At 63.2% G+C, this 110,670-nt stretch carries 110 protein-coding genes (2 of these 110 running past the window's edge); 58 read left to right on the forward strand and 52 right to left on the reverse strand.

Translation table 11 applies throughout. The features are described from left to right. The 6 genes from DBIPINDM_RS23360 to phnG all read right to left on the reverse strand — a co-directional run. Positions 1-385, reverse strand: the 5' end (the start) of a protein-coding gene (locus DBIPINDM_RS23360) for an alpha-D-ribose 1-methylphosphonate 5-phosphate C-P-lyase PhnJ (RefSeq protein ID WP_258581430.1). The gene continues 509 nt to the left of window position 1, outside the view; the window shows 385 of its 894 coding nt (coding positions 1-385); its start codon is at positions 383-385; its stop codon lies off the left edge, out of view. A gap of 61 nt (positions 386-446) precedes the next feature. Then, positions 447-647, reverse strand: coding sequence for a hypothetical protein (locus tag DBIPINDM_RS23365; protein ID WP_258581431.1), 201 nt, complete (start codon positions 645-647; stop codon positions 447-449). Continuing rightward, positions 644-1,063 carry a FosX/FosE/FosI family fosfomycin resistance hydrolase gene (fosX, locus tag DBIPINDM_RS23370; protein WP_258581432.1) on the reverse strand — a complete coding sequence of 140 codons (420 nt, stop codon included), beginning with the start codon at positions 1,061-1,063 and terminating at the stop codon, positions 644-646. Before fosX ends, DBIPINDM_RS23365 begins: the two co-directional genes overlap by 4 nt. After that, positions 1,060-2,172, reverse strand: a complete 1,113-nt coding sequence (locus tag DBIPINDM_RS23375; protein ID WP_183463248.1) for a carbon-phosphorus lyase complex subunit PhnI — start codon at positions 2,170-2,172, stop codon at positions 1,060-1,062. Before DBIPINDM_RS23375 ends, fosX begins: the two co-directional genes overlap by 4 nt. Positions 2,173-2,174: 2 nt before the next feature. After that, positions 2,175-2,786 carry a phosphonate C-P lyase system protein PhnH gene (gene phnH, locus DBIPINDM_RS23380; RefSeq protein WP_258581433.1) on the reverse strand — a complete coding sequence of 204 codons (612 nt, stop codon included), beginning with the start codon at positions 2,784-2,786 and terminating at the stop codon, positions 2,175-2,177. Then, positions 2,786-3,247 carry a phosphonate C-P lyase system protein PhnG gene (gene phnG / locus DBIPINDM_RS23385; protein ID WP_258581434.1) on the reverse strand — a complete coding sequence of 154 codons (462 nt, stop codon included), beginning with the start codon at positions 3,245-3,247 and terminating at the stop codon, positions 2,786-2,788. The genes phnH and phnG overlap by 1 nt, the downstream gene beginning before the upstream one ends. Before the next feature lie 120 nt (positions 3,248-3,367). Between phnG and phnF the strand changes: the two genes are divergently transcribed. After that, positions 3,368-4,117 carry a phosphonate metabolism transcriptional regulator PhnF gene (gene phnF, locus DBIPINDM_RS23390; RefSeq protein ID WP_258581435.1) on the forward strand — a complete coding sequence of 250 codons (750 nt, stop codon included), beginning with the start codon at positions 3,368-3,370 and terminating at the stop codon, positions 4,115-4,117. A 171-nt stretch (positions 4,118-4,288) separates the two neighbouring features. On the opposite strand, the gene DBIPINDM_RS23395 is transcribed toward phnF, so the two are convergent. The 6 genes from DBIPINDM_RS23395 to DBIPINDM_RS23420 all read right to left on the reverse strand — a co-directional run bounded on the left by DBIPINDM_RS23395 (position 4,289) and on the right by DBIPINDM_RS23420 (position 11,964). Continuing rightward, positions 4,289-5,305 (reverse strand): zinc-binding alcohol dehydrogenase family protein, encoded by a 1,017-nt coding sequence (locus DBIPINDM_RS23395; RefSeq protein WP_258581436.1) that lies wholly within the window; start codon positions 5,303-5,305, stop codon positions 4,289-4,291. 73 nt (positions 5,306-5,378) lie between these two features. After that, on the reverse strand, positions 5,379-6,347 hold the full coding sequence (locus tag DBIPINDM_RS23400) for an ABC transporter permease (protein ID WP_095199576.1): 969 nt from the start codon (positions 6,345-6,347) through the stop codon (positions 5,379-5,381). Then, entirely contained in the window at positions 6,344-7,897 is a 1,554-nt protein-coding gene (locus DBIPINDM_RS23405; protein ID WP_258581437.1) for a sugar ABC transporter ATP-binding protein, read from the reverse strand. The genes DBIPINDM_RS23400 and DBIPINDM_RS23405 overlap by 4 nt, the downstream gene beginning before the upstream one ends. 167 nt (positions 7,898-8,064) lie before the next feature. Beyond that, positions 8,065-9,060 carry an ABC transporter substrate-binding protein gene (locus tag DBIPINDM_RS23410; protein ID WP_183463238.1) on the reverse strand — a complete coding sequence of 332 codons (996 nt, stop codon included), beginning with the start codon at positions 9,058-9,060 and terminating at the stop codon, positions 8,065-8,067. A 337-nt stretch (positions 9,061-9,397) separates the two neighbouring features. Next, a complete protein-coding gene (locus DBIPINDM_RS23415; protein ID WP_258581438.1) occupies positions 9,398-10,396 on the reverse strand; it encodes an aldo/keto reductase in 999 nt (332 codons plus the stop codon). A 62-nt stretch (positions 10,397-10,458) separates the two neighbouring features. Continuing rightward, complete coding sequence (locus DBIPINDM_RS23420) at positions 10,459-11,964, reverse strand: UxaA family hydrolase (protein WP_258581439.1); 1,506 nt, start codon at positions 11,962-11,964, stop codon at positions 10,459-10,461. A 256-nt stretch (positions 11,965-12,220) separates the two neighbouring features. Here DBIPINDM_RS23420 and DBIPINDM_RS23425 point away from each other — a divergent pair, with 256 nt between their 5' ends. The 6 genes from DBIPINDM_RS23425 (at position 12,221) to gndA (ending at position 18,100) form a co-directional block, all read left to right on the forward strand. Then, positions 12,221-13,123: a GntR family transcriptional regulator gene (locus DBIPINDM_RS23425; RefSeq protein WP_258581440.1), complete on the forward strand. Its 903-nt coding sequence runs from the start codon at positions 12,221-12,223 to the stop codon at positions 13,121-13,123. A 139-nt stretch (positions 13,124-13,262) separates the two neighbouring features. Beyond that, positions 13,263-13,619: a DUF2946 family protein gene (locus DBIPINDM_RS23430; RefSeq protein ID WP_258581441.1), complete on the forward strand. Its 357-nt coding sequence runs from the start codon at positions 13,263-13,265 to the stop codon at positions 13,617-13,619. Positions 13,620-13,717: 98 nt separating this feature from the next. Next, positions 13,718-14,257, forward strand: a complete 540-nt coding sequence (locus tag DBIPINDM_RS23435) for a copper chaperone PCu(A)C (protein WP_258581442.1) — start codon at positions 13,718-13,720, stop codon at positions 14,255-14,257. Between the two features lie 39 nt (positions 14,258-14,296). After that, positions 14,297-14,815, forward strand: coding sequence for a YcnI family protein (locus DBIPINDM_RS23440; RefSeq protein ID WP_258581443.1), 519 nt, complete (start codon positions 14,297-14,299; stop codon positions 14,813-14,815). 75 nt (positions 14,816-14,890) lie between these two features. Further along, positions 14,891-16,504 carry a copper resistance CopC/CopD family protein gene (locus DBIPINDM_RS23445; protein WP_258581444.1) on the forward strand — a complete coding sequence of 538 codons (1,614 nt, stop codon included), beginning with the start codon at positions 14,891-14,893 and terminating at the stop codon, positions 16,502-16,504. A gap of 168 nt (positions 16,505-16,672) precedes the next feature. Beyond that, the gene (gene gndA / locus DBIPINDM_RS23450; protein ID WP_258581445.1) at positions 16,673-18,100 is read left to right on the forward strand and encodes an NADP-dependent phosphogluconate dehydrogenase; all 1,428 of its coding nucleotides are present in this window, start codon (positions 16,673-16,675) and stop codon (positions 18,098-18,100) included. Here gndA and DBIPINDM_RS23455 read toward each other — a convergent pair. Further along, a complete protein-coding gene (locus DBIPINDM_RS23455) occupies positions 18,097-19,149 on the reverse strand; it encodes a LacI family DNA-binding transcriptional regulator (RefSeq protein WP_258581446.1) in 1,053 nt (350 codons plus the stop codon). The two genes, gndA and DBIPINDM_RS23455, sit on opposite strands and share 4 nt — an antisense overlap. A gap of 406 nt (positions 19,150-19,555) precedes the next feature. On the opposite strand from DBIPINDM_RS23455, the gene DBIPINDM_RS23460 reads away from it, so the two are divergent. The 7 genes from DBIPINDM_RS23460 to mgrA all read left to right on the forward strand — a co-directional run bounded on the left by DBIPINDM_RS23460 (position 19,556) and on the right by mgrA (position 27,055). Continuing rightward, positions 19,556-20,812 carry an ABC transporter substrate-binding protein gene (locus tag DBIPINDM_RS23460; protein WP_258581447.1) on the forward strand — a complete coding sequence of 419 codons (1,257 nt, stop codon included), beginning with the start codon at positions 19,556-19,558 and terminating at the stop codon, positions 20,810-20,812. A gap of 185 nt (positions 20,813-20,997) precedes the next feature. After that, positions 20,998-21,894, forward strand: a complete 897-nt coding sequence (locus DBIPINDM_RS23465) for a carbohydrate ABC transporter permease (protein ID WP_258581448.1) — start codon at positions 20,998-21,000, stop codon at positions 21,892-21,894. Beyond that, positions 21,891-22,814 (forward strand): carbohydrate ABC transporter permease, encoded by a 924-nt coding sequence (locus tag DBIPINDM_RS23470; RefSeq protein WP_258581449.1) that lies wholly within the window; start codon positions 21,891-21,893, stop codon positions 22,812-22,814. The genes DBIPINDM_RS23465 and DBIPINDM_RS23470 overlap by 4 nt, the downstream gene beginning before the upstream one ends. After that, entirely contained in the window at positions 22,814-23,914 is a 1,101-nt protein-coding gene (locus DBIPINDM_RS23475; protein WP_318036896.1) for a sn-glycerol-3-phosphate ABC transporter ATP-binding protein UgpC, read from the forward strand. Before DBIPINDM_RS23470 ends, DBIPINDM_RS23475 begins: the two co-directional genes overlap by 1 nt. A gap of 57 nt (positions 23,915-23,971) precedes the next feature. Further along, positions 23,972-24,718, forward strand: coding sequence for a sugar phosphate isomerase/epimerase family protein (locus DBIPINDM_RS23480; RefSeq protein ID WP_258581450.1), 747 nt, complete (start codon positions 23,972-23,974; stop codon positions 24,716-24,718). A gap of 11 nt (positions 24,719-24,729) precedes the next feature. Further along, positions 24,730-25,872, forward strand: a complete 1,143-nt coding sequence (locus tag DBIPINDM_RS23485; RefSeq protein ID WP_258581451.1) for a Gfo/Idh/MocA family protein — start codon at positions 24,730-24,732, stop codon at positions 25,870-25,872. A gap of 136 nt (positions 25,873-26,008) precedes the next feature. Further along, positions 26,009-27,055, forward strand: coding sequence for an L-glyceraldehyde 3-phosphate reductase (gene mgrA / locus DBIPINDM_RS23490; RefSeq protein ID WP_258581452.1), 1,047 nt, complete (start codon positions 26,009-26,011; stop codon positions 27,053-27,055). A 74-nt stretch (positions 27,056-27,129) separates the two neighbouring features. Here the strand turns inward: mgrA and DBIPINDM_RS23495 are convergent, their stop codons facing one another. After that, positions 27,130-28,227: a S1 family serine peptidase gene (locus tag DBIPINDM_RS23495; RefSeq protein WP_258581453.1), complete on the reverse strand. Its 1,098-nt coding sequence runs from the start codon at positions 28,225-28,227 to the stop codon at positions 27,130-27,132. A 513-nt stretch (positions 28,228-28,740) separates the two neighbouring features. Between DBIPINDM_RS23495 and DBIPINDM_RS23500 the strand changes: the two genes are divergently transcribed. Together DBIPINDM_RS23500 and DBIPINDM_RS23505 are read left to right on the forward strand one after the other, a co-directional pair. After that, positions 28,741-29,721: a trypsin-like serine peptidase gene (locus DBIPINDM_RS23500; RefSeq protein ID WP_258581454.1), complete on the forward strand. Its 981-nt coding sequence runs from the start codon at positions 28,741-28,743 to the stop codon at positions 29,719-29,721. A 150-nt stretch (positions 29,722-29,871) separates the two neighbouring features. Continuing rightward, positions 29,872-31,698, forward strand: a complete 1,827-nt coding sequence (locus DBIPINDM_RS23505; RefSeq protein WP_258581455.1) for an MORN repeat-containing protein — start codon at positions 29,872-29,874, stop codon at positions 31,696-31,698. 61 nt (positions 31,699-31,759) lie between these two features. On the opposite strand, the gene amrB is transcribed toward DBIPINDM_RS23505, so the two are convergent. From amrB to DBIPINDM_RS23530, 5 genes are all read right to left on the reverse strand, one after another. Further along, positions 31,760-33,481, reverse strand: a complete 1,722-nt coding sequence (gene amrB, locus DBIPINDM_RS23510) for an AmmeMemoRadiSam system protein B (RefSeq protein WP_258581456.1) — start codon at positions 33,479-33,481, stop codon at positions 31,760-31,762. A gap of 149 nt (positions 33,482-33,630) precedes the next feature. Next, positions 33,631-36,609, reverse strand: a complete 2,979-nt coding sequence (locus tag DBIPINDM_RS23515; RefSeq protein ID WP_258581457.1) for a caspase family protein — start codon at positions 36,607-36,609, stop codon at positions 33,631-33,633. A gap of 56 nt (positions 36,610-36,665) precedes the next feature. Beyond that, positions 36,666-37,370: a hypothetical protein gene (locus DBIPINDM_RS23520; protein ID WP_258581458.1), complete on the reverse strand. Its 705-nt coding sequence runs from the start codon at positions 37,368-37,370 to the stop codon at positions 36,666-36,668. Then, entirely contained in the window at positions 37,367-37,690 is a 324-nt protein-coding gene (locus tag DBIPINDM_RS23525; RefSeq protein WP_258581459.1) for a hypothetical protein, read from the reverse strand. Before DBIPINDM_RS23525 ends, DBIPINDM_RS23520 begins: the two co-directional genes overlap by 4 nt. Positions 37,691-37,865: 175 nt before the next feature. Continuing rightward, positions 37,866-40,067: a caspase family protein gene (locus DBIPINDM_RS23530; RefSeq protein WP_258581460.1), complete on the reverse strand. Its 2,202-nt coding sequence runs from the start codon at positions 40,065-40,067 to the stop codon at positions 37,866-37,868. Positions 40,068-40,297: 230 nt separating this feature from the next. Between DBIPINDM_RS23530 and DBIPINDM_RS23535 the strand changes: the two genes are divergently transcribed. Beyond that, complete coding sequence (locus DBIPINDM_RS23535; RefSeq protein WP_258581461.1) at positions 40,298-40,702, forward strand: Fur family transcriptional regulator; 405 nt, start codon at positions 40,298-40,300, stop codon at positions 40,700-40,702. A gap of 28 nt (positions 40,703-40,730) precedes the next feature. On the opposite strand, the gene DBIPINDM_RS23540 is transcribed toward DBIPINDM_RS23535, so the two are convergent. Together DBIPINDM_RS23540 and polA are read right to left on the reverse strand one after the other, a co-directional pair. Further along, positions 40,731-41,291, reverse strand: coding sequence for a hypothetical protein (locus DBIPINDM_RS23540; protein ID WP_258581462.1), 561 nt, complete (start codon positions 41,289-41,291; stop codon positions 40,731-40,733). Continuing rightward, positions 41,291-44,254: a DNA polymerase I gene (polA, locus tag DBIPINDM_RS23545; protein ID WP_258581463.1), complete on the reverse strand. Its 2,964-nt coding sequence runs from the start codon at positions 44,252-44,254 to the stop codon at positions 41,291-41,293. Before polA ends, DBIPINDM_RS23540 begins: the two co-directional genes overlap by 1 nt. A gap of 421 nt (positions 44,255-44,675) precedes the next feature. On the opposite strand from polA, the gene DBIPINDM_RS23550 reads away from it, so the two are divergent. From DBIPINDM_RS23550 to DBIPINDM_RS23600, 11 genes are all read left to right on the forward strand, one after another. Next, positions 44,676-46,061 carry a M20/M25/M40 family metallo-hydrolase gene (locus DBIPINDM_RS23550; protein ID WP_258581464.1) on the forward strand — a complete coding sequence of 462 codons (1,386 nt, stop codon included), beginning with the start codon at positions 44,676-44,678 and terminating at the stop codon, positions 46,059-46,061. Between the two features lie 79 nt (positions 46,062-46,140). After that, complete coding sequence (locus tag DBIPINDM_RS23555; protein WP_258581465.1) at positions 46,141-46,761, forward strand: ribonuclease D; 621 nt, start codon at positions 46,141-46,143, stop codon at positions 46,759-46,761. Between the two features lie 82 nt (positions 46,762-46,843). Beyond that, positions 46,844-47,047 (forward strand): hypothetical protein, encoded by a 204-nt coding sequence (locus DBIPINDM_RS23560; protein WP_258581466.1) that lies wholly within the window; start codon positions 46,844-46,846, stop codon positions 47,045-47,047. Positions 47,048-47,157: 110 nt separating this feature from the next. Beyond that, complete coding sequence (locus DBIPINDM_RS23565) at positions 47,158-47,412, forward strand: GlsB/YeaQ/YmgE family stress response membrane protein (protein WP_095199549.1); 255 nt, start codon at positions 47,158-47,160, stop codon at positions 47,410-47,412. A 25-nt stretch (positions 47,413-47,437) separates the two neighbouring features. Beyond that, on the forward strand, positions 47,438-47,584 hold the full coding sequence (locus tag DBIPINDM_RS23570) for a hypothetical protein (RefSeq protein WP_027031097.1): 147 nt from the start codon (positions 47,438-47,440) through the stop codon (positions 47,582-47,584). Positions 47,585-47,617: 33 nt separating this feature from the next. Continuing rightward, positions 47,618-48,532, forward strand: coding sequence for a hypothetical protein (locus DBIPINDM_RS23575; protein ID WP_258581467.1), 915 nt, complete (start codon positions 47,618-47,620; stop codon positions 48,530-48,532). A gap of 47 nt (positions 48,533-48,579) precedes the next feature. Continuing rightward, on the forward strand, positions 48,580-50,547 hold the full coding sequence (locus DBIPINDM_RS23580) for an acyltransferase family protein (RefSeq protein WP_258581468.1): 1,968 nt from the start codon (positions 48,580-48,582) through the stop codon (positions 50,545-50,547). Between the two features lie 159 nt (positions 50,548-50,706). Beyond that, positions 50,707-50,865 (forward strand): hypothetical protein, encoded by a 159-nt coding sequence (locus tag DBIPINDM_RS23585; RefSeq protein ID WP_258581469.1) that lies wholly within the window; start codon positions 50,707-50,709, stop codon positions 50,863-50,865. Positions 50,866-50,940: 75 nt separating this feature from the next. Continuing rightward, a complete protein-coding gene (locus DBIPINDM_RS23590) occupies positions 50,941-51,324 on the forward strand; it encodes a hypothetical protein (protein WP_258581470.1) in 384 nt (127 codons plus the stop codon). A 363-nt stretch (positions 51,325-51,687) separates the two neighbouring features. Further along, complete coding sequence (locus DBIPINDM_RS23595; RefSeq protein ID WP_258581471.1) at positions 51,688-53,967, forward strand: transglycosylase domain-containing protein; 2,280 nt, start codon at positions 51,688-51,690, stop codon at positions 53,965-53,967. 79 nt (positions 53,968-54,046) lie between these two features. Then, entirely contained in the window at positions 54,047-54,799 is a 753-nt protein-coding gene (locus tag DBIPINDM_RS23600) for an SDR family NAD(P)-dependent oxidoreductase (RefSeq protein WP_258581472.1), read from the forward strand. Positions 54,800-54,811: 12 nt separating this feature from the next. Here the strand turns inward: DBIPINDM_RS23600 and DBIPINDM_RS23605 are convergent, their stop codons facing one another. Together DBIPINDM_RS23605 and DBIPINDM_RS23610 are read right to left on the reverse strand one after the other, a co-directional pair. Beyond that, entirely contained in the window at positions 54,812-55,996 is a 1,185-nt protein-coding gene (locus DBIPINDM_RS23605) for an MFS transporter (RefSeq protein ID WP_258581473.1), read from the reverse strand. Positions 55,997-56,117: 121 nt separating this feature from the next. Continuing rightward, positions 56,118-57,038 (reverse strand): zinc-binding dehydrogenase, encoded by a 921-nt coding sequence (locus tag DBIPINDM_RS23610; protein WP_258581474.1) that lies wholly within the window; start codon positions 57,036-57,038, stop codon positions 56,118-56,120. 169 nt (positions 57,039-57,207) lie between these two features. On the opposite strand from DBIPINDM_RS23610, the gene DBIPINDM_RS23615 reads away from it, so the two are divergent. After that, on the forward strand, positions 57,208-58,020 hold the full coding sequence (locus DBIPINDM_RS23615) for an AraC family transcriptional regulator (RefSeq protein ID WP_258581475.1): 813 nt from the start codon (positions 57,208-57,210) through the stop codon (positions 58,018-58,020). Here the strand turns inward: DBIPINDM_RS23615 and DBIPINDM_RS23620 are convergent. The 3 genes from DBIPINDM_RS23620 to DBIPINDM_RS23630 all read right to left on the reverse strand — a co-directional run bounded on the left by DBIPINDM_RS23620 (position 58,017) and on the right by DBIPINDM_RS23630 (position 60,877). Beyond that, positions 58,017-59,801, reverse strand: coding sequence for a cation:proton antiporter (locus tag DBIPINDM_RS23620; protein WP_258581476.1), 1,785 nt, complete (start codon positions 59,799-59,801; stop codon positions 58,017-58,019). The genes DBIPINDM_RS23615 and DBIPINDM_RS23620 overlap by 4 nt on opposite strands. A gap of 217 nt (positions 59,802-60,018) precedes the next feature. After that, positions 60,019-60,468 carry a host attachment family protein gene (locus DBIPINDM_RS23625; protein WP_258581477.1) on the reverse strand — a complete coding sequence of 150 codons (450 nt, stop codon included), beginning with the start codon at positions 60,466-60,468 and terminating at the stop codon, positions 60,019-60,021. A gap of 199 nt (positions 60,469-60,667) precedes the next feature. Continuing rightward, complete coding sequence (locus tag DBIPINDM_RS23630) at positions 60,668-60,877, reverse strand: hypothetical protein (RefSeq protein ID WP_258581478.1); 210 nt, start codon at positions 60,875-60,877, stop codon at positions 60,668-60,670. A 21-nt stretch (positions 60,878-60,898) separates the two neighbouring features. On the opposite strand from DBIPINDM_RS23630, the gene cysG reads away from it, so the two are divergent. From cysG to DBIPINDM_RS23665, 7 genes are all read left to right on the forward strand, one after another. Beyond that, complete coding sequence (gene cysG, locus DBIPINDM_RS23635) at positions 60,899-62,350, forward strand: siroheme synthase CysG (protein ID WP_258581479.1); 1,452 nt, start codon at positions 60,899-60,901, stop codon at positions 62,348-62,350. Continuing rightward, positions 62,347-62,640 (forward strand): DUF2849 domain-containing protein, encoded by a 294-nt coding sequence (locus tag DBIPINDM_RS23640; protein ID WP_258581480.1) that lies wholly within the window; start codon positions 62,347-62,349, stop codon positions 62,638-62,640. The genes cysG and DBIPINDM_RS23640 overlap by 4 nt, the downstream gene beginning before the upstream one ends. 44 nt (positions 62,641-62,684) lie before the next feature. After that, complete coding sequence (locus tag DBIPINDM_RS23645) at positions 62,685-64,355, forward strand: nitrite/sulfite reductase (protein ID WP_258581481.1); 1,671 nt, start codon at positions 62,685-62,687, stop codon at positions 64,353-64,355. Further along, positions 64,330-65,094 (forward strand): phosphoadenylyl-sulfate reductase, encoded by a 765-nt coding sequence (locus DBIPINDM_RS23650; protein WP_258581483.1) that lies wholly within the window; start codon positions 64,330-64,332, stop codon positions 65,092-65,094. Before DBIPINDM_RS23645 ends, DBIPINDM_RS23650 begins: the two co-directional genes overlap by 26 nt. Positions 65,095-65,266: 172 nt before the next feature. After that, positions 65,267-65,800 (forward strand): DUF934 domain-containing protein, encoded by a 534-nt coding sequence (locus tag DBIPINDM_RS23655; RefSeq protein ID WP_258581484.1) that lies wholly within the window; start codon positions 65,267-65,269, stop codon positions 65,798-65,800. Positions 65,801-65,895: 95 nt separating this feature from the next. Continuing rightward, positions 65,896-67,503, forward strand: coding sequence for a GMC family oxidoreductase (locus DBIPINDM_RS23660; RefSeq protein ID WP_258581485.1), 1,608 nt, complete (start codon positions 65,896-65,898; stop codon positions 67,501-67,503). A 193-nt stretch (positions 67,504-67,696) separates the two neighbouring features. Continuing rightward, a complete protein-coding gene (locus DBIPINDM_RS23665; RefSeq protein WP_095199533.1) occupies positions 67,697-68,317 on the forward strand; it encodes a DJ-1/PfpI family protein in 621 nt (206 codons plus the stop codon). 95 nt (positions 68,318-68,412) lie between these two features. Here DBIPINDM_RS23665 and DBIPINDM_RS23670 read toward each other — a convergent pair whose 3' ends face one another. Next, entirely contained in the window at positions 68,413-69,435 is a 1,023-nt protein-coding gene (locus DBIPINDM_RS23670; RefSeq protein ID WP_258581486.1) for a fatty acid desaturase, read from the reverse strand. Between the two features lie 187 nt (positions 69,436-69,622). Here DBIPINDM_RS23670 and DBIPINDM_RS23675 point away from each other — a divergent pair, with 187 nt between their 5' ends. The 6 genes from DBIPINDM_RS23675 to DBIPINDM_RS23700 all read left to right on the forward strand — a co-directional run bounded on the left by DBIPINDM_RS23675 (position 69,623) and on the right by DBIPINDM_RS23700 (position 76,980). Continuing rightward, a complete protein-coding gene (locus tag DBIPINDM_RS23675; RefSeq protein WP_258581487.1) occupies positions 69,623-70,624 on the forward strand; it encodes a LacI family DNA-binding transcriptional regulator in 1,002 nt (333 codons plus the stop codon). 30 nt (positions 70,625-70,654) lie between these two features. Further along, positions 70,655-71,974 (forward strand): ABC transporter substrate-binding protein, encoded by a 1,320-nt coding sequence (locus tag DBIPINDM_RS23680; RefSeq protein WP_258581488.1) that lies wholly within the window; start codon positions 70,655-70,657, stop codon positions 71,972-71,974. 86 nt (positions 71,975-72,060) lie between these two features. Continuing rightward, a complete protein-coding gene (locus DBIPINDM_RS23685) occupies positions 72,061-72,906 on the forward strand; it encodes a carbohydrate ABC transporter permease (RefSeq protein ID WP_258581489.1) in 846 nt (281 codons plus the stop codon). Then, on the forward strand, positions 72,903-73,736 hold the full coding sequence (locus DBIPINDM_RS23690; RefSeq protein ID WP_258581490.1) for a carbohydrate ABC transporter permease: 834 nt from the start codon (positions 72,903-72,905) through the stop codon (positions 73,734-73,736). The genes DBIPINDM_RS23685 and DBIPINDM_RS23690 overlap by 4 nt, the downstream gene beginning before the upstream one ends. 24 nt (positions 73,737-73,760) lie before the next feature. Further along, positions 73,761-75,869 carry an ADP-ribosylglycohydrolase family protein gene (locus DBIPINDM_RS23695; RefSeq protein WP_258581491.1) on the forward strand — a complete coding sequence of 703 codons (2,109 nt, stop codon included), beginning with the start codon at positions 73,761-73,763 and terminating at the stop codon, positions 75,867-75,869. Between the two features lie 34 nt (positions 75,870-75,903). After that, entirely contained in the window at positions 75,904-76,980 is a 1,077-nt protein-coding gene (locus DBIPINDM_RS23700; RefSeq protein WP_258581492.1) for an ABC transporter ATP-binding protein, read from the forward strand. A gap of 23 nt (positions 76,981-77,003) precedes the next feature. Here DBIPINDM_RS23700 and DBIPINDM_RS23705 read toward each other — a convergent pair whose 3' ends face one another. Next, the gene (locus DBIPINDM_RS23705; protein ID WP_258581493.1) at positions 77,004-77,204 is read right to left on the reverse strand and encodes a hypothetical protein; all 201 of its coding nucleotides are present in this window, start codon (positions 77,202-77,204) and stop codon (positions 77,004-77,006) included. 237 nt (positions 77,205-77,441) lie between these two features. Here DBIPINDM_RS23705 and grpE point away from each other — a divergent pair, with 237 nt between their 5' ends. Both grpE and DBIPINDM_RS23715 read left to right on the forward strand, forming a co-directional pair. Continuing rightward, positions 77,442-78,074: a nucleotide exchange factor GrpE gene (gene grpE / locus DBIPINDM_RS23710; protein WP_258581494.1), complete on the forward strand. Its 633-nt coding sequence runs from the start codon at positions 77,442-77,444 to the stop codon at positions 78,072-78,074. Between the two features lie 125 nt (positions 78,075-78,199). Further along, on the forward strand, positions 78,200-78,832 hold the full coding sequence (locus DBIPINDM_RS23715) for a trimeric intracellular cation channel family protein (RefSeq protein WP_096450254.1): 633 nt from the start codon (positions 78,200-78,202) through the stop codon (positions 78,830-78,832). 82 nt (positions 78,833-78,914) lie between these two features. On the opposite strand, the gene DBIPINDM_RS23720 is transcribed toward DBIPINDM_RS23715, so the two are convergent. The 6 genes from DBIPINDM_RS23720 to DBIPINDM_RS23745 all read right to left on the reverse strand — a co-directional run bounded on the left by DBIPINDM_RS23720 (position 78,915) and on the right by DBIPINDM_RS23745 (position 86,003). Next, a complete protein-coding gene (locus DBIPINDM_RS23720; RefSeq protein WP_056577807.1) occupies positions 78,915-79,790 on the reverse strand; it encodes a GNAT family N-acetyltransferase in 876 nt (291 codons plus the stop codon). A 286-nt stretch (positions 79,791-80,076) separates the two neighbouring features. Beyond that, entirely contained in the window at positions 80,077-82,365 is a 2,289-nt protein-coding gene (locus tag DBIPINDM_RS23725; protein ID WP_258581495.1) for a PAS domain-containing hybrid sensor histidine kinase/response regulator, read from the reverse strand. A 142-nt stretch (positions 82,366-82,507) separates the two neighbouring features. After that, on the reverse strand, positions 82,508-83,497 hold the full coding sequence (locus DBIPINDM_RS23730) for an MDR family oxidoreductase (RefSeq protein WP_258581496.1): 990 nt from the start codon (positions 83,495-83,497) through the stop codon (positions 82,508-82,510). A gap of 57 nt (positions 83,498-83,554) precedes the next feature. Continuing rightward, positions 83,555-84,052 carry a signal peptidase II gene (lspA, locus tag DBIPINDM_RS23735; RefSeq protein ID WP_027043264.1) on the reverse strand — a complete coding sequence of 166 codons (498 nt, stop codon included), beginning with the start codon at positions 84,050-84,052 and terminating at the stop codon, positions 83,555-83,557. 13 nt (positions 84,053-84,065) lie between these two features. Next, positions 84,066-84,923, reverse strand: coding sequence for a TrmH family RNA methyltransferase (locus tag DBIPINDM_RS23740; RefSeq protein ID WP_258581497.1), 858 nt, complete (start codon positions 84,921-84,923; stop codon positions 84,066-84,068). Continuing rightward, entirely contained in the window at positions 84,924-86,003 is a 1,080-nt protein-coding gene (locus tag DBIPINDM_RS23745; protein ID WP_258581498.1) for a class I SAM-dependent rRNA methyltransferase, read from the reverse strand. Positions 86,004-86,137: 134 nt separating this feature from the next. Between DBIPINDM_RS23745 and DBIPINDM_RS23750 the strand changes: the two genes are divergently transcribed. The 3 genes from DBIPINDM_RS23750 to DBIPINDM_RS23760 all read left to right on the forward strand — a co-directional run bounded on the left by DBIPINDM_RS23750 (position 86,138) and on the right by DBIPINDM_RS23760 (position 87,724). Continuing rightward, positions 86,138-86,827, forward strand: coding sequence for a helix-turn-helix transcriptional regulator (locus tag DBIPINDM_RS23750; RefSeq protein ID WP_258581499.1), 690 nt, complete (start codon positions 86,138-86,140; stop codon positions 86,825-86,827). Between the two features lie 76 nt (positions 86,828-86,903). Next, on the forward strand, positions 86,904-87,284 hold the full coding sequence (locus tag DBIPINDM_RS23755) for a VOC family protein (protein ID WP_258581500.1): 381 nt from the start codon (positions 86,904-86,906) through the stop codon (positions 87,282-87,284). Next, positions 87,281-87,724, forward strand: coding sequence for an EVE domain-containing protein (locus DBIPINDM_RS23760; RefSeq protein WP_258581501.1), 444 nt, complete (start codon positions 87,281-87,283; stop codon positions 87,722-87,724). Before DBIPINDM_RS23755 ends, DBIPINDM_RS23760 begins: the two co-directional genes overlap by 4 nt. Here the strand turns inward: DBIPINDM_RS23760 and DBIPINDM_RS23765 are convergent. From DBIPINDM_RS23765 to sppA, 4 genes are all read right to left on the reverse strand, one after another. Next, on the reverse strand, positions 87,714-88,679 hold the full coding sequence (locus DBIPINDM_RS23765) for an ornithine cyclodeaminase family protein (RefSeq protein WP_258581502.1): 966 nt from the start codon (positions 88,677-88,679) through the stop codon (positions 87,714-87,716). The genes DBIPINDM_RS23760 and DBIPINDM_RS23765 overlap by 11 nt on opposite strands. 37 nt (positions 88,680-88,716) lie before the next feature. Beyond that, positions 88,717-89,097, reverse strand: coding sequence for a DUF1049 domain-containing protein (locus DBIPINDM_RS23770; protein ID WP_258581503.1), 381 nt, complete (start codon positions 89,095-89,097; stop codon positions 88,717-88,719). Positions 89,098-89,133: 36 nt separating this feature from the next. Continuing rightward, positions 89,134-89,418: an integration host factor subunit beta gene (locus DBIPINDM_RS23775; protein ID WP_006200394.1), complete on the reverse strand. Its 285-nt coding sequence runs from the start codon at positions 89,416-89,418 to the stop codon at positions 89,134-89,136. An 80-nt stretch (positions 89,419-89,498) separates the two neighbouring features. Further along, positions 89,499-90,455 carry a signal peptide peptidase SppA gene (gene sppA / locus DBIPINDM_RS23780; protein WP_258581504.1) on the reverse strand — a complete coding sequence of 319 codons (957 nt, stop codon included), beginning with the start codon at positions 90,453-90,455 and terminating at the stop codon, positions 89,499-89,501. A 360-nt stretch (positions 90,456-90,815) separates the two neighbouring features. Between sppA and lptC the strand changes: the two genes are divergently transcribed. The 6 genes from lptC to ptsN all read left to right on the forward strand — a co-directional run bounded on the left by lptC (position 90,816) and on the right by ptsN (position 96,088). After that, positions 90,816-91,529, forward strand: coding sequence for an LPS export ABC transporter periplasmic protein LptC (gene lptC / locus DBIPINDM_RS23785; RefSeq protein WP_258581505.1), 714 nt, complete (start codon positions 90,816-90,818; stop codon positions 91,527-91,529). After that, positions 91,516-92,118, forward strand: coding sequence for an LptA/OstA family protein (locus DBIPINDM_RS23790; protein WP_258581506.1), 603 nt, complete (start codon positions 91,516-91,518; stop codon positions 92,116-92,118). Before lptC ends, DBIPINDM_RS23790 begins: the two co-directional genes overlap by 14 nt. Beyond that, entirely contained in the window at positions 92,118-92,936 is an 819-nt protein-coding gene (gene lptB, locus DBIPINDM_RS23795) for an LPS export ABC transporter ATP-binding protein (protein WP_258581507.1), read from the forward strand. The genes DBIPINDM_RS23790 and lptB overlap by 1 nt, the downstream gene beginning before the upstream one ends. A 250-nt stretch (positions 92,937-93,186) precedes the next feature. Further along, on the forward strand, positions 93,187-94,713 hold the full coding sequence (gene rpoN / locus DBIPINDM_RS23800) for an RNA polymerase factor sigma-54 (RefSeq protein WP_258581508.1): 1,527 nt from the start codon (positions 93,187-93,189) through the stop codon (positions 94,711-94,713). 266 nt (positions 94,714-94,979) lie between these two features. Further along, the gene (hpf, locus tag DBIPINDM_RS23805) at positions 94,980-95,564 is read left to right on the forward strand and encodes a ribosome hibernation-promoting factor, HPF/YfiA family (RefSeq protein ID WP_095199513.1); all 585 of its coding nucleotides are present in this window, start codon (positions 94,980-94,982) and stop codon (positions 95,562-95,564) included. A 59-nt stretch (positions 95,565-95,623) separates the two neighbouring features. After that, positions 95,624-96,088 (forward strand): PTS IIA-like nitrogen regulatory protein PtsN, encoded by a 465-nt coding sequence (gene ptsN / locus DBIPINDM_RS23810; protein WP_095199512.1) that lies wholly within the window; start codon positions 95,624-95,626, stop codon positions 96,086-96,088. Between the two features lie 69 nt (positions 96,089-96,157). On the opposite strand, the gene DBIPINDM_RS23815 is transcribed toward ptsN, so the two are convergent. Beyond that, complete coding sequence (locus DBIPINDM_RS23815) at positions 96,158-96,412, reverse strand: DUF1150 family protein (RefSeq protein ID WP_023760740.1); 255 nt, start codon at positions 96,410-96,412, stop codon at positions 96,158-96,160. A 76-nt stretch (positions 96,413-96,488) separates the two neighbouring features. Next, on the reverse strand, positions 96,489-96,914 hold the full coding sequence (locus tag DBIPINDM_RS23820; protein ID WP_013893014.1) for an Hsp20 family protein: 426 nt from the start codon (positions 96,912-96,914) through the stop codon (positions 96,489-96,491). 303 nt (positions 96,915-97,217) lie between these two features. Between DBIPINDM_RS23820 and DBIPINDM_RS23825 the strand changes: the two genes are divergently transcribed. After that, on the forward strand, positions 97,218-98,162 hold the full coding sequence (locus DBIPINDM_RS23825; RefSeq protein ID WP_258581509.1) for a nucleoside hydrolase: 945 nt from the start codon (positions 97,218-97,220) through the stop codon (positions 98,160-98,162). Positions 98,163-98,193: 31 nt separating this feature from the next. On the opposite strand, the gene DBIPINDM_RS23830 is transcribed toward DBIPINDM_RS23825, so the two are convergent. From DBIPINDM_RS23830 to DBIPINDM_RS23870, 9 genes are all read right to left on the reverse strand, one after another. Beyond that, positions 98,194-98,574, reverse strand: a complete 381-nt coding sequence (locus DBIPINDM_RS23830) for a hypothetical protein (protein WP_258581510.1) — start codon at positions 98,572-98,574, stop codon at positions 98,194-98,196. Between the two features lie 72 nt (positions 98,575-98,646). Continuing rightward, positions 98,647-99,261, reverse strand: a complete 615-nt coding sequence (locus DBIPINDM_RS23835; protein WP_258581511.1) for a LysE family translocator — start codon at positions 99,259-99,261, stop codon at positions 98,647-98,649. Between the two features lie 106 nt (positions 99,262-99,367). Next, positions 99,368-100,819, reverse strand: a complete 1,452-nt coding sequence (locus tag DBIPINDM_RS23840) for an amidase (protein ID WP_258581512.1) — start codon at positions 100,817-100,819, stop codon at positions 99,368-99,370. Between the two features lies 1 nt (position 100,820). Next, a complete protein-coding gene (locus DBIPINDM_RS23845; protein ID WP_258581513.1) occupies positions 100,821-101,726 on the reverse strand; it encodes a ribokinase in 906 nt (301 codons plus the stop codon). Between the two features lie 152 nt (positions 101,727-101,878). Continuing rightward, entirely contained in the window at positions 101,879-102,361 is a 483-nt protein-coding gene (locus DBIPINDM_RS23850; RefSeq protein WP_258581514.1) for a hypothetical protein, read from the reverse strand. Continuing rightward, positions 102,336-102,857: a hypothetical protein gene (locus tag DBIPINDM_RS23855; RefSeq protein ID WP_258581515.1), complete on the reverse strand. Its 522-nt coding sequence runs from the start codon at positions 102,855-102,857 to the stop codon at positions 102,336-102,338. The genes DBIPINDM_RS23850 and DBIPINDM_RS23855 overlap by 26 nt, the downstream gene beginning before the upstream one ends. Beyond that, the gene (locus DBIPINDM_RS23860; RefSeq protein WP_258581516.1) at positions 102,824-103,216 is read right to left on the reverse strand and encodes a hypothetical protein; all 393 of its coding nucleotides are present in this window, start codon (positions 103,214-103,216) and stop codon (positions 102,824-102,826) included. The genes DBIPINDM_RS23855 and DBIPINDM_RS23860 overlap by 34 nt, the downstream gene beginning before the upstream one ends. A gap of 20 nt (positions 103,217-103,236) precedes the next feature. After that, positions 103,237-103,707, reverse strand: a complete 471-nt coding sequence (locus DBIPINDM_RS23865; protein WP_258581517.1) for a hypothetical protein — start codon at positions 103,705-103,707, stop codon at positions 103,237-103,239. Positions 103,708-103,927: 220 nt separating this feature from the next. Continuing rightward, positions 103,928-104,803 carry a bifunctional helix-turn-helix domain-containing protein/methylated-DNA--[protein]-cysteine S-methyltransferase gene (locus tag DBIPINDM_RS23870; RefSeq protein WP_258581518.1) on the reverse strand — a complete coding sequence of 292 codons (876 nt, stop codon included), beginning with the start codon at positions 104,801-104,803 and terminating at the stop codon, positions 103,928-103,930. Positions 104,804-105,017: 214 nt separating this feature from the next. On the opposite strand from DBIPINDM_RS23870, the gene DBIPINDM_RS23875 reads away from it, so the two are divergent. Then, positions 105,018-105,833 (forward strand): class I SAM-dependent methyltransferase, encoded by an 816-nt coding sequence (locus DBIPINDM_RS23875; protein ID WP_258581519.1) that lies wholly within the window; start codon positions 105,018-105,020, stop codon positions 105,831-105,833. 5 nt (positions 105,834-105,838) lie between these two features. Here the strand turns inward: DBIPINDM_RS23875 and DBIPINDM_RS23880 are convergent, their stop codons facing one another. Continuing rightward, positions 105,839-106,333, reverse strand: a complete 495-nt coding sequence (locus tag DBIPINDM_RS23880; protein WP_258581520.1) for a DUF2244 domain-containing protein — start codon at positions 106,331-106,333, stop codon at positions 105,839-105,841. Positions 106,334-106,355: 22 nt separating this feature from the next. Between DBIPINDM_RS23880 and nth the strand changes: the two genes are divergently transcribed. Further along, on the forward strand, positions 106,356-107,159 hold the full coding sequence (gene nth, locus DBIPINDM_RS23885; RefSeq protein WP_258581521.1) for an endonuclease III: 804 nt from the start codon (positions 106,356-106,358) through the stop codon (positions 107,157-107,159). Here nth and DBIPINDM_RS23890 read toward each other — a convergent pair. Continuing rightward, positions 107,156-107,611, reverse strand: a complete 456-nt coding sequence (locus DBIPINDM_RS23890) for a DUF2214 family protein (RefSeq protein ID WP_258581522.1) — start codon at positions 107,609-107,611, stop codon at positions 107,156-107,158. The two genes, nth and DBIPINDM_RS23890, sit on opposite strands and share 4 nt — an antisense overlap. A gap of 171 nt (positions 107,612-107,782) precedes the next feature. On the opposite strand from DBIPINDM_RS23890, the gene DBIPINDM_RS23895 reads away from it, so the two are divergent. Continuing rightward, positions 107,783-108,013: a YdeI/OmpD-associated family protein gene (locus DBIPINDM_RS23895; protein ID WP_258581523.1), complete on the forward strand. Its 231-nt coding sequence runs from the start codon at positions 107,783-107,785 to the stop codon at positions 108,011-108,013. 126 nt (positions 108,014-108,139) lie between these two features. Then, complete coding sequence (locus DBIPINDM_RS23900) at positions 108,140-108,679, forward strand: GNAT family N-acetyltransferase (RefSeq protein WP_258581524.1); 540 nt, start codon at positions 108,140-108,142, stop codon at positions 108,677-108,679. Between the two features lie 16 nt (positions 108,680-108,695). On the opposite strand, the gene DBIPINDM_RS23905 is transcribed toward DBIPINDM_RS23900, so the two are convergent. After that, a protein-coding gene (locus tag DBIPINDM_RS23905) for an EAL domain-containing protein (RefSeq protein WP_258581525.1) crosses the window boundary here: on the reverse strand, positions 108,696-110,670 show its 3' portion. Its footprint extends 527 nt past the window's final position; only the last 1,975 of its 2,502 coding nucleotides appear in the window; its start codon lies beyond the right edge, outside the window — the gene reads right to left on this strand; the stop codon is at positions 108,696-108,698.

Below are 110,670 nucleotides of genomic sequence, written 5' to 3' on the forward strand. Positions count from 1 at the left end.
CGGGGATCGGCACCTGATAGACCAGAACCTGGCCCGCGGTCAGCGGATGTTCCGGGATGCGGTGGCGGGTCTGGATGATGGTGGCGCTGGCGGTATCGGTGGTGACAGCGACATTGGCGACCTTCTTGAAGAAGGCACGGATCGACACCGCATTGGTGGTGTCGTCGGCGCCCTGGTCGATGACCTTCAGCACGTCATCGGGACCGATGATCGAGGCGGTGACCTGGACGCCGCCGGTGCCCCAGCCGTAGGGCATCGGCATTTCGCGCGAGGCGAACGGCACCTGATAACCGGGGATGGCGATACCCTTGAGGATCGCCCGGCGGATCATCCTTTTGGTCTGCTCGTCGAGATAGGCGAAGTTGTAGGTGGCGATGTCGGTCATGGCGATCACATCCGCTCTATGCTATGAAATTGGCGTCGAAAACGCGGGAACCGGGCCACATTCAGATGACCGAAACCGGATGGATGCATCTCGGAATTCTGCTGCTGGTGTTCGTGGGCGCGGTGGTCTTTTCCTTCGGCGCATGATCCTTCCCGCGCCAAGAGAAGGTTCGCGAGGCGAGTCCAGTCTTGATGGCGGGTATGAAGGCCATGGCGGACACGATGGTGGTGGTGGCCATGGGGGCGGCGGACACTAATTTCATTCCGCAGCCTCCAATCCCCTCGCATAGCGCGCCAGCCGCTCATTGAGCGTGCTGGTGTGCAATTCGAACATGTGGTTGTCGTCGTCGTAGAAATAGATCGAGCGGCCTTCGCCCTCGACGCGCGGACGCGGCGGGCGCATGTCTAGGCCTAGTCTGCCGATGCGCTCGGCGTAGCGGTCGAAATCGGCGTCATCGATCTTGAAGGCAATGTGGTTGTAGCTGCGCTCGGGCAGCTTCTCGCCTTGCATGATGGCGACCCAGATGTCGCCAATCAGGAAGAATTTTTCGCGCGACAGCGAGAACTGCTCGGCATCGCTGGCATAGACCTCGCGGGCGTCGAACACGCCCTCGAGTATCCTTGTCATCCGGTCGAGATCGAGGACGATGAAGGTCATGTGGGACAGGCCTTCGATCATTCCGCGGCCTCCCGCTTCTCTTCGACCTTCGCGGGGTTTTCGCGGGCTTCGTACTCGGCACGCATACGGCGCACGAGGTCGAGTTCGGCCTGGAAGTCGACATAGTGCGGCAGCTTCAGATGCTCGACGAAGCCGGTCGCCTGGACGTTGTCGGAATGCGAGATGACGAACTCCTCGTCCTGCGCCGCGGCGACAATGTCCTCGCCGAGCTCAGAGGCGCGCAGAGCCCGGTCGCACAGTGCCATGGCCATCGCCTTGCGCTCGCTCTGGCCGAAGACGAGGCCGTAGCCGCGGGTGAATTGCGGCGGCGCCTTGGCCGAGCCCTTGAATTGGTTGACCATCTGGCATTCGGTGACCCGCACAGTACCCAGGGGTGCTGCGAAGGGCAGTTCGGGAACGTCGAGTTCCAGCTCGACCTCGCCGATGCGGATTTCGCCGACGAAGGGATGGTTGCGGGCATAGCCGCGCTGGGTCGAATAGCCGAGCGCCAGGAGAAAACCCTCGTCGCCTCGCGATAGCGCCTGCAGGCGGATGTCGCGCGCCATCGGGAATTCCAGCGGCTCGCGGGTGATGTCGCCGGGGACATGGTCCTGCGGCATCTCGCCATCCGGCTCGATCAGGCCTTCGCGGGCAAGGATCGCCGAGACGCGCGGCATGGCTTGCGCTTCCGTCTCGCGCTGCAAGGGCTCGGCGACATCGGCGCCGGCGGCAAGTTCGGGGTCGAGCAGCCGGTGGGTGTAGTCGAAGGTCGGACCAAGCAACTGGCCGCCGGGCAGGTCCTTGTAGGTTGCCGACACGCGCCGCTCGACCCGCATCGCGCTGGTGTCGATGGCCTTGCTGTAGCCGAAGCGCGGCAGCGTGGTGCGATAAGCGCGCACCAGGAAGATCGCCTCGATCATATCGCCGCGCGCCTGGACGATGGCGAGCGCGGCGAGTTCACGGTCGTAGAGCGAGCCTTCGCTCATCACCCGGTCGACGCCGAGCGCCAGCTGCTCGACGATCTGGTCGAGGCGCAGCGCCGGCACCGAACGGTCGCCGCGCCGGCGGTCGGCGAGCAGGCTGTGGGCATTGGCGATTGCGGCTTCGCCGCCTTTTACCGCGACATACATCTTCAAGCCTCCATCGTCTTGATGCGCGTCGTGCGCGGCAGGCAGGCTATGCCCTCGGCGGTGGCGAGGATGATGTCGACGCCGCGTGGAAAGCGCTTGGTGTTCTGCTTCCACTGCTCGATGAAATGACGCGGCATCTGCGCCGGCGCGATGGTGGCGCTGGTTTCGATGCCGGGACCTTCGAGCAACAGTGGAGCGCCCGAGGTGAGGTCGCTGACCTGGAGGATCAGGGTGGTCGACCGGTCGGGATAATCCTGCGTGCCCTGCGAAAAGCCGTCGAGCGCCATCATCTCGGCCGGCGTGGCGACAAAGGCGAAATGCGCATCGGCGGGGGTGTTGGCGAGCGGCGCGCCGGTGTGGAAACCAAGCCAGGAGCCGATCGCGGCGGAGGCGTGCAGGGCCGGGTCGAGCCAGAGCGGCGTGTCGTTGTCGCACAGCGCCAGCGCCACGGCGCCTGCGGTTGCCGAGAGCGGCGCCGGTGGACGGGCCAGGGCCGGCAAGGGCTGCACGCTGCCAGGCCGCGCCATCGCGTCCATGACCGCGCGGAACACGGTCTGGGCGTTGAACACCGGATCGGCGAAGCCGCCCTCGATCGATTGCGCTGCGATATCCATCAGTCTTCTCCGCGAACCATGGTGAAGAAATCCACCTTCGTTGCTGCCGTCTCGGCGCGGCGTTTTTCATGGGCGGTCGTCAAGGCCGACCTCAAAGGCGCGATCAGCCTGGTCTCGACCTCGGCGCGGCGGGCAGGGTCCTGCCACAGCGCGTCGGCGATTGCCGCCAGCTTTGCCTTCTGCTTGTCGCGGCCAAGCGCGTAGCAGTGGCCGACCTGTCCGGACGGCAGCCGGACAGTGGCGCGGGTGACGGTCGCCTCGCCGACATTGAACGGCGCGCCGCCGCCGCCGATGCGACCGCGCAGCGTCACCAGGCCGGTCTCGGGACCGCGCAGCAGCTCGGCTTGTGAAGGCAGGCCGGCCTCGTTCCAGAGCCGGACGATGTCGTCGCCGCTCGATTGCGCCAGCGTCGCCATGGCGGCCTTGCGTTCGGCCTGGTCGCGGGCTTCCTGTCCTCGCATCGGCTGCATTCCTCTTTGCTAAATTTGTCTATTGATATAGACAACTATACAAATTATACATATTACCTAACGCGAGTCCATGACGGGTGGATGACATCTGATGGAAGGCGGGGGCAATCCATGATCAGGCGACAGGAAGCCGACAGCATCGAGCGGCGCAGCGGCGTGTCGCTGTGGCGGCAGATCGCCGACAGGATCCTGCAGGCGATCGCAGCCGGCGATTTCGCCGAGAATGCCGCGCTGCCGCCGGAGGTGGCGCTGGCCGAGCGCTACGGCGTCAACCGCCACACCGTGCGCAGCGCCATATCGGCGCTTGTGCAGGAAGGGGTGCTGCGGGCCGAGCAGGGACGCGGCACCTTCGTGCTGTCACGCAAGCGGCTGTCCTATCCGATCGGTGCGCGCACACGGTTTTCGACCGGCCTGCAAGGGCAGACGTCGGAACGGCATATCGTCTTGCTCTCTTCCTCAGTCGAGCCGGCCAGCCAGCGCGTCGCTGAGGGGCTTGGGCTGGCCAGGGGCGCTGAGGTGATCAGGTTAGAGACACGCGGCGAAGCCGACGGACGGCCTGTGTCGCGCGCTGCCGGCTGGTTCGAGGCCAGGCGCTTTGCCGGCATCGACAAGGCGATGGCGCAGACCGGGTCGATCACCGCGTCGCTGGCCCGTTTCGGCATCGACGATTATCTCCGGCAATCGACCGTGCTGTCGGCGCGCCACGCCGATGCGGCCGACCTTGCCGATCTCGATCTGCAGCCAGGCGCCATCGTGCTGGTCACGGTGGCTGTCAACGTCACGCCGGACGGCCAACCGATCCAGTTTTCGGAGTCGCGCTTTCCGGCCGAACGGGTGGAGCTGAAGCTGTCGGCGCTGTAGGGCGACGGGAGAAGCAGGGAGTCTGGTTGAGGGCGTTGGCTGCAACAGGCTCGCACCCTTCCTCTACCCCGTCGATCGGGGGAGAGTTGGCTCGGCGAAGCCGAGACGGAGTGGGGGTCGACCTGAGCGGGGCGTCGTCAATTCGGGCCGGGTTCACCGCCTGCCATGTTATCACCCCACCTCGATCACAGCCTTGATCAGGCCGGACTTCTCATGCGCCCAGCGGGCGAGGTCGCGCGGCGTATCGGCAAGCGTCGTGCGGTGGGTAACGAGCTTGGCCAATGGCACGGCGCCGTTGCGGATCGAGGCGGCGACATGATCGAAGTCGGCATGCAGCGCATTGCGGCTGCCGATCAATGTCATTTCGCGCTTGTGGAATTCCGGGTCGGAAAAGGCGATGTCGTCCTTGACGACGCTGACCAGCACCAATGTCCCGCCATGGGCGACATGAGCGAAGGCCGACTGCACCGACTGGGTGTTGCCGGTGGCGTCGAAGACGACATCGAAGCCTTCGCCTGATGTCGCCTGCCTGACCAGATCCGGCACCGCGCCGCGTGAGCCGTCGAGGGTCCGGAAGCCGAGTTCGTTTGCGGCGAAAGCGAGCCTTTCACTGCTCATGTCGAGCAGCGTCACGTCGAGCCCGGCGATGCGGGCGAAGATGGCAGTGCCGAGGCCGATCGGGCCGGCGCCGACGACCAGCGTGCGGGCACCGGACTCGCCCCGCGCGCGCCGCACGGCATGCGCGCCGATGGCCAGGAATTCGACGGCGGCGGCATCGGCCAACGACAGGCCGTTTGCCGGATAAAGATTCTGCGCCGGCACCAGGATGCGTTCGCACATGGCGCCGTCGCGATGGACGCCGAGCACCTCGATCCTGACGCAGCAATTCGGCTTGCCGTGCCGGCAGGCGATGCATTTGCCGCAGCAGAGATACGGGTTGATGACGACCGGCTCGCCAATGGCAAGGTCGACACCGTCACCGGTCTCGACAATCGTTCCCGACACTTCGTGGCCCATGATGCGGGGATAGGCGAGGAACGGGTGCTTGCCCTCGAAAATGTGGTAGTCGGTGCCGCAGATGCCGACATGGCTGACCGCCACCAGCGCCCAGCCGGCAGGTGGTGCGCCCGGTGCGGTGCGGTCTTCCAGGACAAGGTCGTCGGGTGAGCGGCAGACGACGGCTTTCATGCTTCAATCCAGTCAGGGTTTATAAAAACGCCGGCCCGTTTCATGGCGGGCCGGCGATCGGTCTTGGTGGTGATCACTTGCCGCCGCGGCGGCGCAGGCCGTCGAAATAGACGATGACGATGATCAGCACGCCGGTGATGATGCGCTGCCAGAAGGCGTTGACGTTGAGCAGGTTGGCGCCGTTGTTGATGGTGGCGAGAATGAAGGCGCCTAGCAGCGGGCCGTGCACCGAGCCGACCGCGCCGAACAGCGAGGTGCCGCCGATCACCGAGGACGCGATCGCCTGCAGTTCCCAGCCCTCGGCCTGGGTCGGGTTGCCGATGCCGATGCGCGAGGCCAAGAGCACGCCGACAAAGGCCGCGCACAGGCCAGACAGCGTGTAGGCCATGTAGATGGTGCGCTGGACATTGACGCCGGACAGGCGCGAGGCTTCGGCGTTGGAGCCGACCGAGAACAGGTAGCGGCCCCAACGGCTGTGATGCAGGAAGATATAGGCCGGAATGCCGACCAGGATCACCATCCAGAACAAATTGGGCACGCCGAGGAAGGAGTTGCGCGAGAACTCCTGGAAGGCATCGTTGTTGATCGAGATCGAGTTGCCGTTGGTCATCAGAAGGCCGATGCCGCGCAGCGACGTCAGCGTCGCCAGCGTGATGATGAAGGGCGGCAGCCCCATCTTGACGATGCCAAAACCATGGAACAGGCCGATGGCGACGCCGACCAGCAAGGTGAGGAGGATGGCGAGGAAGACGGGCACGCCGGCATTGATCAGCATCGCGGCAATGACGGTGGCAAAGCCGACCACGGCGCCGACGGACAGATCGATCCCGCCGGTGATGATGACGAAGGTCTGGCCGACCGCCAGGATGGCGATCATCGAACCCTGACGCAAAAGGTTCGAGATGTTGTTGGCCGAGGCGAAGCTCGATGTCGACAGCGACAGGATGACCCACAGCAGCACCAGCAGAGCCAGCAGCGTCAGCCCGAACAGGGCGTTGTAGTTGCGCTTGGGTTTTTCGGCAGGAATCGCCTCGGTGCTCATGTCTTTCCTCCCAGCTTTTCTTGTCTCTCGGCGAGCGCCTGTGTGAGAATTTCCTCGTGATCGGCGGTGCGGAACCCGTGTGTCGCCACCAGCTTGCCGCGGCGGAACACATGCAGCGTGTCGGCCAGCTCATAGACTTCCGGCAGATAGGACGAGATCAGGATGATGCCGGCGCCCTTCGACAACAGCGCGCCGAACAGGCGGTAGATCTCGGCCTTGGTGCCGACATCGACGCCGACCGTCGGCTCGTCGAAGATGAACAGCTTGGCGCCGTGCGCCAGCCATTTGCCGATGACGATCTTCTGCTGGTTGCCGCCCGACAGGCTCGAGGCCAGCGCATTGCGTGTCGGCGTCTTGATGCGGAGATCGGCGATCTGGCGATCAGCCTGGGTCTTTTCCTGCGCGCCGGAGATCAACAGATTGTTGGAGATGCGCTTGTAGATCGGCAGGTTGAGATTGAGCCCGACCGGCAAATTGAGGCAGAGGCCTTGGTCGCGGCGGCTTTCCGGCGCCAGCGCCATGCCGAGCTTGATCGCGTCATGTTCGGAATTGATCTGAACCGGCTTACCCTCCCACAGGATCTGGCCAGCCGACTTCTTGTGACGCCCATAGAGTGTGGTGACGAACTCGCTGCGTCCGGCGCCGATCAGCCCGTAAAGCCCGACGATCTCGCCGGCGCGGACTGTCATCGAGACATTTTCGAAGCCCTTGCCCGACAGGTTCCTGGTCTCGACGATGGCAGCGCCAGGGGTGAAATGTTCCTTGTGGTAGACCTGCTCGATCGAGCGGTTGATCATCAGCTTGACCAGTTCGGCGTCGTTGGTCTCACTGATGTTCCTGGTGCCGACCAGCGTGCCGTCGCGCAGCACGGAGACGCGATCGGCCAGCTCGAAGACTTCCTCCATGCGATGGCTGATGTAGATGATGGTCACGCCTTCGGACTTCAGCCGGCGGATCAGGGTGAAGAGCTGGTCGGCCTCCTTGCGGGTAAGGTAGGCGGTCGGCTCATCGAAGATCAGGAATTTGGTGCCGCGCACAGTGGCGCGGGCGGCGGCGATCAGTTGCTGTTGGCCGATGGTGAGGTCGCCGAGCACAACATGTGCCGGCAGGTCGAAGCCGAGATCGTCGATGATCTTCTGCGCTCCCTTGACCATGGCGCGCTGCTGCAGGATGCCGAAACGCGAATTCTCCTCGCCAAGGAACATGTTGGCGGCGACGGTCAAATGACGGCAGAGCACGACTTCCTGATGCACGGCGTTGATGCCGAGCGCCATCGCCTCATGCGGGGTCGCCAGCGGCGCAGGTTTGCCTTCCCAGACGACCTGGCCGGAGGTGCGCGGCATGACGCCGGTCAGAAGTTTGATCAGGGTGGATTTGCCCGCACCGTTCTCGCCGACAATGGCGTGGATTTCGCCGGCCTTAAAAGCCAGCGTCACCGGCTTCAGCGCATGGGTGCCGGGATATTTCTTCTCGAGGCCGCGCAGTTCGAGGATCGTTCTGCCTGGCTCCAGCACGGGGGCAGGGTGCAGGTCTTGCGCCGTCGATGTCATGACAATCCTCCCAGATTGGCCTCCCAGATTGGTCTCACGATCTGGCACGCGGCGAGGCTTTGAAATGCCCGCAAGAGCAACCTAGCCCAGGCTGGCGGATTTCCAAGCGATATGGCTGTCGTTTCCGGGGCACGGGGCCCCGGAAACGAGTGCGGCTATGCCGGGGCTCAGTTGAGCTTCGGGTTGAGCAGCGCGTCGATCTTGGGTTCCTTCATATTGGCTTTGGTGACGAGGTTGGCACCGGTGTCGACATTGGCCTCGACCTTCTCGCCCTTCGAAGCGGCGAGCGCGGTCTTGATGCCGTCATAGCCCATCCGATAGGGATCCTGGACGACGAGGCCTGAGATGACGCCGTCATTCAGGAACTTGATCAGCTTCTCGTCGCTGTCGAAGCCGATCAGCCCGACTTTGCCGGCAAGCTTGTTCTCGGCGATCGCCTGACCGACGCCCTGCGCCATGATCAGGTTGGAGGCGAAGATGCCCTTCAGGTCCGGATTGGCGGTGATCAGGTCGGTCGCTATGTTGAGGCCGGTGGTGGCCTGGCCGTCGGCATATTTGTCGGCGACCAGTTCGAGGCCAGGATATTTGGCCTTGAGCTGTTCCTTGAAGCCCTGGGCGCGCTGCTCGAGCGAGCCGGCGCCGGGCAGTGCGGTGATCAGGGCAACCTTGCCTTCGACCTTGCCGCCATTGGCCGCACCGATGGCCGCTGCAAGACCATCCGCGGCGACGCGGCCGCCCTGGACGTTGTCGGTGGTCAGGAACGAGGTGAAGGCCTTGGAGTCGGCGCTGGAGTCGATGCCGATCACCTTGACCTTGCTTGCTGCCTCGTCGATCGGCTTGCCGAGCGCCTTGGCTTCGGTCGGCGCGATGACGACGGCGGCCGGGTTGCCAGCGACGGCGTTCTCGAGGATGGAGATCTGGCCGTTGACGTCGGTTTCAGCCTGGGCGCCGAGCTCCGGTACGTTGACGCCGAGATCCTTGCCGGCCTTGCGGGCACCGGCGAGCACGATCTGCCAGTAGAAGGACGTGGTGTCCTTGACGATGATCGGAATGGTCACGTCCGCCGCCGAAACCGGCGCCGAATGCATGACGCCGGCGAGCATCGAAGCTGCTGCCAGCGCCATCACGGCGCGGCGGTTGAGAATGCTGGTCACAAATTTCATTAGGATTCCTCCCTAAGTCGCCCGGTGAACGTTACGGAAGCTCGGTTCGGATAGGCGCGGCCCAAACAGAACTTTATCAATAAAAAACATTTACGCTGTTTTGATAGTGCATCGATCTGGACGATGCAAGCGGTGTTTCGCGCCTGACCTGCCCTCGCAGGCGGAGACACATTCACGCGCCGCTCCTCCCTGGACGCAGCCAAACGCTCCCGTTCCGTTCAGTGAACACATGGAATATTAATTCCATGTGTTAGTCAATATGGAACATCCGTTCTTTCTGTGGGGTCGCGGGTTTGTGAAGTCGGGACCTCCACAAACCATGTCGGCATGGCCGGCTTCACACCAGCTTCTGCACCACCGTGTAGGGACGATATTTCTGGTATTCCGCCTCCGGCACGTCGATGTCGAGCAGTTCGAGGTTGCGTGTCAGGTTCGCCAGTTTGGCGGTGCCGGTCAGCACGGTGGCGACCGCTGGCTCGTGCAGGGGAAACTGGAAGGCAGCGGCGGCAAGCGGGTAACCGCCTTCGCCGGCGATCCTCTCCATGGCGTCGACACGGTCGAGCATATCGCGGCTGGCGGGCTCGTAGTCGAAATGCGCGCCTTGCACTGGTCCGGTCGCCAATATGCCGGAGTTGAACACACCGCCGATGACCAGCGACGTCTGCTGCGCCCGGCACAGCGGCAGCAGTTCGGCTTCCGCGCTGCGGTCGAGCAAGGAATAGCGGCTGGCGAGCAGGATGCAGTCGAGCGGCGCCCGGCGCATCACGTCGAGGCAGATCTGGACTTCGTTGACGCCGAGCCCATAGGCGGAAATCGTGCCGGAGCGCTTCAGCTCCTCGAGTGCCTTGAGCCCGCCGTCCATCAGCTGGCGAAAGTGCAGCTTGGTCTTCTCGACGCCATGCGTGTGGACGCCGATGTCGTGCACATACAGGATATCGATCTTGTTCAGGCCAAGCCGCGCATAGCTGAAGTCGACCGACCGCATGATGCCGTCATAGGAATAGTCGTAGTCGAGCGCGAAAGGCAGCGGATCGACATAGGAGTGATCGGGCACCTGGTCTTCAGGCACCGGACGGAAAAGACGTCCGACCTTGGTGGACAGCACGTAGGAATCGCGCGGCTTGTAGCGCAGGAAATCACCGAAGCGCCGCTCCGACAGGCCGAAACCATAGAAGGGCGCGGTGTCGAAATAGCGCAAGCCCGCCTCCCAGGCGCCTTGCAGCGTTTCCATCGCCGCCTCGCGCGAACAGGCGCGGTAGAGGCCGCCGATCGCAGCACCACCGAAACTGATCTCGGTAATCTCCAGCGCCGTCTTGCCGATGCGGCGTTTTTCCATGCAAAGCCTCCCCGCTGCCGGCCGTTGTCCGGCCCGGCAGTTCTACCACATATCCGTTGAATTTAGAGCGTCGCGCCGAGATGCCAGGGCACGAACTCGTTGTCGCCGTAGCCAAAATCCTCGCTCTTGGTCTTGCGGCCAGAAGCCGTCTCGACGATCAGTTCGAAGATCTCGCGGCCCATGCCGGCGATGGTCTTTTCACCCGAGGCGATGACGCCGCAATTGACGTCCATGTCCTCTTCCATCTGATGATACATGGTCGAGTTGGTGGCGACCTTGATCGACGGTGTCGGCCGGCAGCCGAAGCAGGAACCGCGGCCGGTGGTGAAGACGATGACGTTGGCGCCGCCCGCGACCTGGCCGGTGGCCGAGACCGGGTCGTAACCGGGCGTGTCCATGAACACCAGTCCGTTGCCGGTGACCTTCTCGGCATAGCCGAAGACGCCGTTAAGCGGCGTCTGGCCGCCCTTGGCAACCGCGCCCAGCGACTTTTCCAGGATGGTGGTGAGACCGCCGCGCTTGTTGCCGGGCGAGGGGTTGTTGTCGATCGAAGCGCCATGCTTGGCGACATGATCTTCCCACCACTTCACATAGCCATCGAGCTTCTTGGCGATTTCGGGCGTCGCCGCGCGATAGGCGAGCAGATGTTCGGCGCCGTAGATTTCCGTGGTCTCGGAAAGGATGCCGATGCCGCCGACACCGGCCAGTATGTCGACAGCCGCACCCAGCGCCGGGTTGGCGGTGATACCCGACATGCCGTCGGAGCCGCCGCATTGCAGGCCGACGACGATCTCGCTGACCGGGATCGGCTCGCGCTTCAACTGGCCGACTTCCTCGGCGATTTCGGCCAGCACGTCCATTGCCTTTTCCACCGATTTGCGCGACCCGCCGGCGTCCTGGATGTTGAAATGGCGTTTGCCGGCGGCGACGCCTTTCTGGCCGTAGAGGGTGAGCTGGTTGACCTCGCAGCCAAGGCCGACCATCAGCACGCCGCCGAAATTCGGGTGGCGGGCATAGCCGGCCAGCGTGCGGTGCAGCACCATCATGCCGTCGCCAGTGCCGCTCATGCCGCAGCCCTGGCCGTGGACGATGGGTACGAAGCCGTCGATGCCGGGATACTTCGGCAGCAAGGTCCGGTTGGCGGTGTCGGCGATGGAATGGCAGACGGTGGCAGAGCAATTGACGCTGGCGATGATGCCGATGAAATTGCGCGTGCCGGCGCGGCCGTCGGCGCGGCGATAGCCCATGAAGGTGCGGGCGCGGTCGGCCTCCGTCGCATGCTCGGCCTCGCTCGGCGGCACCACCGGCAGGCGGCCGGCCTCGAACACCAGATTGTGCGAATGGACATGCTCGCCCGCCGCAATGTCCTGCGTGGCGCGGCCGATCGCCTGGGCGTATTTGACCACGGCTTCACCGGCGGCAATCGGCTTGATCGCCACCTTGTGACCGGGCTCGATGACGGCGGTGGCAAGCGCGCCGCCGGGCAGGGCGGTGCCGATCTCGATGCGGCCATTGGCAACGGCGACGTTGTCGGCGGGGGACAGAAGAATGGTGTTGGAGACGTTCACGGGCGGCTTCCTGGGTGATCCTGGGATGCGCGCGGATTGACACGCGCTTGATAAGAGTTAATGTCTTTTATCGTGAAAAAACAGTTTTGCGTCAATTGTTTTTTCGCAGGCGTTCCGCGTGCCCCTGGGTAAGTGGTGGCGCTGCAAACAACGGACCGGACCCCGGCGAAAGCGATTCCTGCTTTTCAGGGTCATGGGAACGTCATATTGCGCTTCAAGCCGGCCGCCGCAAGCGCTGGCGTGAATGGGGCAGGGGATGTCGAAGAGCAACAACGTCTACAAGGACGCCTACAACAGGTGCCTCAGGCTGCTCGACGAAACGCGCAGCCTGCCGTCGGAACCGGAACTGGGCACGCTGCTCGGCGTCAGCCGCACCACCGTGCGCAGCATCCTGGCGCGCATGGAAGAAACCGGCCTGATCGCCTGGAACAAGCGCGCCAAGACGGTGCTGCGCGACCCGCGTCCCGAAGATTTCTTCCCCGAGGAAGAGACCGACACGCTGGCCGAGATCATCGAGCGGTCGTTCATGCGCAGGCTGCTCGCCGGCGGCGCCGAGGCCGGCATGCAGATCAACGAGCTCGAACTGGCGCGCGAGATCGGCGTCGGCACCACCAGCGTGCGCGAGTTCCTCATCCGCTTCTCGCGCTTCGGCCTGATCGAGAAGCGCCGCAACAGCCATTGGGTGCTGAAGGGCTTTACAAGGGCCTTCGCGCTCGAACTGACCGAAATCCGCGAGATGTTCGAGTTGCGCTCGGCTGCTGCCTTCGCCGCCTTGCCGCAGGACAGCCCGGTCTGGGCCGATCTCGACCGCCTGGAGAGCGAACATCGCCTGTTGGCCAGCGAGATCGCCACGCGCTTCAACGAGTTTTCGGAGCTGGACGAGCGCTTCCACCGGCTCATCCACCGTGCGTCGCGCAACCGTTTCATCGTCGATTTCTACGACGTCATAGCCATGATCTTCCATTATCACTACCAGTGGAACAAGGCGCAGGAGCGCGAGCGCAACGAAGTCGCGGTCGGCGAGCATCTCGCCTATATCGAGGCGCTCAAATCGCGCGACCTCGGCAAGGTCGATGCCGCTTGCCGAAAGCACCTGAAGTCGGCGCGCCAGACATTGCTGACCTCGATCCCGGAAAGCCGACCTTCACAAAAGTTCTGATCGCGCCGCGTTGCCGCAGCATCGAATTGGCGATTTTCCAGTCGCCGGTCGCGTGATAGGTATCCTTCCAGGAATTGCTCGAAGAGGCAGATGGTTTGAACAGGCAAGTCATTTGAGCAAGAAGGGGAGACGCTGGAGCATGCCGGTCGCGTTTGTCGCGGCCTATCTGCTGCTGCTCCAGTCGACGCTCGGGGCGTTCGCCTTCGGCACCGGCCCGAATGCTGCGCAGATCGACGCTTTCGGCAACGTCATCTGTACCCGCGATGGCGCCACCCAGCTTCCCGGCGGTGACCAGCACCCGTCGCATCTGCCGGCCTGCTGTACGCTTGGCTGCGGCATGTTTTCGTCGGCCTTTGCGCCGCCGCCCGATGCTGGGCTGGCCCTGGCCAGCCTTTCCTTTGAAACGGCCGCCTTCGTCTTTCCGGCGAGCACTCATCTCGACTTCGCGCGCGAACGCTCGCCGTCGAACCCGCGCGCACCGCCGCTGGTGGCCTGAGCCAGTTTGCCTGGCGGAACCTTTCGCAGGCACACCCATCCAACGACCGAAATAGCTCGCGACCGGCAACGGCGCGATCATCACTTCATGGAGCAACCATGTCCCATTTTTCCCCTATAGCGGCGGGCACTCTGTTCAGCCGTATTCTGTCCCGCTTCCAGGAGCATCTCGGCCCTGTCGCGCTGGCTCTGGCGATCATGTTCGTCGGCGCCCAGTCCGTTCTGGCACATGAGTTTAAGGTCGGCGATCTCGAAATCGGACATCCCTGGTCGCGCGCCACGCCGGCCGGCGCCAAAGTGGCCGGCGGCTACTTCACCATCACCAACAATGGCAGTACGCCGGACCGGCTCGTTTCGATTTCCTCCGACATCTCGGACAAGGCCGAATTGCATGAGATGGGCGTCAAGGACGGCGTCATGACCATGCGACCCGTTGTCGGCGGCCTGGAAATTCCGGCCGGTGGCAAGGTCGTTTTGGGTCCCGGCGGCTATCACGTGATGTTCATGGATTTGAAGCAGCCACCCAAGCAAGGCGAGATGTTCGCCGCCACGCTGACCTTCGAAAAGGCCGGGACGGTGACGGTCGAATTCGCCGTGCAAGCCATGGGCAGCGCGGCGCCTCAAGAAGACAACGATTGAACCGGCCATCGTATCAATCAGGATTCTAGAGGGACCATCATGAACAAGTATCTTTTGGCAGCCGGCGCGATCCTCGCGCTGGGGACAAGCGCCGCCTTCGCGCACATCACGCTCGAGACCCAGGAAGCGGCGGTCGGCTCGACCTACAAGGCAGTGCTGCGCGTGCCACATGGCTGCGACGGCAAGGCGACGACGGCCGTGCGCGCGCAGATTCCGGAAGGGGTGATCGCGGTGAAGCCGATACCGAAGCCGGGCTGGACGCTGCAGACCAAGAAGGGCAAATATGAAAAATCCTATCAGCTCTATGGTCAGGCGGTGACCGACGGCGTCAAGGAAGTCGACTGGAGCGGCGGCAATTTGCCGGATGAATTCTACGACGAGTTCGTCTTCCGCGCGACGCTGACGGCGGATCTGCCCGCCGGCCAGAAGCTCTATTTCCCGGTGGTGCAGGAATGCGACGGCGCTGCCGACCGCTGGATCGAGATCCCGGCGGCAGGGCAGGATGAAGACGCGCTGGAGAATCCGGCGCCCGGCATCAAGCTCTTGCCGAAGAAATAGTTTTTCTCCCTGGCGCGCTCTGCTTGCCAGAGCGCGCCGCATCCCGTGGCATGCATGACCGCAATACCTTCCCGAATGGTCGATACCACCAGCAAGCTCGCCGGCCGCATTGCCGGCGGGCTGCTGGCCCTGCTCATGGCGCTTGTCGTCATGGCATCGACAGATCAGGCCTTTGCCCATGCCGCGCTGATCAAGACCGACCCGTCCGACGGTGCCGTGCTGGCGCAGGCTCCGGCGCAGTTCTCGCTGACCTTCAGCGAGCCGGTCTCGCCGCTGGTGCTGACACTGGTGAAGCCCGATGGCACGCCTGTTGCGCTGACATCCTTCCGCCTCATCGACCAGACGGTCGAGATCGACAATCCGCAGGCGCTCAAATCCGGCACGCATGTGCTGAGCTGGCGCGTCATTTCCGCCGACGGCCATCCGGTCGGCGGCTCGCTGCTGTTTTCCATCGGCGCGCCAAGCGAACCGCCCGCCGTGTCCGAAGCCGTCGACTGGCCGCTGCGGTCGGCGATCTGGATCGGCAAGGTCTTTCTCTACATCGGCCTCTTCTTCGGGGTCGGTGGCGCCTTTGCGCTTGCCTGGCTGGGCGGCGACGGACGAGCAAGTCAACGCTTTGTCACGGCGGTGATGCTGTGCGGGCTGCTGGCGGCACCCTTGTCGCTCGGCTTTCAGGGTCTCGACGCGCTTGGGGCGCCGCTCTCCCATCTCGCGCAGCCGGTGATCTGGCGGACCGGGCTCGGCACCAGCTTCGGCTGGACGGTGCTGGTCGCCCTGATCGCGCTGGGGCTCGGTCTGCTGTCGCTGGCCGGACCGCGTGTACTCGCCAGGCCGTTTGCGCTTGCCGGCCTTGCCGGCGTCGGCGTTGCGCTTGCCGCCAGCGGCCACGCCAGTGCGGCCGAACCGCAATGGCTGACGCGGCCGATGGTGTTCGTGCATGGCATAGGCATCGCCTTCTGGGCCGGCGCACTGGTGCCGCTCGGTCTCGCGCTGAAGCGCCAAACAACTGATGCCGTCGCTTTCCTGCGCCGCTTCTCCTCGGCGATCCTGCCTGTCGTGGCGGTGCTTGCCGCGGCCGGCATCGTGCTGGCCGTCATCCAGGTGCAGACGCCCCCGGCGCTGGTCGGCACCGCCTATGGCCGGCTGCTGCTGGTCAAGCTCGCGCTGCTGGTCTTCCTGTTCACGCTGGCCGCCGTCAATCGCTGGAAACTCACCGCCGCGGCCGAGGCGGGAGCGACGGAGGTGCAGCGCAGGCTCACCCGCTCGATCGGCGTCGAAATGCTGATCGTGCTGGCGATCTTCGGCGTTGCCGCGGGCTGGCGCTTCACGCCGCCGCCGCGGGCGCTGGCGATCGCGGCGGCGCAGCCGGTTTCGGTCCATATCCACGCGCTGCAGGCGATGGCCGATCTCAGCATCACCCCCGGCCATGCCGGGCCGGTCGCCGCCTCGATGATCATCATGACAGGTGACTTCGGCCCGCTCGACGCCAAGGAAGTGACGCTGGTGCTGTCGAAGCCCGATTCCGGCATCGAGCCGCTGAAGCGTGCGGCGACCAAACCCGGCGACGGCAGCTGGCGTGTCGACAACCTCGTCATTCCGGTTCCCGGCCGCTGGACGGTGCGCATCGACATCCTCGTCTCGGATTTCGAGATGGTGAAGATCGAGGCGCCTGTCGACATCAGGCCGTAACCGACAAATGTGGTATCGTTGTCGAACGGTCTGCATCGTGCAACTGCAGCACAATTCGGCGAGGCGGTTGACGCGGCTCGAAAGGCTCGTCAATCATCTCGGGAAGAATGGGCATCCCCGCCAAATCGCGGGCTCCAACCAACAAGATCCGAAAGCAGGGAAGAAACGATGGAAAAAGCCGAAATCGGCCTGATCGGCCTTGGCACAATGGGCTCCAACCTGGCGCTCAACATCGCCGAACACGGGCACCGCATTGCCGTCTTCAACCGCACCCGGGCACGCACCGACGCCTTTGTCGAGAATGCCGGCGCGCTGAAGGATATGGTTGTTCCCTGCTACAGCCTGGAAGAACTTGCAGCCGCGATCCGGCCGCCGCGTCCGATCATCATCATGGTGCTGGCCGGCAAGCCGGTCGACGAACAGATCGAAGCCTTGCGCGGCGTGCTGTCGGCCAACGACATCGTCATCGATGCCGGCAATGCCAATTTCCGCGATACGATGCGGCGCTTCTCCGAACTGTCCGGCTCGGGCCTGACCTTTATCGGCATGGGCGTGTCCGGCGGCGAGGAGGGCGCACGCCACGGCCCGTCGATCATGGTCGGCGGCACGGAAGATAGCTGGAAGCGGGTCGAAAAGGTTCTGACCGCCATCTCCGCCAAGTTCAAGGACGAGCCCTGTGCCGCCTGGCTCGGCACCGATGGCGCTGGCCACTTCGTCAAGACCATCCACAACGGCATCGAATATGCCGATATGCAGATGATCGCCGAAATCTACGGTATCCTGCGCGATGGGTTGGGCATGGGGCCGAAAGAGATCGGCACGGTCTTTGAAAACTGGAACAAGGGCCGGCTCAATTCCTACCTGATCGAGATCACCGCCAAGGTGCTTGCCGCCGACGATCCGAAGACCGGCAAGCCGGTGGTCGACATCATCCTCGACCGCGCTGGCCAGAAGGGCACCGGCAAGTGGTCTGTCATCGAGGCGCAGCAGCTCGGCATTCCGGCGACCGCGATCGAGGCTGCGGTGGCGGCGCGCGTGCTGTCGTCTATCAAGGACGAGCGGCAGGCGGCGGAAAAGGCCTATGGCAATATCGGCGTGACGAAGATTTCCGGCGACAAGGATGCGCTGCTGAAAGACCTCGAACTGGCGCTGTTAGCCGGCAAGATCGCTGCTTACGCGCAGGGCTTCGCGGTGATGAGCGGCGCCTCGAAGGAGTTCAACTGGAACCTGCCGATGCCGACCATCGCCAGGATCTGGCGGGCGGGCTGCATCATCCGCTCGCAGATGCTGGATACGATGGCCGAGGCCTTCAGCAGTGGCGGCGCTTCGACCAACCTTTTGATGGCACCGGCTTTCATCAGCTTGATGCAGGAGGCGCATCCGTCGCTGCGGCGTATCGTGGCCAAGGCTTCCGAGGCCGGTGCGCCGGTGCCGGCGCTGTCTTCCGCGCTTGCCTATTTCGACAGCTACCGCCAGGGCCGCGGCACGTCGAACCTGATCCAGGCGCAGCGCGACTTCTTCGGTGCGCATGGCTTCGAACGCATCGGCGAGCAGGGCGCATTCCACGGCCCGTGGGGCAGCGGCGCTGCCGGCTAGTCCGTGGAGCGCTCGTAAGCCAGAACCTCGCTTGGCACGCTGAGACTTTGCAGCGAGCCGGGTGCTGCGCCGCCGATCCAGCCGAGCACGGAGCGGGCGAGCTCCGAGCCCGCCAGCCGGAAGTTCTCGTTGACGATCAGCAGTTCGGGCCGAAACAGATGCAAAAGGTCCGATGATTGCTTGGAGACGATATCGACGTCACGGCCAAGCTTGAGGCCCGCATCCTCAATGCCGGCGACGAGCGCGAGCGTCGCGGCCGCGCCGCTGCTGACAAAACCGTCCGGCCTGATGTCGCGGCGCATCAGCTGAGCGGTCCTTGTCCTGATCTGCTCGATCGAATGGTCGATCGATACGGTGCTGAACGGGATCTCGCTGGCGCCAACTTCGCTCAGCGCATCGGCAAAGCCGTTGACCGTATGGCTGTGGTAGGTCAGTCCGACCGGCGGCGACAATAGAGCCAGCCTGCGGCGGCCGGCACCGGCGAGGCGCCGCACCGCCTCCACAGCGAAGGCGTAGTTGTCGAAATCATGATAGGGGTGGACCAGCCCCATGTCGGTGCGGCCATGCGTGGCAAAAGGAATGCCGTGCTCCAGCATATAGCGGGCCCTGGCATCATTTGGCTGCGTGCGTGAAATGATGACGCCATCGGCGGAGCCGGTCTCGACCAGATAGCGTATGGGGTCGAGCGGATCCTGTGAGCGCGAATAGGGCGTGACGATCAGGTGATAGGGCGTGTCGGCGAGCACTTCCGAAACGCCGTAGATGATGTCCGAGACGAAGCTCATGATTTCGCGATCGGTGTTGAGTACCAAGCTAATGACATTGGTCCTGCCGGTGCGCAGGCGCACGCCGGCGCGGTTGGGCCGGTAACCGATCTGCTTGGCGACCAGCTGGACGCGGCGCCTGGTCTCGGCGCCGATCTCCGGAGCGTCCTTCAGGGCGCGCGATACGGTGGTGACGCCGAGCCCGGTCATGAAGGCAAGCGTCTTCAGCGTGGGCCGCTCCTTGGCCGACGTCTCGTCGTTCTTTTTCGTACGCCGTTTGTCCATTCGTCCCGCCCGTCAGGCGCATAGCAGTCGCAGGGCGGGTCGGCAATCGCCGCGATTTGCGGCGTCGCACAATTTCAAACCCGGCGAAGGCGGCAATATACTGAAACGTTACAGATTGCCAATCTCGATTGCCAGTTGGCGAATAGGCAGGCGAACACGTGGTCGTGATTTCTCTTGGGAATACAAGGCGAAGCGTCCTTCCAGCGCTCATTTTGCCGGCTTCCGTGGCTGAACTGTTTGTTTTGCGCTGCGATTGCTCATATTGCGGCGCACAACGAGATGACCGATGACGTATTTTATTCGCGACTCGAAAAAATATCGGACGGGCCACCTGCCCAGGGTTGCGTCGTCCCTTCAATTGCCTTATCCAAAATCTGTAACGTTTCAGATTCTGGGAGGAACCGAAATGCGATACAGGATTTTGACCGCTGCGCTGGCAGCATCGGCCGCGCTGCAGTTTGCCGGCCCGGCCAGGGCCGCGGACCTGGAAGTCATCCACTGGTGGACATCGAAGGGCGAGTCGGCGGCGGTCTCGCAGTTCGCTAAGGCCTTCGACAATGACGGCCATGGCGACAAGTGGGTGGACAGCGCGATTGCTCTGGGCGAAACCGCTCGCTCGACCGTCATGCAGCGCGTGCTCGGCGGCGACCCGCCCGGTGCTGCCCAGTTCAATCCCGGTCGGCAGTACGAGGAACTGATCTCGGGCGGCAAGCTGCTCGACCTCACCGACGTCGCGACCGCCGGCAAGTGGGATCAGGTCATTCGCCCGAAGGCGATCGGCAGTGCCTGTCTCGTCGACGGTCACTGGTGGTGCGTTCCGGTCAACATTCACTCGAACTACTGGGCCTGGTACTCCAAGCCGGTGTTCGAGAAAGCCGGCGTGCCGGAGCCGAAGAACCTGGCCGATTTCATCGCCGCCGCGCCGAAGATCAAGGCGGCAGGCCTCATTCCCTTCGCCATCGGTGGCGACGGAAATGGCTGGCAGATCCAGTTGCTCTTCCAGGACATGGTCACCGAGGCTCTCGGTGTCGCCAAGCGTGACGAGATGTACACCAAGAAGAGCGCCGAAATTGCCGGCGGCCCGGAGATGAAAGGCGTCTTCACCCAGTTGAGGGCGCTGAAGCAGTTCACCGACAATGGCTACGCCAACCGCAACTGGAACGACACCACCAATCTGGTGATCACCGGCAAGGCCGGACTTCAGGTGATGGGCGACTGGGCGCGCGGCGAATTCGCGGCCGCCGGCATGACCGGCGTCAAGGATTTCGGCTGCATGATCGGCCTGAACGAGGCCAAGCCGGTGGTCAGCACCGACGGCGACATCATCGTTTTCTTCAAGCAGAACAATCCGGATGTCGAGGCAGCGCAGAAGCGTCTTGCCGCACTGCTCATCAGCCCGGAGGTTCAGGTCGCCTTCAACAACGCCAAGGGGTCCATGCCCGTGCGTGGTGATGTCGACATGTCGGCGGCCGACCCGTGCATGCAGAAGTCGCTGAAAGCGGTAGAAGACCCGGCCAACATCGTCACCGCGACCAACCGATTCATCACCGAGAACACCAACCAGCAGCTCAATGAACTCGTCGCGCAATTCTTTGCCGATGATACCATGACAGCTGACGACGCCACCGCGAAGTTTGCCACCATCATCGGAAATTCCGACTAGGAGCCGGTCAGCACCCGAGGCGCCGCTAGTGCTGCGGCGTCTCGGTCCCATCTCGGTTCGCCAAGCAAAAAGCCTTTGTCGGCGGGCTGACAATCGCAGGATCGGAAGCCGCGGCGGTCCGGAAGGGCGACTTTCGCGTCGGCAGACAATCCCGGCGTGTCGGTAGAAGTGGAGAAAGACGGACGATGCAGAGGAGCTGGAGACACAGATTTCACCTGCCCGCCGTCATCGGGACGATACCGATGATTCTCGTTGCCGTCGGCGTGTTCGTGATCGGCATCGGCTTCTCGGTGCTCTGGTCTTTCACCAGTTCCAAGCTCTTCCCCGCCTATGATTTCGTCGGCCTGGCGCAGTACAGGCGCCTTTGGGCCGATAGCCGCTGGCTCGTCTCGGTCAACAACATCTGGTTCTTCGGCCTGATGTCCATCACCTGCAACATGGTGTTCGGCTATCTGCTTGCCGTTTTCATGGACCAGCGCATTCGCCAGGAAGACCTGTTCCGCTCGATCTTCCTCTATCCTTTCGCCATGTCGCTTATCGTCACCGGCCTCGTCTGGCAGTGGGTGCTCGATCCCAATCTCGGCCTGCAGGAGGCAATGCGCAATCTGGGCTGGTCGAGCTTCAGCTTCGCCCCCCTGGTTGACGCCAACACCGCGATCTACGCGCTCGTCGTGGCGGGCATCTGGCAGGGCTCGGGCGTGACGATGGCGATCCTGCTTGCCGGGCTGCGCGGCGTTGACGAGGAGATCTGGAAAGCGGCGAGGGTCGACGGCATCCCGACGTGGCGCACGCATGTTTCCATCGTGGCGCCGATGATGAAGGGTGCCTTCGCTACCGCCTTCGTCCTGCAATGTGTCGGCGTGGTGCGGGTCTACGACCTGGTCATTGCCATGACCGGCGGTGGTCCCGGCATCGCCACGTCGATGCCGGCGGTCTACGTCATCCAGCTCATCACAGTGCGCCAGAACGTCGGCCAGGGCATGGCGGCGGCAACGATGATGCTGCTGCCGGTGCTGGTCGTGCTGGCTTTCGGCGGACTTGTCTTGTGGCGGCGAAATCGCCAACGGGAAGCAGCCGTATGACCGCGGGCGTGATCACCACTCAAGAGCAGACGGATCAGGCGGGCTTCGCGCCCTTCGGGCCGAAACCACGGCGGACATCGGCCGGTCGCATCGGCCTTTATGCCTTCCTGGTCGTTGCGGCGCTCTTCTTCCTCATTCCCGTCTACATCATGATCGTCACGTCGCTGAAGGGGATGCCGGAGATCAGGCTTGGACATCTTTTCAGCCTTCCGCTCGAGCCGACCTTTCAGCCCTGGGCCGACGCCTGGCTGCATGCCTGCACCGGCCGCGACTGCAACGGGCTCAGCCCCGGCTTCTACAATTCGGTGAAGATCACCGTGCCGAGCGTGATCATCTCGATCATCTGCGCGTCGATCAACGGCTATGCGCTGACCTTCTGGCCGTACAAGGGCGCCAATCTGCTCTTCGGCTTGCTCGTCTTCGGTGCCTTCGTGCCTTATCAGGTGGTGATCTATCCCCTGATCATCGGCCTGAGCTCGGTCGGGCTGTTCGCGACCCTTCCCGGCATCATCATCATTCACACGATCTTCGGCATGCCCATCCTGACGCTGCTGTTCCGCAATTTCTATGCGGCCCTGCCGGTCGAGCTGTTCAAGGCAGCGCGGGTCGACGGGGCGGGGTTCTGGCGCATCTTCTTCTCCATCATGCTGCCGATGTCAGTGCCGATCACCGTCGTCGCCGTCATCCTGCAAGTCACCGGCATCTGGAACGACTTCCTGTTCGGCATCGTGTTTGCCGGGCGATCCAACTGGCCGATGACGGTGCAGCTCAACAACATCGTCAACACCACGACCGGCGTGCGGGAGTACAATGTCAACATGGCAGCCACCATTCTGACGGCGGCGGTACCTCTGATCATCTACTTCATCTCGGGAAGATGGTTCGTGCGCGGCATCGCCGCCGGCGCGGTGAAAGGCTGATGGATATGGCGCAAAACGGTACCAGCGTATCGATCCAGGACCTGTCGCTGAATTTCGGCGCGGTGACGGTGCTGAAGACGCTCAATCTCGATGTCGCCGAGGGCGAGTTCATCGTGCTTTTGGGTCCTTCTGGTTGCGGCAAGTCGACCTTGCTCAACTGCGTCGCCGGCCTGCTCGACGTGTCCGAAGGCCGCATCTTCATCAAGGGCAAGAACGTCACCTGGGAAGAACCGAAGGACCGGGGCATCGGCATGGTGTTCCAGTCCTACGCGCTCTATCCGCAGATGACGGTTGAAAAGAACCTGTCCTTCGGCCTGCGCGTCGCAGGCCTGCCCAAAGACGAAATCGCCAAACGCATTGCGCGCGCCGCGGAGATCCTGCAGATCGAGCCGCTGCTGCAACGCAAGCCCTCGGCCCTTTCCGGCGGCCAGCGCCAGCGCGTGGCGATCGGGCGGGCGCTGGTGCGCGATGTCGACGTCTTCCTGTTCGATGAGCCGCTGTCCAATCTCCACGCCAAATTGCGCTCGGAACTGCGTGTCGAGATCAAGCTTTTGCACCGCAAATTGCAGAACACCATGATCTACGTCACCCACGACCAGATCGAGGCGATGACCCTTGCCGACCGCATCGCGGTGATGAAGGGCGGCGTCATCCAGCAGCTCGACGCGCCGCAGACCATCTACAACCGTCCGGTCAACCGTTTCGTCGCCGGCTTCCTCGGCTCGCCGGCGATGAATTTCATCGACGGCAGGCTGGAGAAGGACAAGGGCGACTGGTACTTCACCGTCGAGGATGTGCGGATCCCGCTCGCGACCTATACATTCGAGAAGGAACCGACACCGGGGCCGGCCGTGTTCGGCATGCGCCCCGAGCACGTCGCCTTCAACAGCGGCGCCGGCTGGCCGTTTACGGCCGACGCAAATGTCGAAGTCGTCGAACCCATGGGCTCCGATACGCTGGTCTGGCTGAAGCTCGGCAAGCAGAATTTCACCGTCCGGGTGACATCGGAGCGCACGCCGAAAAATGCGGACGCGGTGAGCATCGGCTTCGACCCGATGCGGGCCTCGCTGTTCGATGCCCAAACCGGCAACCGCCTTTAACTTCTCCCAAGATCCATCCCCCAAGAGATCCATCCCCAAGCAGAACGGACAAAGACGATGAACTGGTCATTCCAACTCTACAGCGCCCGTAATTTCCAGCCCTGGACCGGCGTACTCGAGATGCTCGGCAAGGTCGGCTACACGCAAGTCGAAGGCTTCGGCGGCGTCTATGACGATCCCAAGGCCTTCCGTGCCGAACTCGACAAGAACGGTCTTTCGATGCCGACCGGGCATTTCTCCATCGATGCGCTGGAGAAGGATTTCGACGGCGTGCGCAGAACAGCCGAAGCGCTCGGCATCAAGCTTCTGATCTGCCCCTATCTGATGGCCGAGGACAGGCCGTCCGACGCGGCCGGCTGGCGTGGCTTCGGTGAGCGTCTGGCCAAGGTCGGCGAAGCCGCAGGGAAGGCCGGTTATGGCTTTGCCTGGCACAACCATGATTTCGAGTTCAAGGCACTCGCCGACGGCTCGGTGCCGCAGGATCACATCCTGTCTGCCGCCCCCGCTATCGGCTGGGAGATGGACCTCGCCTGGGTGGTGCGCGGCGGCGCCGATCCGCTGCCCTGGATCGAAAAGCACGGCAAGCGCATCGTCGCCGTACATGTGAAGGACATTGCAAAGCCCGGCGAAGGACTGGACGAAGATGGCTGGTCGGATGTCGGCCACGGCACGATCGACTGGGCAGGCCTGATCAAACTGTTGCGGGCCAAGAGCGCGACAAAATACTTTGTCATGGAACAGGACAACCCCAACGACATCGAGCGCTTCGCCCGCCGCTCGATCGCATCCGTCAAGGCTTACTAGGAACAATCATCATGGCAAAGAAACTGGGTATTGGCGTCATCGGCTGCGGCAACATCTCGAAGGCGTATTTCTCGCTGGCGCCGCTGTTTCGCGGCATCGAGATGCGCGCCTGCGCCGACATCAACATGGACGCGGCCAGGGCGCGGGCGAAGGAGTTCAAGCTGCGCGCCGAGACCGTCGAGGACCTGCTCAAGGCCGACGACATCGACATCATCGTCAATCTGACCATACCGGCGGTGCATTACGAGGTGTCGAAACGCGTGCTCGACGCCGGCAAGCACGTCTATTCGGAAAAGCCGTTCGTGCTCTCGCTCAAGGAGGGCCAGGACCTCAAGGCGCGGGCCGAGAAGAAGGGGCTGCGCATCGGCTCGGCGCCCGACACCTTCCTCGGCGGCGCGCACCAGTTGGTGCGTGAGCTGATCGACGAGGGCAAGCTCGGCAAGATCACCAGCGGCACCTGCCATGTCATGGGCCACGGCATGGAGCACTGGCACCCCAATCCGGATTTCTTCTTCCAGCCGGGCGCCGGACCGGTGCTCGATATCGGGCCTTACTACATCACCAATCTGATCCAGCTGATCGGGCCGGTGAAGCAGGTGGCGGCTTTCGCGACAACCCCGGCCAAGGAGCGGACGATTTCATCGAAACCGCGCGCGGGCGAAAAAATCCCGGTCAACACGCCGACCACCATCCATGGCGTGCTGGAATTCGAGAATGGCGCCGTGGTGACGCTCAACACCAGCTGGGATGTCTGGGCCCATGGCCATGCGCCGATGGAGCTCTATGGCGAGGCGGGCACGGTGTTTGTGCCGGATCCGAACTTCTTCGGCGGCGACGTGCGCTTCACCGAGGAGGGCAAGCCGGTCAAGAAGCTGCCGAAATGGAAGCATCCGCTTGGCGTTCCCAATGAGATGCACGGCCAGGGCATGATGGCCAATTACCGCACGTCAGGTCTCGCCGACATGGCGCTGGCGATCGTCGAAGGGCGGCCGCATCGTTGTTCGATGGAACTGGCGTTGCATGCCGTCGATGTCATGACCGGCATCCTGCGCTCCGGCGAGACGGGAAAATTCGTCGCCATGCAAACCACTTGCGAGCGGCCGGCTGCCCTTGGCGTCAAGGCGGCCAAGGAGTTGCTGGCGAAGAACAAGTAGGCAGCAAGGATTATCGATAATTTTGGTTACCCCTCTCCCCGTTTGCTCGGGGAGAGGCTAAAGGGTGGGGCGCTGGGCTTGGTCATTGCGCACGCAATTGCCGTGCCCGTCCGTTTTCAGATCCGAGGATTTCCCCATGCCCTATGTCGCCGCCGAAAACCGCTATGAGAAAATGATCTACAACCGCTGTGGGCGGTCCGGCCTCAAGCTGCCGGCGATCTCGCTCGGCCTGTGGCACAATTTCGGCAATGACACGCCGCACAAGACCAAGCAGGCGATCGCCCGCAAGGCGTTCGATCTCGGCATCACGCATTTCGACCTCGCCAACAATTACGGGCCGCCGCCCGGCTCGGCCGAGACCGCTTTCGGCGAAATCCTGCGCACCGATTTCGCCGGATATCGCGATGAGCTGATCATCTCGACCAAGGCCGGTTACGAGATGTGGGCCGGACCCTATGGCGAATGGGGCGGGCGCAAATACATGCTGGCCAGCCTCGACCAGAGCCTGAAGCGGATGGGGCTCGACTATGTCGACATCTTCTATTCACACCGCTTCGATCCCGACACGCCGCTGGAAGAAACCATGGGCGCGCTCGACCATGCGGTGCGCTCGGGCAAGGCGCTCTATGCCGGCATCTCGTCCTACAATTCGCAGCGCACCCGCGAGGCCGCCGATATATTGAAGCAGCTCGGCACGCCGTGCGTCATCCACCAGCCGAGCTATTCAATGCTGAACCGCTGGGTCGAGGAAGACGGCCTGCTCGACACGCTGGAAGGGCTCGGCGTCGGCTCGATCGTGTTCTCGCCGCTGGCGCAAGGCATGCTGACCGACAAATATCTCGGTGGCATCCCTGAAGGCAGCCGCGCCTCGCAGGGCAAGTCGCTGAAGTCGGCCTTCATCAACGACCGCACCATCGCCAACATCAAGGCGCTCAACGCCATTGCCGGCAAACGCGGCCAGACGCTGGCACAGATGGCTCTGGCCTGGGTGCTGCGCAAGGGCAAGGTGACGTCGGCGCTGATCGGCGCCAGCCGGCCTGAGCAGGTCGAGGACTGCGTCGGCGCGCTGAAGGTGCTCGACTTCAGCGATGCCGAATTGGCGGAGATCGATAGTTACGCGCGCGAATCCGACATCAATCTGTGGGCGGCCTCGGCCGAGCGCAAAGGCCCGCCGAGGAAATAGGGTTGTCGGACAAGCCGGCAAACAGAAACGGCGGGACATCTCCCGCCGTTTTCATATGAAAGCAAATGCCGGCCTCAGGGCGTCTTCGGCTTCTGGGCGGTGCCCAGCCCGGCTTTCGGCTTTTCCGGCGCGGGAGCAGGGGTCTTCATCTTCGCTTCGATCCAGCCGCCGTAGTTGGCCAGCCGCGTGTAGATGCCATAGGCGTCCTTGTGGCCGCAGGCCGCACTGCCGTCGGCCGGCCCTTCGCCCCAGCTGACGACGCCGACTTGGACCGGGCCGTCGGCGCCGGTGATGAACAGCGGGCCGCCGCTGTCGCCATTGCAGGCATCACGCACGCCGCTGGTCGTGCCGGCGCAGATCATGTTGCCGGTCAGCGGGTCGGTCATGTCGGCGGCGATCGCGTTGGCGGCGGCATCGATGCCCTTTTCCGAATAGCGCATCCTGTGGGACAGATCGCCAAGCGCTGCCTTCAAATCATGCGCGTAGATGGCCTTGATGCCGCTGTTGCAGGCGCTGTTGGGCTGCAGATCGAGATCCGCGACCATCAGCGTCGTCGGGAACGTCCCGTCCTGCATCTTGCCCCAGCCAGTGACGGTGGTCTTGCCGGTGTCGGGGGTCGCATCGTGGGTGAGCTTGATGGTCGGTGCATCGGCCGGCTCGGCAAGGCGGAGCAGGCCAAGGTCGTTGTCGAGCGTTTGCTCGCTGTAGCCCTCATTGACGATGACTTGCAGCACCTTGTGGCGCTTGCCTTCGCTGAGGTCGGTGGCGCCGGTCAGCACGGTGACCGCATCAGGCGAGATCGGCTTGCCTTTGTCGTTGAGGCAGTGCGCCGCCGTCAGCACCCATTGCGGCGCGATCAGGCTGCCGCCGCAGAATTGCGCATTGGCCTGCGAGGCCGGGTTCTCGTCCAGCCTGGCGGTGGTGAGCAGCGCGACCTGGAACGGATAGGCGCCCTTTTCGGCCTGGTTGCCGCCATAGACCCGATCGGCGCCGTCGGGGTTCTCCGCCGCTGCCTTGGCCCTGGCCTCGGTCACCCGCTGCATCGGCGAGACCGCCGCTTCTGGCCTTGCGGTGGCTTCGTCCGCACGGCCGGAGTTGATTGATACAAAGGCAGCGGCAATGCCAAGCAGCGATGCGGCAACGATTGGCCGGAACCGATTTGTGATGTCCACCTGAACCTCCTGAGACAATTCTCCCGCGCAGATCGACGCCGGGCATTGTGCAAGGAGGTGTTGCCGGTTCAGCGATCCGCACGCGTGCCGTATCGAAACGGCGCGCGATCGGTCACAAAACCGCATCCCACTTTTGCTAACCGTGCCCGCGAGTAGAACCCGCACAAAATCCTATAGCCCCCCACGGGCTACGTGGAAGCGATTTGTCATTGCCAATCTTGGATTATTTTAGGCAGTATGTCGCGATAGGGTCTTTTGGCGGGGGCTTAGATTGACCGTGGCAAACAACCATCCGGTACGTGCGGCGATAGCCTTACCCATTTTTTCGGCACCACCACGATCTCGACAATATTTCTGTATTTTGATCCAGTCCTTGCTGACTTTTGGGAGAGTCTCACCATGACAAAACTGACAAACGTTATGATAGCGTCCGCATTGCTTTCCACCGCAATTTGGACGGTCCCGGTTTTCGCCGCCGACCCTGGTTCCGCCAGTGCCGGTAATGGCGAAAGCATGCGGGATGTATCTTCAGGCGACTTCAAGGCCGGTCGGGCAAAACCGATCACGACACCGAAGCTTACCGATGAAGACAGCCGCGCCGCGCCGCTCACCGACGAGAAGACGGCTGTCAAATCCTATGGCATCGTCGGACGGTCCGCCGATGGCAAGGTGATCAAGATCGAGCCGAGCGAAGCGCTGCGCGAGCTCATCATCAAGGAACTGAATGCGCCGGCCAATGGAGCTGAAGGTGGCCCGCGCAAGACCGAGGATCCCGGGCTCGGCGAAGGCGAAGCCGGCCGCCAGGTTTTCGGCACCGACGATCGCGAGCAGGTCAAGAACACCAAGACCTATCCGTTCTCGGCAATCGGCTATCTCGAAGCCAAATCGGCGAAGACAGGCAGCTATGGCAGCTGCTCGGCAACGCTGATCGGCCCGCGCACGGTGCTCACCGCGGCGCACTGCCTCTACAGCCATGAAGACAAGGACTGGCTCACTGAGTATCTGTTCGTGCCGGGCCTCAATGGCAGCACCGCCGACGATGCCCCGTTCGGTGCCTTCACCTATGAAAGCGCCTATGTGCTGCAGGGCTTCATCGACAACTACCAGGGCTATTACGGCTCGGTCATCCCGTGGGACCTGGGCATCATCACGCTGAAGCAGGATGTCGGCACCAACCTCGGCTGGCTGGGCTACGCCAACTATGACGATCTTGGCGACTTCACCGCCAACCTCGTCGGCTATCCCGGCGACAAGCCGATGGGTACGATGTGGAAGACAAGCTGCGAGGTGAAAGCCGAGAACATCGCTCCGGAATATTTCCAGTATGACTGCGATACGTTCCCGGGGTCGAGCGGCAGCTCGGTCTATGCCTATGACAACAGCTCCAAGCAGCGCATCATCACCGGCGTCAACGTGGCGGAAAGCCCCGAGGCGAACACCGCCGTGCGCCTGAACGCCGCCAACGTCCAGTGGATCAACAGCCTGTACAAATAACCCTCGTACGCGCAGTTACAAAAAAGGCGGCGGAGCAATCCCGCCGCCTTTTTCGTGCCGATCCTTCCGCACGGCTTCCCTTGCACGAGGCAGGCGCCCCGACTACGCTTGGCTCGCCAAAAGGAGGCGAGGCATCCAAGGGGTCAAGGGATGGCGCGGGCAAGGGCAGTATCCGGGATCGCGGCCGCATCGATGCTGGCCACGCTGATGCTTTCACCGGCTTTTGCCGATCCCGCCCCTGTCGGCGGCGCCTGGGCGGAGCGCGTGCAGATCCTCTATCAGGCCGACACACGCTCGGTGCTGCGCAGGACCGTGCGCGCCTGGGATTTCCATCCGGAAAAGAACCTCGACTTCGTCTGGGAGCCGGCGGCGGGCCAGTCGCCTGACAAGACGATTGCCGAGGATGGCACGATCAATGGCAAGGGCAGGCTGGTGTGGCGGGTGCGCGGCTCGGCGAGCTATGACCCGAAGACCGTCTATTCCAGCTATTTCGGCGATGTCAGGAACGGCCGGCCCGACGGGCAAGGCCGGCTCGAACTGCGTTCGGGCGAGGTTTTCGACGGCCATTGGCTTGGCGGAGAACTCAATGGCAAGGGCATCCATATCGATGCCGACGGCAACCGCTATGAAGGTCAGTTCGTCGCCGGCGTCCCGAATGGCGAGGGCCGGTTGCTGTCGAAGACAGGAGAGATCTTTGCCGGCTCTTTTGTCGGTGGGTTGAAGAATGGCAAGGGCACCACGCGGCTCGCCGGCGGCACCGTCTATGAATCGCAATGGGTGATGGGCAAGGAGGTCGGCGGATCGCGTCCCGACGTGCTGGCCGATGCCAGGGTCGGCGGCCTGCTCAAGGCGCAGGCCGGCGGCGGCGATGCCGACAAGGTCGAGATCGGCGTCATCGTCGACCAGCGCATGACCCAGCAGGCCGACATGAAATACCAGCATCTGGTGCGCGACGAGGATGTTGCGATCTATCCGGAAGACAACCTTTACAACGACGCCTGGAATGGCACCGGACAGGTCAACACCACCAATGTCTATGAAGGTCCGGACTGGGAAAACACGCCGGCCTTTGCCGAGGTCGACCTGAAGACGACGGACGAGTCCAGGGTCAAGCTCGACAGCCTGGAAATGAAGGTCGCTGCCAGCGACGCCTACCGCAAGCCGATGCTGTCGATCTCTGAGCATTTCGGCTGCATCGGCTTCCGGCCGGATTTCTCGATCATCAACAGCGGCTGGGGCGACGCCAAGGACATGAAGATGTCGATCCAGTTCACCACGGTGGACGAGGAGGGCAAGCCGACCGGCCAGCCAAGCCGCATGTTCAACAAGGATATTGGGGATTTCGGCGAGGGTGTCGACGTGTCGATCAAGAGCGTGCTCGACGAGGCCGGCGTCGACACGGCGAGCCTGGAAACGGGGCGTTTCCCCTGTCCTTCGGTCGACAGTCTCAATGTCTGCCGTAGCCAGCTCACCAACAAGATCAAATTCGGCGAGGTTGGCGACTATCTCGGCAATTTCAACCAGGCCATGACGCTGAATGCGATCGGCAAGTTCGACTATTCCTGGGCCGACGATCAGGGCAACGTCTACCAGCAGAGCGAGCCCTTCCGTGCCCAGATGACCATGGCGGTCTTCGAGACCCCTGAATCGATGGCCGAATGCGGCGATGGCGGTGGCGGCAGTCCGGAAGCGATGCGCTACCAGAACATCGAATTCCCGATCGGCAAGCACGATTACACCATTGCCATGCCGGTGCGCGGCAACAAGAACGTCAGCGCCTATACGGCGCGGCTGAAAATGTGGTCATCGATGTCGTCGATCCACAGTTTCAGCATCGCCGCGCACTTTGCCGACGGCAGCGTGCGCGAGAGCAAGCCGGTGACCTTCTTCTATTTCCGGCCGAAGCAGTCGCTGTTCGAGACCAAGACCGAACCGGCGGCGTGCTATCTGCCGCGCCAGATGGCGGGCTGCGGCTAGGGTGTATTGATATTCAGGCGATGCCGGCCTGACCTGAATCTCAACACACCCTGGGAAGCGCCTATTTGCGGCCCATCTCGAAATAGTTGGGCAGCGGGATCAGCCGGGTGAAGATCGTGCCCTGGGCGAAGACGCGCAGCTCCAGCATCGATCCGGACGAGCGCTCAGCGCTCTGGTCGAACAGGAAATTGCCGAGCGAATAGACCTCCGCCACATCGCCGCCGGCAAGCGGGACGATCGCCTCGCTCGACACATGCGGATGGCCGCCGACAATGGCCGAGACGCCGCGCAGCCGCATCTCATCGGCCAGCATGTCTTCGCGCGCCGAAGGTTCTGTTCTGTACTCGCGGCCCCAATGGACGAAGGCGACCACCGGCCGCTGCGCATTTTCATGCAGCAGCCGGTCGAGCAGAGCAGGGGTCAACAGGTCGGTGTTCTTCGAGCCGTTGGTGTCGATGTCGGTCAGGCCGACAAGATCGAGATCGGCAAGCGCCAATGTCTCGCCCTGGCCGAAATGCGCGATGCCGGCCTCGTCCAGCGCGTGCAGCGTCTCGGCATAGCCAGAGGGGCCGAGATCATAGGCATGATTGTTGGCGAGGCTGACGCCGGCGACATGCAGCCGCTTCAGCATGCTGGCGGCGAGGTCTTCCGGCATGGCCAGCGTCATGTCGTCGATCGCTTCCGGCACGTTGGGCAGGATGACGCCTTCGAGATTGACGATCAGCGGCCGCGATCCGGTCAGCGCCAGGATGCTGTCGACGATCTTGTCAGCAACGCCGTCGCGAACCAGGATCTTCTTCATGGCGCGGCCGAAATTCACGTCACCGGCGAGATAGTAGATCCTGTCCTTTGGCCGTGCCGGGTTGTTGAAGCCGGGACCGAAGGCGCCGAACAGCGCCACCACATAACTGGTGGTGCGCTCGACATAATCCGACGTGTGTTCCTGCGAGTTCTCGTTGGCGACCACCAGCGGCTGAGCGCCGAACAATTCCCGCTGCAGCCTGGTCTGGATGTAGAGCGCGTCGACGGAATCGGCGTGATCGGGTTGGCGCAACCCCGCTATACTGTCGAGCGATCCGGCGGCCAGCATGTTCAGCGTCTGCTGGTCGAAGCGCCGCGCATCGTGCTGCGGCAGGTAGTGCGAAAAGTCGGTGGATTCGACGATCAGCGTGTCCTGATCGACGATGGCTTTCAGCGCTTCGGCCAGCCTGTCCCAGTCGCCGCGCTTCGCCTTCACCGACATCGCCACCGGCACGATTTTCGCCTCGGGGAAATAATGGTGCAGGAACGGCAGCATGGCACGCACGCCATGCTCCTTGTCGAACAGGCAGGATTCCTCGACCATGTCGCTGTGTGCTTCGAGAAGGCGCACGGCATCGCTGTCGGCAGCCACCGGGCCAAGCACGGTGTCGAAGCCGCGCAGCGTGGTGGCGTACAGTTTGTGCGTCTTGTGGAAATGGTCCGGCGACAGGATGACGATGCGCTTGTAGCGGAAGCCCGATGCTGCCCGGAAGCCGAGTGCCACGAGGTCGGCGGCCAAGAGATGATGCGGCACGGTGATGCCGGTCAGCCGCTGGTTGGAAGGCTGGACATCGGTGACGTTTGCGATGGCGTTCTTGAACAGAGTGGCGTCGTCGTAGAAGGGCGGGAAGTTTTCGGTGCCGGGTGGGCACACGATGGGCGCGGCGAAGGTGGGGAGGGGAAACAAGGTGAGGAGAGTGATTGCAAAGATCAGCGGAATGCCGGTCTGCGCCCAGGCACCCCCCTCTGTCCTGCCGGACATCTCCCCCGCAAGGGGGGAGATTAGCAGCTTCCGCCTCGTAACCCGTCTTGCAACATTGAAGATTGGCGAAAGCAGCAATAACAGCCGATCTCCCCCCTTGCGGGGGAGATGTCCGGCAGGACAGAGGGGGGTGCCTTGGCGCAGCCCCCTCACGGCTCGGCCAACACGATGTTCTCCACGCCGCCGACATAATAGAACGGCTTCTGCTTCGACGCGGTCAGCCGCACCACTTCGCGCGAAATGAAATCGGCGAGCCCGAACAGCGTGACGCCGCCATCGGAAGTCCGGGCCTTTCCACGCAAACCTTCGAGGATCGAATAGGTGAAGACGCCGTGGCCGAGTTCCGGCAATTCGGCGGCGGTGTTGTTGGCGGCGGTGGCTGAAAAGACCACGATGCGTGCGTCCTGCGCGTCCTTTTCCAGGCGCGGATTGAAGGCGTTGGCGGCATGGCAGGTGTCGAGCAGCATGAAGCGCATGCCCTTGGCCCGCTCGACCGATTTCTGGATATCACCCCAGTCGACAAGCGACGAACGCTTCCAGCGATCGGCATCCTGTTTGCGGCCATCGGTCGGGATGAAATAGTAGTCCTCGTCGATGTTGATGCCATGGCCGGCGACGAAGATGATGGTGGTGTCGTGCTCGCCGGGTCTGTCGAGGAAATCGGCAAGCTGGTCGTCGATCGTGTGCGAGTCCGGCTCCATGATGTTGTCGGCGCTGGCGACGGTGTATGTCTGCTTGGCCTTGTCGGGGCTTTCGTCGAGCGCTTCGCGGTTGACCAGAACCAGCGTCTCCATCGAGGAGAACAACGGCGCCGACTTCTGTGCGATCACTTTGAGGAATTCGGTGGCGTCGTCGACGGGGTAGCGCAAATCGCAGGCGTGACCGGAACAGGCGTCGGTCAGGAACGGATATTTGTCGACGCCGATCACCGCGACATAGAGCTTGCCCTTGGCCTCGGCCTTTTCGGTCTTCCTCGCCAGCGCCGTCACGCTGCGCTCGGTCAGATAGCCATATTCATTGGTGCCGGTGATGCGGATGGTGTTTTCGCCATTCTCGACCGGCACTTCGACGACGGTCTTGTTGCCGTCCGCCGAACGCGTGGTGACGTCGCCGACATTGCGGCTGTTCGACAGGATCGAGAAGCCGGCGACATCGGTGCCGGCTTCCTTAGCGCCTGTGATCTCGACGGCGACATAACCGTCGCGCACCTTGCTCTGGTCGTCGGCCAGCCGGATGCCGAATTCCGGCGGCTTGCGCTGCAGTAGCTTCTGCAGCTCGTCGTCGACGCCCGGCCGCATCTCGTTCACCGCCTGTTTGGCACTGCGCAGGATGATGGCGCGGCGCACCATTTCCGGGCTCCAGAGATATTTCTTCAGCTGGCCGGCGCGGATGAAGCGGCCTTCATGGTCGCGGCCCTGGTTGACCTGCCAGCCGATCAGCTTGTCGCCCTCGTCGGAGGAATAATAGTAGCCCTGCGGCATCCAGGCGATCCATTGCGAGCCGGCAAAGAACATCGACACGATCAGCTCGTGCGTCTTCAGGTTCCACAGCCTCACTGTCTGGTCGGCGCTGCCGGTGACCAGCAGGCCGGCCTTCTGCGAGGCGACCATGGCGTTGATCTCGCCGGTATGGCCGGTGAATTCGCCGGAAACCCTGGCGGTCGCGGCCTTGTATTCCAGCAGCGTGCCGTCATTGCCGCCGGTGATCAGCCCAAGCCCGTTGTCGATCAGCGTGAAGGCCGAATGGACAAAGCCGCTGGTGGCATCGTTCTCGATCGAGCGTACCACCTTGCCGCCATTGGCGATTTCCAGCACCGCGTTTTCCAGTGCGTCCTTGCCGCCTTGAGTGGCGTGCAGCGACCACTCGCCATCGGTCAGCGCGGCGCGGGCAAACGAGTCCGGCTCCGTCAGCGGTTGCGGATCCTCGAAGAACCGCTCGGTCGTGGGCAGCTCCAGCCTCTTGTCCAGCGCACCCATCTGTGCCGGGCAAGCCACGCGCTCGGGGCAGGGGTTGGCATTTCCCCAGGCGATGATGCCGTTTGCAGCGTCGATGCCGATGGCGGTCACCGGCTCTCCCACCCCCTGCAGCAAGGCCTTGCGTTCGCCGGTCGCCGGGTCCCAGACCTGGATGGCGTTGCGCGTGCCGCCGGCGGTCGCCACCAGCGAGCCGTCGGCATTGGCGGCGCTGGCATAGACCGTGCCGTCATGGCCGGCATAATCGAGCAGCTTCTCGCCGCTGTCGGTGTTCCAGACGATGGAACGGTTCTTGTCGGCGCAGCGATAGCCGCAGGACGCGACCAGAAGCGATCCCTTGGCGAAGGTCAGCGCGCCGATGAGAAAATCCTGCTTCGGCATGGCGCGCACCAGCGTGCCGTCGGCCGCGCGCCAGAGCTGCACCTGGCCGTCCTTGCTGCCGGTGGCAAATAGGCTGCCGTCCTGCGAGATCGCCAGCGCCAGGACGCTGATGTCCCGCAATGGTTCGGCCTCTGCCGGCAAGGCGATCTCCTCGCCCTTGGCGACATCCCAGAGCCGGATGCCGTTGTCGGTTGTTGTTGCAGCCAGCCGGGTTCCTGCAGCGGCGAAGGCCAGCTTGTCGATGTGCCAGGAATCGGCGTCGAGTTTCTTGTCCAGAGTCCAGCCTGACGTGGCCTTGTCGTCCTGTTTCCACAAATAGACGACGCCATCGGCACCGCCGGCGGCAAGCGTCTTTCCATCGGGAGAAAAGGCGAGGTCATAGGTCGCGTAGTCAGCGGCCTTGAGCACGGCCTTGATCTTGCCGGTGGCGAAATCGAACAGCCTGATGTCGCCATAGGGCGGCTTGTCGCCGAGGCTGGCGCCGAAATAGCCGCCGGCCGCAATCGCCTTGCCATCCGGCGAAACCGCAACCGCGAAGATCTTGCCGTCGCTGCCATTGCCGAGATAGCCGCGTATGGTGCGCAGCGTCACGCCGCTCTGCCAGTCCCAGATGCGGATGGTCTTGTCGTCGGATGCCGAGACAACGTCCTCGCCGTCGGGGGTGAAGGCCAGGTCGGCGATCCGGGCGGTATGGCCGCCGGTGTCGAGATCGAGATGGAAATCCGGGGCATCCTCGGCGCGGGCGAACGAGGCCGTGACCAAAGCTCCAGCCATGGCCAGCCACCTGCAGGCACGCATGAGGCGGACGCTGACCCGGGCTTTTCCCATCGCTATTTGGCTTCGGCCGGTGGCCCGTTGCGCACATAGGCTTCGATCGCCGTGGCGAAGGTGGGTGAACCGGCCTTGCGCTGCTTGTCGACATAGCCGGCAAAATAACTCCAGAATGAGATGGCGTAGTCGCGGAAATAGGCGTCGGTGACCTTGCGCGAACACAGATCGCCATCGACGCAGAAGGACAGGCGGTTGAGGAAATAGACGATGCGGTCGAAATTCTCGCTGAAATCGGCAAGCGGCATGTCGCCACCGGAGGCGGTCATCGCCTCGATGCCGATGCGCTGCCGGAAAACCTGTTCCTCGGTCGGCGAGGGATTGGCGCTGAGCAGATTGTCGTATTTGGCATTGAGGGCTGAGAGACGATCCTTGAGCGCCCGTTGCGCCTGCTGGTAGTCCTTGGTTTCCCAGAGCTCGACCAACGACATCGTCTGCTCGACACGCTTCTGCTCCTGGTTGGCGAGGAACTGGTAGACCGAGAATGCCAGGGTGAAGATGATGGCGAAACGCACCAGCATGCCCGACCAGGCATAGACGAGCATGCGCCAGTCGCGATCGGTGAAGGGATTGCTCTCCTTCTTGATCTCATGGCTGCTCGGCCAGGGGAAACCTTCCGTGGTTTCGGGCAGCGTCTGCTTGGCCGCCGGCGCGTTGGCTAGCGCGGCCACCGGTGTCTGCTTTGTCGTGCCCCCCGGCTTCTTCATTTGCAGTTGTCCAGTTCGATGGTGGCGGAGGGATCAAGCACGATGCCCGGCGTCTCCAGCTGCTTCTTCAGGCACTGCAGTTGCGGGCGCGAAACCATGAACTGCACGTCCGGTTCCGCAGGCGCCTTTGTCGGTGACGGTAATGCCTCGACGATGCCGCGCGAGGCGCAACTCGAAAGATCGACCACCACCGCGTCACTGCTGGTTTTAGCGAATTGGTCGTACTGATCGAGAAAACAGGTCGCCAGTTCCGAGTTGGTGACGATCTGCTTGACGCACAGGCCGCAAGCGTCCTCTGCCGACGCGTTGGCGATCAGCAACAGACCGCCGGCAAGTCCGGCAATCGTTCCGCGCCAGGAAAATAAAGGCTTCTTCACAATCGATCCTATCTGCTTCATCAGCCGCTGGGTCCTTGGCTGCGGCTGGGGATGTTCTCATATCGCGCCAATCGCGCAAGAGCCGGTTGTACCAGGCCGTGTGGCCCTGCGCCGGAACTCAGGCGCGCGGCACCGTCTCCATCGGGAAGATCATCACCGCACCCTTGGGGCCGCTCTTGTCGGCAAGCCGCATGACCGAGCGGGTCGGCGGCGCCGCGCCGATATCGGCGAGCATGTCGGAGAAGCTGGCGGGGCCGAGCCCGCGCGTCATCGACGCGACGCCGTCCTGCGCCAGGAAACTCAGATCCTCCTTCTCGCTCTCCGGCGGCGCCTCGGTCAGCACCGCGATCATCCGCTCCATGCCGAAGCTGGTGTCGGTGAAGGCGAGCAGCCCTTCCTCCAGGGTGGCCTGTGGCGCCAGGCGCTCGGCAACGATGTGGGTGATCGAATAGTCGCTGCCGACATAGAGCACGTTGATATCGACGAGCTGGTCCGAGCTGTTCTTGGCCAGCACATGCACTTCGTCGCCTGGCGAGACGCGCGGCACCACCGAGGCCTGCAAGGGCTCGAGTCCATCCTTGTCGCGGCGCTTGACCTGGAACTGGACGTCGACATCCTCGGGCTTGTAGTCGGAGGCCGCCGCCAGCCGCGACAGCCCGGTGGCGCGGAAGATGGTGCGCAAATTCCTGGTCGTGGCGTCGACCAGCTTCTGGCGGTCGTCCGGATGGATGATGATCAGCGGCGGCTTGCTGCCGTCCTTCAAGGTCACGTCGCCCGACGCCGGCAGGAACCACAGCGCCGGCTTGTCGGTGGCGTCCCCGGCGGCGCCTGCAATCGCATTCTCGCGCATCACCGCGAAGCGCAGCTCGGCGCTTTTGCCTGGGTCGACCAGCTCGATGTTGAAGCCGGTCTCCTTGGCCGCGGCCAGTTCGTCGAGAATCGAATTGACCAGTTCGGTTTCCTTCTCCAGTCCGTTGGTCGCGGCCGGCCGCGCCACGGCAAGCTTGTAGTCGACGGCGATCTCCGCCGCCCGCGCATAGGCGTTGGCGGGAATGTCGGTGAGCTTGAGTGCCGGCTTCTTCTCGAACTCGACCGGTTTGACATGGCTCTCCAGGTTTTTGGCCGACTCCACTTCGAGATAGCCGACCGCGTCGGACAGCGACGACAGCGCCGACGGCAGGATAGCGAGCTTGCTGCCCGGCGTCAGGCGATGCAGCAGGCCGGCGCCGATCGTCGCCTCGCCGTCCTTGATGACGATGGGCCACTGCATGACGGCGTCGGTCTTGTCGGTGCCGAAGACGCGCGCGTCGAGTTCGCCCTCGAACAGCGGTGTCGGCCGGGTGCGGCTGTCGGCCGAATATTGCTGCAGCACGGCCTGGCCAAGCTGGCGATAGGTGACGTTGGGATTTTCCGCCAGTTTCGACAAGATGGTGAAGGTGAACAGGCCGAAGCGTGGCGCATCCGTCGTGCCCTTGGGCAGCGGCATCTCCGGCGTCGTCTCCACCGTCTGCGCGGCATAGAAGGCGACCAGCTTGCCCTTGGTGATCGGCTCGCCACCGGTTGGCGTCAGGTTGAAGGCGGGTTTGCGCGCGCCATTCTCGTCGAGGCCGCGCGAGGCGCTAGCGACGGTGTTCGCGTAAGTCTTGATGGCTGCAGCCCTGGCGGCCTCGTCGCCGCCGACCAGATCAGCGAACTCGATCTTGCGCTCGAATTCGTCGTCGACTTCCACGGCACGCGTCATTGTACCGGAATGGCAACAGTCGAAAACGGCCCAGATGAAGGCACCCTTATTGCGGATGGCATCGAACGCATCGCCAATTTCATTGTCGACCAGCGCATTCGGTACGCCGGCGTCGCGGTTGATCCATTTGTCGATGTCGACGGGCAGGAAGATCTCGTCGAGTCCGTCGGTCTCGTCGCCCTTGACCATTTCCGGCTGCTGGGCGCCGTGGCCGGAGAGATGCAGATAGACGAAATCGTCGCGCTGAACCTTGGCGGCAAGGTCGGCGAGCGCCGCCTTGATCGCCGCATGGGTCGGCAAGCCTTTGGCGCCGGGCACATCCTTGGCGAGCAGCGTGACGTTTTCGGGCGCGAACCGCACCGGGTCGGGCACGTTCTTCAACAGATACTCGTGCACCAGGCCGGCATCGTTCTTCGGCCCGATCAGCCAGTTCCTCTGCGGCAGGGCAGGGTATTCGGTGCAACCGACCAGCAGCGCATGATAGGTGCGCGATGCCGCCAGCGCGCGAAACGAGACCGTACTGGCGGCCATCAGCGCGGACGTGCCGACAAGCAGCGTCCGGCGTGTCAATTTGATCATATCGCTTCCCCAAGCCCGATCGAATTTCCCAAGCGAAACCACCCTCGTCGAGGATTTTGTCAGTATTTTGAATGTCGCTCCGCCATCAAATGTGCCCGCACGTGATCGATTGGCCCGGGACAACAACAGAAGAGTAGCAAAGACGGCGGTTCGTCGCTATCTGAATGGAATCAGGCCGTTTGCATGGGCAAACAGCCCTGGGATGGCGCAGGACAAGTTGGAACCGGACCATGGCGGCAAGGGATGTGCTGACGAAAAACCAGGTGTGCGTGCTCGAGAAGCTCGAGGCCGCCAGCGGGCCGCTCAGCGCCTACACCTTGCTTGACCAGTTGCGCGAACGCGGCTTCCGCGCCCCGCTGCAAGTCTATCGCGCGCTCGACACGCTGGTGAAATCCGGCTTCGTGCACCGGCTGGAAAGCATCAACTCCTTCGTCGCCTGCGCCGAGCCGCACGACCACAGCCATTCGATGACCGCCTTCGCCATCTGCGACACCTGCGGCCAGGTGACCGAAATGTCGGATCACGATGTCGACCACCGGCTGAACGAATGGGTTCATTCGACCGGCTTCGCCGCCAAGAAGGCGGTGATCGAATTCCGCGGGACGTGTGCGAAGTGCCGGGCCGAAGCGGCATGACGTTCTTCGTCAAACGCCTCGGAGAAGATCAAAACGGGGCTGTCGGATAGCCGAGATGCATATTGGCCCAAGTGGCGTGCGCGAGATGGATATTGGCAGTTATAATTGCCAGGACGACGCCTTCGTCATCTTCATCTAGGTAATGGTCGGACTTCACTGTTATCCCACCTATCAGCGAGTCGTCTTCCAAAAGGACGTATCTAACTGTTCCGTCCGACTCTCGCGTTTCTCCCACTTGCTGTGGAGCTCGTAGCGCGTCAATTAAGGTCTTTACTCTGTTGTCTAGGTCAACGTTTCCGAGTACGGGGTTGTATTGCCTGACGCCTCTCAAAACCCTGATGTAAAGAGAGCAACGAGTTTTCATTTTAGATGTAACAAACGGAACATATCGCGAGTTTGCTATCTCGATGCCGATATTTGGGTGTAAATTTTCTGTTTCTTGGCTTGCATATTTCTCTACATAGCCGAACTCGTCCGTGGCGCTAAGCTTATGTAATTGCTTGTGAAAAGATTTTCTGAGTCGCCACACATCGCTCTGTTTTCTTGCATTGCCTTGCACAGGACCCTTGTAGGTTAGGGTAATATGCATCAATGCGCCTCGTCCCAGTTGTTCGCGGCTCGCGCATCGACGTGCAGCGGCACCGACATGGATACCGCCGGCATCGCCGCGTTCTCCATGACGTGGCGCACGACGGGGATCGTCGCTTCGACTTCGGCCTCGACCGTTTCGAAGATCAGTTCGTCATGCACCTGCAGGAGCATGCGGGCCGACAGTTTCGCCTTGTCCAGCGCCTCCTCCATGCGCACCATGGCGCGACGGATGATGTCGGCGGCGGTGCCTTGCAGGCGGGCGTTGATCGAGGCGCGTTCGTTGAAGGCGCGGAGCGAGGGATTGGACGATCTTATATCGGGATAATGGATGCGGCGGCCGAAGATCGTTTCGACGAAGCCGTGCTCGCGGGCATAGGCCTTGGTCTCCTCGATATAGTCGCGGATGCCGGGGAAGCGCTCGAAGTATTTCTTGATGTAGTTGCTGGCCTCCTCGCGCGGGATCGACAGCTGGTTGGCGAGGCCGAAGGCCGAGATGCCATAGATGATGCCGAAATTGATTGCCTTGGCGCGACGGCGTATTTCCGAGGGCATGCCCTCCACGGGCACGTTGAACATTTCCGACGCGGTGATGGCATGGATGTCGGCGCCGTCGGCGAAAGCCTGCCGCAATTGTGGGATTTCGGCGACATGGGCGAGCACGCGCAGTTCGATCTGGCTGTAGTCGGCCGAGACCAGCCGGTTGCCCTTGTCGGCGATGAAGGCGGTCCTGATCTTGCGTCCTTCGGACGTGCGCACCGGAATGTTCTGCAGGTTCGGGTCGGAGGATGACAGACGTCCCGTCGTCGTCGCGGCGAGCGCGTAGGACGTGTGGACGCGCCTGGTGTCCGGATGGATGAAGCCGGGCAGCGCATCGGTATAGGTCGATTTCAGCTTGGTCAGCTGGCGCCAGTCGACGATCTTGCGCGGCAGTTCGTGGCCTTCGGCGGCAAGATCTTCCAGCAGCTGCGCCGATGTCGACCATTGCCCGGTCTTGGTTTTCGAACCACCGGGCAGGCCCATGCGGCCGAACAAGATATCGCCGAGCTGCTTGGGCGAGCCGATGTTGATGCGCTCGCCGATGAGCTGGTAGATTTCCTCTTCGAGCCGGGCAGCACCTTGCGCCAGTTCGCCCGACAGCCTGGACAGGATCTGCCGGTCGACGGAGATGCCGCGCTGTTCCATGCGCGCCAGCACCGGCACCAGCGGCCGTTCGAGACGCTCATAGACCGACACCAGCCCCTTGGCGGCAAGCCGGGGCTTCAGCACCAGCCAGAGCCGCAGCGTCACATCGGCGTCTTCGGCGGCATGGGTGGTCGCTCTGTCGATGTCGACCTGATCGAAACCGACAGAGCTTTTGCCGGAGCCGGTCACATCCTTGAGCTGGAGCGGGGTATGGCCTAGCCATTTCTCGGCCAGCGCATCCATGCCGTGACCATGCGGGGTGCCGGCATCGAGCACGTAGGAGATCAGCATCGTGTCGTCGAACGGCGCGACATCGATGCCGTAGCGGCTCATGATGACCAGATCGTATTTCAGGTTCTGCGCGATCTTGAGGACCGATTTGTCCTCGAGCAGCGGTTTCAGCACCGCCAGCGCCTCGCGAAGCGGGATCTGGTTTTCGAGCGCGCCGCCGCCGAGCAGGTCACCATTGCCACTCTTGTGGGCGAAGGGAATGTAGCCGGCGCGGCCGGGCGCCGTGGCTATCGCCATGCCGATCAGTTCGGCCTGCATCGGATCGCCCGATGTCGCCCTGACGTCGAAGGCGGTGACACCAGCCTCCCGCGCTTCGGCGACCCAGGCTTTCAGTGTCGCGATATCGCGAATGCATTGATAGGCCGACGTGTCGATCTTGCGGATGGCCGCGCGCTCCAGCCGCAACGCTGAGAGCAGCGAAGGGGTATCGCCTTGCTTCGCGGTGTCCGTCGTCGGTGTGGCGGTTGCCGCTCCGTTGGCCTGGCCAGGCTCGGTACCGCCCCGGGCAACAACTGGCGCCCCGGCGCCGACGTCAGGGCCATGCGCATTGTCGGCGCGTTCCACGGTCACCGCGACAGCCTGGACGTCGCCGGCCTCGGTGCTGGTCGCTTCCGCCACGCGGCGGGTCAGCGAGGTGAATTCCATGGTCTTGAGGAAGCCGATCAGCTTCGGCCCGTCCGGGGCATGCAGGACGAAATCGTCCAGCCCGTCGGCTACCGGCACGTCGTTCTTCAGCGTCACCAGCTGGCGCGAGATCAGCGCCTTGTCGGTGTTGGCGATGATCGATTCGCGCCTCTTGTCCTGCTTGATCTCGCCGGCGCGGGCCAGCAGCCCGTCGAGGTCGCCGAACTGCTCCAGCAGTTGCGCCGCCGTCTTCGGGCCGATGCCGGGCACGCCAGGCACATTGTCGACCGAATCGCCGGTCAGTGCCTGCAGGTCGACCATCTTTTCCGGCGGCACGCCCCATTTCTCGATGACTTCGGGGATGCCGATCTGACGGTCCTTCATCGGGTCGTACATGCCGACCGTGGCGCCGACCAGTTGCATCAAATCCTTGTCAGAGGAGATGATGGTGGTGTCGCCGCCGGCCTCGCAGGCCAGCTTGGCATAAGTGGCGATGAGGTCGTCGGCTTCATAACCTTCGATCTCGATGCACGGCAGGTTGAACGCCTTGGTTGCCTGCCGGATAAGGCCGAATTGCGGGATCAGGTCCTCCGGCGGCGCGGAACGGTTGGCCTTGTATTCGGGGTAGAGGTCGTTGCGGAAGGTTTTCGAGGAATAGTCGAAAATGACCGCGAAATGCGTCGGCACAATGCCTACATCGGTGTTGCGGGCATCCTGCATCAGCTTCCACAGCATGTTGCAGAAACCGGAAACGGCACCGACCGGCAGGCCGTCGGATTTGCGCGTCAGCGGCGGCAGTGCGTGGTAGGCCCGGAAGATGTAGCCGGAACCGTCGACAAGGAAGAGATGATCGCCTTTTTTCATGCCGGCAGGGATAGCGCGGCGCGATGGCTTGGTCCATGCCAAAGACACCGTCAGGTATCGGTTCCGTCAACACCCTGACAGATCGGGGTTATACAGGCCCGCTCACGGGCACGTTACAAAAGTGTAACGTTGATGCCCTTGAATCGCCACGTTCAGAGACCCAAATAAACGTCATCGGCAGTTTTCGCCGAGTCCGGAGCAAGGCCCGTCCCCCGCCTATCCCGGACAACTGCGGCAGCCTATCCCCCCTCTCCGGGCTGCCGCATCGTTTCGAGTACAAGGCCGCCGTGGTTCCCCCTCCACCACGGCGGTCTTTTTTTGGCCCGCGGCAGCCGACTGGCGCCGTGGTCCAATGATCCCGGGCTTTTCGTTTCGCTGCTCTGCCTTTACGGTTCCGGCTCTGAATCGAAAGGCTTGCCAAATGTCCGCAGTTTCCCCCGTCCTCGACCGTCTCGACAAGAATCTCGACCAGAGCCTGGAGCGGCTGTTCGGCCTGCTCAGGATCAAGTCGATCTCCACCGATCCGGCCTATGCCGCCGACTGCCGCAAGGCGGCGGAATGGCTGGTGGCGGAACTCAAGCTGATCGGCTTCGATGCCAGCGTGCGCGACACGCCAGGCCACCCGATGGTGGTGGCGCATCATGAGGGGCCGGCCGGCGCGCCGCATGTGCTGTTCTATGGCCATTACGACGTGCAGCCGGTCGACCCGATCGAATTGTGGGAAAGCGATCCGTTCGCGCCTGCCATCAAGGAGGTCGGGCCCGACCACAAGGTCATCACCGGGCGCGGCTCGGCCGACGACAAGGGCCAGCTGATGACCTTTGTCGAGGCTTGCCGCGCCTGGAAGCAGGTGCATGGCAATCTGCCATGCCGCGTCACCATCCTGTTCGAGGGCGAGGAGGAGTCCGGTTCGCCGTCGCTGAAACCATTCCTCGAGGCCAATGCCGACGAGCTCAAGGCCGACTTCGCGCTGGTTTGCGATACCGGCATGTGGGACCGCGACACGCCATCGATCTGCGTCGGGCTGCGCGGGCTGGTCGGCGAGGAGATCACGGTGAAGGCCGCCGACCGCGACCTGCATTCGGGCCTCTATGGCGGTGCCGCCGCCAACCCGATCCGCATCCTGGCCAAGGTGCTCGCCGACATCCACGACAAGGATGGCCACATCACCATCCCCGGCTTCTATGACGGCGTCGAGGAAACGCCGACGCAGGTGCTGAAATCCTGGGAGACGCTGGGCGAGACGGCCGAGACCTTCCTCGGGCCTGTCGGCCTGTCGATCCCGTCCGGCGAAAAGGGCCGTTCGGTGCTGGAACTCACCTGGGCGCGGCCGACCGCCGAGTTCAACGGCATCATCGGCGGCTATACCGGCAAGGGGTTCAAGACGGTGATCGCGGCGGAAGCATCGGCGAAAGTCTCGTTCCGCCTTGTCCACAAGCAGGATCCCAAGAAAATCCGAGCCGCCTTCCAGAAATTCGTCAGGGAGCGCATCCCGGCCGACTGTTCGGTCGAATTCCACCCGCATGGCGGCTCGCCGGCAATCCAGCTGTCCTATGATTCACCATTCCTGGCCAAGGCCAAGAACGCGCTGTCGGACGAATGGCCGAAGCCGGCGGTGACGACCGGCAGCGGCGGCTCGATCCCCGTGGTCGGCGACTTCCAGACCTATCTCGGCATGGAATCGCTGCTGGTCGGCTTCGGCCTCGACGACGACCGCATCCACTCGCCCAACGAGAAATACGAACTCTCGTCCTTCCATAAGGGCCAGCGCTCCTGGGCGCGTATTCTTGATGCACTGACGCGCTAAAGGAGCGTGAGAATCAACTTTATGTTGATTTTTCACCGGATCGCGGCGAGGACGGGGAACGCCGCGACCGGAGAAGACAATGGCCGATATCCGTTTCCACAAGCATGATCTGCCCGACCTTTCGCATTACAATGTCGAGGCGGTGGCCATCGACACCGAGACGCTGGGTCTGAACCCACATCGCGACCGGTTGTGCGTGGTGCAGATTTCGCCGGGCGACGGCAGTGCCGACGTCATTCAGATCGCACCCGGACAGAAGAAGGCGCCGAACCTCGTCAGCCTGCTGAAGAACCGCAACGTGACGAAGCTCTTCCATTTCGGCCGGTTTGACCTGGCCGTGCTTTACAACGCGTTTGGGGTGATGCCCGAACCGGTGTTCTGCACCAAGATCGCCTCGCGGTTGACCCGCACTTACACCGACCGGCACGGGCTGAAGGATATCTGCTTCGAGCTTCTCGGCGTCGGCCTGTCCAAGGCGCAGCAATCGTCGGACTGGGCGGCCGAGACGCTGTCGCCCGAGCAGCTCGAATATGCCGCCTCCGATGTGCTCTATTTGCACCGGCTGCGCGATGTGCTGGCCGGGCGGCTGGCGCGCGAGGGGCGGACCAAGGAAGCCGATGCCTGCTTCCGCTTCCTGCCGACACGGGCCAAGCTTGACCTGATGGGCTGGGACGAAGAGGATATCTTCGCTCACAGCTGACGGCCCTGCCGACGGTCTGCTGAGGTAGCCGATTGGAACCAGATGCAAGCCGTAGCGTTTTGTCGGCTCAATGGGGTATGATATGGCAGACCGGAAGCCGATATCGACAGCGCCGACCGACGGCTCCAAGGTTTCTGTTATGTGGAAAGACAGCGACGGCGTCGTCAACGAATCCATCGCGCAATATCGCGATGGCGGCTGGTGGGTCTATACCGACAGCAATACGCAAAAGAAGGTCGAGCCGACCAGCTGGCGGCCCACTGCCGGTGACGATGACGACCAGTGAGCGCGAAGCTGGCGAGGCCAGCTGCTTTCGAATAGCTTGAAGTCGTTGATATCGAGGCCGATTCGGGGCCTTCCGCTCCGCGATCGCGCTTTTGCTCGGAGGAAATCGTTATGGGTGTCGAAAGCCTTCTCGTCTTCATCATCATTGGTGCCATCGCCGGCTGGCTTGCCGGTCTCATCGTTTCTGGTTTCGGCTTCGGCCTGATCGGCAACATCATCGTCGGCATCGTCGGCGCGTTTATCGCCGGCTGGCTGTTGCCGCGGATCGGCTTTTCCATCGGCGGCGGCATTCTCGCTTCCATCATCCACGCCACGATCGGCGCCATCATCCTTCTGGTGCTGGTCAAGGTCCTGAAGCGAGCGTGAGGCTCGATATCGGAAAGAGCGCGCCATGAAGCAGAACACACTCTATCTCCTCATTGGCGCGCTCGTCGTCGTGGTCATCGCGCTTGGCGCCTATGTCTACCGCGAGCAGACGAAGCCGAAAGGTGTCGAGCTCAAGATCGACGACAAGGGCATTTCGATCCAGCAGAACTGAGCCTGCCGTCTATTGGGGGTGCAGGAGCGTGGCATGGCGGCTTCTGATGCGCCGGAAGGCGTTGATCAGCCCGAGATCACCGTTGCGCAATGGGAGAGGCTGAACAAGCCGCCAAGAGGTAAGGCGCTTTTGCGCTATCATTGGCGGGCTTTTCGCTTCCTGAGGACCACCGCGCCGATCAGTGAACTGCAGGGGCAAGAGCACGCCTTGCGCGATGCAATCGTCGCCACCGTGGCCTTCAATCGGCCCGACGTGATCGAATGGCAAATCCACCTCGTTCGCCGGTATCTGGCCGAGAAAGACGGCTACATCGTCTTCGACAACAGCAACAAGGCCGACAAGAGGGAAGCGATCCGCGACCTCTGCCATCGCCAGCGCGTCCCCTATGTCGGGCTACCGAGGAACAGGCTTTTCGTCAGCGCCTCGCATGGCCAGGCATTGAACTGGATCGCGCGCAATTTTGTGGCCAGGTTCAGGCCGAAGATTTTCGGCTTCATCGACCATGACATCTTTCCGACCGGACCGTGTTCAATCCGTGACCGCATGCAGGGCAAGGCAATCTACGGCAGAGCGCGGCGCGATACGCCGACGCCAGGCGGCTGGTTCCTTTGGCCCGGTTTCTGCTTCTTCGACGGCAGCCTGCCGGTGCGCCGCCTGGACTTCGGCCCGAGCTACAGGTTCCACATGGATTCCGGCGGTGGTAACTGGCCGGTGCTTTACCGGTCGATCGATCCGGCGCTGGTCCGGTTCGCTGGAAGCGAGCGGCTTCGCTTCGGCGCGGGAGATGACGAGCACGAGGACTTTTTCACATCGATCGACGGCTGGCTGCATGTCGCCAACGCCTCGCACTGGCGACAACAGAAGGTTGACAGGCGCGGACAACTTGTCGCCTTGTTGCGGCAGGCTGGGGGTCCTGATCAGCCGGATGTGACGTTCGAGCCGATCTGAACAGATCGGGTTCGGAACGTCGCTTGATTTCCAGATGGCGGGCAGCCTTGATCGATAAAAGCGAGGAGCATGGCTGGCGCCCCGAAATCCAGGGGCTGCGCGGCGTCGCCGTCGCTCTCGTGGTGTTTTTTCATCTCTGGCCCACGGCGCTTCCGGGCGGCTATGTCGGGGTCGACGTGTTCTTCGTCATTTCGGGCTTTCTCATCACCGGCCTGCTTGCCCGCATGGCGACCGCCGGCGGCCACGCCTGGCTGATAACCTTCTATTCGCGACGGGTGCGGCGGCTGTTGCCGGCGGCGATCCTGGCCCTTCTCGTCACGCTCGCCGGTACGCTGGTCTTTCTGTCCAAGGCGCGATGGGAAGAGACGGCGATCCAGGTCGCTGCCAGCGCGCTCTATGTGCAGAACTGGCGGCTTGCCTTGCAGGCGGTCGACTATCTCGGGGCGGCGGAAGCGCCAAGCCCGGTGCAGCACTACTGGTCGCTATCGATCGAGGAGCAGTTCTATATCGTCTGGCCGGTGCTGATGGCGGCGGCGATCTGGCTGGCGCGGCGCCTCGGGCGGCCCCCGAAAAACGTATTGCTGGTGGCACTGGCCCTTGTTTTTATCGGGTCTTTGGCCGCCTCTGTGGTCGTGACCCGGACTGACCCGGCCTGGGCCTATTTCGTCACCCATACGCGCCTGTGGGAACTGGCGCTGGGCGGGCTGCTGGCGCTGGCCGGCGAACGATTTGCGGCACCAGCGCCGTTACGCATTGCGATGACGGCGGCTGGCACCGGCGCGATCGTGGCTTCGGCGTTCCTGTTTTCCGCCTCGACACCGTTTCCAGGCCTTCACGCCTTGCTGCCGACACTGGGCGCCGTGCTGGTCATAGCGGCCGGGGATATCGGGCTTGGCCGGTTCCGCGGCCTCGATCTCGCGATCCTGCGCTATGTCGGCGACCGCTCCTATTCGATCTATCTCTGGCACTGGCCACTGATCGTCTTCTACACAGCACTTCGCCCGGCCGTCGGATTGCTTGCGGGCCTTGGACTGATCACGCTGACGCTCGCCATCTCAGAACTGTCATACCGCTATGTCGAACAGCGGTACCGCCGGCCACGGTCAGGCGCGGAATGGCACCCGCTGACCTATGGTTCGGCTGCAATTGCCGTTTGCGTCGCCGCGTCCGGCGGGCTTGGCTACGCACTCGACCGTCAAGGCGTCGACATCGGCCTGATCGGAACCCCTAGATATCCCGGGCCTGCCGCGCTGCTTGCCAATGCCGCGGTTCCGGGCGGTGTCGAGCTGCTGCCGCCGCTTGGCAAGCTGAAGCGCGACGTGCCGGTCGTCTACCGCCTGAAATGCCACCAGGAGCAGGACAGCACGGAGCCGGTAGGCTGCCAGCTTGGCGACCCCCAGGGGACCCGGACCATTGTCGTCACCGGCGATTCGCACGCGGCGCAATGGGTTCCCGCCATCGACAAGATCGCCAGGGACCACAAATGGAAACTGGTCACCTTCACCAAGGCGGCTTGCCCGTTCACCCGTGCCGCGGTGACGGAGAATGGCCAGCCGTATGAAGCCTGCGCGCAATGGCGCGACAATGTGCTGGCCGAGATCGGCAAGCTGCGGCCCGAGTTGATGTTCACCAGCCAGTCGCGCTATTCCGATACGCCGGAGCCGGCGATGATCGAAGGCCTGCGCAGCATCTGGAGCGAGTTGAACAAAGCCGGCGTGAAGATCATCGCCATCCGCAACACGCCCTTCGTCAAGTTCGATCCGGGCGACTGCCTGGCCGCCGACCCCGACAAATGCGTCACCGCGCGAAAGGAGGTGGAGGCAAGCAACGTCTTTGCGCTTGCCGCCGGGCCATTGCCTGATGTCCGTGTCGTCGACATGAACGATGCCTTGTGCGGCAAGGAAACGTGCGCCGCTGTCGTCGGCAACATCATCGTCTGGCGTGACTATCACCATATGACGGCGACCTACGCGCTGGCGCTGGCGCCCTATCTGGCGAAGGCGGCGGGCCTCTAACCGTTGAGGCCTGGGAATCCCCGCATTGCGCTTGACCGTCGAGGGCGCGATCGGGCTTAGTCGGCAACATCAAAGCGGGGCAAACAGTTGTCAATGGACCGGGAGCGGTTGGACACTTCTCGACCCCTTCCATCGTTCGATCTCTTGGGCGGGTCGCAAATGATCCCCGCGATCGCCTTCACGGCCAGCGAAGGGGTGCGGGCGGCGCTTTCGGCGATCGGACGCACCGAAGATCTGCGCTTTTCACCGGACAATCGATTGCTGGCAATCGCCGGCTATGCGCGCAAGCGCGATCACCCCGACATGGAATTAGAATGACGGACCGACGCTTCGGCGCTATGATATCGGCATAGGGCGTTTGGGGCCAACCAACCTAACCAATAGGAGGTTGCCATGAAGCACCAAACACTGGACCAACTGCATGCAGTGGCCGAGGTCAGCACTACACAGCCGGTAATGAGCCGAACCCAGCGTCTCGTGCGTTGGGCCGAACTTCTTGAACGTGAGCCCAGCCGGCTCTTGACCGCGCTTGCCGGGACCGAATACCGGGCGCCGGCCGAGCGCGATGTCATGCGAGGCGATGGCTCACCAATAGCGGTTGCCTTCACGGACCCCATTTTGCACGACGAGGGTCTGAAGGACGACAGTTATGGCGAAGCCAAGCGCTTCTTCGAGCTGTCCGACCACCAACTGCATGAAATTGTCTGCTACTGCCATGTCGGCGAGGTGATGCAATCGTCCAGGGCAGCGCTCTCGGTTCGTGCGGCGATCGGCTGACGCATGTCCACCAGATGATTATCTGGGGCTGGGATGATTAGGGCGCGGTCGAACGCGAAGTTGCACCATTTGCGATCGCGCCCTAACGAGGAACATGATGCCGCTGCCTGCTAGCGGGTTGTTCGCTGGCAGCGCTTGGCCTTGGCGTCCTGGCAAATTGCCACGGTTCCTATTGCTCTGTCCCGGATGCCGCGATCAGCTTGCCAGCGCCCAAATCAGGAACCTTGAACGGCGTGGCAACGGGTTGGCTGCCAAGCATTTGATTATCAATCGCTTTGAATTTTTCCGACTTAACCCGCCTTTAAACCGCCGCATCTACTCTTCAACCCGAGCGCCATAGGCATCGGGATATCAAGCGCAGGCATGGCGAACCGCAGAGACAGCCGCATCGAGCCCAGTTTCGAGGGACCGCCACAGGCGCGATCCCAGCCGGGCCTTTCGGTGAGCGAGGAGGACCGCGTCGTGCCGAGCAACCGCAAAGCCTCCGCAAAGCGCAAATCGGCGAAGGCGAAATCGTCGCGCGGCGGGCGTGGCAGAAGCCGGCGCGGCCTGTTCGGCGTGCTCGGCCGGCTGTTCTACTGGTGCTTCGTGCTCGCCATCTGGGGCGGCATCGCGGTGGCGGGCGTCGTCATCTACTACGGCGCCAAGATGCCGGCGGCCACGACCTGGTCGATCCCCGACCGCGCCCCCAACATCAAGATCGTCTCGGCCGATGGCCAGTTGCTCGCTAACAGGGGCATAAGCGGCGGCGAAGCGGTCGGCCTGCACGAAATGTCGCCTTACATTCCGGAAGCCGTCATCGCCATCGAGGACCGCCGGTTCTATTCGCATTTCGGCGTCGATCCGATCGGCTTGTCGCGCGCCATGGTGACCAATCTGCTTGGCGGGCATTTCTCGCAAGGTGGCTCGACGCTGACGCAGCAATTGGCCAAGAATCTGTTCCTGAAGCCCGACCGCACGCTGGAGCGCAAGGTGCAGGAGGTGCTTCTGGCGTTGTGGCTGGAGCACAAGCACACCAAGGACCAGATCCTCGAAATGTACCTCAATCGGGTCTATTTCGGCTCCGGCGCCTATGGTGTCGAGGCGGCGTCGCGACGTTATTTCGGCAAGAGCGCGCGCGATGTCACGCTGTCAGAGGCCGCCCTGCTTGCCGGCCTGTTGAAAGCGCCATCGAAGTTGTCGCCGGCACGTGATCCGAAAGCTGCCGAGGAGCGCTCGCAACTGGTGCTCGCCGCCATGCGCGATGAAGGCAAGATCAGCGACAAGGAATTCAAGACAGCACTCAGCGCTCCGGCGACGCGTTCGCCGTCCTACTGGACCGGCTCGGAAAACTACGTCGCCGACACCATCATGGAAGAACTGCCCGACCTGATCGGCGACGTGCGCGGCGACATCGTCATCGACTCTACTGTCGACCTGAACCTGCAGAAGCTTGCCGAACAGTCGATCCGCCGGCTGATCGATGAAAGCGGCAAGAAGCTCAACGTTACCCAGGGCGCGCTGGTGTCGATCGACGATTCCGGCGCGGTGCGCGCCATGGTCGGCGGCTACGACTATTCGACCAGCCAGTTCGACCGCGCCTCGGAAGCGCGCCGCCAGCCGGGGTCGGCATTCAAGCCGTTCGTCTATATGGCGGCACTCGAAGCAGGCCGTACGCCCGACAGCACGCGCAACGATGCGCCGATCAGGATCGGCAACTGGACACCCGACAATTACGGCGGAAAGTACTTTGGCAAGGTCACCCTGGCGACGGCGCTGGCTAAGTCGCTGAACTCGGTTGCCGCGCAATTGACCATGGAGGTCGGGCCGAACGCCGTCGTCGAGGCCGCGCACCGCATGGGCATCCAGTCCGATCTGCAGGCCAACACCTCGATCGCGCTCGGCACCTCGGAGGTGACGCCGCTGGAACTGACCTCGGCCTATGTTCCGTTCGCCAATGGCGGCTACAAGCCGGACATCCACTTCATCCGCCGGGTGACGACCGCGGAGGGCAAGGTGCTCTATGACAGCGGCGGCGGCAACGCGCCCCGCGTGGTCAAACCCGAGATCGTCGGCATGATGAACTCGATGATGATGGGCACGGTCGAATTCGGTTCGGCAAAGAAGGCGGCCTTTGCCTGGCCGTCGGCCGGCAAGACCGGCACCAGCCAGAATTCGCGCGATGCCTGGTTTGTCGGCTACACCGCCAATCTCACCACCGGCGTCTGGTTCGGCAATGATGACGGCACGGCGATGAAGAAGGTCACCGGCGGCGCGCTGCCGGCGCAGGCGTGGCACGAATTCATGGTCGCCGCCCATGAGGGTGTGCCGGTGCGGCCGCTGCCCGGCACCTGGAAATCGACGCCGGCCGATACGATCGTGCCCGACGACATACCTTCGGCCGACAACAACCAGCCGGCGCCGGTTCCTTCAGCGTCGGTTGGCCAGCAGGTGCCATCAGCGCAGGCAGCCGCGCCGGCGGCCCGAGCGCCAGCGCCAGCCCGCGTGGCGCGGCCTGCCCAGACCGTCGATGCCGATGGCTTCAACATGCCGGCGGATGACGGCACCACCGCCTCGGTTGGCCATCCGGTGCCTCCAGGCAATGTTGGCGGTCCGCTGAAGAAGAAGCAGACCTCGATCCTGGATATCCTGGGCGGCGGCTGACGCTGTCGCCTGAGAGGCGTCAATCCGCCTCTCGCCAGCGCCACAGTGTTCGGCTACACCTCCGGCCGGAGACTGCGACATGGCTGAACTCGACACCAGAAAAACCATCGTGCTGACCGGCGCCAGCCGCGGCATCGGCCACGCCACGGTCAAGCGTTTTTCGCGCGAGGGCTGGCGCGTCATCACCTGTTCGCGCCAGGCCTTTGCCGAGGATTGCCCGTGGCCTGCGGGCCCGGAGGACCACATCAAGGTCGATCTCGCCGACCAGGAAGATGTCGGCATCGCCGTCTCGGAAATCCGTCACCGGCTGGAAGCGCATGGCGGCCAGTTGCATGCGCTGGTCAACAATGCCGGCATTTCGCCAAAGCTCAAGGACGGCAACAGCCGCATGGACTCGATCGACACGCCGATGCATGTCTGGCGTGACGTGTTCCAGGTCAATTTCTTCGCGCCGATCATGCTGGCGCGCGGGCTGTTCAAGGAACTGGCGGCGGCCAAGGGTTCGATCGTCAACGTCACTTCGATCGCCGGCACCCGCGTGCATCCTTTCGCCGGCACCGCCTATGCAACTTCGAAGGCCGCACTTGGTTCGCTGACGCGTGAGATGGCGCATGATTTCGGCCCGCATGGCATCCGCGTCAACGCCATCGCGCCGGGCGAGATCGACACCGCGATCCTGTCGCCGGGCACGGAAAAGATCGTCGAGACGATCCCGCTGCGACGCCTCGGCACCACGGCCGAGGTCGCCGACATCATCTTCTTCCTGTGCTCGCAGCAGGCCTCCTATGTGACCGGCTCGGAAATCCACATCAATGGCGGCCAGCACGTTTAGATACTGGAGCGGTCAGATCGTCCTCGCCCGTCCCGCAAGGCTTCCCAGGACCGCCATCAGCAAGGCGGCGACGGCGCAGGCGCCCAGGGCCAGGCTCCAGTTCCCGGTTGCGTCATGGGCAAGACCAGCCAGCGGCGGGCCCGCGGCCGCCAGCGAATAGCCCAGGCATTGCGCCATTCCCGACAGCGCTGCCGCCTCTTGGCTGTGCGAAGCCCTCAGGCTGACGAAGGAGAGGCCCAGCATGAAGGCGGCACCGGCGCCGAAGCCGAACAGCGCGATCCAAAGTGCTGCAAGGGCCGGAAGCTGCCAGAGGCCGAGCAGCGAAAGGCATGTGGTCAGTGCCACGCCGATGGTCATGGCGCGCTGGTCCTCCATGCGCCTGACGGCGGTGCCGAGCAGCAGACCGGGGATCGCGATTGCCAATTGACACAGCCCATGCAGCGAGCCCGCGATCGCTGGGGGATAGCCCGCCTCCGCCAGGATCGAGGGCAACCATCCGACGATCACGTAGAAGACCAGCGAGGTGAGGCCGAGAAAGCCCGTCACCTGCCAGGCAAGAGCCGAGCGCCAGAGGTGTCCGCGGTCCTGTGTGGAAGATGCCGCTCGCTCCGGGGCGGCGGGCATTTGAAGCTGGGGCGCCCAGGCGATCAGGGCCGCGACGGGAAAGATCAGCGTGGCGGCAAGCGAGAGATGCCAGTTCGATCCCGGCAATTGAGCGAGCGGGATCGCCGCTGTCGATGTCAATGCCTGCGAAAGTCCGGACACGATGGCATAGAAGCCGGTCAGGCTGGCGACCCGGTTGGGAAAATCACGTTTCAGCAAGCTTGGTAGCAGGACGTTGGCGACAGCTATCCCTGCCCCAAGCGTGCCGGTGCCGACGAACAGCGCCCAGAGCGGGCCGGTCGAACGCAGGGCAATGCCGGTGGCAACAACAAGCATCGCTGCGAATAACGACCTTTCGATGCCGTATCGACGCGCCAGTCCGGCCGCGAAAGGCGAGATCGCCGCGAACGCCAGCAAGGGCAGGGTCGTCAGCAGTCCTGCCTCAGTGGCGCTGATGCCGCTGGTTTGCCGGATCATGCCGAGCATCGGCGCCACGCCGGTGATGGGCGCGCGAAGCGTCGATGCGATCAGCATGATGCCAAAGACGAGAAGCCCCTGGCCGCTCGATGTCCTGACAATTTCTCTTACCGTCATTGCAAGCTCCTGACCTGTTGTTGGCGCCTGGGCGCCTTGATTTGGGTGTTTCGGAAAATGAATATCGCCAGCCGTCTCCAGCCCGTGCCGGAGCGCCGGGTCGTCGACAGAAACGACCGGCTTATCCGGCTATGGTGAGGACAGCCTTGCCGCTGAAACTGCGCTGTCGCAGGGCGTCCAGGGCCTGGGCGATATCCGCCCACGGCAAGGTCAAGGCCACGCGGGTTTCCAGCCGACCGGCCGCGACCAGAGCGAGCAGCGATGCGATATCAGCGCCAATGCCTGAGCCGGATGTGTAGTAGGCGAAGGTCTGAAGCCTCGCGCCCTCATGACCCGGAACGAATTGGCGGAAGCCAACCGGCGTCAGCTCGCCACTGCTCGAACCGAACATGACGATGGTCCCGCCGGGTGCGACGCGTTCGATCGCATGGGCGAGGCTTTCGCCGCCGACCGACTCGGTGATCAGCGAAAACGGGCCCTCGGCCAGTTCGATCGCCTCGACCACCTGCCCGGCGCCGAGATCGCGGAGATCGTCGCCATGCCGGGCGGCGGCGATCGCGGCTACCGAGGCACCTTGCTCGCGGGCGATCTGGATCTGGAAACGGCCGACCGCACCGCTTGCGCCGGTGATCAGCACCTGCTGGCCGGCGAGGTCACCGCCATGGCGCAAGGTCCTGAGCGCCGTCGTGCCCGCGACCGGAAGCGTGGCCGCCGAGACGAAGCTGACCTCCTCCGGCAGGACAGCGAGACGCTCGGTCGGAACGGCGACACGTTCGGCCCAGCCGGCTTCGTCGACCAAAGCCACGACCCGGGTGCCAACGGCCGGTCCGGAGCCATCGGCTGCCGCCCGTTCGACGACCCCAACGACGTCCTGGCCGGGTATCCAGCCCTTAGGACGTATGCTGAGCAGGCGCAGTTCGCCACGGTTCAACGAGGTTGCGTGGACCGAGACCAGCGCTTCGTTCCCGAGGGGCCGGGGTTCCTCGACCTCGCAGATCGTCAGTCCGGTTGCGCCGTCGGGAGAGATGACTAGGGCGCGCATGGTTCATACCTCATTGCCGCATGGTGGACGCACAGCTCTTCGGGCAACCGAAGAAAGCGCAGCCGAGTTCCGCACGCTCCAGGGCTGCTCATTCACAGGCGGACCCTATCGATTTTCTCTCTTGAATAATTTAGATATCAGAGCAGATGATCGCTAAAAGTCGTCAATCATGAAACAACCTCTTCGCTATCCCTGGCTCAATTTCGATGTGGATGAGTTTTCAGCGCCGGCGATTGCCGTGCGCGTCGACGTCCCCGAAACCAGAGCGGAGGTATCAGCCCATTGGCATCGCAAGGGGCAACTCGTCTTCGCGCTCGGCGGCGGCGTCACCTGCCGCGTTCCCAGTGGCCTCTGGATGGTGCCGCCGCATTGCGGCGTGTGGGTGCCAAGCCGCATGGAGCACAGCAACATCGCGACGGCCAATGCGCGGATATTCTTCGTCTACATCGAGCCCGGTGCTGCGGAACTGCCGGACCGATGCTGCACGCTTTCGATCTCGCCACTGCTACGAGAACTCATCATCGAGCTGTCGGACTGCGCGCCTGATGATGCGAGGTGCGCTTTCCTGGGAGGGGTCCTGCTTGCTGAACTGCCTGATATGCCTGTCCAGCAATTGCATCTGCCGATCTCTTCCGAGCCACGCTTGCGGCGGATCGCCGAAGCGCTGGCGGACGATCCCGCTGACCGCAGCACGCTGGCGGAGTGGGCCAATCGCGTCGCGCTCAGCGAGAGCAGCCTCGCTCGTCTCGTTGTCAAGGAGACAGGCTTGAGCTTCGGCCGCTGGCGTCAGCAATTGCACTTGATCGTTGCGATAAGGGAGCTGGCTTCGGGCGCAAGCGTTCAGCGGGTTTCGGGCGATCTCGGCTACGAGTCCGTCACAGCCTTCATCACCATGTTCAAAAAGGCGCTGGGCAAGCCTCCCGCACAATATCTCAGCAGCATCGCACAGAATGGCGGTTCTGCCTTCACCCGATCAGCTTAAGCCACGGACGGTTCAACCGCCTCTGGCTTGTGCCCCAGCACCTCTTCGACGATGCCGCGCGCGATTTCGCGTTCGCCCATGATCACCGTGTCGGCACCGAGTCCCTTGAGATGCTCGACCTCGGCATCGGAATGGGCGCGGGCGACGACGTTGATGTTGGGATTGGCGGCACGCGCCCTGAGCACGATCTGGCCGGCCTCGAAGGCATTGGGGATGGCGAGGATCAGCCGCCTGGCGCCTTCGGGATTGGCGGCGGCGAAGACTTCGGCGTTGGCCGCATTGCCGGCGACGGTCTCGACCCCGTCCGCCTTCAGCTTGGCCAGCGTCTTGTCGGCGTCCTCGATGACGAGGAAGGGCAAGCCAGCGTTTTTCAGCGCCGCGCCGACCAGGCCACCGACCCGACCGTAGCCGATCAGGATGGCATGACCGGTGAGTGCCGTTTTCGGCGGCGGACCGTCTTCCTTTTTGGAGGTTGCGGCGACCGAGGCGACCTGGCCCGGTTCCGTCGCCGGACCGACCGGCTTGGCGGCCGCCGGCGGTGCCGTCCTGGCGGCGCGGGCCTCCAGCCACGGTTTCATCCAGTCGATGACCAGGAACATCAGTGGATTCAGCACGATCGACAGGATGGCCCCGGCCAGGATCAGGTCGCGGCCCTGTTCGGGCAGAAGTTTCAGCCCGACGCCGAGTTCCGCCAGGATGAAGGAGAATTCGCCGATCTGGGCAAGGCTGGCCGAAATCATCAAGGCTGTCGCCAGGGGATAGCCGAAGGCGATGACGATGACGAACGCCGCCAGCGACTTGCCGATGACGATGATAGCGAGCGTCGCCAGGATCGGCAGGCCGTTGCTGAACAGGCTGAACGGGTCGAACAGCATGCCGACGGAGACGAAGAACAACACCGAGAAGGCATCGCGCAAAGGCAGCGATTCTTCCGCCGCGCGATGGCTTAACTCGGATTCGCTCATGATCATGCCGGCGAAGAAGGCGCCGAGCGCCAGCGAGACGCCGAACAGTTTTGCCGCGCCGAAAGCGACGCCGAGCGCGATCGCCAGCACCGCCAGCCGGAACAGCTCGCGCGACCCGGTATGGGCGACGTAATGCAGGATCCAGGGAATGACCCGGCGGCCGACCACCAGCATGACGACGACGAAGGCGGCGACCTTGGCCAGCGTAATGCCGACGACGCCCCAGATGCCGTAGCTGGCCGGCAGCGACAGCAGGCCGCTCGAGTGCACATCCGCCTGTTCCTGGCCGCCCAGCACGCCGGCAAGGGCCGGCAGCAGCACCAGCGCCAGCACCATGGCCAGATCCTCGACGATGAGCCAGCCGACGGCGATGCGGCCGCGTTCGGTCTCGATCAGCCGGCGTTCCTGAAGCGCGCGCAGCAGCACCACGGTGGAAGCCACCGACAGCGCCAGGCCGAAGACCAGACCCGCGCCCATCGACCAGCCGAGCATCCAGGACAGTCCGGCGCCGAGCGCGGTGGCAAAGCCGATCTGGACGATGGCGCCGGGCACGGCGATGGCGCGGACGGACAGCAAATCCTTCAGCGAGAAATGCAGGCCGACGCCGAACATCAGGAGGATGACGCCGATTTCGGCCAGTTCGTTGGCAAGGCCGGCATCGGCGACGAAGCCGGGCGTGTTCGGCCCGACCAGCACGCCGGCCACGAGGTAGCCGACCAGCGGCGGAATGCGGAAACGATTGGCGAGAGCGCCGAAGACGAAAGCCAGCCCCAGACCGGCGACGATGGTGGCGATAAGGGGCGTGTCATGCGGCATTGTCTATGGAGCGCCTTTCAAACTAGCGATGTCGGATGTGCGCCGCCCGAAGCCGCCGCCTGTTTTGCAATATGGTGGAAGGGGTGACGGTGATGCAACCCGCAGGGCGCGAAAATCGACGGTGCGGCGGCAAAATGCTTGACCGGCGGCTGAGAAGCCGCCGGTCCGATTTGGGCTCACGATGGCTTCGTTTCGATGGCCGGCCCGTCGCCTGCGGTCAGGCTGCCTGCAGCAAGGCCTCGATCTCAGAGATGGCGTGGTTGGTCAGCGTCTTCGGAATTTCAGCCGTCACCTTGTCCTCGACTTCCTTGTGCAGTTTCTTGCGCATGGCGCCGAGCACCACGGGCGGCGCGACAAGGACAATCTCGTCGAATTCGCCGCCATGCGCGAGCTTGTAGAGCCGGGCGGCAATGTCATCGGCGAAGCGCTCCTTGCCGATCCGGTGCCAGTCCGTGTCTTCGACGGCGCTGCGATGCACCGACGGGCCATCATTGTGCCGACCTGGACTGTCGGTGCCTTGTTCGCGGGTTGGCGGAGTGTCCTGTTCCATCATCTGCACGACCTCAAGGTTGGGAAACTTGTTGCCGCCGGCATTCTTGAGGAAGAGCGCTTTTTCGCCGTCGGCCACCATGACCCAGATGCCGTGCTTCAGCTTGATCGTGCCCATGATGATGGGTTCCTTTCCTTGCTGCGGCGACGCCTTATGCGGCACTCCGCTGCGGTTTCGATTTTGGGTAGTGGACGTGATGGGAACGCCTTGGGAAGCAGTAATGTTCCACCTGCATAAGCCAGCTGAATGCCCCCCGACCGAGGCCGAGGGTTGGGAGTCGGCGGCCGGCGACTTTAATCTACTGAATTGGTAGAAATTAGAAAAAACTGTTTTGCGAAACAAATGGCAGGTGGCTAAAAAGACCTGAAATCAAGGCCCGCTTCAGCGGCTTGAATCCGTCCACACCCTGGATGTGGAATATTTTTCTCCTGCCTTTCGCAGTTGCGAAAAAGCGATTGCCTGCCATCACAGGATGCGCGAGTGCTTTGCTTCTGGTTTTTCGCGCCCGGGCGTAAAACTGCGACACTGTTCCCGGATTGCTTTTGTCATGCCGCATACCAATGCCAAGCTCAACGCCTTTCCCGTGTTCGTGCGGGTCGAGGGCGAAGCCGTGGCCATTGTAGGCGGCGGCGAGGAAGCTTTGGCCAAGGCGCGGCTGATCGGGCAGTCGAGCGCGGTGCTGCGCATTATCGCCCAAGATGCCGAACCGGAGCTGCTTGCCTTCATCGCTCAGTCCGGCGCCAGCCATTTCGCGGCAGCTTACGATGCCTCGCAGCTCGAAGGCGCGGTCATGGTGTTTGCCGCCAGTGGCGATGAGGCGCTTGACCGCCGTGTCGCCGCGGACGCCCGCAAGCTGGGTATCCCCGTCAATGCCGTCGACCGGCCGGAGCTCTGCGATTTCTTCACCCCGGCTCTGGTCAACCGTGCGCCGGTCGCCATTGCCATCGGAACTGAAGGCGCCGGCCCGGTGCTTGCCCAGATGCTGCGCAGCCGCATCGATCAGATGCTGTCGCCGTCGCTTGGGTCGCTGGCAACGCTCGCCGCTTCGCTGCGTGGCGCGGCCGAAAAATTGCTACCGAAAGGCAACGCCCGCCGCCGCTTCTGGAGCAGCTTTTTCCAGGGTGCTCCGGCCCGAGCCGTCGAAGCCGGCCAGCTGTCGCAGGCGCATGACGCGGCCGTCGATCTTCTGCTGTCGAACGCACCGGCTGCGGGCCACATCGCCCTGGTCGGCGCCGGTCCCGGCGCCGAGGATCTTTTGACGCTGCGTGCGCATCGCCTGCTGATGGAAGCCGATGTCATCGTCCATGACGCGCTGGTGCCGGAGGCGGTCGTCGCCATGGGCCGCCGCGATGCCGAGCGCCTTCCGGTCGGCAAACGCAAGGGCTGCCACACCAAGAGCCAGGCCGAGATCAACGCGCTGCTGGTCGAGCTTGGCCGCCAGGGCAAGCGCGTGGTGCGGCTGAAGTCGGGCGATCCGCTGGTGTTCGGCCGCGCCGGTGAGGAGATGGCGGCTCTGCGCGATGCCGGCATCGCCTATGAGGTGGTTCCCGGCGTCACCGCGGCCTTTGCCGCCGCCGCCGATTTCGAACTGCCGCTCACCTTGCGCGGTGTGTCGTCGTCGATGGTCTTCACCACCGGCCACGATCTCAAGGGCAATTCATTGCCTGACTGGGCCAAGCTCGCGATTTCCGGTGCGACCGTCGCCGTCTATATGGGCCGCTCGGTCGCGGCTGAAGTCGCCGGCCGGCTGATCGAAGCCGGGCTGTCGCCTGACACGGCGGTGGCCGTGGTCGAGAATGCCAGCCTGGCCAACCGGCGCCGTTTCCACGGCACGCTGGCCGATCTGCCGTCGCTGGAAGCGCGTGGCGATCTTTCCGGGCCGGTCATGACCATTATCGGCGATGCGGTCGCGGGCGCCAATTTTGAACGGTCCGAGCCGCTCGCGGCACACAGGTATGAAGGCGCGGCCAAAGCCGCCACTGAGAGAGTTCAGCCATGAAGATACTGACCGCCAACCGCCTGACCGATGGCATCGCCGTCTGGTATGCCGATGGCGGCTGGGCCGAGACGGTGGGCCACGCCGACCTTGCCCATGACAAGGCGGCCGAGGACCGCCTGGAGGCGATCGGTGCCAAGGCCTATGCCGACAATGAAGTGGTCGATGTCAATCTGATCGATGCGGACGTCGTCGACGGCGTTGTCGAGCCGGTGCGGCTGCGCGAAAAGATCCGCGCCGCGGGACCGACCATCCGGAACGATCTCGGCAAGCAGGCCGAGCGGGCGGCGTAGCCAGATTTGAGTGAAACGGGCGGACGCGCCCTGAAAGACGAAGCATGTACCGTTACGATGAGTTCGACCACGATTTTGTCCAGGCCCGCGTCGCCGAGTTCAGCGACCAGGTCCAGCGCCGGCTGTCCGGCGAGATCACCGAGGACCAGTTCCGGCCGCTCAGGCTGATGAACGGCGTCTATCTGCAGCTGCACGCCTATATGCTGCGCATCGCGGTGCCCTATGGTACGCTGAACGGCAAGCAGCTGCGCATGCTCGGCCATATCGCCCGCAAATACGACAAGGGCTACGGCCATTTCACCACGCGCCAGAACATCCAGTTCAACTGGCCGGCGCTGTCGGACATTCCGGCGATCCTGGCCGATCTCGCCAGCGTCGAGATGCACGCGATCCAGACCAGCGGCAACTGCATCCGCAACGTGACCGCCGACCACTTTGCCGGTGCGGCCGCCGACGAGGTTGCCGATCCGCGCCCCTATGCGGAAATCCTGCGGCAATGGTCGTCGGTGCATCCGGAATTTTCGTTCCTGCCCAGAAAATTCAAGATCGCGGTGACAGGGGCGGAGCGTGACCGCGCCGCCATCCAGACGCATGACATCGGCCTTCATGTGAAGAAGAACGCCGCCGGCGAGCTCGGTTTCGCCGTCTATATCGGTGGCGGCCAGGGCCGCACCCCGATGGTGGCGAGGAAGATCCGCGATTTCCTGCCGGAAGCCGACCTTCTGTCCTACTGCACGGCGATCCTGCGCGTTTACAACCTCTACGGCCGCCGCGACAACAAGTACAAGGCGCGCATCAAGATCCTGGTCCACGAGACCGGCGTCGAGGAAATCACCCGCCAGGTCGAAGCCGAGTGGCAGGAATTGAAGGACGCCGAGCTGAAGCTGCCGGATGCCGATATCCGCGCCATCGAAGCCTATTTCGCGCCGCCGGCGCTCACTGACCGGCCGGAAGGCGACCAGGCGGTCAAGCTGGCGCGCCTCGATTCCAAGGGCTTCTCCGAGTGGCTCGACCAGAATGTGGTGACGCACCGCCATCCCGACTATGCGGCGGTGACGATCTCGCTCAAGGGCATCGGCGAGGTGCCGGGCGACGCTTCGGACAGTCAGATGGAAGCGGTCGCCGACATCGCCGAGAAATACGCCTTCGACGAGCTGCGTGTCAGCCACGAGCAGAACCTGATCCTGCCGCATGTGGCGCGCGCCGACCTCAAGGCGGTCTATGATGCGCTGGTCGACATCGGACTGGCGACGGCCAATTCCAATTTGATATCGGACATCATCTCATGCCCGGGCCTCGACTATTGCGCGCTGGCCACCGCGCGCTCGATCCCGATCGCGCAGGAAATCTCGCAACGCTTCGCTTCGCTGGAACGTCAGCGCGACATCGGTGAGTTGAAGCTGAAGATCTCAGGCTGCATCAATGCCTGCGGCCATCACCATGTCGGCCATATCGGCATCCTCGGCGTCGAGAAGAAGGGCTCCGAGCTCTATCAGGTGACGCTGGGCGGCTCGGCCGACGAGAACACGTCGGTCGGCGAGATCATCGGCCGTGGCTTCTCGTCGGAAGAGATCACCGACGCCATCGAGCAGATCGTCGAGACCTATCTCGGCCTTCGGCTCAACCCGCAGGAAAAATTCATCGACGCCTACCGCCGTGTCGGTCCCGCGCCGTTCAAGGAGGCGCTCTATGCTGGCGAAGCCAAGGCCGCTTGACCGGATAGTCGATGTCGATGACGGCGCCGCCGCGAAAGCGGCGGGGCTTGATGCGCTCTATGGCCATCTGAAGCCGCTCGAGATCATCGAACGCTCGGCCCGCGAACTCTTTCACGACGAGATCGCCGCGGTGTCGTCCTTCGGGGCGGATTCGGCGGTGCTGCTGCACATGATCGCCGAGATCGACCGTACGCTGCCGGTCATCTTCCTCGACACCGGCAAGCATTTCGAGGAGACGCTCGGCTACCGTGACGCGCTCGTCGCCGATTTCGGGCTGACCAACATTCGGGTGATCAAGCCCGAGGAGGCCGCGCTCGAGCGGATCGACCCGACGGGCAATCTGCACCAGAGCAACACTGATGCCTGCTGCGACGTGCGCAAGGTCGAGCCGCTGGCGCGCGGTGTGGCGCCGTTTCGCGCCTGGTTCACCGGCCGCAAGCGCTTCCAGGCCTCGACGCGGGCAGGACTGCCGGTGTTCGAGGCTGTCGGCCCGCGCATCCGCATCAATCCGCTGGCGCATTGGACGACATCGGATCAGGCGGACTACATGCGCGCGCATGCGCTGCGTGAAAATCCGCTGGTCGCCTATGGCTATCTGTCGATCGGCTGCTTCCCGTGCACCCAGCCGGTGCAGCCGGGCGAAGACGCGCGCAGCGGCCGCTGGGCCGGTCATGCCAAGACCGAGTGCGGCATTCACCTGTCGGGACTGGAAGTGTCGCTGACCGATGCATCCCTATAGGATATGCTGATATTCAGGTGAGGCTGGCCTGCAAACGGCAGCTTCCTGCGCTTCCGGTGCTCACGTACTTCAAGTACGCTCCGCTCCGGTTCTCGGAAGCCGCCATTTTCGGCGCAGCCTGACCTGAATCTCAACACATCCTTGGCTCGTTTGAATATTTAGGACCTTTTTTATGACCGAAACGACGACACCGGAGACCCGGCTCTGGACCCCGGAGGGGTTTCGCGAGGACGAGTGGGCTCATGCCGAAAGTGCGGACGCGCTTTCCGGCAATGGCCGCTTCATCTTGCCGCTGCAGGCGTTCCTCGACCTTGATCCGGAGGTGCGCCGGTCGGCCAAGGAGCGGCTCGGCGTGGTACTGCAGCCCGGCGACCAGCTCGAGAAGATCGCAGACCTGCTCGACCAGCTGTCGCTGGTGGCATTGGTTTTCCCGGCCTTCAGCGACGGCCGCTCCTTCTCCAAGGCTGAACTGCTGCGCAGCCGCTATCATTTCGAAGGTGCCGTTCGCGCCACCGGCCAGGTGCTGGTCGACCCGTTGCCGCATATGCTGCGGCTGGGCTTCGACGAGTTCGAGATTTCCAACCCGGTGCTGCTGAAACGCCTGGAAGAGGGCCGCACCGGTGGGTTGGGGCTCTACTACCAGCCAACCGCAGTGCCCGAGTCAAAAGGCCCGAAATATTCCTGGCGGCGGGTTCGCAGCAACTGACGCTGCGGTAATCGCGCGCGTCTTTACATCAGCTCTGATCAGGCCTTCTCTTGGCTGTCCGGACGGAAACATCCGCCGGGCGGGAGGAGAAGATCATGGATTTCGACTATGTCATCGCCGGTGGCGGATCCGCCGGCTGCACGCTTGCCGCTCGGCTTTCCCAAGATCCATCGAAAACGGTCTGCCTGATTGAAGCCGGCGGCGAGGGCAAGAACCTGTTGATCCGCGCGCCGGCCGGCATCATCGCGATGCTGCCGGGACGGCCGAAGATCAACAACTGGGCCTTCCAGACGGTGCCGCAAGAGGGTCTCAACGGCCGCAGGGGTTTTCAGCCGCGCGGCAAGGCATTGGGCGGTTCCAGCGCCATCAATGCCATGCTCTACACGCGTGGACACCGGAGCGACTATGACGAATGGGCCGATCTCGGCTGCGACGGCTGGTCATGGGATGAGGTACTGCCCTATTTCCGGCGCGCGGAAGGCAATCAGCGCGGCGCCAACGCCCTACATGGCGGTGACGGGCCGCTGCGGGTTGCCGAACAGCGGGAGCCACGTGCGCTCTCCCGGGCCTTTGTCGAGGCCTGCGGCGAAAACCAGATCCGCCGCAACGATGATTTCAACGGCGTTGAACAGGAAGGGGCCGGACTTTATCAGGTCACGCAATTCTGGGGCGAACGCCGCAATGGCGAGCGCTGCTCGGCGGCCGCTGCTTATCTGCACCCGACCATGAACAGGCCGAACCTTACCGTCATCACCGAAGCGCATGCCACCGGCATCATCCTTGACGGTAAGCGGGCCGCCGGCGTGCGCTATCGTGCGGGCAAGGACGTAGCTGTTGCGAAGGCCAGGCGTGAGGTGATCGTCTGTGGAGGCGCCTTCGGTTCGCCCCAGCTTCTGTTGCTGTCTGGCATTGGCCCGGCTGCCGAGCTTGCCATGCATGGCATCCCGGTCATCCATGAACTGCCCGGTGTCGGCAAGAACCGGCAGGATCATCTCGATTTCATCCTGGGCTGGACTTGGAAGGACGCCGATATGATGGGCATTGGCCTGCGCGGCCTGCCTGCCCTGCTGCGGCATGTGTTGCGCTGGCGCAAGGACGGCGGCGGCATGATCGCCACGCCCTATGCGGAGGGCGGCGCCTTCCTCAAATCCGATCCCGCGATCGACCGGCCCGACCTGCAACTGCATTTCTGCATCGCGATCGTCGACGATCATGGCCGCAAGCTGCATATGGGCTATGGCTTTTCCTGCCATGTCTGCGTGCTGCGGCCGTATTCGCGTGGCGAGGTGGGACTATCGACGCCCGACCCTTTGGCGCCACCGCGCATCGACCCGCGTTTTCTGTCCGACGAACGCGACGCCGAGCTTTTGCTAAAGGGTGTCAGGATGATGCGCGGTATCCTGGAGGCGCCGGCACTGGCCAGATACCGCCACAAGGAAATCTACACCGCCGGCGTTTCGGGCGACGCGGAGTTGATGTCCCACATCCGTTCCCGCGCCGACACGATCTATCACCCGGCCGGCACCTGCAAGATGGGCGTCGACGAGATGGCGGTTGTCGATCCGCAATTGCGGATCCATGGGCTTGAAGCCTTGCGGGTCGTCGATGCCTCGGTGATGCCGACGCTGATCGGCGGCAACACCAATGCGCCGACCATCATGATCGCCGAAAAGGCGGCGGACATGATCAAGGCCGCCGCCTGACTGCGGCTCTGGTCGAACCAGTGGTGCTGTTTCGTTTGCTTGCGAAACGCGCTGGGGCGTCTTCGGCCAAGAATGAAGAAAACTGGTCGTACCAATTGTGCGATTTGCACTTTCCCTTTCACTGGCCTGCCCTTAGGATAGGCTTATTATTTCGTGATCCGAAATAAATATGGCCACAAGGGAGGAACCGGGAATGGCTGGCAAGAAAATATTGATGCTCGTTGGCGAGTTCAGCGAGGAGTATGAGATTTTCGTCTTTGAACAGGCCATGCATGCCGTCGGCCACACCGTGCATGTCGTCTGCCCGGACAAGAAGGCGGGCGATGTCCTGAAGACCTCGCTGCACGACTTCGAAGGCCACCAGACCTATACGGAAAAGCTCGGCCACGACTACATCCTCAACAAGACGTTTTCCGAGGTGGATCCGGCCCAATACGACGCCGTCTACGCGGCGGGCGGGCGCGGTCCCGAATACATCCGCATCGACAAGCGGGTGCAGGCGCTGGTGCGGCATTTCCATGAGGCCGGCAAGCCGATCTTCACCATCTGCCATGGCGTGCAGATCCTGATCGCGGTCGACGGCGTGGTGCGGGGCAGGGAAGTGGCGGCGCTGCACTATTGCGAGCCGGAAGTGACGCTGGCCGGCGGCATCTACATCGACGTCGCACCGACCGGCGCCCATGTCGACGGCAATCTGGTGTCAGCCAAGGGCTGGCCGGGCCTGTCCAACTTCATCCGGGAATGCCTGAAGGTGCTTGGCACCGAGATCCGCCATGGCGAAATCCTGATGCGCGACGAGCGCCAGGCCGCCTGATCCGGGACTTTTGACGACCGCCGCAGCCAATAGCGCGGCGGTCTTTCCCGAGCAATTCCGGACGGAAAACCGTTCACACTTTTCCTGGAATTGCTCTACATAACCGCCCGTGCTTCGCGGAACGACACCAGCTTGCGGCGGTTTTCGTCCCACAATGCCAGTTTGACGCAGCGCAGGCTGTCGAGCAGCGTGACGCGGCCGATGCCGCGCAGCTCCGGATAATCCCGCAGCACTTCCTGCAGCCGGTAGCCCGGCACCTTGGCGGAGAGGTGATGGACGTGATGGACGCCGATGTTGCCGGTGAACCAGTTCAGCACCGGCGGCAGGTCGTAGTAGGACGAGCCATGCAGGGCGGCATGCTGGAATTCCCAGTCGTCGTCCTTTGCCCACTCCGTCTCCTCGAACTGGTGCTGGACGTAGAACAGCCAGATGCCGGCCGAACCGGCGAGAATGACGATCGGCAGATGGACGACCAGGAAGGCGCTGGGACCGACGGCCCAGATGAGAATGGCGGCCGCAACCGCGATGGCGAGATTGGTGGTCATGGATGACACCCATGGCGTCAGGCCGCCGCGCATCATGCCGATCGGAAGTCTTTGCTCGAAGATGAACAGCCAGATCGGGCCGAGCCCGAACATCACCAGCGGATGGCGGTAGAGCCGATAGGCAAGGCGGCCGCGCCATGACATCTGCCGGTATTCGGCAACGGTCAGCGTCCTGATGTCGCCCATGCCGCGCTCGTCGAGATTGCCGGCGCTGGCATGATGCACAGCGTGGGCGCGTCGCCAGCAATCGTAGGGCGTCAGCGTCAGGACGCCGAGCGCACGGCCGATCCAGTCGTCGGCGTAACGATTGGCGAAGAAGGAGCCATGGCCGCAATCGTGCTGGATCATGAAGATGCGCACCAGGAATCCGGCTGCCGGCAGGATCAGGATCAGCCCCCACCAATGGCCGTAGGCATAGGCGGCCGAAGAGAGCGCCCAGAGCGTGGCAAACGGAATGAGGGTGATGGCGAGTTCGATGGCGCTGCGTCGCCGGTCCGGCTTCTTGTAGCGCGCCAGAATCTTCAACCAGGCACGCTTGCTGTTGGCGGCCGCATCGGGGGAAATCATGTTCATCAGGAAGCATAGGCGGGGCGTGTGGCCGCCGCAAGGCAGCCATCACGCAAAATTACTGTGCGTAATTGTCGCGCGACGGCCGATTTCCAGATGGGGGTGCGTCAGTCCGCCCTGAGATTCGAGCACTTGACTTTCAGGTTTGCGTCCGTTTTGATACGTATCACTAATACGTATAAGGAACTGTTTCTTGAAGCGAGCCACGCAAAAGGATGTCGCACGGCTGGCCGGGGTCTCGCAGGCGAGCGTCTCGATGGTGATGAGCGGCGGCGGGTCTCCGGCACTGTCGTCCGAGACCTGGGAGCGGATCACCAAGGCAGCGGTGCAACTCGGCTATACGCCGAACCGGTTTGCGCAGGCGCTCAAGACCAATCGCACCATGACCATCGCCTGCATCGTGCCCGACATCACCAATCCCTTCTATCCGGCGCTGATGCGCGGCATCCAGTCGGTGGCCGAGGACCTCAACTATGACGTGATCGCGGTCAGCACCGATGGCTCCGCCGAGCGCGAGCGGCATTTCCTGGACTGGTCCAGGCAGGGGCGTGTCGATGGCGTGATAGGGGTGTTCTTCACGCTACGTGCCGACGACTTCAAACCGCTTGTCGATGCGGGCGTGCCGGTGGTGCGCATCGAATCGAGCAAGAAACGCGGCGGCGACATCGCCATCGACGACATCTATATTGACAGCTACGCCGCAGCCCTTGCGGTAACACAGTTTCTCATTGGCCGCGGCCATCACCGCATCGCCATGGTCGCCGGTCGGGGCGGGCCTCAGGGCGTTCGGGTCGAGGGCTACCGTACCGCGCTCACCGAGGCCGGCGGCACGCCCTATGTCATCATCGATGAAGAATTCAGTGAAACCGGCGGTGCCCGGGCCGCCGAGGCCGTGCTGGCCAGCGGCTACGCCCCGACGGCGATCTTTGCCGCCAATGATCTCATGGCCATTGGTGTGATGCAGGCGCTGCGCGATCGCGGCATCGCTATTCCAGGCGATATCGCCGTCGCCGGCTTCGACGATATTTCAGCGGCGCGGCTGGTCACGCCGTCCCTGACCACGGTCGCCCAATTCCAGGGCGACATCGGAGTCAAGGCGGCACAGATCCTGATGGAAAGGCTGCGCGGCTCCAGGCCGGGTGCGGGCACCGCGCTCGAAATGCCCTTCAGCCTGATCGAACGCGGCTCAACCTGAAACAAGAAACGAGAATATCGGAGGAGAAACATGGAACGTCGTACACTGCTCAAGACCGGCCTCGGCCTCGCCGCCCTGCCGTTGCTCCCGCGCCTGGCCTTCGCCGACGACAAGAAGCCGGTCGGCTTCTGGTATGAATCCGCCTCGCCGGAAAACCAGGACGAGCTCAAGACCCTGTTGGTCGACCCGTTCAACGCCGCGCACCCGCAGGACGATCTTTCGATCGATTTCCGCGGTTCCGACCTCGACAAGCAGCTCCGCATAGCCATGCTCTCGGGCAGCGGCCCGGATATCGTCTTTACAGCCGGTCCGAGCTATGTCGCGTCAATGGCGCAGGCCGGGCAGCTGTTGCCGCTCGACGATTATGCCGCAAAACTCGGCTGGGACGACCGGCTGCTGCCGCTGTTCATGGAATTGGGCAAATATGAGGGCAAGCTCTACGCACTCGCCAAGACCTACGAGACGCTGGGACTGTTCTACAACAAGACGCTGTTCGACAAGAACAGCTGGAAGGCGCCCACCACCATCGCTGAGCTCGAGGCGCTCGCCGACGAGATGAAGGGCAAGGGCCTGGTCCCGTTCGGCTCCGGCAATGCCGACTGGCGGCCGGCCAATGAGCATCATGTCTCGATCGTGCTCAATTCGGTGGCTGGCCCCGAGAATGTCTACAAGGCACTGACCGGCGCCATTCCGTGGACGGACGCCTCCATCCTGGCGGCCATCGATAAGCTCGATGAATGGTGGCAGAACGGCTATTTCGGCCCCAATTATTTCTCGCTGACGCTGGAGCAGGCTTTCGCTCAGGTCGCAACCGGCCAGGCCGGCATGGCGCCGAGCGGAACCTGGAGTTTCACCAACATCCCGACCTATTTCCCGACCAACAACGCCGAGGCGGCTTTCGTTGGCTTTCCGAGCACGAGCGGTCCGCCGGTCTACGCGCTCGGCATCGGCTCGACGCTCTCGATCAACGCGAAATCCGAGAACGCGGACGGTGCGGCTGCGGTGCTCGACTATATGTTCAGCGACAAATTCTACGGTGACATGAACTCGGTGTGGCAAGGCGAGTGGAACCTGCCTTTGAAAGACCTTTCGGGGGTAAAGCTCTCCGACAAGGTGCTGCCGCTCTACACCGAGGTGATGAAGAACCTGTCGTCGGCTGTCGGCGCCGGTCAGTACGGCTACACGACATGGACCTTCCTGCCGCCGGCTACCGACACCTATCTCGTCAGCGGCATGGAGGAAGTCTGGCTGAAGAAACTCACCTCGAAGGACTACCTCAAGAAACTCGACGAAACCTTCCAGCAGGAAAAGGCGGCCGGCAAAGTACCGGCGGTTCCGAAGCGGGCCTAGGCCGGGCGCTGGCAACGCCACGAACCACCTGAACCAGCCGAAGGAGTGCGCCCAGCCGGCGCCCTCCCAACCCAGGGCAATCGTCCATGCACCGGCTCTATCTCGTCCCGACGCTGATCATCAATTTCGTCGTTGTGCTGGTTCCGGCATTGCTGACAGTCGTCCTGGCGTTCTGCAACTGGGACGGCATTTCAACGCCGACTTTTTCGGGACTGGACAATTTCCGGGCACTGTTTGCCGACAGCGTCTTCTGGTTGGCGCTGACCAACAACATCATCTGGACCGGCATCTTCCTCGTTGTGCCGATCGCAATGGGGCTGCTGGCGGCCTCGATGCTTTTAATCGTCAGGCGCGGCAGCAATTTTTTCCAGGTTGTGTATTTCCTGCCCGTCGTCATCGCCACAGTCATCACCGCGCGGGTCTGGCAAGGCATGATCTACAGCCCCGTCACCGGCGTGTTCGGCATGCTGGCCCGCATGGGCGTGCCGCTGGCCAATCCGCTGGCACAGCCCTCGACGGCACTGTTCGGGGTCGCGACGGTCGACCTGTGGCACTGGTGGGGCTTCCTCTGCGTCATCTTCTTCGCGGCACTGCGGCAGGTGCCGCAGGAACATATCGAAGCGGCGCGCATCGAGGGCGCGAATTACGGACAAATGATGCGTTATGTGCTTTTGCCCGCAATCCGGCCGACCATCATGCTGATGATGATCATGACGGTGATCTGGAGCTTCCTAGCCTTCGACTTCGTCTACATCCTGACCCAGGGCGGCCCGGCGTTTTCGAGTGAGGTGCTGTCGACGCTTGCCTACCGCCATGCCTTCTACGACCTCAATGTCGGCCAGGCAGCCGCGGCGGCGCTGGTCATCAGCCTGTTCGGCCTCGTCGGCACGTTCTTCTACGTGCGCCTGCAGACGCAGGAGGGCGAGCAATGAGAATGGTCGAAAGCCGGACCACTCTGACGATCTCCTACATCGTGCTCGGCATCGGTGCGTTCATCGCACTGTTTCCGATCGCCTTGCTGGTGCTCAATTCGCTGAAGCCGGCAGCGCAGATCGTGCAAAGCCCGCTGTCACTGCCCAACCCCATCCGCTGGGAGAATTTCGTCAACGCCTGGAAACACGCCAAGTTTTCGAAAACCTTCGTCAATTCATTGCTGCTGTCCGGAACGACGATTGTTCTCGTCTGCTCGACGTCCTCGCTATCGGCCTATGTGCTGGCGCGCAAGAAAATCGCGTCGTGGAAGATCTGGACGTTCTACCTGCTGGCGACGACCACGGCGCCGATCCAGCTTTATATCTTCCCGCTCTATTTCGGCTTCGCCAAGCTCGGGCTGATCAACAACGTCTTTGGCGTCGCGCTGATCTACACCGCGCTCTACAGCCCGTTCGCGGTGATGTTGCTGAGGACGTATTTCATCGCCGTGCCAAAGGAGCTCGAGGAAGCCGCGCTGATCGATGGCGCCACCCACTGGCAGGTTTTTTCCAAGGTCATGCTGCCGATCGTGTCGCCCGGCATCCTGACGGTGGCGCTGATCATCGGGCTCAATTCCTGGAACGAATTTCTGATCGCCGCGACCTTCCTGCAGAAGGCGGACAAGGTCACCGCGGTGATCGGCTTCTACCTGCTCAGCGGACAATACAGTTCCGACTGGGGTGAGATCATGGCGGCGGCGCTGATCATCGTGGTGCCGGTGGTGGTGCTGTTTGTCGCCATGCAGAAACGGTTCATCGAAGGCATGGCGGGCGGCTCGGTGAAGGGCTGAAATTTCGACTATCTGGAGCAGAACATGCAGATTCCAAACGACTATCTGGAACGGGTCTATGCCGGCGTGCTTGGCAAGCTGGTGGGCGTCTATCTCGGCCGGCCGTTCGAGGGCTGGACCTACCAGAAGATCATGAAGGAACTCGGGCCGATCGACTATTACGTGCATGAGCGCCTGAACCAACCACTGGTGGTCACCGACGACGATGTTGCCGGCACCTTTACCTTCATCCGCGCGCTCGAGGATTACGGCATCTCGTCCGATTTGCCGGCCGAGGCCATAGGCAAGGCGTGGCTCAACTACATCGTCGAGGAGCGCTCGATCCTGTGGTGGGGCGGCAGCGGTAATTCGACCGAGCATACCGCCTGGCTCAACCTCAAGAAGGGCATCCCGGCTCCGCATTCGGGTTCCATCGCCACCAACGGTCTGACGGTCGCCGAGCAGATCGGCGCACAGATATTCATCGATGGCTGGGCAATGGTTGCGCCTGGGCAGCCGGAGCTGGCGGCAAGGCTTGCCGAGCAGGCCGGCAAGGTTTCTCACGATGGAGAATCCGTCCATGCGGCGATGCTGTGGGCGGCAATGGAAGCTGAAGCCTTCGTGTCTGATGACATCGACCACCTCATCGATACCGGCCTGTCGGTTATTCCGCGTGACAGCCTGATCGCAAAGCTGATCGCCGACATCCGCGGTTGGGTGAAACAACATCCCGACTGGCACGACACACGGCAGAAGATCGAGGACAAATACGGCTATGACAAATACCCGGGCAACTGCCACGTCGTGCCCAACCACGCGCTGATGGTGATGGCCGTGCTCTATGCGCCGGACGACTTCCAGAAGGCGCAGATGATCGTCAACACTTCCGGCTGGGATACCGACTGCAATGCCGGCAATGTCGGCTGCCTGATCGCGCTGATGCTCGGCCTCGACGGGATCGAGGCCGGGCCGGACTGGCGTGGGCCAATCGCCGACCGCCTGCTGATCTCCTCGGCCGATGGTGGCAACTCGATCAACGACGCGGTGCGTACGGCCTACTACATCGCCAACCTCGGCATGGCGCTCGCCGGCGGAAAGCCGCTCGATGCGCCAAAGGGCGGCGCGCAGTTTCACTTCTCGCTGTCAGGCAGCCAGCAAGGCTTTCGGCCGGTGGAGGGGCATGGCTCCGCCAACGGCGTTCGCGTCGGCAATGTCGAGTTCGAGAACGCCCGTGCCCTGACCATAAACTACGAGGCCCTGGCACCCGGCCTGACTGCCGCCGTCACGACGCCGACATTCTCGCCGCGCGAGGTGCTGTCGATGCGCACCTACGATCTGATGGCCACGCCGCTGGTTTATCCGGGGCAAGTGGTCCAGGCGCGCGTCGTCGCTGATCGCCACAACAAGGGCGCGGTGTCGGTTCGGCTGCGCATCCGCGCTTACGATGGCGAGGATCGCCTGCGCGACATTGATGGTGATGCGGCCACCTTGAATGCAGGTGAGGATCGCGTGTTTTCGTGGCGTGTGCCGGATCTGGACGGTCAGCCGATCGCCGAGATCGGTGTCGTGATCACCAGCGACGGCAAGCGCGCCGACGGCCGTGTGCTGCTCGATTATCTCAGATGGGATGGCGCACCGGAATTGACGCTGCATCGCCCCGCCGGCGACAGCGATTTCTGGCGTATGGCCTGGGTCAACGGCGTCAGCTTCTTTTCCAAGCGCTATCCGCCCAGCTTCCGCATTTCGCAAAGCCGCGACGAGGGCATCGTCATTCACGGCACGCGGCAGTGGACCGACTACAAGGTGTCGAGCGATATCGTCATTCACCTTGGCAACTATGGCGGCGTGTGCGCGCGGGTCCAGGGACTGCGGCGTTACTACGCCGTGCGTGCCACCCGCGACGGCAAGCTGCAGATCGTCCGCACAAGGGACGCGGATACGCTCGTTTTGGCGGAGACCGATTTCGATCTGGTCTTTGAAAAGACCATTCCGGTGATGCTGACCGTAAAGGGCACGCGCATAGCTGCGCTTTTCGGCGGGGTGTCGCTCGAGGCGCAGGACACAAGTGCCGAGGCGTTCACCAACGGCGGCATCGGATTGCTGATTGCGGAAGGTGCCCTGTCCACTGACAAGATACATGTGAGCGGGACCTGAAGGTCTCGCCTCATCAATCCCAGGAAAAATCCCGATGGCTTCAGTCGAAATCGCCAACGTCCTCAAATCCTACGCCGGGCATGAGGTGTTGCACGGCGTCTCGGTCAAGATTCCGGATGGTCAGTTCGTGGTGCTGGTCGGTCCGTCGGGCTGCGGCAAGTCCACACTGCTGCGCATGATCGCCGGACTGGAGGACATTTCGGGCGGAACGATCAGCATTGGCGACAAGGTCGTCAACGACCTGCCGCCGAAGCAACGCGACATCTCCATGGTGTTCCAGAATTATGCGCTCTACCCGCACATGACGGTCGCCGAAAACATGGCGTTCTCCATGACGCTTGCCAAAGCGCCGAAGGCGGAAAAGGCCGAGCGGGTGGCAAAGGCTGCGGAAATTCTGGGCCTGACGCCGCTGCTCGACCGCTATCCACGGCAGTTGTCGGGCGGCCAGAGGCAGCGTGTCGCCATGGGGCGCTCGATCGTGCGCAACCCGCGGGTCTTCCTGTTTGACGAACCGCTATCGAATCTGGATGCCAAATTGCGCGTGGCAATGCGCGCCGAGATCAAGGCATTGCATCAGCGCCTGCGCACCACCACCGTCTATGTGACGCACGATCAGGTCGAAGCCATGACCATGGCCGACCAGATCGTCGTGTTGAACAACGGGCGGGTGGAGCAGATCGGCAGTCCGCTCGATCTCTACGATCGTCCGGTCAATGTGTTCGTTGCAACCTTTATCGGTTCGCCGTCGATGAACATCATCAACGGCGTGGTCGCACACAACAACGGCATGCCGGTGGTGCGAACAAAAGACGGAACCCTTCTGCCGGCCGGTTCACGCTTCAACGCGGTGGACGGAAAGGTGGTCCAGTACGGATTCCGGCCCGAGCATTTGAGTGTCTGCGCCCCGGACAAGGGAATTGCGGCATTGATCGGCGTGGTCGAGCCGATGGGCTCAGAAACCCAGGTTCATTTGACGATCGGCGGTGAACCAACGGTGGCCGTGTTTCGCGACAGAATTAGTGCCCGCCCCGGCGAGACGCTCTTTGTCGAGCCTGACATCGCCAAGGTGAGCCTGTTCGACGCCGAGACCGGCAAGGCGCTGGATGTTTAAGCCGAACTGGTGGACTGCGTGTGTTATCGCTGTCCGCCACCGCCCGGATTGCTCTCCAGCCGATCGAGGCGGTCAAGCAGCTCTCTGAAGCGGTTGGGAATGTCGGTTTCGGGCCGAAAGGCCGGCAAGGTGTGCAGAAAGCGCGTCATCGTCTCGGCACCGAGCTGGCGCCTGACTTCGGCGGCGAGCCTTTCTCCTTTTTCAGCCTTGTCGCGGGTCATCATTTCAAAATCCTGTGTCGGCTCCGAAACTCCTCCAGCAAGGGAATGGTTCCCACATCACGCCTCTGTGGCAAGCCAGACTGGCAAGTACGGTAAAATTTGAATTAAAATCGATGTAATGCCATTGGTCACCGTCCAGGTCCACCAAAGGTCCTCATGGCGGCTACCCCTTGATTTTTGGCCGCCAAACCTCGATATCGGGCACAAAATCCACACCATTCGAGATGACGGGAAACGGCGATGAGCGACCAGGCAAAAGACGAACGCGCGCCCAGTGAAGTCGAGGCGGCCGAGGCCAATGCCGAGCGCACGGAAGGCAGCATTGACGGCGACTATGAAGCGCTTGTGCGACTGCTGAAGGAAAATGAAGAGTTGAAGGACCGCGCGCTGCGTGTCGCGGCCGAAATGGAGAACCTGCGCCGCCGCACCGCACGCGACGTGCATGACGCCCGCACCTATGCGGTTGCGAATTTCGCCCGCGACATGCTGTCGGTGTCGGACAATCTGCGCCGGGCGCTGGACGCCATCCCGGCCGAGGCCAAGGCATCGGGCGACGCCGGCTTCAAGGCGCTGATCGAAGGCGTCGATCTGACCGAGCGCGCCATGCTGTCGGCGCTGGAACGGCACGGGGTCAAGAAACTCGCGCCGGAAGGCGAGAAGTTCGATCCCAATTTCCACCAGGCGATGTTCGAAGTGCCCAATCCCGATGTCCCGGCCAACACGGTGGTCCAGGTCGTGCAGCCGGGCTATTCGATCGGCGAGCGGGTGCTGCGTCCGGCTATGGTCGGCGTCGCCAAGGGCGGCCCGAAGATTGCCGCCGAGGCGCCAGTCGAGCCGGGGCCGGTGAATGACGAGGCGGAGAAGGATGCGTAGTTAGGGATTAGGCAGTAGGGCAGTAGGGCAGTAGGGCAGTAGGAGGATAGGGGGCGTCCCAACCCTCCGGCTTCGTGTTAAACATACTGCCTTACTGCCCTATTCCCCTACTCCCTTGGCTTCCCATGCATCCCATCGCCCTTCTCGACTATGCCGGCGTCGCCGTTTTTGCGGCGACCGGGGCGTTGGCTGCTTCGCGCAAGCAACTCGACATTATCGGGTTCCTATTCCTGGCCAGCGTCACCGGCATCGGCGGCGGCACGTTTCGCGACCTCATCCTCAATGTGCCGGTCTTCTGGGTGGGAAACCGCGACTATGTGCTGATCTGCGCTGTGGTGGCGGTCCTGGTCTTCTTCACCGCACACCGCGTCGAATCCCGCTACAAGCTGCTGCTGTGGCTCGACGCCATCGGGCTCGCCGCCTTTTCGGTGATGGGTGCGGCAAAGGGACTGGCAATCACCGGTTCGCCGGTGGTTTCGATCATCACCGGCATGCTGACTGCGACCTTCGGTGGCATATTGCGCGATCTGCTGGCCGGCGAGCCATCGGTGCTGCTGAGGCCGGAGATCTATGTGACGGCTGCTCTGGCAGGCGCCGCGATCTTCACGCTGGGCGACGTCGCCGGATTGCCGCAGATCATCTCGGGGCTGGCCGGCTTCGGCGTGGCGCTCGCCGTGCGCGGCGGCGCGCTGCGTTTCGGCTGGTCGTTTCCGTCCTACAAGAGCCGGCCGGGAAGGCGGCCGGAAGATATTCCGTGAGAGTGAGTAGGGAATAGTCAGTAGTCAGTAGCGTGTTTGTGATGTCGCGGCGTGGCGTTCACTACCCACTACTCACTACTCACTACGCTGCGAACCGCTGCGCTTCCCCGCCATAGTAGTTGACGTAGCGGGCACCGATCTCCTTGACCGGCATCACCACGAAGACGTCGACGGTCGAGAATTCGCGGTCGATGACGCAGCCGTCGCCGATGCGGGCGCCGACCCGCAGATAGCCCTTGACCAGAGGCGGCATCGCCGCGATCGCCGCCTTGGCGTTGACCGCCTCGATCGGCATCAGATCCATGGAGCAGTACCGATCGGAAACCGCGCGCACGTCCCAGGCGGAGTTGGTACGGCAGTGATGGGCAAGATAGGTGAGCGCTTCGGCGTGAGCGGCCGGCACGGTGCCGTGGAAAGAGGCGCAGCCGGTCATCACGCCGATTTCGTAGTGGTTGATGTAGGCCCAGATGCCTTGCCACAGCGCCTCGATGGTACGCTTCGAGCGGTATTGCGGCAAAACGCAGGAACGGCCGAGTTCGAGAAAACGCTGGCCGGGATGACGGGCGATGAGCTTGGTCAGCTCGAACTCGCCTTCGGAATAGAAGCCGCCGGCGGTGGCCGCGATCTCTTGCCGCAGCAGCCGATAGGTACCGACGATACGGCGATGTTCGGGGCCGGAAAGCGTCGTATCCAGCACCAGAAGATGGTCGCAGAGCGGATCGAATCGATCGGCGTCACGGCGGTCCTGCGCCTGGAACAGGTCCTTCCGGGCGCCAAGCTCGTCGTAAAATACCCGGTAGCGCACTTCCTGCGCGGCCGCGATCTCGGCCTCGTTGCGGGCGAGCCGCACTTCGAGATTGCCGATACGGCCGAGTGCTGCGCCTTTTATGACGGAATCGACATTACGTCCGGCAAGCAAGGCGCTGCTGGCGTTCGGCCGAGTGTCACATTCCGGCATAACTGTATGCACGAGTGATTCTCCTTCGAGCCATCCCTCTTGGCACGGGGATACGGTGTAGGTGCAACAGGATTGTGACAGTACCGTGATACGGCGTCGCGGGCAATACTTCGTCGGCTGGCGAAAACGGTCAACCGGCTACGTTAGGTGAGGAGACAGGAAGCGCTTCGCGTTTGCGCGAATCCAGGCGATGCGCTCAAGGCCCCTGTTTTCATGCATGTCGTCCTCGCAAAACCGCGGCCACTTTTGGCGCGACATGTATCAGCCGCGTGCCAGAAAAGAATGCTCAAGCGGCGACCTGGCCCTCGACGGCGTTGACAAGCGCGTCGGGGTCGAGCGGCTTGGTGACGAAGCCGCTGGCGCCGTGGGCGAGCACCGCATGGCGGGTCTTTTCCTGGCTGTCGGCCGACAGCACCATGATCGGTACGGGCGGCGCCGACGTTTCCTCTTCATGGCGGCGGATCGCGGCAATGGCATCCAGCCCATCCATGACCGGCATGTGCAGGTCCATCAGCACCACGTCGAAGCGGTGCTTGTGCCCGGCGCTGGTGACAGCCTCGACGGCGGCCTTGCCATTGCCGACCACCTTGACGCGGTGCCCCGCCTTCAACAGCGTGGCGCGGGCCAACATGGCATTGATGTCGTTGTCTTCGGCGATCAGCACGGACAGGCCCTGCTGACGATCACTTGGGGCGCGAAGTGCCGGGTTGCGGCGCTTTTCCGGCTGCGGCTGGGCAAGGGCCGGTCCATGGCTGGTCAAAAGGACACGCAAAAGTGTTCCCCCGCGCACCGGCCGGGCCAGGAAGGTCGCGTAGCCGCTGGCGCGGAACTCGCCAAGCATGCCGCGGTCGGTCGGCGCGATCAGCGTGACGGCTTCGCAATCGGAAAAGCCGCTTTGGCGCAACCGCTTGAGCAGTCTCCCGTCGCTCTCCTCCATGGCCGCATCGACCAGAAGCACGTCGCAGCCCTCGGCGAAGGGCACGGCCTGCGCCACGGTGGTCGCGATACCGGCCGTGCCGCCATTGGCGCGGATGGTGCGGGCGATGGCGTCGGCCTCGACGGCGTTCCTGGACAAGATCACCGCGCGCCTGCCGGCAAGCACGCTCTGCCGACCCTGTGGCGCCTCCGTGGCCTCCGCGGCCGGGATTTCGAAGACGAATTCCGACCCTTGGCCAAGCCGGCTGGAGACCGAAATCGTACCGCCCATGGCAGCCACCAGGCGCTTGGAGATGGCAAGTCCCAGGCCCGCCCCGCCATGTGCGCGCGTCGAGGTGCCGTCGGCCTGCTCGAACTCTTCGAAGATGCGCTCCATATCCTCGTCGCGCAGGCCGGGTCCGGTGTCGGTGATGGTGAAGCAGATGCGGTCGCTGCTCTCAGTGCGGGCGCGCGCGACGCTGACCAATACGCCACCGCTGTCGGTGAACTTGATGGCGTTGCCGATGAGGTTGAGCAACACCTGCCTGACCCGGCCCGGATCAGCGGTGATCAATTGCGGTACATCCGGTTCGACGTGGCAGCCGAGACCGATATCCTTGGCGAAGGCGCGCGCGGCCAGCAATTCGATGATGTTGTCTGCGATCTCGCGCACCGACATCGGCTGCGGCTCCGGATCGAAGCGGCCGGCCTCGATCTTGGAATAGTCGAGCAGGTCCTCGATCAGGGCGAGCAAGGCGCTGGCCGAGGTCGAGATGGCGCCGACATAAGTCTGCTGTTCCGGCGACAGGCTGGTGTCGGCCAAGAGCCTGGCCATGCCCATGATGCCGTTCATCGGCGTGCGGATTTCATGGCTGACGGTGGCGAGGAAGCGCGACTTGGCCTGGCTTGCGTATTCGGCCCGCTCGCGCGCGGTGATCAGCGAGGATTCAGCGCGCTTGCGGGCAGTGATATCGCGGGCGATGGCGCGATGCGAAACCGCGCCGCTATCCTTGTCGCGCACCGACAGTTCGATCCAGGAGAACCAGCGCGAGCCGCTCGGCGTGCGGATGGCGACGTCGGTGGAACTCAGGCACTCATGGTCGGAAAAGGCGGCGTCGGGCACAATGCCGACCTCGATGCCGAGTTCGGCAAGGGTCTTGCCTGCAAGATCGCGCTGATCGGTTTCGACCAGATCGGCGAACACCTTGTTGGCATAGACGATGTAGCCGTCGCGGTCGCGATGGATGACGAGATCGCCAAGCGCGTCGATGAGACCGCGAAAGCGCTCCTCGCTTTCCTGCATTTCCCACATGCGGTCGGCGAGCGTCTCGATCTCGGCGCGGCTGCGGGCGGTGGTCTCGTCAAGAAGCACCACGGTACGGTGGACGCTGCGTCTGGCATGCAGATGCAGTCCAAGGCCGGCGAGGCCGGTTGCGAGCAATGCGAGGCTGATGAAGATCGGCGCCCCGGTCAGATGCGCGAGGCCCGCCAATATGATGATGGCAACGAAAGTCAGCAGCGGCAGGCCTTCCCGCCGGGCCAATTTCTGTTCGGGCACCAGCGGCGGCGCGGCGATAAACCGCCGCGCCGGCGCCGGCGTGGCAAGCGCATCGACATCGTCGCCTTTATTCGCCTGTTGGCTGTCGGATTCCGCGATCATGCGAAACCCTTGCCAGACAGAGATTATGGAAAATTGCGGCGGATCGTTCGAATTTTAGCTGATAGGGCGGTTTTATCCCGGTAGCGGCGGATTCGCCACTGGATTGGCAATCCGTCCGCTGCCCGCGACCAGCGAGGCGGGATTACATGTCGACGACGACGCGTCCGCGGATCTTGCCGTCGACGATGTCGCGTGCCGCATCGATGATGCCGTCGAAGCCGATGGTCGTGGACAGGCTGGCGAGCTTCTGCAGGTCGAGATCGGAGCCAATGCGCCGCCAGGCCTCGAGGCGCACAGCCTTCGGTGCCATCACCGAATCGATGCCAAGCAGCGAGACGCCGCGCAGGATGAAGGGGGCGACGCTCGACGGCAGATCCATGCCGCCGGCGAGGCCGCAGGCCGCGACCGCGCCACCATAGGAGGTCATCGACAGCACGTTGGCCAGCGTGTGGCTGCCGACCGAATCGATGCCGCCCGCCCAGCGTTCCTTGGCCAGCGGCTTGGCGGGCTGGTTGAGCTCGTCGCGCGAGATCACCTCGGCGGCGCCGAGGTTGATCAGATAGGGGCTTTCGGCATTGCGCCCGGTCGACGCAATGACGTGGTAACCGAGGCTGGACAGGATGGAGACCGCGACCGAACCGACGCCGCCGGCAGCACCCGTCACCACAACCGGACCGCGGTCGGGCAGGATGCCGTGCCGCTCCAGCGCCATGACGCAGAGCATGGCGGTGTAGCCGGCGGTGCCGACTGCCATCGCGTCATGCGGGCTGATGCCTTCCGGCAGCGGCACCAGCCAGTCGCCCTTGACGCGGGCGCGCCCGGCATAGGCACCGAAATGCGTCTCGCCGACGCCCCAGCCGTTCAGGATGACCTTGTCTCCCTTGCGCCAGTCGGGATTGGAGGACGAGATGACCGTGCCGGCAAAGTCGATGCCCGGCACCAGCGGCCAGCGGCGGACCACCGGCGCCTTGCCTGTAATGGCCAGCCCATCCTTGTAGTTCACCGTCGTCGCCTCGACCGCGACGGTGACGTCGCCCTCCATCAGGTCGGCATCGGTGAGGTCCGTCACGGCGACCGACTGTTTCTTGTCGGCGTCGCGCGAGACGAGGATGGCTTTGAAGGTTTCGGACATCTTTTTCTCCGCGAGCTGGCTTGGCGTCCTGGACTGTGCGGCGATGGCCGCGTGGGGTCAATCTTTGGAAGGCTTGGCGTTCGAAGGCTTGGGCTCGCGCCGCCAGCCGATGAGTTCGTCGAAGACGACCAGTGCCGCGCCCACGGAAATGAAGGCGTCGGCGAGGTTGAAGACGGCAAAGGACCAGACCGGCGTGTGGAACAGGATATAGTCGATGACATGACCGTAGACGGCGCGGTCGATCAGATTGCCCAGCGCGCCGCCGATGATCAGGGCAAATCCAGTGCGGGCGATGACGTGGGCCGATGGCGTGCGGGTGGCGAGGTAGAGCACGAAAGCGACGACCAGCACGGCGATGACCACCAGGCCGGTGTCGCCGAAGGAGGAGAACATCGAGAAGGCGATGCCGGTGTTGTAGGTGCGAAACAGCGCCAGGAACGGCACCAGATCGAGCTTTTCCTGGAAGGGCAGGCCGGTCTCGACCAGGTGCTTTATCCACTGATCGAGCGCGATGGCCGCGACGACGAGCAGCGCGTAGGGGGACCATGATCTCACGGGCGGGCAACCTTCATTGCTGGTCGGCGATTGGTTCGAGCTTCAGCGCGCCGCGCCGGATCTCGAACAGCATGATGCCGGTGGCGACGGCGAGATTGAGCGAATCGGCGCGGCCGGCTTGCGGAATCCTGAGCAACCGGTCGCAGCTCGCGGCCAGGCTTTCGGGCAGGCCCTGCTGCTCGTTGCCCATCATCAGCAGCACCGGCCCACGGGAAAAATCGACCGAGCGGTAATCGACCGCGCCCTTCAGATGCGTACCGGCGACGAGGCCTGAAAACCCGCCGCGCCAGGCAAGGAACGCCTCGGTTGTTGCCTTCGCCACCGGCACGGCGAAGATCGAACCCATTGTGGCGCGCACCGTCTCGACGGAAAACGGATCGGTGGTGTCGCCGACCAGGATGACGCCCTTGGCGCCGACGGCATCGATGGTGCGGATGACGGTGCCGAGATTGCCGGGATCGCGCACCCGGTCGAGCGCCACCCAGACATCGCCATTGTCGGCGCGGATATCCTTCAGGGCCAGGAATTTCTGCGAGAAGACGCCGACCACCATTTGCGGATTGTCGCGGCGGGTGATGGCGACAAGCACCTTTTCCGACACTTCGAGAACCGTGCCGCCGGCGGCAACCGTGCGCGCCGCGACCTTTTCCACCGCAGGATTGCCACGCCCGGCCTTGGCGAACACAAGCGTCCTGATCTGCCAGCCGAGGTCGAGCGCATCGATGACCAGCTTCAGCCCCTCGGCCATGAAGGCGTTCTGTTGGTCGCGGAATTTCTTCAAGGCGAGCGCCTTGATGTCCTTGATCAGCGGATTGGCGAGGCTGGTGATTTCCTTCACCTGGCCGGGTGCGCCGACGTGCCGCTCGTTCATTCAGGCCACCCAACGCGAAAACAATGAGGTCGAAAGCGCCCTGCCGGCGGACTTTTCACGGATGATCAGCTCACCCGATTCAACCCTGCCGCCCATGCCGGCGAAGGTATCGCGCATCAGAGCGTGGATGGCGAAGAAGGAGGCGCGGATCGAGTAGGCGGTCAGCACCACGGCAAGCGGTTTCGGCGTCAGGATAGCCCGGCATAGGTCGGTCAATGCCGGCAGGTCCTCGAACAATTGCCAGACCTCGCCCTTGGGGCCGCGGCCATAGGCCGGCGGATCGAACAGCACGATGTCGTAGCGGCTGCCGCGGCGCTCCTCGCGCTCGGCGAATTTCACCGCGTCGTCGACGATCCAGCGGATCGGCTTGCCGCCGAGCCCGGCCATCTCCTGGTTTTCACGCGCCCAGCCGATCGCCTTCTTCGAGGCATCGACATGGGTCACCTCGGCGCCCGCGCGGGCGGCCACCAGCGAGGCAAGGCCGGTATAGCCGAACAGGTTGAGCACCTTGACCGGCCGTCTGGCCGCCGCGATCAGCCCGGCCATATGGTCCCAGTGCGAGGCCTGCTCGGGAAAGACGCCGACATGGCGAAACGAGGTGAAACGGCCGAGATAATCGATGCCGTCGTGCTTCATCGGCCAGGTCTCGCCGAGCGGCGTCTTCGGGAAACGCCAGCGGCCGATGCCTTCCTCGTCGGTGTCGCCGGTGAAGATGGCGTCGGCACGCTCCCAGTCCTTCGCCGGCAAGGCCCTCTGCCAGATCGCCTGGCCCTCGGGCCGCACGATGCGGTAGGGGCCGTATTGTTCGAGTTTTTCGCCGGCGCCGCTGTCGAGCAGGGCATAATCGGCGTTGGGCGCCACTTCGAGGATTACCGGAAGCTGCTCGGCCGGCAGCGACCCTTCGCGGCGGGCGAGGATGCGCGGTGCGGATTTTGGTTCGGGTTGGCTGTCCGGTTTCACGTCGCGCGGTTCGCGCGGCCTGGCGTCCGGCCGCCCACGCGGCTCGTGCAGACGTGCCTCTCCGGTTCCGCCTTTTGCGGGCGGGCGGCTGTCGCGGCGTTTGTCGCGAAAAGACTTCAAGCAGGAGCATCTCCGAGCGGCGTGCCGCTTTTGGCATAGGGCAACCGGCTTCGCAACCAAGTCCGCCGCGGCCACCCTTCCATTCATGTCGGCCAGTGATGGACCAATGTCAAAGAAACAGGCAAATCTGCTTGATGTCCCGCTCCGAACGCCTGCTCGACCTCATCCAGTGCCTGCGCCGGCATCGCCGGCCGGTGAGCGGGCACACGCTGGCCGATGAGCTCGGGATTTCGATCCGCACGCTCTACCGCGACATCGCCACGCTGCAGGGGCAAGGCGCGCCGATCGAGGGCGAGGCGGGGCTGGGCTATGTGCTCAAGCCCGGCTTCATGCTGCCGCCGCTGATGTTCAGCGACGAGGAGATCGAGGCCATCGTGCTCGGCTCGCGTTGGGTGGCCAAGCAGCCGGACCAGCGCCTGTCGGCCGCTGCCGCCAACGCGCTGGCCAAGATCGCGGCCGTGCTGCCGGATGACCTGCGCGAGGATCTCGATGCCTCGACGCTGCTGGTCGGGCCTGCCATGACGGCCATTGAAGGCATAGACCTCGGCGTCGTGCGGCAGGCCATCCGCAACGAACGCAAGCTTGGCTTTCTCTATCGCGACGCGGGGGGTGCTGCTTCGCAACGTGTCGTCTGGCCGTTCGCGCTCGGCTTCTTCGACAAGGTGCGGGTGGTGGTGGCCTGGTGCGAGACGCGGCAGGATTTCCGGCATTTTCGCGCCGATCGCATATCCGGCCTCGACGCCATCGATGCGCGCTATCCGCGCCGGCGCCAGGCGCTGCTCAAGGAATGGCGGGCGACGCTCGACAAGCCGCGTAGGTCATGACGGCTACTGCCAGAATCTGACAGTAGTGCATCTTATATCAGCCAAGTCGAAACGCTGAACATCTTGGAGAGCACACATGACCACCCCGAATTTCGTCATCCTCTATGTCGACCGGCCGCTGGAGAGCGGCGCCTTCTACAGCGCGCTGCTGGGGCGCGAGCCGGTCGAAAGCGCGCCGACCTTCGTGCTGTTCGTGCTCGACAACGGCTTCAAGCTCGGCCTCTGGTCGCGCCATACGGTCGAGCCGGCGGCGGCCGCGTCCGGTGGTGGCGCCGAGATCGTGTTTGCGCTGGAGACGCCTGACGCGGTCGACGCTACCCATGCCGACTGGTCCGGACGCGGCTTGAAGATCCTGCAGACGCCGACCGACATGGATTTCGGCCGCACTTTCGTTGCGCTCGATCCCGACAATCACCGCCTGCGTGTCTACTGGCTGTCCAATGGGGAACAGAAATGAGCGCGTATTGGATCGCCGTGGCGTCGGCGCAGCATGTCCGGCGCGGTCGGGCCGCCGGGTTCATGCAGGTCAACCACGGCAAGGCGGCGCCTCTGCGCCGCGTCAAACCTGGCGACGGCATCATCTACTATTCGCCGACCACAATTTTGGGCGAAAAGGATGGCCTGCAGGCTTTCACGGCAATCGGCACCGTGCGGGAAGGCGAGCCCTATCAGGGCGAGATGGGCGGCGGCTTCACGCCGTTTCGCCGCGACGTCGAGTGGATGGCGGCTGAGGAAGCGCCGATCAAGCCACTGCTCGACCAGCTGGATTTCACCGCCGGCAAGTCGAACTGGGGGTATCAGCTTCGCTTTGGTCTTTTCGAAATCAACGATCACGATTTTCGTCTGATCGCCGACGCGATGGGTGCCGCGAAGACGCTTGCAGAGGCTACGGCTTGAGAGCCTTGTAGACGGCGATCCCGGCGGCAAGGTCCTCGAGTGCTGCGCCAACCGACTTGAACAGCGTGATCTCGTCGGCGCTTGCGCGACCCTTCTTCTGGCCGCGCGCCAGTTCATGCAGGTCGGCGAGGATGGCTTCCGGCTTCAGCACGCCCGACGCAAGCGGGATGACGATGTCGCCGGCCTCCTTGGTGGCGCCGGCGCGGGTGTCGACATAGACGCTGGCGCGCCGGATCGCATCGTCGTCGCTTTCGCGCATGGTCGGCGTGAAACCACCGACCATGTCGACATGGGCCCCCGGCTTCAGCAGCGCGCCCTTGATCAGCGGCTTGGTGGCGATCGTTGCCGAAGAGATGATGTCGGCCTCGCCAAGTTCGGCATCGAGATCACTTGCAGCACTTGCCGCGAAGCCGTCGGCGCGCAGATCGGTCGCGACCTTCTCGGCATTGGCCAGCGTCCGGTTCCAGATGCGGATGGTCTTGATCGGCCGCACGGCTGCATGCGCTTTGGCGAGAAAGGGCGACAGTGCGCCGGCGCCGATCACCAGCAGCCTGGAGGCGTCCTCGCGCGCCAGATAGGAAGCCGCCAGCGCCGAGGCGCAGGCGGTGCGCCACTGCGTCAGCCGCTGGCCGTCGATCAGGGCTTCAGGCTCGCCGGTGGCGCCGTCGAGCAAGAGATAGAGACCCATCACCGCGGGCTTGCCGATGGCGTTGTTGTCTGGTGAGACGGTGACGATCTTGACGCCGATATGGCCACCGGAAGACGTGCCGGCGGCGTTGAAATCGGTCCATGCCGGCATCAGCAGCAAGGTCGAGGCCGCACCATCAGGCCGTTCGACTGGGTGATGATGCCTGACGGGCTGCACCGCACCCTCGCGGAAAGCCGTGCGCAGCGTCTCGACCAGTCCGGGAAAAGTCAGCGCATGATCGACCTCGGCGGCCGAAATGGTCAGCATGAAAAGCTCCGTGGAAAGAAAGGCGCCGGCCGGCCGCTCAATTGGTCGGCTTTGGCAATGCTGATCCTTGGGCTGATCCTTGGGCCGATCCTTGGACTGATCCTGGGACCGACCCCTGCGGTGCCGAGGGCGCGCGGCTGACTGCCTGGCGAAGGTTTTCGGCCTCGACGCCGCGCTGGCGCGCCAGCTTGCGGTAGCGGCCCTGCTTGACCCAGGTCGCCAGGCTGCCGACGATCATGCCGATGGCGAGCGCCAGGAACAGGAAGATGAACAGCGGCAAGGTGAGCGTCAGCTTCGGATTGCCGGGATTGAACGGGTCCAGCGTGAAGGCGACGAGTTCGCGGTTGGCGACGGCCAAGGCAATCAGAATGATCGCCAGGGGCACGAAGACCACGATGAGCATGAAACGATTGAGCATTGTGTTTTCCGTCGGAAGCAGGCGCTGAAGCCGCGCTTACTTGCCGCCGTTCAGCCTTTCGCGCAGTTCCTTGCCGGTCTTGAAGAACGGCACCCATTTCTCCTCGACCTCGACGGATTCGCCGGTGCGGGGGTTGCGGCCGGTGCGGGCGGGGCGGTTTTTCACCGAAAAAGCACCGAAGCCGCGCAGCTCGACCCGGTTGCCTTCGGCAAGGGCGTCGGTGATCTCGTCGAAGATCGCGCCGACAATGTTTTCGACGTCGCGCAGGAAAAGATGTGGATTGCGCGTGGCAATAATCTGCACAAGTTCGGACTTGATCATCAGACGGGTCCCCGTGAAAGCAGTGCGGTCGAAATTATGAGGATGATTTTATTGGCTTTTTCAGCTGTCCCAAACGGCGCTCAAGGGTGCCAGACGGAAACGAGGCCGTCAAGAAACAAGCGGTCGGCGCCAAGTTCGTGGATGACATCGCCGCTGTAGTCCGGCAGGCCGAGCGCGCTGCCGACCGTTTTCACCATGGCTTTTGACCACAGGAAGCTGCCGCGCCGGTCAGTGTCTTTCCATTCGACCACCTTGAGCTTGGCGTCGACACCCTTGGTCGCGAGCCAGTCGATCGCCTCGGTCTCGCCACCAACGGCGTCGATCAGGCCGTTGGCGACACCCTGGCGGCCGGTGAAGATCGACCCGTCGGCAAGCGCGAGTGCCTGTTCGTGGGTCATCTTGCGGCGTTCGGCGACGATGCCGACGAACCAGTCGTAGCTGTCGAGGATAAGCTTGCGGACCATGGCGCGCTCGTCGTCATTGGTCGGCTTGAAGGGAGAGGGCGAGGCCTTGAGCGGTGAGGATTTCACCTCCTCCAGCTTGATGCCGAGCTTGTCCATCAGGCCGCTGACGTCAGGATACTGGATGAGCACGCCGATCGAGCCGACGATCGAGGTCTTGCGGGCGACAATGTGGTCAGCCGCACTGGCAATCATGTAGCCCGCCGATGCGGCGAGCGTGCCGACTTCGGCCACGACCGGCTTGTCGGCCGCCACCTTGCGCACCTCCTCGTAGATCGATTCACCGCCGACAGTGGTGCCGCCGGGTGAATCGATCGCAAGGATCACGCCTTTCACCTTCGACGACTTGCGGATGTCCTCCAGCCGCTTGATGAGTTCCTCGTCCTCGGTGATCGTGCCTTCGATCCTGACCTTGGCGATGTGATCGACAGTCGAGCCGCCGAGATCGTCGCGATAAAACCAGGCCGACAGCGCAATCACGCCGAGTGCCACGATGCCGATGGCCGCAATACGCCAGAATGTCAGCTTGCGCCGCAAACGGCGGCGGTCGATCAGGTCGTCGGCTCTCAGTGCCATGGTCAGCCTCACAGTCGGCGGGAAGGGACGCTTTTAGACCATGATGTCCTTATCGGGAAGCAGTTCCGTCTTCGATATTGCGCGGCAATCCGCCCAAAGCGATCCCAATACTGTCTGTTTTGTGACTGGCCTGCGCAAGGGACGCAAGGTAAGGGGGAGAAACGGCGGCGATGAAAAAACGGCGCAGGCGCGTCCATTTCTGCTATGAAGTACCGGCTGTTGTGCCGACCTCGTTTTCGTTTGTGCAACCACAGTTGTCACATTTTTGCGGTTTTCGTGGGCTTGTGCTTGCTTGAGGGCGCCGGCCCCCCACCTATAGGCGGTGCTCCCGGGCGGGCAGGGGTTTAGAAGAAAGCAGTCATGTTAGCGCGATCGAATGAACCGACCAGCCCCGAGATGGAGTTGGCTCCCCCGGCGGATGGCTGGGAGCGGGGCGACGCGTTCGACCGCGCCCAGCGTCATTCGCGCCGCGTGCGGGTGCTCAAATTCGCCGTGCCCCTGGCCGCGGCGCTGATCGCGGTCGCCTTCCCGGTCTATTCCTATCTGGCCGCACCGATCTCCGTCGCGGTGCAGACGGAAGGCACCGCCTTTTCCAACGGCAAGCTGGTGATGGCCAATCCCAAGCTCAACGGTTTCACCAAGCAGAAGCAGCCCTATTCGATGACAGCCCTGCGGGCGATACAGGATGTCAACACGCAAGGCATCATCGAGCTCGAAGGCATAGACGCCAAGGTGCCGGTCGGGCCGGACAATGTCGCTGCGATCAAAGCCTCGCGCGGGACCTACGATCGCGACGGCAATACGATGAAAATGACCAGCGACGTCGTGATCACCACGACCGACGGCATGCAAGCCAAGTTCAAATCGGTCTTCCTCGACATGGGCAAAGGCACTATGAAGACGGATGATCCCGTCGATGTCAGCCGTGGCGGGTCGCAGATCACAGCGGATTCCCTGTCGGTCCAGGACAATGGCAAGGTCCTGGTGTTCGAGAACAGGGTGCGCGTCAACATCGATCCCGCCGCTCTGAAGGCGGCTGAGGCAAAGGGCGAAGAAGCGAATGTGGCTCAATAGTTCGACACGGCTTGTGGCCGCAACCTCGGCGCTGCTCCTGCTGGCGCTGGCGCCGTCGCTGGCACAGTCCAGTGCCAGCGGCCAGATGTCCGGGCTCAAACTGTCCGGCGACCAGCCGATACAGATCGAAAGTGACAAGCTGGAGGTCCGGCAGGCTGAGAATCTCGCCGTGTTCACCGGTAACGTCACGGTCGTCCAGGGGCCAACCCTGCTCAAGGCCGGCAAGATGATGGTCTATTACGTCAAGGATCCCAACGCGGCGGCCAAGGGCACCGAAGCGGCGGGCGCCGCGATGACCGGCTCCGCCAACATCGACCACCTCGAAGTCAGCGGCAAGGTCTACATCAAGTCGAACGACCAGATTGCAACCGGCGACAACGGCACTTTCGACATGAAGACGCAGGTGCTGGTCCTGTCCGGCAAGGAAGTGGTGATGTCGCAAGGTCCTAATGTGCTCAAGGGTTGCAAGTTGACCGTGCAGATGAAGACTGGCCTCGCAAACGTCGATGGTTGCGGGGGACGTGTCATCATGTCGATGACGCCCCCGCCCAAATCGGATGCGTCGAAATCGGGAGCGACGAACCCCTGATGGCCAGCCTGTCATCGCTGACGGCGCGTCTTCCGGGACGAGCCGCAAGCACGATTTCGGCTCCGGCCACGATCACCGTCGACAAGGCGAAGTTCAAGGGAACCTTGATCGCCAAGGGCCTGACCAAGAGCTACAAGGGCCGCAAGGTGGTCAGTGGCGTCACGCTCGGCGTGCGTGCCGGCGAGGCCGTCGGGCTGCTCGGCCCAAACGGTGCCGGCAAGACGACGTGTTTCTACATGGTCACCGGCCTGGTGCCGGTGGATGAAGGCACGATCGAGATCGACGGCTTCGACGTCACCTCGATGCCGATGTATCGCCGTGCGCGCCTCGGCATCGGCTATCTGCCGCAGGAGGCGTCGATCTTCCGCGGCCTCAATGTCGAGCAGAATATCCGCGCCGTGCTCGAAGTGGTCGAAAAGGACCGCAAGGTGCGCGAGCGCAGTCTCGACGAACTGCTCGAGGAATTCCACATCAGCCATCTGCGCAAGGCGCCATCCATGTCGCTCTCCGGCGGCGAGCGGCGGCGCCTGGAGATTGCGCGCGCGCTGGCGACGCGCCCGGCCTACATGCTGCTCGACGAGCCCTTTGCCGGCATCGATCCGATCGCTGTCGCCGACATCCAGCAACTGGTGCGCCATCTGACGGCACGCGGCATCGGCGTCCTCATCACCGACCACAATGTGCGCGAGACGCTCGGGCTGATCGACCGCGCCTACATCATCCATGCCGGCCAGGTGCTGACCCATGGCCGCGCCGACGAAGTGGTGGCGAACCCGGATGTGCGGCGGCTTTACCTCGGCGAGGGTTTTACGCTCTGACTCTTTTTTCGCGCAATTCCGGACCGCAACGCAGTTGTCCTGGAATTGCCTTAGGCGTGAAATTTGTTTCCTGACACGATTTTTTGCGTGTAACGGGATGTTTTTCCGCGATTTTGCTCCGAGATAACGCTCCGGTAAGCGGCTTTTGCTAGGCTTTGCCTTGACAAGCAAAAGCCGGGCCAGTTTCTATGGTCGGCCGCGAAATTCATTTCCGGTAAGTCTGCGTAGAGGAGGCGTTTGAAACCGAACCATGGCGTTGGCGGCGAAACTACAGCTCCGACAGTCGCAGTCGCTGGTGATGACGCCGCAGCTGATGCAGTCGATTCGGCTGCTGCAGTTCACCCATGTCGAGCTCGAGCACTTCATCGACGAGGAGATCGAGCGCAACCCGCTTCTGGAGCGCGCCGAGCCGCAGGACGACGCTGCGAGCGACCAGGCGCAGAAGACCGAGGCCGAGCCGCAAGCGGCCGCCGACGGCGACTGGTTCGAGAACGAGGCGGGATGGAGCGCCGAGGCGATCTCGGAAAAACTCGATACGTCACTGGAAAACCTGTTTCCCGACGATCCCGGCACCAGCGAGCGGCTCGGACCCGACCTGACGGCGCAATGGAAATCGGCTTCCGGCAATGGCGGTGGCTCCTCGTCCGAGGGGCTTGACGCCGGCGACATGGCGGCGGGCGCCATCACCTTGCGCGACCATGTCGGCGAGCAGGTCGCACTCGCCTTCGCCGATCCCGCGGCGCGGCTGATCGCGGCCGACCTCGCCGACGGGCTCGACGAGACCGGTTATTTACGCGCGGACCTGGCCGAGGTCGCCGTGCGTCTTGGCGCCGACGCTGCCACGGTGGCCAAGGTGCTGGCGGTGTGCCAGACTTTCGAGCCGGCCGGCCTGTTCGCCCGCGATCTTGCCGAATGTCTTTCACTGCAGCTTGCGGTACGAGACCGCCTCGATCCGGCGATGAAGGCCCTGGTCGCCAATCTCGAACTTCTGGGGCGGCGCGATTTCCAGGCGCTGAAGCGGATCTGCGGCGTCGACGAGGAGGATTTGCTCGACATGCTGGCCGAGATCCGGGCGCTCGATCCGCGCCCGGGCATGGCGTTTTCGGGCGGCGCCAGCGACGCCATCGTCGCCGATGTCGAGGTGCGTGCGGCCAATGACGGCAGCTGGACCGTCGAACTCAACGCCGAAACGCTGCCGCGTGTGCTGGTCGACCATATCTATTTCGCCCAGGTCTCGCCGCATGCGAAGAACCAGGCGGAAAAGGATTTCCTGGCCGAGTGCCTGCAAAACGCCAACTGGCTGACGCGCAGCCTCGACCAGCGGGCAAAGACGATCCTCAAAGTGGCTTCGGAAATCGTGCGCCAGCAGGATGCGTTCCTGGTCCATGGCGTGCGCCAGCTGAAGCCGCTCAATTTGCGCACGGTGGCGGACGCCATCGGCATGCACGAATCGACCGTCAGCCGCGTCACCGCGAACAAATACATGCTGACCCCGCGCGGCGTGTTCGAACTGCGCTATTTCTTCACCGCTTCGATCGCCGCGTCGGGCGGCGGCGACGCGCATTCCTCTGAAGCGGTGCGGGATCGTATCAAGCAGCTGATCGACGAGGAGAAACCCGTCGACGTGCTGTCCGACGACGCCATCGTCGACATGCTCAAGGAGAGCGGCGTCGATATTGCAAGGCGCACGGTCGCCAAGTACCGGGAAGGCATGAATATTCCGTCTTCCGTGCAGCGCCGGCGCGAGAAGCGGGCGCTCGCCAGCGCCGGCCGTTAGGCGCTTGCGATTTTCCACAGCTTTCGAGCTTCATTGACAAGCCGTGGGGAAGTGGCTAGAAGCCCGCCCGCATGAGACGGGCCCGATGCCCGCTAGCGGATGGTCCGTCACGACAATGGCCTCGGGACGGTCAAAAGGGCGGCTTGTGATCAACCGGAAAGTTCGGATTTAAATCGGCGCGAGTGACGCCGCAAAGCTTGTGCGCACGGATCACGAGTATAAACTCAGGCCAGTTTGAAGCCTGAGCAAGGAAGGTCAGTTTTCAGATGAATCTGCGCATATCGGGAAAACACATGGATATCGGCGATGCGTTCCGCACACGCATCAACGATCGTGTCGGCGAAGCGATCGGCAAATATTTCGATCGCGGTTTTGCGGGACACGTCACTGTCATCAAATCGGGCTCGCGCTATTCGGCGGATTGCATGATCCGGCTGGATTCCGGCGCCTCGCTACAGGCCACCGGTGATGCCCAGGATCCGACGCTCGCCTTCGAGGCCGCGGCCGATCGGCTGGAGACCCGGCTTCGGCGCTACAAGCGCCGTCTCAAATCGCACAATTCGGGCAATGGCAATGACGGGTTGACCGACATCGCCTATACGGTGATGGCGCCGCTTGCCGATGACGACGAGGAGATCCCGGAGGATTTCGCGCCGGCCATCGTCGCCGAATCGACCATGACGCTGAAGACCATGTCGGTGGCCTCGGCGGTCATCGAACTCGATACCAAGGACAGTCCGGTGTTCGTTTTCCGCAACGCCGGAACCGACCATCTCAATATCGTCTATCGCCGGCCCGACGGAAACATTGGCTGGATCGACCCGTCCACGACCAAGGTCGCACAGGGATAAAAGCCGGCCGCACGAGGGGTGGGGACTGGTGACGGCAGGCGAACAAGGGATTTTCAAGCATGGATCTGAGCGATCTTATCAGCGTTCCGGCGATTTTGCCGGCGTTGAAGGCGAACTCCAAGAAGCAGCTTCTGCAATTGCTGTCCGAACGGGCCGCAGGGATTTCGGGCATTCCGGAGAGGGAAGTGTTCGACACCATCCTGCAGCGTGAGCGGCTGGGCTCGACCGGCGTCGGCAACGGCATCGCCATTCCGCATGGCAAGCTCGCCGGCGTGAAGCGCATTGCCGGTGTTTTCGCCCGGCTGGAAACGCCGGTCGATTTCGAGTCGCTGGATGACCAGCCTGTCGATCTGGTGTTTCTGCTGTTGGCGCCGGAAGGGGCTGGCGCCGATCATCTGAAGGCCCTGTCGCGCATCGCGCGGGTGCTGCGCGATGCCGACACGGTGGCCAAGATCAGGGGAACGCGCGACGCCACGGCGATCCACGCGCTGTTGTCGGACACGCAGGCCTCGCACGCGGCCTGAAGCCATTTTTGAATGAATTCGCCAAGGGCCGCCGAGAGCGGCCCTTTTCGTTTCAGCCTGCCAATCGCCTTAATGGATGGCGACGGTGGTCAGGTCGTTTTCCATGGCGCCGGCCAGTGCGCGGTCACGCGCATCGGAAAGCAGGATCGGCTGGCCATTGGCGGCAAACAGCGCCCACAGCTCCATGCCGGGGGCGATTTCACCGAGATTGGGGAAACGTCCGAGCAACTCGTCGCTCGAGACCTTGCGCAGATAAGCGACCGAGCCCTCGCCGAGATGGGCGAATTCGCCATTGGTCATGGTGATATTTTCAGTTCTGGTCATTTCAAGCCTCCTTGGCGCGAGGACGCCGCCCTTTCCGGGGCAATAGGCCATCCCGCATGAGAGCCATCGGTAAAGATCAGTCTTTCACCGATATGTTTATTTTCCGTACCAACCGTTCGGACTCCGGCCGATCGAGGTCGATCGACAAAAGGCCGTTTTTCAGCTCCGCCGCGATCACCCGCATGCCGTCGGCCAGCACGAAGCAGCGCTGGAACTGGCGCGCGGCGATGCCGCGATGAAGAAATTCGCGCTCGGTGTCGTCGGTCTGACGGCCGCGCACGACCAGCTGGTTTTCCTCCGTTGTCACATCGAGATCGCTTTCGGCGAAACCGGCGACGGCGAGCGTGATGCGCAGCCTTTCGGCCTTGCCGTCGGCACCGCTGAGCCGTTCGATGTTGTAGGGAGGGTAGCTGTCACCGGATTTCGCCAGGCGCTCCAGGGTCTTTTCCATGGCGTCAAAACCAAGGAGAAGCGGGCTGGAGAAAGGCGTCATTCGGCTCATGTTACACTGTCCTCTCAAGAGCGACATAAAGTGGAAAAACCCGGATGGCATTTTTCCCGATGCTCTTGATATGGTCCGCCCCGCGACCAAGTTCAAGCCACCAGAAGACCCGCCCAAAAAGACCCGGCCTTGGACTCACAGGAATAATCGACATGGCGCTTGAAACGACGCGCGGATGCAAGGAGAAGCGCTGGGGTCGGGGCCGTTCCCGGTCGAGCGGTTCGGCAGCCTGCAGCCGGTTCAGCGTCCTTCAGGCGTGCGATCGGCCCGGTGAGCTCACGGCCAGCCAAACAAGGAATTGAAATGCCCCAAGCACGCAAGATCATCATCGACACCGACCCCGGCCAGGACGACGCCGTCGCCATTCTGCTGGCGCTCGGCAGCAGTGAGCTGGAGATCGTCGGCATCACCGCCGTTGCCGGCAACGTGCCGCTGAAATTAACCGAAAAGAATGCCCGCAAGATCTGCGAACTGGCCGGCCGGCCGGAGATCAAGGTTTATGCCGGTGCCATCCGTCCCTTGGCGCGCACACTGGTCACCGCCGAGGAAGTGCATGGCAAGACCGGCCTCAACGGGCCGCAACTGCCCGAACCGACGATGAGGCTGCAGGAGCAGTATGCCGTCGACTTCATCGTCGAGACGCTGATGAAGGAAGAGAGCGGTACCATCACGCTCTGCCCGCTCGGGCCGCTGACCAACATCGCGCTGGCGCTGATCCGCGAACCGCGCATCGCGCCGCGCATCAAGGAAATCGTGCTGATGGGCGGCGGCTTCTTCGAGGGCGGCAACGTCACGCCGGCAGCCGAATTCAACATCTATGTCGATCCGCAGGCCGCTGATCTGGTGTTCAAGTCCGGCATTCCGATCGTGATGATGCCGCTTGACGTCACCCACAAGGCGCTGACCACCACCAAGCGCACGCAGGCTTTCCGCAAGCTCGGCACCAAGGTCGGCATCGCGACCGCCGAGATGCTGGAATTCTTCGAGCGTTACGACGAGGGCAAATACGGCACCGATGGCGGGCCGCTGCACGACCCCTGCGTCATCGCCTATCTGCTGAAGCCGGAGCTGTTCAAGGGCCGCAACTGCAATGTCAGCGTGGAAACCGCCTCGGAACTGACCATGGGCATGACCGTGATCGACTGGTGGGGCGTGACCAAGCGGGAAAAGAACGCCATGGTGATGCGCGACATCGACCATGACGGCTTCTTCGCGCTGTTGGTGGAGAGGCTGGGGCGGCTCAACTGACGGTCAGAGCAGACCTCGTGAGCACGCGTCTTCACCCATTGAGCAATCGATAGGTGTCGGCGCCCTGCTTGTGGTGTTGCCGCTCAATGGGAATGAGCGAGCCGACAAGATGCGGTCGGCTGACATCGTCGTCGATCGATATCCGCGTATTGTCGTCATCAAGGCGTACATCGTAGGTGTAGTATAGGTTGTGGCCTACCATGGCATACGGATTGATAGGCTTCACTCTGATGTATTCGACCACGCCCATCACGCGTTGGGTGGCAACGACCGGATTGGTTTGAAACTCCACCACGGCGATGGATTTCATCAGCGCGAAGGCGCAAAAGAAAGCGACGCCGATCACCGCGTCGCTGTACTCGTATTGCCAAATAAGCAAGCGATTCCGAAAGGAAACGTTTGACTTTTTCATGTTGAAGAGTTGTGCGTTGCGGCACAACTCTTCAATATGTCTCTGCAAAAAAATAAAGAAGGCGCTTCGCCGTTACTTCGACCTTGAAAACGCCAGCCACAGGCCACCGCCGACCAGGAAGCTGCCGCTGATCCTGGACATGAGCTTGATGCGGCTGGCCGACAGCTGGCGCCCGGCGCGGCTGGCGGCGAGCGCATAGGTCGAATCCGATAGGGCGGCGAAGATCATGGCGGTCAGGCCCATGACGACGATCTGCAGCGAGTAGTTGCCCTGCGGCGCGATGAACTGCGGAAAGAAGGCGCCGAAGAATACCAGCGTCTTGGGATTGCTCAGCGCCACCAGCAGGCCCTGCAGGAAGAAGCCGCCGCGCGGCCTTCTCGCCGTTCCATCGGCATTCAGCGTGCCCTTGGAGCGGAACATCTGTACGCCCATCCAGATCAGATAGGCGGCGCCGATCAGCCTCACCCATTCAAACCAGTGGCCCATGCCCGCGATCAGCGTGTTGAGGCCGATGCCGACGATGGCGATCATGATGGCAAGGCCTGCCTGTGTGCCGGCGACATTGGCGAGACCGGCGCGGGCACCATGGCGAATGCTGTTGGCGATGATCAGCGTGACCGTCGGACCGGGCACAAGGATGATGACGATGCAGGCGAGGACATAAGCGGCGTAGAGTTCCAGCGACATGATTTTTCCTCAAAATGCCGCCAATGCGGCGTAGTGGACGACAATCAATGCATGACGAAAGCCTCCGCGCAAGACATGCGCGAAGCGCTGCGCCGATGTGCTCGCGTCAAGCGCCAGCCTGCCACGGCAGCGTCACCTCATAGGCTGCGGCCGCCTTAAGCACTGCAAGGTCGCCGCGCGGCCGGCCGATCAGCTGCATGCCCATTGGCCGGCCCTTGCCGTCGAAGCCGACCGGCACATTGACCGCCGGGCAGCCGCCCAGCGTGGCAAAGGCTGAGACCTGCATCCAGCGGTGATAGCTGTCCATCGGTCGTCCGGCGACCTCGCTTGGCCAGTGCATTCCGATTTCGAACGGGAAGACCTGCGCGGTCGGCAGCGCGATCAGATCGAAGCGCTCGAAGATCGACAGCAGCGTGCGATGCCAGGAGGTGCGGATGACCGAGGCCGCGCGGATCTGCGGCGCCGTCAGCCGCATGGCGTTCTCGACTTCCCAGATCGCTTCCGGCTTCAGCAGGCCGCGCCTGGAAGGGTCATCGTAATGGACTTTAAGGGCGCAGCCGCTGCTGGCCTGGCGCAGCGTCACGAAGGCCTGCCACAGCGCTTCGAAATCGAAATCCGGTAGCAAGGGTTCAACTGGGAAGGATGCACCCGCGAACCGGCCAAGTGCCGCCTCGCATAGATCGAGGATGCCGGCTTCGACCGGCAGATGGCCGCCGAGGTCGCCGAGCCAGGCGATGCGGCCGCTGGTTGCTGGCGTTGCAAGCCCTTCGAGGAATGAGCCTGGTTTGTCATAGGACAGGGGCGCCTGCGGATGGTAGCCCGCCTGTACGTCGAGCAGCAGCGCCATGTCGGCGACGTTGCGACCCATCGGCCCCTCGACGCCCATCTGTGCATGAAAGACCTCGAAGTCCGGCCCGCCGGGCACAAGTCCCTGCGACGGGCGGAAACCGTAGACATTGTTCCAGGCGGCCGGATTGCGCAGCGAACCGCCGAAGTCGCTGCCGTCGGCGACGGGCACCATGTCGAGCGCCAGCGCCACCGCCGCACCGCCGCTCGAGCCGCCGGCGGTGAGCGCCGGATCGAAGGCGTTCAGCGTCGGCCCGAAGACGTTGTTGTAGGTGTTGGAGCCGAGCCCGAATTCGGGGACATTGGTCTTGCCGATGATGATGGCGCCGGCGTCGCGGATGCGCTCGACGAAGAAATCGTCTTCCTGCGGCACGAAATCGGCAAAGATCGGCGAGCCGAAGGAGGTCCTCAGCCCCGTGGTCGAGGCGAGGTCCTTGATGGCGATCGGCAAGCCGAAGAGCGAGCCGGTTTCGATACCTGCCTGCCGCCTGATATCGGCCGCATCGGCCTCGCGCAGGATATCGCCGCGGTCGCGCAACGAGACGATGGCGTTGACCAGCGGGTTGACCGTTTCGATGCGGTCGAGGAAGGCTGTCACCACCTCGCGTACGGAGAGTTTCTTGCGGCGGATCGCGTCGGCAAGCTCGATGGCTGACAGGCGGCAGATATCGCCGGCCGGCGGCACGGCATGTTTCGTCTGGGGACGCATCATTTCAGCGGGCTTCCTGCAAGGCCTGATCGACATCCTTGGCCAGTGGGATCGCCGGTTGAGCGCCAGGCTTGAGGCATGCGAGCGAGCCGGCCGCACCGGCGCGCGCCAGTGCCTTGTCGAGCGCAAGGCCGGACGCCAGGCCGGCAGCGAAGTAGCCGCAGAAGGTGTCGCCGGCGCCGACCGTGTCGACAGGTGTGATCTTCATGGCCGCAACGGTCAGGAAATCATTCGGTGTCGCCGCCATGACGCCGTCGCCGCCGAGCGTGACGACGATGGTGCGACCAGTTTTCGCGGCGAAGTCGCGCATGCGTGCCGCCCGGTCGCGGCCGTTCAGTGCAAGCGCCTCGCCATAGAGGTCGAACTCGGTCTCGTTGGCGACGGCATAATCGGCCTTGCCGAGGAAAGCCGCCGCATCGCCCTGGAAAGGAGCGGTGTTGAGCACGGTGATGGCGCCGGCCGCCCGTGCCTGATCGAGTGCGGCGTCTACGGTTGCCAGCGGGATCTCGTGCTGTAAAAGCACGACATCGCCCTTTTTCAGAAAGGCCTTGGAGAGGTCGCCGGGCACCACGGAAGCATTGGCGCCGGGCACCACGGCGATGATGTTCTCGCCGTCGTCGCCGACCATGATCAGCGCCGTGCCGGTCGAGGCAAAGGTTTCCCCGACGCCCGACAGGTCGACCTTGGCCTCGCGCAGCAATGCCAGCGCCTCGGCGGCGAAACTGTCCCTGCCGACGGCGCCGACCATGCGCACCGGGACACCGGCGCGCGCGGCGGCCAGCGCCTGGTTGGCGCCCTTGCCGCCCGGCGCCGTGGCGAAACCGGAGCCGCTCACCGTCTCGCCGGGGGTCGGCAAGCGGTCGACTCTGGCGATAAGGTCGAGGTTGATCGAGCCGATGACGATAATCAAGCAAGGCCTCCTGCCGGCACAAATTCAAGGTGTTGGAACGTCCACGGAGCGTTCGGGCGAACGCAGGGCTTTCCAATCGCGCGGGAAGCTAACCTGTAAGGCTGCCGCTTGCCAGACCACGCGAATGGTCCAGCCCAATTTGTGGCGTCATGCTATTCACAGCGCACGGTGACGATGCCCTGATAGGTGCCGGCGGGAAAGATACCGCTCGACTTGGTGGCGGTGAGATCGACTTGCATGGGGTGGGTGCCGTTGACGACCCTTTGCGGCACGCTTCCGTTGATGTCGACCCCGGAGCCATCAAGGCGGAAGACCGAGACGAAGGTCACGTTGGTGTCGCCACCGCTCGGCGCGGACGAGAATGCGGCAGGCGGCGGCGCCGAAACCGAGTAGCAGTCCAGCAGGTTAAGCAGGGTGCACAGAAGCGAGCTTGCCACGACGGTGGCGCTGGCACTCGATCCGCCTGCCTGTTTGGATCCCAATATACTGATGGCGGGATTTGCCTTCATCGTTCCCGATGCCCCGACCATGATGGTGCACGTGCCGATGATCGCCGCTTGCACCGGAAGGCAGAAGCCGGCAAGGACTGCCCCCGCAAGCAGTGCGCGGCTATTTCTTCTTCTTTTTCTTGCCATCGCTGTTTCCGGTCCTGATGCTCCAGCCCTCGTTGGCCCACCCCGGTGATGCGGCCGTGGTGGCGGGTGCGCTGGTGGCCACGCTCGCCGTCTGGCCGTCGCCGCCGAGATCCATTTTGAGAAGTTTCAGCTCCAGCTGCAGGCGCTGGACCTCAAGTTCGTACAGCCGGCTGCAGTCGAGACGCTTCGGCGTACGCCCGATCGGGATCACCACCCGGCCGTAGGTGGCGACGCCATTGTCCGTCTGGTTGTTGCCTCTGATAACGCCGAGATCGACATAGGCACCGGAACCGGAGACCGCGGAACGGCAAGTGGTGCCGTCGGCGGCGTGGACCTCGTCCTGGCCCTGGGGCAAGGTGACACCGGGCAAATTGAAGCCGTTCTCGTTCTGGTTGAGATTGTAGATCTGGTCCTGGGCTTGGGTTGGAACGGTGCTTGTCACAGCAACCGCGAGTGCCAGCGTCAGGATTTGCGATGTCCAAAGAACTTTCCGCATATCTGCGCCTTTATCTGCGTCTGCTGGTTGGGAAAGGGGATGCTTTCGGTACAGATACGCACTTTACGCTCGGCGGCGCCGCCGAAAGGCACGACCACAAGGACAGGACGAGAGGCCTGGGCACCGAGCTGGAAGACAGCCGGCGATATCCTGGCGTCCACCGGCTGAAAATCCTGATCGTAGACGTGGATTTCGACCTTGATCTTCTGATCGTATGGATTGGCCGGGAATACGCGGACCGCGAAGACGTCGGTGAAACTGTTGACCTCGCCGCGCATCGGCGACATCGACTGTGCCGCCGCGGCAACAGGGATCAAGCCGACGGCCAGCGCCGTCGCCAGGGTTCCGAAAAGTGTCAAGGATGCCTCCTTCCCGAGCGCTATTCGCAGCGAAGCGTTACCGTTGCCTGATAGTTTCCGTTGGCGAAGCGGTTGCTGCCGCCCTTGGTGCCGGCGAGGTGGACCGAGACAAGGTCGGCGCCAGGTGTGCTGATGGCGGTCGCCGAGCTGGTCTCGACGATGGAGTGCGCACCCGCGGCGGAGTAGGTTGGTGTCCAGGTGGTCGATGTCGTGTCGGCCGACGGCACCGTCGTGGTGGTGACAGGGCCGACGCTCAGCGACACGCCGCCTGTCGTCGTCAGCGTGACGGTTCCGGCCGAGCCGCCGCTGTTGTGGGAGCTGAGGGTCTGGAGGTCGGGACTGACCGTCATCGTGCCATTGGTAGCAATGACAAGGGTGCAGGTCGGGGTGATCGTGCCATTGAAAATGACATTTTGCGTCGTAGCCATTGCTGGCTGGCCCAGACATGCGATCAGCAAGGCGGCACCGAAGGCGGTGCGAAACGACTTCATCGAGACCTCCTATTAAGTCGGATAGCCGAATTAACAGGAGTTATGATCGCTTTATCGTGGTTAAATTTAGCGTAGACTTAAATATCTCGTACAAATAATAACTATTAATAAACCGATGGTTGTCCCCGGTTGTGTCCTGAATTTCGGACAAAATTCAAGTAATACTTTCCGCATAACAATATCTGTAAATTTCTTCAGCGAAAACTGGAAAAACGATATTTCACGACACTTGCCCCGCCTCCCAGCCCAGTATGGCGCGCTTGCGGGTCAGGCCCCAGTGGTAGCCGGTGAGGTCGCCGGACTTGCCGATGGCACGGTGGCAAGGCACCACGAAGGAGAGCGGGTTGGCGCCATTGGCGGCACCGACCGCCCGGCTGGCGCTTGGCGCGCCGATGCTGGCGGCGATCGAGGAATAGGTGCGGGCCTTGCCCATCGGGATCTGCAGCAGCGCCTCCCAGACGCGGACCTGGAAGTCGGTGCCGATCATGACAACATGCAGCGGCTGGTCGGGGCGCCACAGCGTCGAATCAAAGATGCGCGCGGCATAAGGCCCGGTCGCGGCCATGTCCTCGACATAGATGGCGTTTGGCCAGCGGCTGGACATGTCGGCGAACGACGCACGTTCCTCGCCGGGGTCGCTGAAGGCGAGGCCGGCAAGCCCACGGTCGGTGGCCATGATGAGGGCGGTGCCGAACGGCGAGGGGTGGTAGCCGTAGCGGATGGTCAGCCCGGCACCGCGCGTCTTGTAGTCGCCCGGCGACATCGCCTCGTGGGTGACGAACAGGTCATGCAGCCGGCCGGGACCTGACATGCCCAGTTCGAACGAGGTTTCGAGCAGTGGCATGCCGGAATCGAGCAGCCGGCGCGCATGGTCGAGCGTCACCGCTTGCAGGAACGCCTTGGGCGACAGGCCGGCCCAGCGGGTGAAAAGTTTCTGCAGGCCGGTCGGCGTCTCGCCGACCTCTTCGGCAAGCTCCTCGAGCGAAGGCTGGTCACGATAATCGAGGCTGATCTTCTCGATGGCGCGGCGCACGATCTCGTAATCGCTGCCTTGCGGCGTGATGTCCTTTTTGAGGACTGCTGTCTGTGTGTTCATCGACTGTCTCCTTGGACAGGAATATCGCCCCTTGGGGCGCCGATCGCCACCCGAAACTTGCCTTCTTGCCGCGCATGCCCAGATAGACTCGGGTTTTCGAGAGCCTGTTCCATCCCGATGTGTCGGGATGGGGCTCTATCTCTGTGTTCGAGCATGATCTTTTCCGAAAACCGGTATCCACTTTTCGGGATCATGCTCTTGCGAGGAGCCGCTCATGGTTGGCGAGAAAGTGCATTTGACCGGGGCAAAGGAAACCTTGCTGATGACGCTCTACGGCAAGGCGCTGGAGAGCCGGCTGCCGCATTCGCTGCTCAGGGATCATTTCGCCGACGAGGCGGTGCGCAAGATCGACTATGATTTTGCGAGGCTCAAGGTCGACGAGAATCTCGGCATTGGCCTGGCGATCCGGGCCAAGACACTGGACGTTCGTGTTGAGGATTTTCTGGCCAGAAATCCCGGCGCCATCGTGCTGCATCTAGGTTGCGGGCTCGACACGCGCATCTTCCGTGTCGATCCATCGCCAGGCGTGGGCTGGTTCGATGTCGACTATCCCCAGGTCATCGAACTCAGGCGCAAGCTCTACCCGTCCCGCGACCATTACCACCTCATCGCTTCGTCGGTGACCGAGCCCGGCTGGCTGGCTGACGTGCCCCGCAACCGCCCGGCCATCGTGGTGGCGGAGGGGCTGACGCCTTATCTGCCCGCCGACGAGGGGCTGCGCCTGGTTTCGCGGCTTGTCTCGCATCTTGCCGGCGGCGAGCTGATGTTCGACGCCTACAGTCGTTTCGGCCTGACGCTGCTTCGCCTCAACCCGACCATCAAGGCGACGGGCGCCGAGGTCCACTGGGCGATCGACGATCCGCACGAGCTGGAACTGGCGGTCCCGAAGCTGCGGTTCGTCGAGGATATTTCCGCCTACAAGCCTGAACATGCCGCTCGCATGGGCTGGTCCGCCAAACTGTTCGTCCGCCTTTGGAAACACATTCCGACGCTGCGCAAGGTCGGCAGGCTTTTGCGCTATCGTTTTTAGCCGGTTCAGCGCGCCTTGGCGGTCGCCAGCGCGCGCGAAAAGGCGGTGGCAAAGCTCTCGCGGGACTCGGGATCGAGAAAACCGCCGATCGGTACGTTCTGGCCTTGCCCTTCGACCGTCATTTTGGTGATGCCGATCTCGGCGTGACGGGCGACCGAAAACCGCGCCCAGAAAGGGTTGAAGCGGTGCGCTTCCGACTTTCCCGAAGGAGCCGTCTTGCGGATGTCGAGCCTGGTGCGCGAGACCGACACTTCCTCGCGGGCGCGGGCGGCGCGATAATTGGCGCGGAAGGCGATGTAGACGGCGACCACGTCGAGGCCGAAGAAGCCGAACACCGGCCAGGCACCACGCGACAGGAAAAACGCGCCGGTCACCAACCAGCCGAACAGCAGCGCGCCCATCAGGATCAGGAAGCCCATCCTGCCCAGCGAACGGTGTGGGGTCAGCAATGCGTGAAAGAAGGGCTCGTCAGCCTGAAACGAGGCGTTTGTGTCGCTCATGACAGGATATTATAGGAGGGAAATGGCGAGCCCCAAGTCCAAAGATTCTTCCATGCCCGAAAAAGAGCTGCCGCCCGGACGGCGCGATGGTTCGAATGTCAAGCCGCGTCCACGGCCGGTGCGGCGGACTTCGCGCTACAGCCCGGCAGAAGTGCATGAGATCTTCCGGCGCTTTTCGGTCCAGCGGCCGGAGCCGAAGGGCGAGCTCGAACATGTCAACGCCTTCACGCTGCTGGTGGCGGTGGTGCTTTCGGCGCAGGCGACCGATGCCGGCGTCAATAAGGCGACAAGGGCGCTGTTCAAGGTGGCTGACACGCCGCAGAAGATGCTGGCGCTTGGGGAGGCCAAGGTCGGCGATTACATCAGGACCATCGGTCTGTGGCGCAACAAGGCCAAGAACGTCATCGCACTGTCGGAAGCGCTGATCCGCGCCCATGGCGGCGAGGTGCCCGACGACCGCGATGCGCTGGTCAAACTGCCGGGGGTCGGGCGCAAGACCGCCAATGTCGTGCTCAACATGGCTTTCGGCCAGCACACGATGGCCGTCGACACGCATATTTTCCGCATCGGCAACCGGCTTGGGCTGGCACCCGGCAAGACGCCTGAACAGGTCGAGCAGGGGCTGCTGAAGATCATCCCCGACGAATATATGCGTCATGCGCATCACTGGCTGATCCTGCATGGCCGCTATGTCTGCAAGGCGCGCAAGCCGGATTGCCCGGCCTGCGTCATCGCCGACATCTGCAAGGCGCAGGAGAAGACAACCGACGTGCCGGCGCCCTTGGTGCCGATCGCTCCGCTGGAAACGGCGGTCTCCGGCGATTAGTAGCCGTAACCACGCGCCATCGCCGCCGCGAAGACCGGGATCAGCAGGAAGACGAAGGCTTCGGCGCGGATATAGGTCTTCACCGAGGCCAGTTCGCTCGTGGGTACAGTGAAGGAGGGATTGGCGCCGGCCTGCCTGTTCCAGGAAATGAAGCGCACGGTCGGGATGATCGACAGCAGCCCGACGATCGCAAACGCCGCCATCTTGGCCCAGAACACCCAATTGTAGACGTAGAACTCCCAGCCCTTGAGGCCCCAGAAGACACGGCCGATGCCGACGATGATGATCAGCGCGGCGATGATGCCATAGTGACGGTCGATGCCGGCGAGCCGCTTGAGCGTCGCGGCGGGCAAGTCGCCGCGGATCAGCACGAATTCGGCGCCGATGATCCCTGCCAGGGAAAACACCAGAAGATGATGGACGATGGCAAGCACAAGGTCGGTCGTGTCCATGCTTTTTCCCTTGGGTTTGAGCACCAGCCGCGTCTGAAAGAAGGTCGCGCCGGCAGGTGCTGAATCAGCTTGCGGGGAAAGTAACACCGTCGCCCAGAATTCCCATAGCGGAGCTTGTACATGGCCACAGGCAGTGTTGACGCGAGGTCTTTGCACGTTAGGTTCGCAGACATGACCGGATTGAAACGCGCCCTGAATCCGATGCCTGACGCGGTCCGCGCCGCCTTGGCGGAGCGCAGGTTGATGACAGCCTATGAAGCCCGGCCGGATTACCAGAGGAACGACTATCTGGGTTGGATTGGCCGCGCCAAGCGCCCGGACACCAGGCGGAAGCGGCTCGACCAGATGTTGGACGAATTGCAGCGTGGTGGCGTCTACATGAATATGGTTTGGCACGGCTGAAATTCTGCTCCGACCGCTGCAGACGTTGCCCGCTGCCGCTTCCCTGGATGATGGCGCATCTTCTGCTGGCCCTTGCACCGCAGGGGCGATTTGCTAAGCGCGGATAACATCAGCGAGGCAAATCTCATGAACAATCCGCAAGCGACCGTCGCCCCCGTCATCGAGACGCAGCGAACCATTCTGCGGGCGCACCGGCTGGGCGATTTCGATGCCTATGCCACGATGTGGGCCGACCCGGTCGTCACCCGCTTCATCGGCGGCAAGCCGCGCACGCGCGAGGAAAGCTGGATGCGCTTCCTGCGTCATGCCGGCCTGTGGTCGCTGCTCGGTTACGGCTTCTGGGCGATCGAGGAGAAGGCAACGGGCCGCTTCGTCGGCGAGGCCGGGTTCCACGATCTGAAGCGCGACATGGAACCGTCGATCGAAGGCATTCCCGAGGCCGGATGGGCGCTGGCTCCGACCGTGCACGGGGCGGGCCTTGCCACAGAGGTTGTCGGCCGTGTCCTGGCATGGGGTGAAGAAACATTCGGGCGCACGAAAACCGTCTGCATCATCGATCCCGAAAACTCCGCCTCGTTGAATGTAGCTGGCAAGGTCGGCTATCGCGAAGTGTTGCGGACCACTTATCACGACGCCCCGACCGTCCTGCTGGAGCGGCTGTCCTAAACCGGGATGGGAGCCTCTAGCCAGCCTTGCGGCGCAGCTTGCGTGCCAGATCGGCCCACGGATCGGTCGCGTCGGTCGCGGCCGCTTTAACGCTCGGGCCGAGCAGCACTGTCGAGGCATCGAACGGCTTCGGCCTGGCGATCCCATAGCCCTGGGCATAGTCGACGCCGATCGTCTTCAGGGCGGCGATGATGCCGTCGCTTTCGACGAACTCGGCGATGGTGCGCTTGCCCATGACCTTGCCAATGTGGTGGATCATCTCGACCATGGCGCGGTCGATGCGGTCGTCGAGCATGTCCTTGACGAAGCTGCCGTCGATCTTGAGGTAGTCGACCGGCAGGTGCTTGAGATAGGCGAAGGACGACATGCCGGAGCCGAAATCGTCGAGCGCGAAGCGGCAGCCCAGTCCGCGCAGATCGGCGATGAAGCGCATGGCGTTGGTGAGATTGGCGATGGCGCTGGTCTCGGTGATCTCCAGGCAGATCATGGCAGGCGAAATGCCATGGACGAGGAACTGCTCGCGCAGGAAGCCTAGAAAGGTCTCGTCGCCGAAAGTCGCGCCGGAAAGATTGATGGCGCATGTGGCGATCGGCGGCGTGCGCGGATCGGCTTGCCGTACGGCCAGGATGCGGAAGGTGTTGCGCACCACCCAGCGGTCGATCGACGGCATCAGGCCGTAGCGTTCGGCCGCGGGGATGAAGCTCTGCGGGGTGACGAAGCTGCCGTCTTCGTCGGTCAGCCGCAACAGGATCTCGATATGCGCTCCCGCCTCGGCGACGTCGTCGTTGAGCGGCCAGATTTCCTGGGCATGAAGCCTGAAACGATTTTGCTCCAATGCGGCGTGCAGGCGCTGCACCCAGGCCATCTCGCCGAAACGTTCGCGCAAGGCCGTGTCGCCGTCGCTGTGGATCTGGACGCGGTTGCGGCCCTTTTCCTTGGCCATGTAGCAGGCGACATCGGCGGCCCGCAGCGCTTCCTCGATCGTCACTTGCGCATTGGCGATCTGCACCATGCCGATGCTGACGCTGGTGTTGAAGGGTCTGCCATCCCAGGCGAAATGCATGTCCTGCACGGCCGCGCGCAGCCGTTCGGCGATGTCGGCTGCGTCGTTGGCTTCACAATCGACCAGCAGCACGCCGAATTCGTCGCCGCCCAACCGTGCCAGCACGTCGCCCGGTCGCAATTCGGTGGTCAGCAGCGCGGAAATCTGGCGCAGCAACTGGTCACCCGCGGCGTGGCCACAGGTATCGTTGACCAGTTTGAACTGGTCGAAATCGAGATACATCAAGGCATGCTGCCGGGGCTGGCCCTGCAATTCGACGATCGTCCTTTCGAGCCGGCTTTCGAAATCGCGCCGGTTGGCGAGCCCGGTCAACGCGTCATGCGACGCCTGCCAAGAAAGCCGCTCGATATAGTCCTCCTCGCGCGTCATGTCGTGGAAGGCGAGCACGGCGCCGACGACTTCACCGGAAACGAGCAGCGGCGCGCCGGTCAGCGCGACGGGAACAACAGAGCCGTCCGGCCGCTGCAGCAATTGCGGACGGGCGCTGGACCGGCGCGGCTCGCCGCCCAGCAGGCATTCAATCAGTCGGGGTTCTTCAACGCTGGTGTCTTTGTCCACCAGCCGGAACAACGAAGCGATCGGTTTGCCCTTGGCGCCGCTGAACGGGCAGGCCAACAATTTCTCTGCGACCGGGTTCATATAGTCCAGCCGTCCGTCAGCCCCGGTGCTGATCACGGCCTGGCCGATCGAAGCCAGCGTGATTTGAGCGCGCTCGCGCTCGGTATTGAGCGCCAGCTGAAAGGCTTGCCGCTGCGCCAGAAGCTTGCGGGTGCGCCACACGGCAAGCAGGATCAACAAGGCGGCGGTGACGAGATTGGCAAAGGTGAGCAGCATCCGGATGAAGCGCGATCCCTCGCCAAGACTGTCCGAAAAAGCCTTGGAAAGAGGGCTGATCTGACGATCTAGCTGATGGATGTCCGTCTTCCAG

The organism is Mesorhizobium sp. AR02, from assembly GCF_024746835.1.
GTDB lineage: Bacteria > Pseudomonadota > Alphaproteobacteria > Rhizobiales > Rhizobiaceae > Mesorhizobium.

Excerpts from the sequence above, each read along its gene's own strand:
- DBIPINDM_RS23720 (WP_056577807.1), bottom strand. The coding sequence starts at position 79,790 with ATGCCGGAATGTGACACTCGGCCGAACGCCAGCAGCGCCTTGCTTGCC.
- DBIPINDM_RS23655 (WP_258581484.1), top strand. The coding sequence starts at position 65,267 with ATGACCGAAACGACGACACCGGAGACCCGGCTCTGGACCCCGGAGGGG.
- hpf (WP_095199513.1), top strand. The coding sequence starts at position 94,980 with ATGAATCTGCGCATATCGGGAAAACACATGGATATCGGCGATGCGTTC.
- mgrA (WP_258581452.1), top strand. The coding sequence starts at position 26,009 with ATGCCCTATGTCGCCGCCGAAAACCGCTATGAGAAAATGATCTACAAC.
- DBIPINDM_RS23395 (WP_258581436.1), bottom strand. The coding sequence starts at position 5,305 with ATGAAAGCCGTCGTCTGCCGCTCACCCGACGACCTTGTCCTGGAAGAC.
- DBIPINDM_RS23850 (WP_258581514.1), bottom strand. The coding sequence starts at position 102,361 with ATGGCAAGAAAAAGAAGAAGAAATAGCCGCGCACTGCTTGCGGGGGCA.
- DBIPINDM_RS23595 (WP_258581471.1), top strand. The coding sequence starts at position 51,688 with ATGGCGAACCGCAGAGACAGCCGCATCGAGCCCAGTTTCGAGGGACCG.
- DBIPINDM_RS23425 (WP_258581440.1), top strand. The coding sequence starts at position 12,221 with ATGTCGAAGAGCAACAACGTCTACAAGGACGCCTACAACAGGTGCCTC.
- DBIPINDM_RS23880 (WP_258581520.1), bottom strand. The coding sequence starts at position 106,333 with ATGAGCGACACAAACGCCTCGTTTCAGGCTGACGAGCCCTTCTTTCAC.
- DBIPINDM_RS23680 (WP_258581488.1), top strand. The coding sequence starts at position 70,655 with ATGGAACGTCGTACACTGCTCAAGACCGGCCTCGGCCTCGCCGCCCTG.
- DBIPINDM_RS23455 (WP_258581446.1), bottom strand. The coding sequence starts at position 19,149 with ATGGACAAACGGCGTACGAAAAAGAACGACGAGACGTCGGCCAAGGAG.
- DBIPINDM_RS23640 (WP_258581480.1), top strand. The coding sequence starts at position 62,347 with ATGAAGATACTGACCGCCAACCGCCTGACCGATGGCATCGCCGTCTGG.
- DBIPINDM_RS23410 (WP_183463238.1), bottom strand. The coding sequence starts at position 9,060 with ATGAAATTTGTGACCAGCATTCTCAACCGCCGCGCCGTGATGGCGCTG.
- DBIPINDM_RS23700 (WP_258581492.1), top strand. The coding sequence starts at position 75,904 with ATGGCTTCAGTCGAAATCGCCAACGTCCTCAAATCCTACGCCGGGCAT.
- DBIPINDM_RS23405 (WP_258581437.1), bottom strand. The coding sequence starts at position 7,897 with ATGACATCGACGGCGCAAGACCTGCACCCTGCCCCCGTGCTGGAGCCA.
- DBIPINDM_RS23775 (WP_006200394.1), bottom strand. The coding sequence starts at position 89,418 with ATGATCAAGTCCGAACTTGTGCAGATTATTGCCACGCGCAATCCACAT.
- DBIPINDM_RS23660 (WP_258581485.1), top strand. The coding sequence starts at position 65,896 with ATGGATTTCGACTATGTCATCGCCGGTGGCGGATCCGCCGGCTGCACG.
- DBIPINDM_RS23535 (WP_258581461.1), top strand. The coding sequence starts at position 40,298 with ATGGCGGCAAGGGATGTGCTGACGAAAAACCAGGTGTGCGTGCTCGAG.
- DBIPINDM_RS23875 (WP_258581519.1), top strand. The coding sequence starts at position 105,018 with ATGGTTGGCGAGAAAGTGCATTTGACCGGGGCAAAGGAAACCTTGCTG.
- DBIPINDM_RS23825 (WP_258581509.1), top strand. The coding sequence starts at position 97,218 with ATGCCCCAAGCACGCAAGATCATCATCGACACCGACCCCGGCCAGGAC.
- DBIPINDM_RS23555 (WP_258581465.1), top strand. The coding sequence starts at position 46,141 with ATGGCCGATATCCGTTTCCACAAGCATGATCTGCCCGACCTTTCGCAT.
- polA (WP_258581463.1), bottom strand. The coding sequence starts at position 44,254 with ATGAAAAAAGGCGATCATCTCTTCCTTGTCGACGGTTCCGGCTACATC.
- DBIPINDM_RS23890 (WP_258581522.1), bottom strand. The coding sequence starts at position 107,611 with ATGGACACGACCGACCTTGTGCTTGCCATCGTCCATCATCTTCTGGTG.
- DBIPINDM_RS23415 (WP_258581438.1), bottom strand. The coding sequence starts at position 10,396 with ATGGAAAAACGCCGCATCGGCAAGACGGCGCTGGAGATTACCGAGATC.
- DBIPINDM_RS23835 (WP_258581511.1), bottom strand. The coding sequence starts at position 99,261 with ATGTCGCTGGAACTCTACGCCGCTTATGTCCTCGCCTGCATCGTCATC.
- DBIPINDM_RS23500 (WP_258581454.1), top strand. The coding sequence starts at position 28,741 with ATGCGGGATGTATCTTCAGGCGACTTCAAGGCCGGTCGGGCAAAACCG.
- DBIPINDM_RS23750 (WP_258581499.1), top strand. The coding sequence starts at position 86,138 with ATGTCCCGCTCCGAACGCCTGCTCGACCTCATCCAGTGCCTGCGCCGG.
- DBIPINDM_RS23900 (WP_258581524.1), top strand. The coding sequence starts at position 108,140 with ATGAACAATCCGCAAGCGACCGTCGCCCCCGTCATCGAGACGCAGCGA.
- DBIPINDM_RS23815 (WP_023760740.1), bottom strand. The coding sequence starts at position 96,412 with ATGACCAGAACTGAAAATATCACCATGACCAATGGCGAATTCGCCCAT.
- DBIPINDM_RS23590 (WP_258581470.1), top strand. The coding sequence starts at position 50,941 with ATGAAGCACCAAACACTGGACCAACTGCATGCAGTGGCCGAGGTCAGC.
- DBIPINDM_RS23790 (WP_258581506.1), top strand. The coding sequence starts at position 91,516 with ATGTGGCTCAATAGTTCGACACGGCTTGTGGCCGCAACCTCGGCGCTG.
- DBIPINDM_RS23730 (WP_258581496.1), bottom strand. The coding sequence starts at position 83,497 with ATGTCCGAAACCTTCAAAGCCATCCTCGTCTCGCGCGACGCCGACAAG.
- DBIPINDM_RS23715 (WP_096450254.1), top strand. The coding sequence starts at position 78,200 with ATGCATCCCATCGCCCTTCTCGACTATGCCGGCGTCGCCGTTTTTGCG.
- phnF (WP_258581435.1), top strand. The coding sequence starts at position 3,368 with ATGATCAGGCGACAGGAAGCCGACAGCATCGAGCGGCGCAGCGGCGTG.
- ptsN (WP_095199512.1), top strand. The coding sequence starts at position 95,624 with ATGGATCTGAGCGATCTTATCAGCGTTCCGGCGATTTTGCCGGCGTTG.
- DBIPINDM_RS23820 (WP_013893014.1), bottom strand. The coding sequence starts at position 96,914 with ATGAGCCGAATGACGCCTTTCTCCAGCCCGCTTCTCCTTGGTTTTGAC.
- DBIPINDM_RS23365 (WP_258581431.1), bottom strand. The coding sequence starts at position 647 with ATGAAATTAGTGTCCGCCGCCCCCATGGCCACCACCACCATCGTGTCC.
- fosX (WP_258581432.1), bottom strand. The coding sequence starts at position 1,063 with ATGATCGAAGGCCTGTCCCACATGACCTTCATCGTCCTCGATCTCGAC.
- DBIPINDM_RS23695 (WP_258581491.1), top strand. The coding sequence starts at position 73,761 with ATGCAGATTCCAAACGACTATCTGGAACGGGTCTATGCCGGCGTGCTT.
- DBIPINDM_RS23855 (WP_258581515.1), bottom strand. The coding sequence starts at position 102,857 with ATGCGGAAAGTTCTTTGGACATCGCAAATCCTGACGCTGGCACTCGCG.
- DBIPINDM_RS23610 (WP_258581474.1), bottom strand. The coding sequence starts at position 57,038 with ATGCGCGCCCTAGTCATCTCTCCCGACGGCGCAACCGGACTGACGATC.
- DBIPINDM_RS23755 (WP_258581500.1), top strand. The coding sequence starts at position 86,904 with ATGACCACCCCGAATTTCGTCATCCTCTATGTCGACCGGCCGCTGGAG.
- cysG (WP_258581479.1), top strand. The coding sequence starts at position 60,899 with ATGCCGCATACCAATGCCAAGCTCAACGCCTTTCCCGTGTTCGTGCGG.
- DBIPINDM_RS23765 (WP_258581502.1), bottom strand. The coding sequence starts at position 88,679 with ATGCTGACCATTTCGGCCGCCGAGGTCGATCATGCGCTGACTTTTCCC.
- DBIPINDM_RS23830 (WP_258581510.1), bottom strand. The coding sequence starts at position 98,574 with ATGAAAAAGTCAAACGTTTCCTTTCGGAATCGCTTGCTTATTTGGCAA.
- grpE (WP_258581494.1), top strand. The coding sequence starts at position 77,442 with ATGAGCGACCAGGCAAAAGACGAACGCGCGCCCAGTGAAGTCGAGGCG.
- DBIPINDM_RS23725 (WP_258581495.1), bottom strand. The coding sequence starts at position 82,365 with ATGATCGCGGAATCCGACAGCCAACAGGCGAATAAAGGCGACGATGTC.
- DBIPINDM_RS23740 (WP_258581497.1), bottom strand. The coding sequence starts at position 84,923 with ATGAACGAGCGGCACGTCGGCGCACCCGGCCAGGTGAAGGAAATCACC.
- DBIPINDM_RS23705 (WP_258581493.1), bottom strand. The coding sequence starts at position 77,204 with ATGATGACCCGCGACAAGGCTGAAAAAGGAGAAAGGCTCGCCGCCGAA.
- DBIPINDM_RS23375 (WP_183463248.1), bottom strand. The coding sequence starts at position 2,172 with ATGTATGTCGCGGTAAAAGGCGGCGAAGCCGCAATCGCCAATGCCCAC.
- DBIPINDM_RS23480 (WP_258581450.1), top strand. The coding sequence starts at position 23,972 with ATGAACTGGTCATTCCAACTCTACAGCGCCCGTAATTTCCAGCCCTGG.
- DBIPINDM_RS23470 (WP_258581449.1), top strand. The coding sequence starts at position 21,891 with ATGACCGCGGGCGTGATCACCACTCAAGAGCAGACGGATCAGGCGGGC.
- DBIPINDM_RS23435 (WP_258581442.1), top strand. The coding sequence starts at position 13,718 with ATGTCCCATTTTTCCCCTATAGCGGCGGGCACTCTGTTCAGCCGTATT.
- DBIPINDM_RS23440 (WP_258581443.1), top strand. The coding sequence starts at position 14,297 with ATGAACAAGTATCTTTTGGCAGCCGGCGCGATCCTCGCGCTGGGGACA.
- DBIPINDM_RS23685 (WP_258581489.1), top strand. The coding sequence starts at position 72,061 with ATGCACCGGCTCTATCTCGTCCCGACGCTGATCATCAATTTCGTCGTT.
- DBIPINDM_RS23570 (WP_027031097.1), top strand. The coding sequence starts at position 47,438 with ATGAAGCAGAACACACTCTATCTCCTCATTGGCGCGCTCGTCGTCGTG.
- DBIPINDM_RS23565 (WP_095199549.1), top strand. The coding sequence starts at position 47,158 with ATGGGTGTCGAAAGCCTTCTCGTCTTCATCATCATTGGTGCCATCGCC.
- DBIPINDM_RS23615 (WP_258581475.1), top strand. The coding sequence starts at position 57,208 with ATGAAACAACCTCTTCGCTATCCCTGGCTCAATTTCGATGTGGATGAG.
- DBIPINDM_RS23585 (WP_258581469.1), top strand. The coding sequence starts at position 50,707 with ATGATCCCCGCGATCGCCTTCACGGCCAGCGAAGGGGTGCGGGCGGCG.
- DBIPINDM_RS23530 (WP_258581460.1), bottom strand. The coding sequence starts at position 40,067 with ATGATCAAATTGACACGCCGGACGCTGCTTGTCGGCACGTCCGCGCTG.
- lptC (WP_258581505.1), top strand. The coding sequence starts at position 90,816 with ATGTTAGCGCGATCGAATGAACCGACCAGCCCCGAGATGGAGTTGGCT.
- DBIPINDM_RS23600 (WP_258581472.1), top strand. The coding sequence starts at position 54,047 with ATGGCTGAACTCGACACCAGAAAAACCATCGTGCTGACCGGCGCCAGC.
- DBIPINDM_RS23485 (WP_258581451.1), top strand. The coding sequence starts at position 24,730 with ATGGCAAAGAAACTGGGTATTGGCGTCATCGGCTGCGGCAACATCTCG.
- DBIPINDM_RS23760 (WP_258581501.1), top strand. The coding sequence starts at position 87,281 with ATGAGCGCGTATTGGATCGCCGTGGCGTCGGCGCAGCATGTCCGGCGC.
- DBIPINDM_RS23690 (WP_258581490.1), top strand. The coding sequence starts at position 72,903 with ATGAGAATGGTCGAAAGCCGGACCACTCTGACGATCTCCTACATCGTG.
- DBIPINDM_RS23400 (WP_095199576.1), bottom strand. The coding sequence starts at position 6,347 with ATGAGCACCGAGGCGATTCCTGCCGAAAAACCCAAGCGCAACTACAAC.
- DBIPINDM_RS23475 (WP_318036896.1), top strand. The coding sequence starts at position 22,814 with ATGGATATGGCGCAAAACGGTACCAGCGTATCGATCCAGGACCTGTCG.
- phnH (WP_258581433.1), bottom strand. The coding sequence starts at position 2,786 with ATGGATATCGCAGCGCAATCGATCGAGGGCGGCTTCGCCGATCCGGTG.
- amrB (WP_258581456.1), bottom strand. The coding sequence starts at position 33,481 with ATGTCCGGCAGGACAGAGGGGGGTGCCTGGGCGCAGACCGGCATTCCG.
- DBIPINDM_RS23645 (WP_258581481.1), top strand. The coding sequence starts at position 62,685 with ATGTACCGTTACGATGAGTTCGACCACGATTTTGTCCAGGCCCGCGTC.
- nth (WP_258581521.1), top strand. The coding sequence starts at position 106,356 with ATGGCGAGCCCCAAGTCCAAAGATTCTTCCATGCCCGAAAAAGAGCTG.
- DBIPINDM_RS23840 (WP_258581512.1), bottom strand. The coding sequence starts at position 100,819 with ATGATGCGTCCCCAGACGAAACATGCCGTGCCGCCGGCCGGCGATATC.
- DBIPINDM_RS23895 (WP_258581523.1), top strand. The coding sequence starts at position 107,783 with ATGACCGGATTGAAACGCGCCCTGAATCCGATGCCTGACGCGGTCCGC.
- DBIPINDM_RS23445 (WP_258581444.1), top strand. The coding sequence starts at position 14,891 with ATGGTCGATACCACCAGCAAGCTCGCCGGCCGCATTGCCGGCGGGCTG.
- DBIPINDM_RS23620 (WP_258581476.1), bottom strand. The coding sequence starts at position 59,801 with ATGCCGCATGACACGCCCCTTATCGCCACCATCGTCGCCGGTCTGGGG.
- DBIPINDM_RS23560 (WP_258581466.1), top strand. The coding sequence starts at position 46,844 with ATGGCAGACCGGAAGCCGATATCGACAGCGCCGACCGACGGCTCCAAG.
- sppA (WP_258581504.1), bottom strand. The coding sequence starts at position 90,455 with ATGGCACTGAGAGCCGACGACCTGATCGACCGCCGCCGTTTGCGGCGC.
- DBIPINDM_RS23430 (WP_258581441.1), top strand. The coding sequence starts at position 13,263 with ATGCCGGTCGCGTTTGTCGCGGCCTATCTGCTGCTGCTCCAGTCGACG.
- DBIPINDM_RS23515 (WP_258581457.1), bottom strand. The coding sequence starts at position 36,609 with ATGGCTGGAGCTTTGGTCACGGCCTCGTTCGCCCGCGCCGAGGATGCC.
- DBIPINDM_RS23625 (WP_258581477.1), bottom strand. The coding sequence starts at position 60,468 with ATGGGCACGATCAAGCTGAAGCACGGCATCTGGGTCATGGTGGCCGAC.
- DBIPINDM_RS23460 (WP_258581447.1), top strand. The coding sequence starts at position 19,556 with ATGCGATACAGGATTTTGACCGCTGCGCTGGCAGCATCGGCCGCGCTG.
- DBIPINDM_RS23865 (WP_258581517.1), bottom strand. The coding sequence starts at position 103,707 with ATGAAGTCGTTTCGCACCGCCTTCGGTGCCGCCTTGCTGATCGCATGT.
- DBIPINDM_RS23770 (WP_258581503.1), bottom strand. The coding sequence starts at position 89,097 with ATGCTCAATCGTTTCATGCTCATCGTGGTCTTCGTGCCCCTGGCGATC.
- DBIPINDM_RS23670 (WP_258581486.1), bottom strand. The coding sequence starts at position 69,435 with ATGAACATGATTTCCCCCGATGCGGCCGCCAACAGCAAGCGTGCCTGG.
- DBIPINDM_RS23650 (WP_258581483.1), top strand. The coding sequence starts at position 64,330 with ATGCTGGCGAAGCCAAGGCCGCTTGACCGGATAGTCGATGTCGATGAC.
- DBIPINDM_RS23520 (WP_258581458.1), bottom strand. The coding sequence starts at position 37,370 with ATGAAGAAGCCGGGGGGCACGACAAAGCAGACACCGGTGGCCGCGCTA.
- lptB (WP_258581507.1), top strand. The coding sequence starts at position 92,118 with ATGGCCAGCCTGTCATCGCTGACGGCGCGTCTTCCGGGACGAGCCGCA.
- gndA (WP_258581445.1), top strand. The coding sequence starts at position 16,673 with ATGGAAAAAGCCGAAATCGGCCTGATCGGCCTTGGCACAATGGGCTCC.
- DBIPINDM_RS23575 (WP_258581467.1), top strand. The coding sequence starts at position 47,618 with ATGGCGGCTTCTGATGCGCCGGAAGGCGTTGATCAGCCCGAGATCACC.
- DBIPINDM_RS23870 (WP_258581518.1), bottom strand. The coding sequence starts at position 104,803 with ATGAACACACAGACAGCAGTCCTCAAAAAGGACATCACGCCGCAAGGC.
- DBIPINDM_RS23465 (WP_258581448.1), top strand. The coding sequence starts at position 20,998 with ATGCAGAGGAGCTGGAGACACAGATTTCACCTGCCCGCCGTCATCGGG.
- DBIPINDM_RS23550 (WP_258581464.1), top strand. The coding sequence starts at position 44,676 with ATGTCCGCAGTTTCCCCCGTCCTCGACCGTCTCGACAAGAATCTCGAC.
- phnG (WP_258581434.1), bottom strand. The coding sequence starts at position 3,247 with ATGCGAGGACAGGAAGCCCGCGACCAGGCCGAACGCAAGGCCGCCATG.
- DBIPINDM_RS23665 (WP_095199533.1), top strand. The coding sequence starts at position 67,697 with ATGGCTGGCAAGAAAATATTGATGCTCGTTGGCGAGTTCAGCGAGGAG.
- DBIPINDM_RS23540 (WP_258581462.1), bottom strand. The coding sequence starts at position 41,291 with ATGCATATTACCCTAACCTACAAGGGTCCTGTGCAAGGCAATGCAAGA.
- rpoN (WP_258581508.1), top strand. The coding sequence starts at position 93,187 with ATGGCGTTGGCGGCGAAACTACAGCTCCGACAGTCGCAGTCGCTGGTG.
- DBIPINDM_RS23505 (WP_258581455.1), top strand. The coding sequence starts at position 29,872 with ATGGCGCGGGCAAGGGCAGTATCCGGGATCGCGGCCGCATCGATGCTG.
- DBIPINDM_RS23605 (WP_258581473.1), bottom strand. The coding sequence starts at position 55,996 with ATGACGGTAAGAGAAATTGTCAGGACATCGAGCGGCCAGGGGCTTCTC.